The organism is Clostridium aquiflavi, from assembly GCF_031344075.1.
Lineage (GTDB): Bacteria > Bacillota > Clostridia > Clostridiales > Clostridiaceae > Clostridium > Clostridium aquiflavi.
The window spans coordinates 1-92,510 of record NZ_JAVJAN010000012.1 but is presented as its reverse complement, the minus strand read 5'-3'; the positions used below and the strand labels follow the sequence as shown (position 1 = coordinate 92,510).

Here is a 92,510-nt window from a genome sequence, read left to right as displayed (position 1 = left end):
CAGTAAATATGACAATACTCATTAAGGATTCTCAAAGTCCAATTACAATGCCACTTTACCTATTGCATATATCAACACGCATTTAAAACAAAGCCAAAAATAAAAATTATATAGATGATTTTAACATTTATTTGAATTATAAATATTGATAAAAAGAAGAAAATGTGAGATATTTAAAATAATATAATAAAGAAATTATTAGGTGATTTTATGCAAACAGAATATCAACTGTATAGAAGAAATGGTAAATTAGTATATATAAAGCAACCTGAATATGAAGAATTAGTTTTTACATCAAAATTATGGGATGATGAAGAAACAATGAAGGATATTGGGGGAGTATATAAATTTACGGAAAGTAAGTGGGAGAGTTTTTATAAAAAAATGGTATCTCCAACGGATGGAAGAAATTTTTATTGCCTTATATATACAGTTGAAGATGAACCTATTGGAGAAGTAAGTTTTCATGGATATGACCCTACAACAAAAATAGCTCGATCTAATATAAAAATTCATCATAAATATAGAAATATGGGATTTGGTGAAGAAGCTATGAGATTGATGCTTGAGTATTACTTCTTTGATTTTGCTGGAGAAATGATATTAGATAAAGTAGGAAATGAATATGCACGATCATTTGCAAATAAATTAGGTTTTCAAGAAAGTGGAACTTATCAAAAGGAAACAACATTTAAACTTGCTAAAAGTAATTTTTTTTATTTTAAAGATTTGAATGTAAAAAATGTTTCATTTATTGTATATGAAAATATAAATATAGCAAATTATACTTTAATTTGGGATATATTTAATGAAGTAAATATATTATCAAATAAGAAAATGTTTAATTTTGAAGTAATATCATTAACTGATAGGACTAATTACAGTAATAATTTAAAGTTGGAGTTAAATTCATCAAATTTTAGCATTTCAGATTCAAATATTATAATTTTACCAGATTCAATAAGTATAGAAAATATAATTCAAAATGAAAATATTATAAAAAGTATAGCAGAAGTATATAATCAATGTAATTATATATGCGCTATAGGGAATTCAATAGTAATATTAGAACAAATAAAATCTTTAACGGGTATGTCTATTCCTCATATTGAAAATTTAAATAAGTTAATAAAATCTGAAAATTTAAATAAGATGAAGATAGTTAATAAAAATTTTGTGGATAATGGAAAAGTAATGATTTCATCTAATCTAATGGGGACTATAGAAATGATTTTAGCCATAATATTTAAAGTTGTAGGAAAAGATTTAGTAAAGCAAATAGAGGATAAATTGGGAATCAAGTATATATATTAAAGTAGAAGTTTGATTAAATTTTACTAATATTGTACAATTATAAAAAAGCTTATTATAAAGGATTGATGTAAATGAGCTCTAAAAAAACTAAGATGATTAGTGTAATTGTTTTGGCGATTCTTAGTATAACTGTAATATTTGTAATGCATAAATTTATAGGAAGTGGATCTAAAGATATTAAATCTGCTAAAAGTTTTATAGAGAGATTACATGCAATAAATGCAATTGATGATGATGAGGATTTAAAAAATATAAAATATAAACGAGTAAAAACACTAGGCAATAAGAATAAGTTAATCTATAAAACTATAACAGCTAATTCCTTTGGAATAGATTTAGATAAAAATTATAATGTTATAGGTTTTGCTAATAAAGATATTAAAAAGGATAAATATGAAATATCATATTATGAAGCTAAAGAAAAGTCAAAAAAATATCTAGAGAATATATGCACTGAAGAGTTAACTTTTAGGGGAATAAAAAATGAAAAAGATACAGACAAGCTTCCTTATTATTCTTTTGTATATTTGAAATGTAAAAATGGTTATCCAATATATTCTGATGAAATAATAATATGCATAAATAAGTCTAATGGTTTGTTAGAAAATTACACTAATTCGTCAATTCAAAAAGAATGTAAAGATTTTGTAATAAATATATCGCAAGAAGAAGCAGAAAAAGAAGCATTAAATTTATTTGATAAATTAAATGACAATGGGGAAGTTGTTTATCCAACTGAACTAGCTTATGCTGAAAGAAAAGCAAAATGTGAAAAAAATTTAAGTTCTGAACTTTGTTATGTTGTTACAGTAAAAGGCAAAGATAAAAATGATGCAGAATTTACGAACAAATTTTTTATAACTACAGAATCTAAAGAAGTGATTAATGATATAAAATATGGAACAGAAAATTCAGTAGTGACTGATTAAATAAGAAGTATTCATTTGAAACAAGAGCAAATAAAAAATGTAATGATTAATTAATCATTACATTTTTTTATGTCTATATTCTAATTAAAGCTATTCCCATTCATCAACATTTGTTAATTCAGGTATAGATGAAGCCTTAAATACAGGTTCTTTTATTCCTGCTTTCTTTTGAGCTTTATAATCAGCTAATGCTTTAAATGCAAATTTACTAAGTAAAGTAATAGCAATCAAGTTTATTATAGCCATAAAACCCATAAATGTATCTGCTAAGTTCCAAACTATATTTAAATTAGCTATAGAACCAAAGAATACCATAGAAGCAACTGCTATTCTATAAATAATTAAATATATCTTTTTTTTGTTTAAAAATTCAATATTAGATTCTCCATAGTAGTAGTTACCAACTATAGAGCTAAATGCAAATAATAATATACAGATAGCTACAAATATACTTCCAAAGCCTCCTATTTGATAAGTTAAAGCATTTTGTGTTAATTGAATACCTGTTAACCCACCAGATAAATCTATATCTGAAAGTAATATTATAAAAGCAGTGCAACTACAAATAATTATTGTATCTGTGAAAACTCCAAGAGTTTGAATTAAACCTTGTTTAACTGGATGAGTTACATCAGCAGTTGCAGCGGCATTTGGAGCACTACCCATACCAGCTTCATTAGAGAATAAACCTCTCTTTATTCCAATAAGCATAGTTCCACCTAAAGTTCCTCCGATAGCTTGATTTAAACCAAAAGCATTTTCAATAATTAATGCAAACACTCTAGGGATATGATTGAAATTCTTAAATACTACAAATAATGATACAAATATATAAGCAACTGCCATTATAGGAACAATTATTTCAGATACTTTAGCAACTCTATGAACTCCACCAAAAATAACTACTAAAGTTAAAACAGTCAAGATAATTCCTACAGTAATTTGATTCACTCCAAAAGCTTCATTCATAGCTAGAGAAATAGTATTAGATTGAACAGAGTTGAATACTAGTCCAAAAGAGACTGTTATTAATATTGAGAATAAAACGCCCATCCATTTTTTATTTAGACCTTTTTCAATATAATAAGCAGGACCACCTCTAAAGTGACCATTTTTATCTTTAATTTTGTATATTTGAGCTAAAGTAGATTCAACAAAGCTTGAACCAGCTCCTATTAAAGCTATAACCCACATCCAAAATATTGCACCAGGTCCACCTATAGATATAGCGATGGCAATACCAGCTAGATTACCGGTTCCGACTCTTGATGCTGTACTTATACAAAAGGCTTGGAATGATGATACACTTCCTTTTTTTCGTTCCGATGTAACACCATCACCTAATAACCTAAACATTTCTTTTATAAATCTAAATTGAACAAATTTAGTTTTATAAGAAAAGTAAAGACCTAAAATTATTAATAAAGCTATAAGTATATATGTATACAAAAAATCATTGAATTTTACAAGTAAATTATTTAAAATATCCAAATTTATGCCTCCTACATTAGAAAAAAATATGTCGATAAATATAATTTTATATTGTAAAAGTAAAAAATGCAAGAACAAAGAGCAAAAAATGCAAAATTAATATATTGATATTATGGAAAATATTAATTTTAGTAGGGTTTGTAAACGCTGAGATTACATAAAAAATAGAAAATGCAGGGATTGGTTATCGTTTATTCATTTTGCAATAAAAACATTTAAATTTCTATTTATTTTAATAAGAAAAAGCGATACATTAAGAATTTAATGTATCGCTTTTTGAAGTTAATTTGGTTTTAATACAGAATTATTTTGAGCAGTCTCAGGAGGTACAGTAGGATTTTCCTGAGCAGATTCATTATTATTTGGTATTTCTACTTCATTTTCCTCATTTATATTTGGAGGAGAAAGTTCAGGGGTAGGTTGTTGTTCGATATAATTATCTTGTGAATATGGAAGTACGTATATATAATCCCTAGTTAATGGGTTAGGATATTTTTTGCTTACAAAAACTCTTTCTTGAGTTAACAATGTAGGGGTATTAGCACCTGCTAATTTATTATTAAGTCTATTTATACGTCCACTAATATGAGTATTACATGTTTCATGTGGTTCGGTTCCTTCGATAAATAATTCTTCTGTAATTCTATTTCCTCTAGGATCACTGCTACATAAATTTGATGGTAGCTTACCTGAATCTTTACATACAGCAACATGAACAATTCCTTTAGGTTCTTCTAAATCTTTAACTTCAAGTCCTTTATGTGCTTTAGCCATTATTTTTCCCCATAAATTAGCACATACTGTTCCAGATCCTCCGAAGACAGTTTTAGGGTTATCATAGCCAACCCAAACTGATCCAGATAGATAAGGAGAAAGGCCTGCAAACCATAAGTCTTTAGCATCTGTAGTAGTACCAGTCTTACCAGCAACAGGCATATCACCCCATTTAGCGGGAGCGCCACCATAAAAGTTAACAGGTCCTTTCAGTAAGTCATACATTATATATGCTGTTTGTGGTGAAAATACTTGTTTTTCTTTAGGTTTTCCGTCTAATATGGTATTACCTTTGGCATCAATTACCTTTGTATAAAGCAAAGGTTCCACGTACATACCATTATTACCAAAGCTTCCGAATGCAGCAGCTAATTTATAAGTATTACCACCATCTCTATCATTAGGATTATTGTTATATTGACCCAATGCAACAGTAGCTATAGAAGTTTTAGATGCGCTGTTAAATACAAGACCTAAATTTTCTCCATAAGATATTCCTGTTTTTAAACCAATAGTGTCTGCTGTTATAACAGAAGCAGTGTTTTTAGAATACATTATTCCTTCACGCGGAGATATAAGACCTAAGTATTCATCAGGTGAATTTCTAAGGATATTAGGTGGAGCATATGCAGGATATTTTTTTGTTAATTCTGGTGATAATGGAGCATCATCTATTGATGTTGCAGCAGTTATTATCTTTTGATCTATACCAGGCCCGTATACAGTAAGTGGCTTAGTAGTAGAACCTATTGATCTTAAATCATTATATGCTCTATTATTTGATTGAGGAAGTTGTTTACCTCTTCCGCCAACCATAGCAAGAACTTTACCATGTTTATAGTCTGTTATTGTTGCTGAAGCTTGTAATAATGGAACTTTATTTTCATCATAAGCTTCTGAATTTCCAACATTTAAATTACGATAATTGTCTAAAGTTTTTTGTGTAAAATCCTGTAACTTCCTATCCATAGTAGTATAGATTTTCAGACCACCATTAACCATTAACTTAGATACTTCTTCATCTGTATATTTATATTTTTCTTTTAAGTCTCTCTTAACTTGAGACACAGCAGGATAAACAAACCATTCATAATTTAAGCGAAAATCTTTTTTACTTGATTTAAATACTAGTTTGCCATCATTAATGTCTTGAACACCTTGATTATATTCACTTTGTGAAATATAACCTAATTCATTCATTTTAGCTAAAACAGTTAGAGTTCTATTAATATATCTGGATGGATCTTTTTGGCTATTTTCATTATAAGCACTGTAATAACTAGGGGCTTGGGTTATACCTGCTAAGTAAGCACATTCAATTAAACTTAAATCTGATGTACTTTTACTAAAGTATAATAATGAAGCAGCCTCAACACCATATACTTGACCGCCAAGAGGTATTGTATTTAAATATGCAGTAATTATTTGATCTTTACTTAACTGATCCTCAAGATCTAGAGATAAGTAAATTTCTTTTACTTTTCTTTTTACAGATACTTCATTAGTAAGAACTGTGTTTTTGATAAGTTGTTGAGTTATGGTAGAAGCACCATGTAGTCCTTTTTGCCCAGTTAAAATTTTCTTTACATCTGTTAAAGCAGCACCTAATATTCTTTGAACATCTATTCCTCTATGTTTAAAAAAACGTTCATCTTCAATTGATATAAAGGCATTTTTAAGATTATCTGGGATTTTGTCAGAAGTTATTACATATCGTTCTTCATCTGTATGTAAATTATCCATAAATTCTTCGCTGCTATCATATAAACTTGAAGGCTGATTCAATGATAAAACATCTTCAACATTTAATGGAGGGGTAGTTTTTATAATTGCAAGTAAGTATCCTGCACCTATGACAGATAACATTAATATCAAAGTCAAAAAACCAATACCTGTTCTTTTTAAGATAGTAGAGGCGGTTAATTTATTTTTTTTCTTTTTCTTTTTTTTTCTTTTATTATTACTGTTTTTATTAGTACTTTTTTTTGTTTTATTTGGAGTTTTTTCAGTCGACATTCTATCCTCCTAAAATTACGTTAATGATTAAATAATATTCTTTATTATTATAGCATACTTATAATAAGAGTAAACTAATAACTCATTATAAAGGTAGTGAAATGAAATATTATACAAAGCGTAAAAAACGAAAATATATTCCAATTATAGTAATTAGTATAGCCCTTGTTATTATCTTTAATTCAATGGCAGTATTTTTGGATAATAAAGTTATGCCAGCATTGGATAGAGTAGCAGAAATGACTGTAAGATCAAGAATTCTTAACATAATTAATAGTAACAGTATTAAGCTTTTTGCAGATGAATTTAATTATAATGAAATGATAAAAATAGAAAAAGATAATGAAGGAAATATAACTCTTATTCAAGCAGATACTGTAAAATTAAATTATTTAGCATCTAAGTTATCTATACAATGTAATGAAGAATTGCAGAATCTTGAAGATATAAAAATAAAAATACCATTAGGATGGTTTACTGAAAATAGTATTTATTATAATGTAGGACCACAAATAACTATTAGAGTTGAAGATATAGGGAATATAAATGCAAATTATGAATCAGAATTTGAAAGTGCGGGAATTAATCAAACTAGGCATAGAATATATCTTAATGTTGAATCAAAAGTTAGAGTGATTTTACCATTTAAAACTAATGAAGTTGAAATAGCAACTAAAGTACCAGTATCAGATACAATTATAGTAGGAAAAATACCACAAACAGCAATTGATTTTAAACCTGGCAATTAAAAAAGAAGCCTCTACTTTTAAATAAGGCTTCTTTTTTAGATTATAATATTTTAATATATAAAATGGATTATAAATTATTCCCAGTTAAATACATAAGGAATATTTCTATAATGATCTCCATAATTTAATCCATAACCAACTACAAAAAGATCTTCAATTGTAAAGCAGCAGTAGTTAGGTTCAATTTCAACTTTTCTTCTTGATGGTTTATCAAGTAAAACACAAGTTTTAACTGATGCAGCACCTAAACTTTTTACGTGATTGACAACAAAATCCATTGTTATACCAGTATCGATAATATCATCGACAATAAGAACGTCATATCCTTCAATATTATCAGGAATATCATTAATTACTTTAACTTTTCCTGAAGATACTTCATCATGACCGTAGCTTGAAGTAGTCATAAAGCCTATTTTAGCTTTTGTATCTATTGATCTAACTAAATCAGCTGCATATATAAAGCTACCTCTTAATAAAGATAAAACATAAAGGTTTTTATCTTTATAATCTTCAGTGATAACTTTACCTAGTTCTTCTATTCTAGCATCAATTTTTTCTTTAGAAAAAAGTATGTTACGCTTTTTATTATCCATGCAATTCTGCTGTTAAAATCTAAAATCATAATAAAGATTTAACAACAGGTCACCTCCTCTAATATATCTCATTTAAGTTTCTTTAAAGTATTTTAATAGTATAAAATATTAGTAATATTGTCAAGGAGGATGTCTCATTATTTTATTCTTTAGTAAAATATGAAACATAAAATTTAAGGTGGCCCAATACCATCTTAGTTTAACTTTTACTGAAATTGTATGTTTTCAATAGAAGTATGATACAATACACTTATGAATTTATTGAAAATCAAAGGGAGTCAGATAATACAAGAGCACTTACAAGGAAATATTAATAGTATAAAATTATATGAAAGTTCTTAAGATAAGACTAAATTATTATTTATAAAATTAATTTGATGATAACTAGTATATGTGATAAGTTAGAATGATAATGTGGACACTAATTAAGAAGTAAAAAAATATATTAACTAGTTTTTATCATGTTTATTAAAAATTGGGTTGATAAATTAAAGAAGTATAGTAATTTTTAGAACTTTTGTAAGAATTAAATTTGAGGTGATTTACAATGATAGAGGGAAATATTGATGGAATTAGAAATTCTATTTTAAATGAATTAGAAAGAATATATTCAATTAGAACTTCTAAAGATGAAGTATGTAATGTAGAAATTTTAGATATAATTGCTAAGGTATCAGCAAATATTGAAAGAGAAGTAAGCGTAGCAATAAATAGAAAGGGTAATGTTACGTCAGTTGCTATTGGAGATTCAACATCAGTTGAAGTGCCTTTAATAGATATAAGTGAAAAGAGACTATCGGGGGTTAGAGTTATACATACTCATCCTAATGGATATTGTAATCTTTCAGCTTTAGATGTAACTGCACTTTTAAAATTAAAACTAGATGCTATTGTATCAGTTGCTATAACAGAAGAAGGAAAAATAAAAGATTTTTCATTAGGGCTTCTTAGACTTTATAACAATAAGCTAGAATATGATGAAAATATGAATTTATCTTTAGAAGAAATTACATCTGTAAATATATTAGATAAGATTAAGTTTATAGAAAATCTAATAAAAGTTAATGATGTAATAGAAGAAACAGGTGAAAAGGCAATACTTGTAGGTTCTGATACAAAAGAAAGTTTAGAAGAACTAGAGGAACTTACTAAAGCTTGCAATATTCCAGTTTTACAAACGGTATTTCAAAGCAGAAATAAAATTGATCCTTCATTCTTTATAGGAAGAGGAAAGGTATTAGAAATAGCTTCTATTAGACAAATAGAAAGAGCTAATGTAATAATATTTGATGATGAATTAACAGGATCACAAGTTAGAAATTTAGAAGCAGCTTTAGGAGCAAAAGTTATAGATAGAACTACATTAATTCTTGAAATATTTGCAACAAGGGCTAAGAGCAAAGAAGCTAAGATTCAAGTTGAACTTGCACAACTTAAATATAGATTAAGTAGATTACAAGGCTTAGGTACAATACTTTCAAGAACTGGAGGAGGTATTGGAACTAGAGGGCCTGGGGAAAAGAAATTAGAAACAGATAGAAGACACATAATGGAAACTATCTATGATTTAAGAAAAGAACTAAAAAGAATAAAGAAGACGAGAGAAGTACAAAGAGAAAAAAGAAATAAAGAAAGTATTCCTAAGGTATCACTTGCAGGTTATACTAATGCAGGAAAATCAACTTTAAGAAATGTTCTTTGTGATTTATCAGCAAGAAAAGATACTGTAGGAAAAGAAAAAGTATTTGAAGCAGATATGCTGTTCGCAACACTAGATACTACAACAAGAGCTTTAACATTAAAAAATAAGGGGTTAATTACATTAACAGATACAGTTGGGTTTGTTAGAAAATTACCACATGATTTAGTTGAAGCATTTAAGTCAACATTAGAAGAAGTAATATTTTCTGATATCTTATGTCATGTAGTTGATGTATCATCAGAAACTGCAATAGAACAGTATAAAGCAGTAAATGAAGTATTAACAGAATTAGAGGCAATTGATAAAGAAACAATATTAGTTTTAAACAAGATAGATAAAGCAACTGAAGAACAAATAAGTGATTTTATTAAATTTATAGAAAATGATGAAATTAACAAGGAACAAGTAATTATAAGAATATCAGCTAAACAAGGAATAAATTTAGAAGAGTTTTTAGCATTAATAGAAGAAAAACTTCCATATAATTATAAAAAAGCAGAGTTCTTAATCCCATATGATAAAAGTAATATACAATCATTTTTACACAGAAATGGCAGAGTTTTAGAAGAAGAATATAGAGAAGATGGAACATTTATGATTGTTGAAGTTGATGATGAAGTATACAACAAAACTAAAGAATATGTATTAAATGTACTAAGCTAATAAATAATTTATAAAATTTAAGAAATAATTTATTAAAAAATTCTTAGATAAAATAGAATGGAATCTAAAAATAGATATAAAAAATAATAGGTCTATTTTAAAGTGTTTTATACAAAGATTCCATTTTAAAACTAAGAATTTTTTATTTTTTAAGAAACTATAAAATACAACAATTCTTTAAATGATTATTTAATTAAGTTATAATAGTTAGATGGGGAAAGGGAGCGATATAATGTTAAAATCAATATTAGAATATCAAAAATCATTTCAAAAGTTAATAAATGATTTAAAAGTTAATAGAAAAGTTTTAGCTATATTTGCTTTTGGAAGTATAATAAGTGGAGATCTCTGGGATGAATCTGATATAGATTTATTTGTTTTATATAAAGATAATTTCGATGAAATTAGGGATGTATATTCGGAAATATTAGGAATAGATGTTCATATGAAATTATTAAGCAAAGAGAGCTTTTTAAATTTATATAAAAGTGATGGAAAAAAAGGCTTTGCAAGAAATATATTATTATCTTCTAAAATTGTATTTTCAAGAGATGAAGAAATTACATTAACTTTTGATGAGGCAAAATATAGTTTAGATAAACATATTGAAAAATGGAATTTAGTTTATTTAGGTAAGCTTATAAAGGATCTTAGAGTGACTAAAAAATATTTACATAATGGTAGCGTATTTACTTCATATGAAATTTTGATAAGAGCTCTAGATAGCTTTTCAAAATTATATTTAAATTTAAATGGGTATACAGTAAGCAAAGATGCTGTTAGAATGGCAACAAATTTAAATGATAATTTTAATAATATTATAAATGATTTATTTTATAAGCCAATGTCAAAAGAAAATATAGAAAATACATTAATGTACATTGAAAGATTTTTAGAGCTGAACATAGTTGCATCAACTAAAGCTCTAATAGAATTTCTAAATGAAAAAAGAACTTTTTTAAGTTCATATGAAATAAAAAATGATGTGAGATTTAAAGAGTTTGATATAAAAATAGAAGATATATTAAAAGAGCTTTTAAAAAGAAATTTAGTGAAAAAAGATATAAGAAAATTAGATATAGAAGATAATAAAAAGTTAATCAATGAAAATGTATATTCATGCAAAGATTATAATTTTTAGGTTATAGAGGGTTTAAATAATGGGTGAATATATTAAATTATATAAAGAAATAGAGTTTGAAGAAGAGATACCTAAGTATATACAAATATCTAATTTTACAAAAGGTTTAATAGAGAAGAAAATAATAAAGGATAAAGCAAAATTGCCTACAATAAGAGAGCTGTCTAAAGTTTTAGGCGTTAATTCAGTTACCATTGTTAATGCATATAAAAGATTAAAAGCTGAAGGATATGCGTATCAAAAAGTCGGTAGTGGAACATATGCAAAAGTAAAAGAATTACCTAATATATTTAGAAGAGAATATTCAAATACATTAAAAAAATTAAGAATAGATGAATTACCTAATATAGTTGATTTTACAGGTGAAACCAATACAGAAGTGTTATTTCCAATAGAAGATTTGAAGGAAATTATAGATAAGGTTTTAGATAGAGATGGTGCAAATGCACTTATATCTAATAATTCATATGGTTATAAGAATCTAATATCAACAATAAATAATGTTTTTTGGAATGATCAATTAAATGAAGAAGATATACTTGTTGTATCTGGTGCTCAACAAGGTATAGATATAGTTTCAAAAGGAATTTTAAATATAAATGATAATGTAGTAGTAGAAAAACCTACTTATGGAGGTGCATTATCTGTATTTAAGTGGAAAAAAGCTAATATTTTTGAAGTACCAATAAAAGAAGATGGAATAGATTTAGATAAGTTTGAAAAAATACTTCAAAAAAATAATATAAGATGTTTTTATACTATGAGCTATTTTCAAAATCCAACAGGAGTTAGTTACAGTCTAGAAAAGAAAAAAAGAATTTTAGAATTAGCAGAAATATATGATTTTTATATAATAGAAGATGACTATTTATCAGAACTTATATATGAAAAATCAATAGAATACATTCCTTTTAAATGGCTAGACAGAAATGAAAGAGTTATCTATATAAAAAGTTTTTCTAAAATATTTTTACCAGGAATAAGACTTGGGTATTTAGTTGCACCTGAAATTTTTAGAGAAAGTCTTCAAAATTCGAAATTTAATACAGACATAACTACTTCAAGTTTGATGCAAAGAGCTTTAGATTTATATATATACGAAAGTAAGTGGAAAGAAAACATTAAAGCTTTGAATATTGAATACAGTAAAAGATATAAGATAATGCAAAAAATATTAGACAATGATTTTAAAGATTTGGTAAGTTATATTGATCCTAAAGGAGGATTGAATTTTTATCTAACATTAAAGGATAGTAAAATAAATTCTAAAGAATTATTTTTAAGATTAAGAAAAAAAGGAGTATATATAACTCCAGGAATAATGTTTTTTACATCTCATAATGATGGGAAAAATACATTTAGAATAGGATTTTATCAAACTGATGAAAGTAAAATTATAAAGGGACTCAATATCTTAAGAGAGGAGTTAATTGAATGCCATATATAACTATAAGAAATTTTGGTGAAGACAGATTTGAAGAAAAGAAATCTGAATTTATAGGATATGCAAAACGTGTGGAAAGCGAAGAAGAAGCTAAAGCCTTTGTTAGTGAAATAAAAAATATGCATAAACAAGCAAGACATAACTGCTGGGCATATGTTATAGGTGAAAATATGAATATTCAAAGATATTCTGATGATGGTGAACCTCAGGGGACAGCAGGAATACCTATATTAGAAGTTATGAAAAAGAGCGGTATAACTGATTGTGCTGTAGTAGTAACAAGATATTTTGGTGGAGTTTTGCTTGGAACAGGGGGACTTACTAGGGCTTATACTAAAGGTGCAAGTATATCAATAAAATGTGCAGGAATTGTTGAAAAAGTTGTTGGGTTAAAATTAAGTTTAGAAATGGATTATGATTTATTTGGAAAAGTTCAATATATATGTGCACAAAATTTATGGCATATAGAAGATACTGAATATACAGATAAAGTTATTGTTCATATATTAGCTGAAAAAGATATTATAGAAAATATGGAAAAAGAAATGATTGAATGTAGCAGTGGGAAAATAATAATATCTAAGAGCGATGAAGAAATATATTTTAAAGAAGAAAATAGATTATATAAGTGTATTTAGTTTACATATTATAGCAATTACTTGAATAGCAATCGTTGTTATGATATAATTTTTGGTGATTTTTATATTAAAGTATATATTAAAATAATGGTGAATTAATTATATTATTGTAATTGAAAATCTATATTAATATTATTTTTTATTTAGATTTAGTAATGCAATTTATATATTTAAATTAAAGTAAGGAGGAAAACAATATGTCAGGACACTCAAAGTGGCATAATATTCAAGCTAAGAAGGGCAAAACAGATGCAAAAAGAGGTAAGATTTTTACTAAAATAGGTAAAGAATTAATGGTAGCTGTTAAAAATGGTGGACCTAGTCCAGAAATAAACAATAGATTAAGAGATGTTATTGCAAAAGCAAAAGCTGCTAATATGCCTAATGATACTATAACAAGATCAATTAAAAAAGCATCAGGTGAGTTAGGAGAAGTTAATTTTGAAAATATAGTTTATGAAGGTTATGGCCCTAGTGGAGTAGCTGTAATTGTTGAAACACTTACTGATAATAAAAATAGATCAGCTGGTAATGTAAGAAGCGCTTTCACAAAAGGTGGCGGAAACATGGGTACATTAGGATGTGTAGGATTCATGTTCCAAGAAAAAGGCGAACTTGTAATTGAAAGAGCTGATAAAGACGAAGACGAAATGATGATGCTTGCATTAGATGCTGGAGCAGAAGATTTCAACGCTGATGAAGAAGAAGTATTTGTAGTTACAACAACTCCAGAAGATTTTGGAACAGTAAGAGAAGCATTAGAAGCAGCTGGAATTGAGTTCTTAGAAGCTGATGTTAAAATGATTCCAGATACATACACAGCAATTAATGAAGATGATGCTAAGAAGTTCCAAAAGATGTTAGACTTACTTGATGATGATGATGATGTTCAAGAAGTTTACCACAATGCTGAGTTCCCAGAAGGATGGGAAGAATAAAAAGCTAAGTAACATTACATTGAAATAAGAACACCTTTAATATCAATGAGAATTCACATTGATATTAAAGGTGCTTTTTTGCATAAAATTAAGGCTATGTTTTAAATTAAAAAGTAACTTGCTAATGGGGATGGCAAGTTACTCTGAAAATTGAAAGTTATGATTATAAAAGGGGTATTTAATTAGTAATTTCTTTATATTGATTATTATATAGATCAATTGTTACAACATAATGTCAATTTTGTGTAAAAAATAATACTTTTAATTTTAATCTAAAAGCTTAATAGTTCTGATATATATTATAGTGAATTGGTCGATTATTCTAATATTTATATAGGATAGGATAATTTTGAATCTTATGCTTATAATATTAATGACAATCTAGATTCTTAAATTATTATGAAATAAATAGGGTTGCAAAGATTATATGCGATCATATATAAACAAATAATAAATATGATTTCTGAGAAATAAGAAAATAATAGATACTTGTTGAAATAATGTTGATATTTTAGAATAAAATATCAACTATTTACTAAATCTTCTACTAAATTTTTAGCTACTACCATGTTACTACAATCAATTTTATCAGGTCTTGTAAGTAATGACGCACTTTTAAGATATATGCATCCATCTATTATTTTACTAGAATCAACTTCTTGAGTTGGATCTTCTTCATAAATTTCTTCTAAGTTTTCATATTTTGTTAATACTACAATTCGTCTACAAGCATCATCATATTGATCAAATATATTGAAAAAGCTATTGTATGTATCAAAAGATTTTACTGATGTAACTACTTTTAAATATAAATTATATTCTTTAGCAGCATCTAATGCATTAATATAATCTTTATTCATATAAATTTACCCCCTTTTTATTATTTATATTTTTATAAACACATAATATATTATATCATATAGTGTTGATATAATATTATAAACACTATATGAATTATAAATAAAAAATAATTATATGCTGCACCATTATTCTTGCATTGCATTTGGAAAGGGTGCATGACTAAAAAAAATCGACGGCTCTAAAGTCACCTTGACGATTTTGTTCTTGACAAGATTTGCAGGATGAAGAAGTTTACATGATTAATTAACAATTAAAATAATAAATTATTTTTGAAAATCTTGAACTTATTACAAGTTATTAAAAAAAAAGTGGGAAAAAATTTAAAAAACAGTAGTAATTAAAATTAAAATATAGTAAAATGTACAAGATAAAAGATTAAGAATAGCTAAACTAAAAGTTAAGTATTTGTAAGAATTTCTAAAAAACATGCAGATTATAGAATAATTTTGTAGCATTTTTACATATGCTTACTGAAAAAATAAGTATATATTAATTAAACAATAAAGTGTTATTTTTATAGAGAAAGGTTGTGATGTTAGGGTTGGAAAACAAGCTGAAATTATACGGCTTTAACAACCTCACAAAAACACTTAGCTTTAACATCTATGATGTATGCTATGCAAAAAGTGAGCGAGAGCAAAAGGACTATATTGCTTATATTGATGAGCAATACAATTCAGAAAGACTTACAAATATTTTGTGTGATGTAACTGATATGATAGGTGCTCATGTACTTAATATTTCAAAACAAGATTATGATCCTCAAGGAGCAAGTGTAACAATATTAATATCAGAAGAAACACTTGCAGTAAAGGAAATAGATAAATCATGTAATCTTGGACAAATTGATATTTTAAAGACTAGAGATACTGTTGTAGGTCATTTAGATAAAAGTCATGTAACAGTACATACTTATCCAGAATATCACCCAGATAATTCAATTGCTACTTTTCGTGTAGATATTGATGTATCTACTTGTGGAGAAGTTTCTCCATTAAATGCATTAAATTATCTTATTGGAAGCTTTGATTCAGATATTATAACAATTGATTATCGTGTTAGAGGTTTTACTCGAGATGTTGATGGAAAAAAGCTATTTATAGATCATAAGATAACATCAATACAAGATTATATTGATGAAAGCACTTTAAATAAATATGATGCGATGGATATAAATGTATATCAATCAAACATATTTCATACAAAAATGTTAATTAAAGAAATTGAACTTCAAAATTATCTTTTTAATAGGGATGTTTATGAAATCAAGCCAAAACAAAGGCTTGAAATTGAAAACAATTTGCGTAAAGAGATGATAGAGATTTTCAGTGGAACTAATATATATTAATGAGGGGGATTGGAAAATGAAAGATAAGGAATCTCACTCAAAGTCTCCTATTTATGAAGCTTTGATGAAGTATAAAAAAGCAAGAGTTGTACCTTTTGATGTACCAGGACATAAGCAAGGACGAGGAAATCCTATGTTAAAAGAATTTTTAGGCGAACAGTGTCTTTCTGTTGATGTAAATTCAATGAAACCATTGGATAATCTTTGTCATCCAGTATCAGTTATAAAAGAGGCAGAGAAACTTGCAGCTGATGCTTTTGGCGCCAAACATGCTTTTTTTATGGTGAATGGAACTACATCAGCAGTACAAGCAATGGTTATGAGTGTTTGTAAGAGAGGCGAAAAGGTTATAATGCCTCGTAATGTTCATAGAAGTGCTATAAATTCTTTGGTAATTAGTGGTGCTATACCTGTTTATATAAATCCAGGTGTTAATAAAAAATTAGGCATACCTCTTGGGATGTCTGTTGAAGATGTAAAAAGAGCAATTAAAGAAAATCCAGATGCAAAGGCTGTACTTGTAAATAATCCAACTTACTATGGTATTTGTTCTAATTTAAGAGAGATTACTAAATTAGCTCATGAACATGGAATGTATGTTTTAGTAGATGAAGCACATGGAACTCATTTTTATTTTGGAGAAGATATGCCTGTATCAGCAATAGATGCTGGGGCAGATATGGCTGCTGTTAGTATGCATAAGACGGGTGGTTCATTAACACAAAGTTCATTTTTACTTTTAAATTGTGATTTACGTATTGGATATGTAAGACAAATAATTAATTTAACTCAAACAACAAGTGGTTCGTATCTTTTAATGTCATCTTTAGATTTAGCAAGAAGAGATCTTGTGCTTAATGGAAAAGAAATTTTTAATAAGGTAAAAAATATTGCTCAGTATGCTAGAGATGAAATAAACAAAATAGATGGATATTATGCTTTTTCAGAAGAACTTATAGATAATGATACTGTTTTTGATTTTGATAGAACTAAGTTATCTATATTTACTAGGGATATAGGACTTGCTGGTATAGAAGTATACGATATTTTAAGAGATGAATATGGAATACAAATAGAGTTTGGAGATATTGCCAATATACTTGCCATTATATCTGTTGGAGATGGAGCTTTAACCATAGAAAGATTAATCTCAGCCTTATCAGAAATCAAGAGGTTACATTCGAAAGATAAAGCAGGTATGTTTGACCATGAATATATAAATCCAGAAGTTATACTTACGCCTCAAGAAGCATTTTATTCTTCAAAAAATTCTATACCTATGAATGAAAGTGTTGGTAAAGTATGCGCTGAATTTGTGATGTGTTATCCACCAGGAATTCCTATTCTTGCGCCAGGTGAAAAAATAACTAAAGAAATTTTAGACTATATAAATTATGCAAAAGAAAAGGGATGTTTTTTAACCGGAACAGAAGATTCAAAAATTGAAAAGATTAATGTAGTGGAGGCAGAATAAATGGAATTATGGTATACAGAAAAGCATACAGAAGATGTAAAATTTTCAATTAGAGTTGATAGAGAATTATATAGTGAACAAAGTGATTTTCAAAGAATTGATATTTTAGAATCAAGGGAATTTGGAAGAATTTTTACATTAGATGGCTTAATGATGGTAACTGAAAAGGATGAATTCATATATCATGATATGATAGTTCATGTTCCTATGGCAACTAATCCTAATATAAAAAATGTTTTGGTTATCGGTGCAGGTGATGGAGGAACTATAAGAGAGCTTACAAGATATAAAACCATAGAAAAAATAGATATGGTTGAAATAGATGAAAGAGTTGTTGAGGTATGTAAAAAGTATTTACCTAAAACAGCATGCAAGCTTGATGAAGAGAGAGTTAATATTGTATACGAAGATGGTTTAAGATTTGTTCGTAATAAAGAAAATGAATATGATTTGATAATAGTAGATTCAACTGATCCATTTGGACCAGGAGAAGGACTATTTACTAAAGAATTTTATGGGAATTGTTATAAAGCATTAGGTAAAGATGGAATATTAGTTAATCAACATGAAAGTCCATATTATGAATATTATGCAAAATCAATGAAAGATGCCCATGAAAAAATACAAGGATTATTTAAAGTAAACAAAGTTTATCAAGCGCATATCCCAACTTACCCATCAGGACATTGGTTATTTGGATTTGCTTCTAAAAAATATGATCCAATTGAAGATCTTGATGCAGAGTTATGGAATAAATTAGGAATAAAAACAAAATATTATAATACAGATCTTCATGTGGGATGTTTTGCGTTACCTACTTATGTAAAGGAACTACTTAATGAATATAATGAAGATAAGGAATAGAAAAAAATAAAAAGAGAAAACTATATTTACATGAATGAATTGGAGGAATTAAAAATGGGAAGAGCTTTAATTATTGGCGCTGGAGGAGTTGCTAGTGTAGCAATTCATAAGTGTTGTCAAAATTCAGATGTTTTTGAAGAAATATGTATTGCAAGTAGAACATTATCAAAATGTGATGCATTAAAAACTAAATTAGAGGGTGGAAAGACTAAGATACAAACAGCAAAGGTTGATGCTGATAATGTAGATGAACTTATCTCTCTTATAGAAAAGTTTAAACCAGATGTTGTAATAAATCTTGCACTTCCATATCAAGATTTAACTATTATGGATGCATGTTTAGCAACAAAAACTCATTATGTAGATACAGCTAATTATGAGCCACTTGATACAGCTAAATTTGAATATAAATGGCAATGGGCGTATAAAAAGAAATTTGAAGAAGCAGGAATAATAGCTTTACTTGGTAGTGGCTTTGATCCAGGAGTTACAGGCGTATTCAGTGCTTATGCTCAAAAACACTATTTTGATGAAATAAACTATATTGATATTTTAGATGCTAATGCAGGAGATCATGGGTATCCTTTTGCAACTAATTTTAATCCGGAAATTAATATTAGAGAAATTACAGCTAATGGAAGCTATTGGGAAAATGGTAATTGGGTAGAAACAGAACCTCTTGAATTAAAAGAAGTTTATAATTTTCCAGAAATAGGACCAAAGGATATGTATTTATTACACCATGAAGAATTAGAATCTTTAGCTATTAATATTAAAGGAATAAAGAAAATTAGATTTTGGATGACTTTCTCAGAAAAATATATAACTCATTTAAAAGTACTTGAAAATGTTGGTATGACATCTATTGAACCAATTGAATTTGAAGGACAAAAAATAGTTCCATTACAATTTTTAAAAGCTGTTTTACCAGATCCAGCATCATTAGGTCCAAGAACTAAAGGAAAAACTAATATAGGATGTATATTCCAAGGCGTTAAGGATGGAGTAGAAAAAACTTACTATATATATAATGTATGTGATCATGAAGAATGTTATAAGGAAGTTGGATCGCAAGCTATTTCTTATACAACAGGAGTTCCAGCTATGATTGGCGCAAGTATGATATTAAGAGGGTTATGGAATAAACCAGGTGTTCACAATATAGAAGAATTTAATCCAGATCCATTTATGGAGGAATTAAATAAATGGGGATTACCATGGCAAGAAGATTTTAATCCAACTTTAATTAAGTAAGTTATGTTTTAGTAGAGTTTTGATATATTTAAACTTTAGTAATCTTAATTAAGAACAATATAGTTTGTATAGATATACATTTTAAGAATGATGAAGAGATAAATTTTCTTCATCATTCTTAATATAAAAAACAAAATAATATTTGGTTAATTTAATATTATTAAATTCAACTACTTAATCCATCAAAATTTTACTAAAACATAGCGTAAATTTAAAATTAGGAGGGATATATTTTATGAATGATATAGATTTAAATAAATTGCCATCACCATGTTATTTGATTGATGAAAGACTTTTAAAAAAGAATTTAGAAAAACTAGATTATGTTCAAAAGGAGACAGGTGCTAATATTATTCTTGCAACAAAAGCCTTTTCTATGTATTCTACATTCCCTTTAATAGGTAAATACTTAAAAGGGGTTACTTCAAGTTCGCTTTTTGAAGCTAGACTTGGATATGAGGAGATGGGAAGACAAGTACATATATTTTCTCCAGCATACAGAGAAGATGAATTTGATGAAATAATGAAGTATTGTGATCATATAGTATTTAATTCTTTCAATCAATGGAGACTTTATAAGGATAAAGTAAAAAAATATAAGGATAAGAGAATAGAATGTGGAATTCGTATAAATCCAGAGTATTCAGAGATAGAAACAGATATATATAATCCTTGTTTTGAAAATTCCAGAATGGGAGTTACTTTAGAAAATTTTGAACCAGAAGAACTTGAAGGAATAGATGGATTACATTTTCATACTATGTGTGAACAAAATTCAGATACTTTAGCTCGTACCATTAAAGTTGTTGATGAAAAATTCGGTAAGTACATTAAAAATATGAAATGGTTGAATTTTGGTGGTGGACACCATATAACAAGAGAAGATTATGATATTGAGACTCTAATAGAAACAATTTTATATATGAAAAATAAATATGAAATTGATATTTATTTAGAACCTGGTGAAGCAGTAGCTTTAAACAGTGGATTTCTAGTATGTACTATTTTAGATGTAATAAAAAACGGAATGAATATTGCAATAGTAGATACATCAGCAGCTTGCCATATGCCAGATGTACTTGAAATGCCATATAGACCTCATATTATAAATTCAGGTATGCCAAATCAGTATGAACATACATATAGGTTAGGTGCTCCAACTTGTCTTGCAGGAGATATAATAGGAGATTATTCTTTTAAAAAGCCCTTGAAAGTAGGGGATAAGCTAGTGTTTTGTGATATGGCTATTTATTCAATGGTTAAAAATAATACTTTTAATGGAATAAACTTACCTTCAATAGTTAAATATAGTGAAGAAAAAGGAATAGAAGTTATAAAAAAATTTGGATATGAAGATTTTAAATCACGATTATAAAAAAATTAAATTACATTTTATGCTAGAAAGGATTTAGAGAATTATGAATAAGAATGTAGAGACTTTTATAGGATGTGACAATAATTACGATGAATCAAAAATAGTTATTTTTGGAGCACCATTTGATTCAACAACATCATTTAGACCAGGAACAAGATTTGCTAGTAAAGCAATGAGAAGTGAGTCTTTTGGAATTGAAACTTATAGTACATATCAAGATAAGGATTTAGAAGATATATGTGTTTTTGATGGAGGAGATTTAGAACTTAGTTTTGGAAATCCAGAAAATGCATTAAATGATATTGAAAAATTTACATCTAAAATAGTTAATGACAATAAAATACCATGCATGATTGGTGGGGAACATTTAGTAACCTTAGGTGCATTTAAAGCTATAAACAAAAAATATCCTGATGTCCATGTTATACATTTTGATGCTCATGCAGACTTAAGAAATGATTATCTAGGACAAAAATTATCTCATGCAACAGTTATGCATAGAGTGTGGGATATAGTTGGAGATAATAAAATATTTCAATTTGGAATAAGATCAGGAGAAAAACAAGAAATTTATTGGGGAAGAGATCATGTTTTTACGAATAAATTTAATTTTAATCAACTTGCAGAGATTGTTGATAAATTAAAAGGAAAGCCAGTCTATTTTACATTAGATTTAGATGTATTAGATCCATCAGTATTTCCGGGAACAGGAACTCCAGAAGCTGGTGGGGTTACTTTTATGGATTTGTTAAAAGCAATATTAAAGATAAGTAAGTTAAATATTGTAGGAATGGATATAAATGAACTTTGTCCTATATATGATAAAAGTGGAAGTTCAACAGCATTAGCTTGCAAAGTATTAAGAGAATTGTTACTTAGTATATATTAACAAATTTTTAATTTATAGTAACTTAAAATGAAAAAGTGTAGAATAATGAATTTTATTTCGTTAATCTGCACTTTTTTGCTTATGTTTTATATAAAACTTAATGCTTAATTATTATTAAGCTCGTCCTAATTTATTAGCTGTTAAAATAGCAGCATATACATCATAAGGGGTAACTTCAAATGGCATATTGTGAATAGTTTCACCTTCAGCACAGCAAGCTTCGGCAACTCTCATTATATCATCTTTATCAATATTTTTAATTCCCATCTCAGATAAATTAGTTGGAAGACCAAGTGATTTACAGAAGTTTATAACTTCTCTAATTTCTTCAATAGGAGCATTTTCTAATACTAATTGTGTTATTGTACCAAAGGCAACTTTTTCACCATGGTATAAATCATGACATTCTTTTAAAATTGTAAACCCATTATGGATTGCATGTGCGGCAGATAAACCACCACTTTCGAAGCCTAAACCACTTAATAATGTGTTTGCCTCTACAATATTTTCAACTGATTTAGTAACAACATTGTTACTAACAGCAAGCTTAGCTTTATATCCTTCTGATAATAATGTTTTGTAACATGAATAAGCAAGAGTTTCAGCAGCAAGAGTTATATGTCCTCCACATAAATTTAAACTATTGGCTCTTTTGCAAGCTCTCACCTCAAAATAAGTTGCTAGTGCATCTCCCATGCCAGAAATTAACAATCTTGAAGGAGCATTAACTATAATTTTTGTATCTACTAATACAACGTCAGGATTTTTCTTTAATAGTAAGTATTTATCAAAAATACCATTATCTTTATAAATAACAGACAATGCACTACAAGGAGCATCTGTAGAAGCAATAGTTGGAGCTATTACTACAGGAACATCTTCATAATATGCTACAGCTTTAGCAGTGTCTAAAATTTTACCTCCACCTATTCCTATAACAACATTACAATTATTTTCTTTAAATGATTTTTGTAATCTCATTATTTCAGTTTCTGAGCATTCTCCATTAAATATTTCAAATGTTAAATTTTCATCGCTATTAGAAAAACTATTCTTTATAGTATTAGATACCCTCTTCATTCCAGAGGTACTAATGATTACAAAAAAGTTATCTCCTAAATTATTAGTGTGTGTTGCTATATTTTCAAGTTCGCCATTTCCTTGAACATATTTACCTGGTGAAATGATAATATTTGCCATGATTATCCCTCCTAAAATATATAAAATAATATAACTCTAGTATAGCATATATAATTCAGAATATGGTTTATGTTACAAATTTTAATAATTTAAAAAGTATTGTTTATATACTTTCAACTTATTTCTTTTTAGTTTAGTGCGTTTTTTGTGATTATTTATAGAAAGTTATATAATAAATTTAGTATAATATCATTATTAAAACGATTGAAAAGGTGAATAAAATTAATGAGAAAATTTAAAAGAGTATATATAGAAATAACTAATATTTGCAATTTAGAATGCAATTTTTGCCCCAAGACAAGTAGAAAATTAAAATTTATGAATGAAGAATCTTTTGAACATGTTCTAAAATCTATAAAACCATATAGTGATTATGTTTATTTTCATTTAATGGGTGAGCCATTTTTAAATTCTAATCTTGAAAAATTTTTAGATTTAAGCAATAAGTATGAAGTGAAAGCTAATATTACTACAAATGGAACATTAATAAATGATGTGAAGGATATATTGATTAAATCACCAGCACTCAGACAAGTAAATATTTCACTTCATAGCTTTGAAGCTAATAATAAGAAAATAAAATTTGAAGAATACATAGAAAATATAGTAAGTTTTTGTGAAGAAGCTACAGAAAAAAGTAATATAATTTGTTCATTAAGATTGTGGAATTTAGATACAAGATATAAAGCAAGTAATGATATGAATATAGACATATATAGTATTCTTGAAGAAAGATTTAATTTAGATTATAACTTAAAAGATATATTAAGGGAAAAAAATAGTGCTAAACTTTCTAAAAATGTATATTTAAGTATGGGGGAAAAATTTAAATGGCCATCAATCAATAGTGAAGAGTTAGGAGAAAGAGCTTTTTGCTATGGATTAAGAGATCAAATAGGAATATTAGTAGATGGAACAGTTGTACCATGCTGTCTAGATAGCGAAGGTAATATACCACTTGGCAATATATTCAAAAGTGATTTAGAAGAAATTTTAAATTCTAAACGAGCTAGAGATATGTATGATGGTTTTTCAAGAAGAGTTGCAGTAGAAGAGTTGTGTAAAAAGTGTGGATTTATAAATAGAGTAAGATAATATACAAGGAATTTGTGCTTTTAATATGTTGTTTATATGTGCATAAGCAAAGTGCACCAAACAATTACTAAAATAGTAATAATGTGAATAAATATGATAAATTTGGTCAATGCTTCTAGTAAGGAGTGATGAATATGAAATACAACAAGAAAAAGTTATCTGTTATATGTATTTTAATGTTAGCAATTATATTTTCTTTAACTTATTATTTAGTAGATAAATCTGTTAATAATAAAAATTTACTTCAAACTTCACAAGAAAAAGTTAATACAGATGTTGAGATAAATAAACTAGAAGATAGTGTTAAGGTAGCGCTATTTGCTGGTGATAAAAAAGAGAGTGATATGACTGTTGCTCAAATAAAACAACAGTTAAACATAGATGGTGATCTAACTAAAGAGGAATTAATAAAAATATTAAAAAATAGTGGGTATGCGTTAGATCTTACATCCAATAGTCAAATTATGTTTAAGAGAGATACTTCAAATGCATTAGAACCTAATAAATATTACATTGGTGAAAAAGATGGATATTTAGCTATATATCAGACAGATGAAAAAGGGAATGCATCTATAAAAAATAGTGAAGATGTTTTTTTAGATAATAAACCAATAGAAAATTTACGTGATGTAGATAAGTCTAAAATAAAGAATTTTGAACTTAAATACAATACAAAAGATGAAGCCGAAGAAAGTGTATCTGAATTAATATCATAATGTTTATGTTTTAAAGAGTTATGCCGTTGTTGAATTTATATTAGCAATAGTATAACTTTTTTGATTGTATTTTTAATTGAAAGATTTCTTATAAAATGGTAAAGTATAAGTTAGGTTTCAAAGTCGTCTTGACGATTTTTTTATTTAAAACTATAGGGGGATTGTTTTGGATGTATGAATATATAAAAGGTGAATATATGGGAATAAATAAAGATTATATCGTTGTTGAAAATAATGGAATAGGATATAAGATATTTACTTCAGGTGCAACTATGTCTTCAATGCCATGCTGTGGTGAAAAAATAAAATTATATATTGAACAAATTGTAAGAGAAGACTTTATAGGATTATATGGTTTTGAATCTTTAGAAGAATTAGATATGTTTAAACTATTACTTAGTATAAATGGTGTTGGAGCTAAGGCTGCTTTATCATTATTATCTATAAGTCGTTTAAATAATTTAAAATATGCAATAATTACTGGTGATGAAAAACATCTTTGCAGAGGTGTTGGGATAGGAAAAAAGACTGCAGCTAGAATTATACTAGAATTAAAAGATAAGTTGAAACCAGATGAGTTATTGAATTGTATAGATGAATTTGATGATGTAACTGTAGATAATTCACTTGCTATTTCAGAAGCATTGAGTGCGTTAATTTCTTTAGGATATACAGAAAAAGAAGCGGAAAAAGCTCTTAAAGAAGTGGATAAATCTGAAAGTGTTGAAAATATAATAAAAAGTGCATTAGTTAAGTTAATGGGTTAAAATAAAGTATTTAGTATGTAAATGGGGGTGTATTTATGGAAAGAATAGTAACTCCAGCTGAAATGTTTGAAGATGGAAATTCTGAACTTAGCTTAAGACCTCAAAAAATAAATGAATATATAGGTCAAGATAAAGTAAAAGAAAGATTAAATATATTTATAAAGGCCGCTAGAAATAGAAAAGAAGCCCTTGACCATGTGCTTTTATATGGTCCACCTGGACTTGGAAAGACTACTTTAGCTAATATTATTGCCAAGGAAATGACTGGAGATTTAAAAATAACATCAGGTCCAGCAATAGAGAGGGCAGGAGATTTAGCAGCTATATTAACGACATTAAAAGATTATGATGTTTTATTTATTGATGAAATACATAGATTAAATAGAAGTGTTGAAGAAATTTTATATCCTGCTATGGAAGATTATGCATTAGACATTGTTATTGGTAAGGGTGCGGCTGCTAAATCTATAAGACTTGATTTACCAAAATTTACATTGATAGGTGCAACTACTAGAATCGGAATGCTAACATCTCCATTAAGAGATAGATTTGGTGTACTTTGTGCAATGGAATATTATGATGAAATTCAATTAAAGGAAATTGTAATAAGAAGTGCGGCTGTATTTGGATGTAAAATTACTGAAGAGGGAGCTTTAGAAATTGCAAGTAGATCTAGAGGAACTCCTAGAATAGCTAATAGATTATTAAAAAGAGTTAGAGATTACTCAGAAGTAAAATCTAATAAAGTAATTTCTTTAAAAGAAGCAAGAGATGCATTAGAATTACTAGAAGTAGATAATCAAGGGTTTGATAAGGTTGATAATAAAATATTAGAAGCAATTATAGATAACTTTAATGGTGGACCAGTTGGAATAGAAACTTTATCTTATTTTATAGGTGAAGAATTAGGTACGATTGAGGATGTTTATGAACCTTATTTACTTCAAAAAGGGTTTATAGTAAGAACTCCAAGAGGAAGAATTGCAAGTGATAAAGCTTATAAACATTTAGGAAGAGTTAATAATAAAAATAACAATTCAAATAAAGGACAAACAAGTTTTTTTAAATAGTTAGGAGACGCGATAACAATGAACGTAAAAGACTTCGATTTTTATTTACCAGAGGAATTGATAGCTCAACATCCTTTAGAAAAAAGAGATACTTCAAGACTTATGGTTTTGGATAAAGAAACAGGGGAAATATCTCATAAGAATTTTTATGACATTATAGATTATTTAAATGAAGGTGATACTTTAGTATTAAATAATACAAGAGTAATGCCAGCTAGATTAATTGGTGAAAAAGAAGGAACTGGTGGAAAAATAGAATTTTTACTATTAAAAAGAGTAGAAAAAGATAGATGGGAATGCTTAGCTAAGCCAGGAAAATCAGCAAGGGTAGGAAAAAGATTTACTTTTGGTGAAGGAAAATTAAAAGCTGAAGTAGTAGAAGTTAAAGAAGATGGAAATAGAATAGTAGAATTCTATTATGATGGTATATTTGAAGAAGTATTAGATTCTTTAGGAGAAATGCCATTACCACCTTATATTCACGAAAGATTAGAAGATAGAGAAAGATATCAAACAGTATATTCTAAAGAAAATGGATCAGCAGCAGCACCAACGGCAGGTCTTCATTTTACTGAAGAATTATTAGGGAAAATAAGAGATAAAGGTATTAATATTGCTTATGTAACTTTACATGTTGGTCTTGGAACATTTAGACCAGTTAAAGTAGAAACTATAGAAGATCATGAAATGCATTCAGAATATTATCATCTTTCAAAAGAAGATGCTGAAATAATAAATGCAACTAAAAAAAGAGGCAATAGGGTTATTTCAGTAGGTACAACATCTACTAGAACTTTAGAAACAATAGCAGATGAAAATGGTAATGTAAAAGAAACAAGTGGGTGGACTAATATCTTTATATATCCAGGATATAAATTTAAAGTAGTTGATAGGTTAATAACTAATTTCCACTTACCAGAATCTACATTAATAATGCTTGTTTCAACTTTAGCAGGAAAAGAACATGTAATGAATGCATATGAAGAAGCTGTAAAAGAAAGATATAGATTTTTCTCTTTTGGAGATGCTATGTTTATAAAATAATAATAATTTTTGAGTACATTGATGAGGTGACATAGTCAAGTGTCTCAATTATAAATAAAGAGCTAAAAAATAAATAGCTCTAATTAATTTTCCTAATACTATTAAGGAAGATTTCTAAAAATTATAATTAAGAGGTGACGCTTGTGAGTAAAAGATATACTTTATTAAAAAAGGATGGAAAAGCTAGAAGAGGAGAATTTGTAACTCCTCATGGGACTATACAAACCCCAGTATTTATGAATGTAGGTACATTAGCAGCTATAAAAGGTGCAGTATCAAGTATGGATTTAAAAGAAATTGGATGTCAAGTTGAATTATCTAATACATACCATCTACATTTAAGACCTACAGATAAGGTTGTTAATAAGTTGGGCGGATTACACAAATTTATGAATTGGGATAGACCAATACTTACTGATTCAGGTGGATTCCAAGTTTTTTCACTTTCAGCTATGAGAAAAATAAAAGAAGAAGGTGTTTACTTTAATTCTCATATAGATGGAAGAAAAATCTTCATGGGACCAGAAGAATCAATGCAAATTCAAAGTAATTTAGCATCTACTATTGCAATGGCTTTTGATGAATGTATACCAAATCCTTCAACAAGAGAATATGTTGAAAGATCAGTAGCAAGAACTACAAGATGGCTTGAAAGATGTAAAAATGAAATGGATAGATTAAATTCACTTCCAAATACAATAAATAATGAACAAATGTTATTTGGAATAAATCAAGGTGGAACATATGAAGACATAAGAATAGCACATGCTAAAGAAATTGTTAAAATGGATTTAGATGGGTATGCAATTGGAGGGCTTGCTGTTGGAGAGAGCCATGAAGATATGTATAGAATTATAGATGCTGTTGCACCATATCTTCCAGAAGATAAACCTATATATTTGATGGGAGTTGGAACACCAAGCAATATATTAGAGGCTATTGATAGAGGCGTTGATTTCTTTGATTGCGTACTTCCAGCAAGAAATGGTAGACATGGCAATGTGTATACTAACGAAGGTAAGCTTAATTTAATGAATGCAAAGCATGAATTAGATGCAAAGCCTATAGAAGAAGGATGTCAATGTCCAGCATGCAAGCATTATACAAGAGCATATATAAGACATCTATTTAAAGCAAAAGAAATGTTAGCTATGAGATTATGTGTATTACATAACTTATATTTCTATAACAACTTAATGCAAGAAGTAAGAGATGCCATTGATGGCGGATATTTCAAGGAATTTAAAAATAAGAAAATACAAGCATGGGAAGAAAGAAAATGATAGTTTAATTGACAATATATCTAAAAAAATGTAAACTATCTATCATGGAATAAATCACAAAAAATCAATAATACTATGTTTTATTGATAAATTTATGGAGGTAAAAGATGAATAATATAGGTGCAATACTTATGAATGTACTACCATTTTTGGTTGTTTTCGTTGTATTTTATTTCTTACTTATTTTACCAGAAAAGAAGAAGAAAAAACAATATGGTAATATGATAAGTGAATTGAAAGTTAAAGATGAAATTATGACAAGAGGTGGAATCATCGGCAAAATAGTAAATATTGATGATGAAAATATAGTTATTGAAACAAGTGCAGCAAAAACTAGAATAAAGCTTTCAAAAAGTGGAATATCATATAAGTTAAATAAATAAAATCAATCATAATGCCTCTTGATGCTTCATAAAATGAAGTATTAGGAGGTGTTGTTTTAAAATGCAAAATAACAATAATAATTATTTGAGATCTGTTTGCAAAGGCTCCATTGGAGCAGTAATATTAAGTTTTGTTGGTGCAGTTGTCTTATCTTTACTTATGAAGATAGTGGAATTTACACCAAGTATATTTAGTATGCTGTATGTAATAATATCCTTAATAAGTTTAGCTATTGGTTCTATAATTGGGGCTAAAGCTAATAAGTCTAAAGGATGGTTAGTAGGACTTGGAATAGGCATAATATACTATATGGCTTTATTTATAATTTCAAGTTACATAAGCGGAGCAATAACATTTAAAATTTTTGATTTAGCTAAATTTGCAATTTCTATGGGGATTGGATTCTTAGCAGGCATGCTAGGTATAAATTTATAAATATAAAAATCTTTATTAAGAATTTTTAATGTGATATAATCATTTTGGTTGGAAATATATTGAACAATCAATTTTAGAGAAAAGTATAAGTTTTGGTTTAATATGAGGATAAATGTATCTTCAATTTACTAGCCAAGACTTATATTTAAAATAGTAGTTTTACATAATAAAAAACTAAGTGAAGTTTAATTTATAAAACTATAATAGCTGTTTATTTAGCAGAGGGGGATTAAAATGAAGAAAAAAGGAAAAAGTTCAGCATTATTCGTGGTAATGGTTCTTGTAACACTTTTTTTAGCTTTTTCAGGATTTAAAGGATTTGTAGTAGGCGGATGGGAAATTAAATCTTTTAATGATGTTATAAAAAAAGGTCTCGACTTACAAGGTGGAGTTTCTGTGTTAATGGAAATTCAAGAAGATAAAGTTACAAAGGAACAATTAGACAGTACAAAAGAGCACATCTCTTTAAGAGTTAATAAGATGGGTGTAGCTGAAACTATTGTAACGACAGAAGGAGAAAGAAGAATAAGGGTTGATATTCCAGGTGCCTTTGATTCTCAAGAAATTGTAGAGAGTTTAAGTAAATCAGGAAACTTGGTTTTTAAAAGTCCAGAAGGTGAAGAAATTCTTACTGGTAAAGATGTTAAAAAAGCATCAGCAATTCTTAATCAACAAGATGGAAATCCAGTTGTATCATTAGAACTAAATGACGATGGTCAAAAAGCATTTGCTGAAGCAACAGGAAAATATGTAGGACAAAAAATTTCAGTTTATATGGATGATGAGCTTTTAACTAGTCCTACAGTACAAACTCAAATTACAGATGGTAGTGCAATAATAACAGGAAGCACTAGTTTAGAAGATGCTAAGAAATTAGCTGGAATAATAAATTCAGGAGCATTACCTGTTACTGTTAAAGCTGCTTCAGTACAAAATGTTGGAGCACAACTTGGAGCTACAGCGCTTCCAAATGCTTTAAAGGCAGGAGCAATAGGAATAGGGTTAGTATTCTTATTTATGATTTTATATTACAGAGTTCCAGGAATATTAGCTAGTATAGCGTTAACATTATATATCACTATTACATTATTAATATTCTCTGAAATTGGAGTAACTTTAACACTTCCAGGAATAGCAGCATTACTTCTTACAATAGGTATGGCAGTTGATGCAAATGTGCTTATTTTTGAAAGAATAAAAGAAGAATTGAAAAAAGGTATATCAATAAAGACATCAGTAAAAAAAGGATTTGAAAATGCTCTTTCTTCAATAGTAGATTCAAATGTAACAACAATTTTAGCAGGATTAATTTTATATTTCATTGGATCAGGAACTGTTAAAGGTTTTGCAGTTACTTTAATGATAGGTATAGTTGTAAGTTTATTCACATCATTATTTGTAACAAAATTACTTGTCAATTTATCAGTTGATATAGGATTGCTAAAAAAATTACCTCATTTTGGAGTTAAGAGGGAGGAAGAACATGTTTAAAATAATAGAAAAATCAAAGATATGGCTTTCAATTTCTCTAATTATAATTTTAATTGGATGTGGATTTTTGTTTACTAAAGGCTTAAACTTTGGAATAGATTTTAAGGGTGGTACTCAATTAACAATTCAATTAAAAGATGGTATAGATAAACAAGATGTAGATAATACAATAAAAACTTATGCAGCAGATGCTGTCACAAATACAATAAATGATAATCAATATGAAGTAAAATCAGGAGATTTAAATAGTGAAAAAGTATCATCTATAATGACTGAATTAAAAGAAAAGTATGATTTATCTGATGATGCACTACTTAATCAACAAGAAATAGGTGCTTCAATAGGTAAGGAATTAACAAAAAATTCATTGATAGCATTATTTGTTGCATGTATAGTTATGCTTATATATATAGCAATAAGATTTGAATTTAAGTTTGGTGTTGCAGCTTTAATAGCAACAATACATGATGTATTAATAACAGTAAGTGTATATGCTATTTTTGGAATACCAGTAAATACTTCTTTTATTGCAGCAATTCTTACTATAATAGGTTATTCTATGAATGATACAATAGTAATATTTGATAGAATAAGAGAAAATTCTAAGATTATGAGAAGAGCAAATTCAATAGAAATAGCTAATACAAGCTTAACAGAAACTATGACAAGATCTATAAATACAACCCTTACAACGTTATTTACAATAATTGCTGTGAATATATTTGTACCAACAGTTAGAGAATTTACTGTTCCACTTATTATAGGAATAGTTGCAGGTGCTTATTCTTCAATATTTGTAGCTTCTCCAGTATGGGTTTATCTTAAAAATAAACTTGGAAATGGCAAAATTAAAGCAAATAATAAGAAACTACAAAGAGTTTAAACATTTATATAAAATTAAATATGACTTTTAATTTAAGGCACATGAAAGAAAATAATAGACCAAAAATGGATCGTATATTTTGTGTCAGACAAGGAGGCAAGTTCAGTTAATAGTGTGAGCTGATCTATTAGCTGAATTTGCTAACGAGATATGACATAAAATAGACAATAATATCGGTATATTATTTTTGGGATGTGCCTAAACCTCCGTAGACAAAAATATGGAGGTTTATTAATTTTTTTATAAAATATTTGTAAAAATTCGTTTTATACATTATAATATAAATGTTTTCTAATTTTATGGAGGAGTAAGCAATGCGTAAGTTCTGGGAAAGTATTTATTGTCCAAATTATATTACTGGATATAACCCATTTATACTTAAAGGTATGAACAAAGCATTAGAGAGAGTAGTCTCTGCTGTGAATAATAGAAAGAAAATAATTGTTTATGGTACTTCGAATGTTGATGGTATTTGTGCCACTGCTTCTCTAATACTTGTATTAAAGTATTTAAACGCAGATGTTGAATATCTGATATATGATGAAGAAAATGGTGGAGATAAACTTAATTCTAAAGACATAAAGAATAATGTGGATTTTTTGGGTGCTGAACTGTTAATAACTTTAGGCTTAGGGTTAAAATCGCAAGAAGAAATAAATTTATGTAAAAAATTAGGTATAAATTTAATTGTTCTTGAAAATAAAGAGAGTAAGTTTATAGATGAATACATATACATTAATCCAAATCAAAAAGGCTGTCAATATAGGTATAAGGATTTATCTATAAGTGCTTTAACGTTTAAGTTAATGCAATCAATAGCTATATATTATAATATGAAAAGTATTAATAAATATTTGGATTTAATTCTTATGGGAGTAAAATTTACAGATACTCCAATAAAAGGGGAAAATGAGGTATTTATTAAAGAGGGAAACAAGTTTCTATTTAATACAAATAATAATGGGTTGAGATCGGTAATAGAGTTTAATAGCATAATGGAGTTTGATTGTCATGCAATGGATAGCATGATAGAATTTATTACGCCTACAATAGGACCTGTTGGAATTATGGACAATGCAAGAATAGTACTAGAATTGTTAACTACTGATGACAAAGATAGGGCAGATCAGATTGTTAAATATCTGTATAGTTCAAAGAAAAATGAGCTTTTAAAATAAAAGTTATTGAATCTAAAATAACATTTTTGGAGGAGTAAACATGGATTTAAAAGAAAAAATAAGAATAATTGACGGATTTCCTAAAGAAGGAATAAGCTTTAAAGATATAACTACATTAATAGGAGACGGTGAGGGACTAAAAGCTTCAATTGATATGTTTGTAGAATATTTAAAAGATAAAGATATTGATTTAATTGTTGGACCAGAAGCAAGAGGATTTATATTTGGTGTTCCAGTTGCATATGCATTAGGTGCAGGATTTGTTCCGGTTAGAAAGCCAGGTAAATTACCAGGAGAAACTATCTCTGTTAAGTATGATTTGGAATATGGTAGTGATTCACTTCAAATTCATAAGGATTCTATTAAAAAAGGTCAAAGAGTTGCTATTGTAGATGATTTATTAGCAACTGGCGGAACTGTAGAAGGTGTTGCTAAATTAGTTGAACAAGCTGGTGGAGAAGTAATTTCACTTGCATTTTTAATAGAATTAATAGATCTTAAAGGAAGAGATAAATTAGGTGAGTATGATGTAATATCATTAACTCAATATGACATTTAAATTTATTGAAAATACTGATAAAATAATATATAATTAGAAGAAAAGGCTGGTTACATAACCAGCCTTTGAATTTACAGAAATTTAGCAAAAGGAGAGAGCTATCCTTATGATTGATAAATTATTGAAAAAGATTCATACCAATTGTCATAATGTTGATGTAGAAATGATAAAAAAAGCATATTTCTTTGCAGAAGATGCACATAAGGAGCAAAAAAGGGAATCGGGAGAGCCATATATAATTCATCCAATAGATGTAGCAGAAATTCTTGCAGAACTTGGAATGGATACAAGTACAATTGCAGCTGGCTTACTTCATGATGTTATTGAGGATACAACATGTTCTTATGAGAGTATGAAAACTATTTTTAATGAAGAAATAGCAAATTTAGTTAATGGAGTAACTAAGCTTGGAAAAATACAATATAAAACAAAAGAAGAGCAGCAAGCTGATAATGTTAGAAAAATGTTACTTGCTATGGCTAAGGATATACGTGTAATAATTATAAAATTAGCAGATAGACTTCATAATATGAGAACACTTAAATTCATGCCAAAAGGAAAACAAAAATTAAAAGCAAAGGAAACATTAGATATTTATGCTCCTTTAGCTCATAGACTTGGTATGTCTAAAATAAAATGGGAACTTGAAGATCTCTCTTTTAGATATTTACATGAAGATGAATATTATCAATTAGTAGAGCAAATAGCAGAAAAAAGGGTAGAAAGAGAAACATACATAAACGAAGTGGTTTGCTATTTAAAAGAGAAATTAGATGAATCTGGAATAGACTCGGATATTGAAGGTAGACCAAAACATTTTTATAGCATCTATAAAAAAATGATAAATAAAAATAAGAGTATAGAACAAATTTTTGATCTAACAGCTATTAGAATATTGGTGAATTCAGTTAAAGATTGTTATGGAGTTTTGGGAATAGTTCATACAATATATAAGCCAATACCAGGTAGATTTAAAGATTATATAGCTATGCCAAAGCCTAATATGTATCAATCACTACATACAACAGTAATTGGAAATCAAGGGAAGACCTTTGAAATTCAAATAAGAACTTTTGAAATGCATAAAACAGCAGAATACGGAATTGCAGCCCATTGGAAATATAAAGAGGGCGACAAAAATGAAGAAGATAAAGTAAAAGATTTTGAGAAAAAGTTAGTATGGCTTAGAGATATGTTAGAATGGCAAAAAGAAACATCGGATGCAGAAGAATTTATAGAGGGTTTTAAAATAGATTTATTTTCTGATGAAGTTTTTGTTTTTACTCCAAAAGGTGTTGTAATAAATCTATGTGCAAAAGCAACTCCAATAGATTTTGCTTATAGAATACATACTGATATTGGACATAAATGTGTAGGAGCTAAGGTAAATGGAAGAATAGTTCCACTTGATTATACATTAAAAACTGGTGAAATAGTTGAGATACTTACATCATCTAATTCAAAAGGACCTAATATGGATTGGTTAAACATTGCTAAAAGTAATCAATCAAAAAGTAAAATAAAACAGTGGTTTAAAAAAGCTAAAAAAGAAGAAAATATATTAAAAGGTAAAGAACTTCTTGAAAAAGAACTAAAAAAACAAGGGGTTAATTTTATAGATATAGCTAAAGGTGAAAGCTATGATAGATTAATTAAAAGATATAACATTCATTTTATTGAGGATTTACATGTATTAATAGGCGTTGGAGGAATTTCTCCATCTTCTTTTGTTTCAAGACTGAAGGAAGAAAATGAACCACATAAAGATAAAGATAATCAAGATGTATTGAGTAAAACAATAGAAGAGCATATATTAAAAACTGAGAGAAAAAGATCAGTTGATAATTATGGTATTACGGTAAAAGGTGAAAGTAATCTTATGGTTAGATTTGCTAAGTGCTGTAATCCGGTTCCGGGAGATGAGATACTTGGATATATAACTAAAGGTAGAGGTGTCTCAGTTCATAGAACTGATTGTAGTAATTTAAAAAATCTAATTCAAACAGATGCAGATAAAGTTGTAGATGTAGCTTGGGGAATAGCTAAAGGTACTGCATATTTTGCGGAAATTCAAGTTAAGTCAGATGATAAAATGGGTATTTTAACTGATATAATGAGTGTTATAACTGATTTAAAATTAAATTTAAGTGCATTAAATGCAAATCCAGCAAAAGATGGGGTGGCATTTATAAATATAAAGATAAAAATTACTTCTATTGATGAATTGAAAAATCTTATGAAAAAAATAAAAGGTATAAAAGGTATACTAGATGTATATAGAATGAATAGTTAAGGAAGGGTAATATGAGAGCAGTAGTACAGAGGGTAACATCATCAAATGTTAAAGTTGATGGCAATATAGTAGGTTCAATAGGAAAAGGACTCAATGTATTGATAGGAATATCTAAAAGTGATACATTAGAGGATTTGAAATACATAAGAGATAAGGTTATTAATTTAAGAATTTTTGAAGATGAGAAAGAAAAAATGAATTTATCTTTATTAGATGTAAAAGGCGAGTTATTAATTATTTCTCAATTTACATTGTATGGAGATTGTAGAAAAGGCAGAAGACCTAACTTTATGGAAGCTAAAGGTGGAGAAGAGGCCAAAGAGCTTTATGAAGAATTTCTTAGTCTTTTAAAAGAATCAAATCTAAAAGTTGAAACGGGAGAATTTGGAGCAGATATGAAAGTTGAAATCAATAATGATGGCCCTGTAACAATAATTTTAGATAGTAGTAAAAACTTTTAAAATAAATTTTTATTTTAGGTGGTGTGTATATTGATTATAAAAACAATTCCAGCAGGAATGTATGAAGCAAATTGTTACTTAGTAATAGATGAGAACACAAAAGAATGTGGGATAATTGATCCAGGCGGAGATGCTGAAAGACTAAAAAGTATAATTGATTCTTTAAAGGTAGATGTAAAGTATATTTTATTAACACATGGACATATGGATCATGTAGGTGGAGTAGTTGAATTAAGTGAAGCTTTTAAAGTTCCATTTTATATAAATAAAATAGATGAAGAGTATATGGAAAAAGATAACTTTGTTTTTGGCACATTACCAAAGGCATCTGGGTACTTGCAAGAAGGTGATACAATAAAATTAGGTGATAAAGAATTTAAAGTTATTGAAACACCAGGCCATACAAAAGGTGGACTTTGTTTTTTCATTGAGGATAAATTATTTACTGGAGATACACTTTTCCAAGGCTCAATTGGAAGAACTGATTTTGCAGGTGGCAATTTTGAGGAAATTATAAAGAGTATAAAAGAAAAACTATTAATACTTGGAGATGATATAGAAGTCTATCCAGGACATGGACCAGTGTCTACAATAGGATATGAAAAAAGGAAAAATAGTTTTTTAATATACTAGGGAGAAGATATGGAAATTAAAATTAATTTAAATAACTTAAAGTATAGATATGATGTATACCAATTATTCAATATATATTTTCCTTTAAGTGAGATTAAGTTTTTAGATGACGAATACAATTATTCTTTTTATATTGATGATAAAATCATGAGATTTTCCCATGAGGAATATGTGAAAGAAGAATCTTTAGGAGATAATATAAAACAATCTCTTAGAAGGTTCGTTTTTTCTTGCTTAAAGGAAATAACAAAAGATGAATATCCATGGGGAATTTTAATAGGAATTAGACCATCTAAAATAGCATTAAAGCTAATACAAGAAGGCAAAAATGAAGAAGAAATCATGGATATATTTAAAAATGATTATTTAGCATATGAAGATAAAGCGAAAATATGTTTAGAAGTTGCTAAATCAGAAGAGAAGTTTGTAAATAAGAAACAAGATAAAATTTCTATTTATATAGGCATGGCTTTTTGTCCAACTAAATGTTTATATTGTTCATTTACATCTAATTCTATAGTTGGAAATAAAAAAATGGTTGAACCTTATTTAGAGGCTTTAATTAAAGAAATTAAAGGTATTAGTTCATATGTAAAAGAAAAGAATTTAGAAATAGAAACGGTTTATTTTGGTGGCGGAACACCAACTTCAGTAGATGATGAACAATTCAAATCTGTTATGACTGAAATATATAATGGATTTGTTAAAGAAAAAAACATTAAAGAATTTACTGTTGAATGTGGAAGGCCAGATACTATAACTTTAGATAAGTTGCAAACAATGAAAGAGTATGATGTTACTAGAATAAGTATAAATCCACAAACTATGAATGATGAGACATTAAAATTAATAGGTAGAAATCATACTGTAGATGATATAAAAGAAAAGTTTAAGATGGCAAGAGAACTTGGATTTGATGATATTAACATGGATATAATAATAGGATTACCAGGTGAAGGTCATGAAGAATTAATAAAAACTAGGGATGAATTAATAAAATTAAATCCTGATAGTATTACCGTTCATGGGCTTTGTTTAAAAAGAGGTTCTAGAATGTATGAAAACTTTATCTTGAAAAAGGGACTTGACATTCCGAAACAAGAAGAGATAATAAAAATGTATGAAGAAAGTAGGAATTTAGCAAAACATCTAGATATTTCACCATATTATATGTACAGACAAAAAAATATGATTGGAAATATGGAGAATGTAGGATATGCTAAAAAGGGCAAAGAATGTGTCTACAATATAGAAATGATTGAAGAAAAGCAAACAGTAATTGCTTTAGGGGCAGATGCTGTTAGTAAAATAATATTTCTAGATGAAGATAGAATTGAAAGATTTGCTAATCTAAAAGACATTAGAGAATATGTTAATAGAGTAGATGAAATGATTGATAAGAAGATAAAATTATTAAATACACTATATTAGATGAATTAATAATTTTATGTTTAAATAAGGAGGATGAATTATGGCAATGGAAATGCAAGCACCGAAAGGTACTAAAGACATGTTACCACAGGATGCTTATAAGTGGCATTATGTAGAAAATACATTTAGAGATATAGTAAAGGCTTATGGAATAAGAGAAATTAGGACACCTATGTTTGAGCATACAGAACTATTTTTAAGAGGGGTTGGAGATACTACTGATATAGTTCAAAAGGAAATGTATACTTTTAATGATAAAGGAAATAGAAGTGTAACTTTAAAGCCAGAAGGAACTGCACCAGCAGTTAGAGCTTTTATTGAAAATAGATTATTTAACGAAGCTCAACCTACAAAATTATTTTATATAACACCAACTTTCAGATATGAAAATGTTCAAAAGGGAAGACTTAGACAATTTCATCAATGTGGAATTGAAATATTTGGATCTAAAGAACCTACAATGGATGTTGAAGCAATAAAGGTCGCTATGGATACTTTAAGTAAATTAGGCTTAAAGAGCTTAAGTTTACATATTAATAATTTAGGATGTCCAACTTGTAGAGCTAAATATAATGAAGCATTAAAAAAATTCTTAGAAGAAAATTATGAAAATCTTTGCGACACATGTAAAAGTAGATTTGAAAAAAATCCTATGAGAATTTTAGATTGTAAGGAAAGAAAATGTCATGAAATTACAAAGAATGCTCCACAAATTTTAGATTATGTATGTGAAGAGTGTGAAACACATTTTAATAAAGTAAAAGAGCATTTAGATATTTTAGGAATTTCTTATGTAGTAGATCAAGGCATAGTAAGAGGTCTAGATTATTATACAAAGACAATTTTTGAAATAATAAATGATGATTTCACAGTATGTGGTGGTGGAAGATATGATAAACTTGTAGAAGAACTTGGTGGCCCTGAAATGCCAGCAGTAGGTTTTGCTATAGGTGAAGAAAGAATAATAATGACTCTTGAAAATGAAGGCATTGAGATCCCTAATGAAAATATGGTAGATTTATATATTGGAGCAAGAGGAGATGCAGAAAAAAAATATGCATTCAAGTTAGCTCATGATTTAAGAAGTTTAGGCGTTAAATGTGAAATTAATCATATGGGAAGAAGTATAAAAGCAGAAATGAAATATGCTAATAAAATTGGATCTAAATTCACTACTATATTAGGTGAAGATGAATTACAAAATAATCAAATTAATTTAAAGAGAATGGAAGATGGAGAAATATTTAATCTTTCATTAGATAATATAGAAGAAATACAAAAAATAGTTAAATAATTGCTATGTTTTGAAACTCTGATTATATTATAAGTGTCAATTAAGCATAAAATTACTTGATATTTATAATATATTCAGTTGCTTAGAATGTAGCCTAAATATAATATTTAATTAGATTCATAACAAATATATGCACAAAAATAAATATGTGCAAAAAGATTATATACAATATATAAATTATATTTAATGTATTGTATATTGGAAAAGTGTTAGGAGGAAATGAAAATGGGTGAAGCTTTAAATGGCTTAAAGCGTACGATGATGTGCGGCGAACCTAGAGAAGAACATGTAGGTCAAAAGATTACATTAATGGGATGGGTTCAAAGAAATAGAAAACTTGGAGGTCTTGATTTTATTGATTTAAGAGATAAAACAGGTATCATGCAAGTTGTTTTTGGTGAAGAAATAAATGTTGAAGCTTTTGAAAAGGCAAAAGGCGTTAGACCAGAATACTGTATTGCAGTAACTGGAGAAGTTGTAAAAAGAGAAAGTGTTAATGAAAACATGCCTACTGGTTTTGTTGAATTGAAATGTGAATCATTAAAGATTCTTTCTGAATCAGAAACACCACCAATATATATAAAAGAAAACTTAGATGCAGCTGAAAATATTAGATTAAAATATAGATATTTAGATTTAAGAAGACCAGATATGCATAGAATCTTTGAAATTAGAAGTAAAACTACGAAGTCTATTCGTGATTACTTAGAAAAAAATGATTTCTTAGATGTAGAAACTCCAATGCTTACAAAGAGTACTCCAGAAGGAGCTAGAGATTACTTAGTACCTTCAAGAAACTATCCAGGTATGTTTTATGCTCTTCCACAATCACCACAAATATTTAAACAATTATTAATGGTGTCTGGATTCGATAAATATTATCAAATAGTTAAATGTTTTAGAGATGAAGATTTAAGAGCTAATAGGCAACCAGAATTTACTCAAGTAGATATGGAATTAAGCTTTGTAGAACAAGATGATATAATGGCATTAAATGAAGGCTTAATAGCTCACGTATTTAAAGAAGTAGCTGGAGTAGATGTTAAACTTCCAATTAAGAGAATGACATTTAAAGATGCTATGGAAAAATACGGCTCAGATAAACCAGATTTAAGATTTGGTATGGAAATAACTAATATAACAGAAGACGTTAAAGATATGGATTTTGTTGTATTTAAATCTGCCATAGAAGCTGGTGGAAGTGTTAGAGCATTATGCCTAAAGGGTGGAGCTACACTAGGTAGAAAACCACTTGATAAGCTTGGAGAATTTGTTAAGACTTATAAAGCTAAGGGCCTTGCTTGGATCCAACTTAAAGAAGATGGTGTTAAATCTTCAATAGCTAAATTCCTAACTGACGATGTTACAAATTCAATTATAGAAACTATGGGAGCAGAAACTGGAGATGCTATTTTAATAGTAGCAGATAAAGAATCTGTAGTATTCCAAAGCTTAGGAGCTTTAAGATTAGAGCTTGCTAAACAATTTGAGTTAATAAAAGATAAAAATGAATTTAACTTCACATGGATTACTGAATTCCCACTATTTGAATATAGTGAAGAAGAGGAAAGATATACAGCTTGCCATCATCCATTTACAGCACCAATGGAAGAAGATTTAGAATTCCTTGAATCAGATCCTGGTAAAGTAAGATCTAAGGCATATGACTTAGTATTAAATGGTGAAGAATTAGGTGGAGGTTCTATAAGAATTCATGATATGGAACTTCAACAAAGAATGTTTAAAGCATTAGGATTTACTGAAGAACAAGCATGGGAAAGATTTGGATTCTTATTACAAGCATTTAAATTTGGTCCACCACCACATGGCGGTTTAGCATTTGGTCTTGATAGAATGATAATGTTCTTAGCTGGAACAGAAAACATCAAAGATGTTATTGCATTCCCTAAAAATCAAAATGCATATTGTTACTTAAGTGAAGCTCCAAATATAGCTGATGAAAAACAATTAACTGAGCTTGGAATTGGAATACTTCCAAAACAAGAAAAACAAGAACAAGAATAATAAAATTTAAAATAATAAAAAACAAAAGTCTATCATAATAAAAATAATTATTATGATAGGCTTTTTTATTGCAAATATAATTCAAAAACTTTGTTTATTAAGCTAGTATTAAGGAAAAAATAATAATATATAGAGATTAATAAAGCGAGGGATATAGAATATGTCATTTAATTCAATACACTTTTTAGTGTTTTTTCCTATAGTAACTATGTTATATTTTCTTATTCCATTTAAGATAAGATGGATATGGTTATTATTTTCTAGTTATTATTTTTACATGTGTTGGAATCCTAAATATGCAATTTTAATAGGATTATCAACTATAGTTACATATTTAAGTGGAATATTAATTGAAAGAACAAATAATACAGTAAAAGATGTAAAAAAAGCTAAAGATATAAAAAAGTTGTGGATTATATTAAGTTTTGTTATTAACCTAGGAATACTATTTTTATTTAAATATTATAATTTTTTTACAAACATTATAGTTAGATTAGGAACAACTATTGATTTTATAATTAAATTTCCGAATTTTGATGTACTCTTACCTGTTGGAATATCTTTTTATACTTTTCAAGCTTTAAGTTATACAGTAGATGTATATAGAGGGGATATTAAAGCAGAAAAAAATCTAGGTAAATATGCGTTGTTTGTATCGTTTTTTCCACAGTTAGTGGCAGGTCCTATAGAGAAATCTAAAAAATTACTTCCACAGTTTAACGAAGTGTATGAATTTGATTACTACAGAGTAAAAAATGGTCTTATAAAAATGCTATGGGGATTTTTTAAGAAAATATTTATTGCAGATAGATTGGCTATTTTAGTTAATACGGTTTATAATGCACCAAATGAGTATTTCGGATTTCAATTTATAATTGCAACTTTATTTTTTACTTTTGAAATATACTGTGATTTTTCATCTTATTCTGATATAGCAATAGGATCAGCGCAAGTAATGGGATTTGAACTTTCAGAAAATTTTAAGCAACCATATTTAGCAAAATCTATAAAAGACTTTTGGAAAAGGTGGCATATAACTTTAAGTTCATGGTTTAGAGATTATTTATATATACCATTAGGTGGGAATAGAAAAGGTAAATTTAGAACATATTTAAATATTATGAGTGTGTTTTTAGCAAGCGGATTATGGCATGGAGCATCACTGAATTTTGTAATATGGGGTACACTACATGGTATTTATCAAGTTATAGGTGACATAATTAAGCCTATAAAAAATAAAATAATACATAAATATAATATAAGAACAGATATATTCAGCTTTAAATTATCACAAATATTAATAACCTTTATACTGGTTAATTTTGCATGGATATTTTTTAGAGCTAATTCTTTTAGTGATATAAAGATAATATTAAATAACTTATTTGTATATAATCCTTGGGTATTAAGTGATCAAAGTTTATATAATTTAGGATTAAGTTCATATGAGTTTATTATGGCTATTATAGGAATAGTTATAGTAATATTTATGGATAATTTACAAGAAAAAGAGAATTTAATAGAAATTTTTTCTACGCAAAATTTTGTTTTTAGAGGGGCTATGTACATTTCTGTAATTATAATAATTTGCATATTCGGGGTTTATGGTTCAGGTTATAGTGCACAGCAATTTATATATTTTCAATTTTAGGAGGTTAATATGATTAAAAAGTTTTTAATAAAAGGATTTACACTGATTTTTATAATTGCTTTTATATTAAATATATTATCTCCAATATTTAAATATCCAGGGCATTTAGAAAAATTAACTGAAGGATTGTATAATAAAGAGAAACAGTATGAGGTATTATTACTTGGATCTAGTCATATGAATGGATCTATAGATCCTAAAGTTTTATATAATGAATGTGGTATAACTAGTTTTAATTATGCCACTGGAGGGCAACCCATAGACGTTACTTATTATTTATTAAAAGAAGCATTAAAGACACAAAAAAATGTTGATATAGTAATACTAGACTTATATTATTTAGGATTAGAAAATGAATATGGAGAAGAATCATATATTAGAAATGTTTTAGATAATATGAAATTTTCTTATAACAAGTTAGAAGCGATTTTTAATTGTACACCATCTAAAGACTATATATCATATATATTTCCTATTTTTAAGTATCACAATAGATGGGGAGAATTAACAGAGTACGATTATACAAAGTATAATATATCAGGCAACTCTGATATAAATGGGTTTGAGGCAGGAAGTGAAAAGTATGGATACGGTATAGAAGGTATACAAGAAAATGATATAATAGGAGAAATACCAGCTAAATCTAAAGAATATTTATATAAATTCATTGAACTATCAAAAGAAAAAGAATTTGAGCTTATATTTACAAATGCTCCTTATGATTATTCAAGCAATGATTTTGAAGGCTGGTACAAAGATGATGCTGCTATGTTTAATAAAGTATCTATTATAAGTAAAGAAAATAATATACCATTTATAAATTATTCTTTGTCAAAAAAAATGAGTGAAATTAATTTTGATTTTAAAGAAGATATGAATAACATAGGTCATACCAATATATGGGGAGCTGATAAAGTGAGTTTAGATTTAGCAAAATTTTTAAAAGAAAATTATAAATTATAAGAGTATAGATAATAAATAGAGATATTAGAAAGATTTTTAAATTGCTAATATCCCTATTAAAGTATATTGATTAATTTATCAATGCTTTTGAGAGTTATTCAACCAAGAACTCCAAGTTGTATCAAAGTTTCCATTAGTATCTTTACAATAATTGAAGAATTTATTTAAAAAATTAACTCGGTCATTTGATGAAAATTCAGATATTTCTTTTTCATTAAAACTAGCTAAAGCCAATTGTCTTTTTACAATTTCATCAGAAGTAGCATTTTTATAATTTTTCATCATATCGTACATAATCATAAAAGTAGTTGTTCTACCAAATCCTGCTTTGCAATGAAAATGTATCCAATTATCTTTTGAACATTCCTTTACAATATTTATAAAACAGTCGATTATCTCATTTGTAGGTAGCTTTGTATCTGTTACTGGAACTCTTGAATAATTCAAAGAATGAGTTTTTGTAATTTGTTTTTCAGATAAAACTTCTTTTGGAATTACGCTTATTTCTGGATGATTATAAAAGTTAAATGGAGTATTTAATTTTATACTTTTTAAATCTTTCTTTTCTTTAAATGTAACTGCTGCTTTGCTAAGACCTAAGTTAGAATCATTCTTCTCATTTGCAAAACTAATGGGGTATTCATTTAGAAATCCGTGAGATTCTTGTCTTAAATCAATAATTAATATAGGAAGTTTACTTTCTATAGATTTTGTTAAAATATCTAAATTATCTTTAGAAAATTGTTGACTTCCGGATGTATTTAAAGTTTCTAATCCCTTTAAATTTAAAGAAGATTTGTTTTGTATATTTGTTAGATTAGAAGTAGTTCTAAAATTATTGGGAATTTTATCTTTTTTTAAACTATCAACTATAAGATTTACATCACTTTTATTATTTGGTTCATTAAATGCTAAAGCTATATTAAAGTTTAAAAAGAATGAAGAAAAAATAGTAATTAATAATAGCAGTGGAATATATAATTTAAGTTTTGCTTTTTTGTACATTAAAAATCACCTCATTGTGTTAATTAAATTTATTACATATGCTTAATATGTCTAATAAAAACAATTTATATTCAAAAGATTAGTAATTGTAGTTAAACATACAAATGTGAATTTAAGATTAAAATACAATTTTATGGTATAATACTTGAATAAATTATTAAAATGTAAGGGGAGAAGGGATATGTTTGGGACTATAGTAGATTCCATATCTATAATATGTGGATGTTTAATAGGATTACTTCTAAAAGGAAAATTAACTGAAAAAATTAGTTCTACAATAATGAGTGGGTTGGCTTTATGTGCACTTTATATCGGAATATCAGGAGCTTTAAAAGGTGAAGATACTTTACAAATAATTCTTTGTATTGCTATAGGTTCACTTATAGGAGAAATTATTGACATTGACAAAAGATTGAATTATTTGGGAGAAATTATGGCAAATAGATTAAATTATAAAAATGTAGATGAAAAAGAAATTAAAAATGAAGTTTCTATTGCAGAAGGATTTGTTGCAGCAAGTTTATTATTTTGTGTTGGCGCTATGGCTATAGTAGGATCTTTGGAAAGTGGTTTGAGAGGTGATCATACAATTTTATTTGCTAAATCAGTATTAGATGGAGTATCATCAATTATTTTTAGTTCATCATTAGGTATAGGTGTAATGTTATCTTCAGTAGTAGTTTTTATTTATCAGGGAATAATAACTGTATTAGCAAATAGTCTTTCTGCAATATTAAATGATGTGATTATATCCAATATGTCCTCTGTTGGGAGTATTTTAATTATTGGATTAGCATTAAATATACTTGGGGTAAGCAAAATTAAAGTTGCAAACATGATCCCAGCTATATTTATACCAATAATATTTGGAATTTTTTGAGATTACATATTATTATTATTATTATTATTAAGTAATAATAATTTTCATTAGGTAACTTAATTGTAAATATTTAGAGTTACTTAGATACTTAGCTTTGTTTTAAGTGAATATTGATATATAATATCAATGATATTTTAAACATAGCAAAATACTAAGGAGGATTAGATTTAATGAATGAAAATACTAATAAGAAAATAACGACTATAGATGTAAGTGAAATAGATGAATTATTAGGAAAGATAGAATTGATAGACATAAGAGAGCCTTTTGAATATAGAGTAGGAAGTCTTAAGACGTCTAAAAACATACCAATGCATGATTTATTGGATAATGCAGATAATTACTTAGATAAAAACAAGGAATATTATTTGATATGTAGATCGGGAGCAAGAACAGCTAGCGTGTGTATTGATCTAAGAGAAAAAGGATTTGATGTTATAAATGTTTATGGTGGAATGATATCTTATGATGGAGATCAATTAAATGATTAGCTATTAAATAATAAGTTATCTCAATTTTTAATATTGAGGTAACTTATTTTGTTTATTACTTGAAAAATATTTACAATAGGATTATAATCTAATTAAGCAAATACTTAATTAGATTATATAAGAGGTCTTTATGAATAGTTTTATAAATTTATTTAAAGCAATAGCTGATGAAACAAGAGTAAATATATTAATATTACTATCTAAAAAAAATATGTGCGCAAAAGGGATTGCAAAGCACTTAAGAATAAGTGAAGCAGCTGTCTCTCAACATATAAAGATATTGAAAGAATCGCAACTTATAATAGGATATAAAATAGGATATTATATTATTTATGATTTAAATGAAGAGAGAATAAATGATGCTATTAAGTTTTTAAATTTAATAACTAATAGCGATAATATATCATTAAGCTTAAATTCTAAAGATAAGAATTATAAAGTAGGATCTCTTATGTGTTTATCAAATTGCAAAAACAAAAAATGTTCTAAAAAAGAATTAATTAAGGAGGAATTGACAATGAAAGTATGTTTTCCAGTAAAATCAAATGAAGGTGTAAATAGTATTCCATATAATCACTTTGGAACAGCACCATTATTTATAATATGTGATACTGAAACTAATGAAGTTAAATCATTAAACAATGGTGATTTAGGTCATGAACATGGGAAATGCCAACCAATAAAAGCATTATCAGGTGAAATTGTAGATGCAGTAATAGTAGGTGGAATAGGAAGTGGTGCTATTACAAAACTTAATTCTATGGGAATTAAAGTTTTTAAAGCAATAGAAGGAAATGTTAACAAAAACTTAGAAGCATATAAAAAAGGTGAATTAACAGAATTCCCATCTAATCATACATGTAGCCATGATGGATGTGGTCATTAATAATATGAAAAACTGATTTGTTTCAGTACAATATTGACATGTGCACAAGAAAAGCTGGGCAGAGTCTAAACGACAAGGGTTTATTTGTTTATTTACAGATTAACTCATAACAAAAGGAGTATTGATAAATAGGATTATCAATACTCTTTTTGTCTGTTATAATTTATTAACTTCATATAAAGTGCTAAATTATATTTATGCAAATTAAGTAAGTTGAATATTAAACCGTATGCTTTTCCTAATAATATAAAAATAAAAATCATATGGTAAAAGTTACACAGAAACATTATAATATAATGAAAGAGAATAGTATTATTAGCAATTATATGCAATAAGGGGGAATAAAAATGAAAAAAGTTAGAATAGCACTACTAGGATTGGGGAATGTTGGTCGTGGTGTTTGTATGATTTTAAATTCTAATAAAGAAGAAATAATGAAACGTTCAGGTTATGAAGTTGAAATTGCTAAGATTCTTGTAAGAGATAAAAGCAAAGCAAGAGGAGTAGAAGTTTCAGAAGAACTTATAACTACAAGTTTTGATGAAATATTAAATGATAATTCTATCAAAATAGTTATTGAAATTATGGGAGGAATAGATCCAGCTAAGGAATATATGATAAAGTGCATGAATGCAGGTAAACATATTGTAACAGCAAATAAAATGTTAATTGCAACACATGGAGATGAACTTTTTGAAAAAGCTGATAGCAATAATGTTATGTTTAAATATGAAGCAAGTGTTGCAGGTGGAATTCCAATAATAAATGGAATAGATGAAAGTTTGACTGCAAATAAAATAAAAGAATTATATGGAATTATAAATGGTACTACAAATTATATTTTAACTAAAATGGAATGTGATGGATTAGAATTTGACGAAGCTTTAAAAGAAGCACAAGAAAAAGGTTATGCAGAAGCAGATCCTACATCTGATATAGATGGTTATGATGCTCAATATAAATTAGCAATACTTTCATCATTGGCATTTGGAACAAAGGTTGACGTAGATAATGTTTATAGGGAAGGAATAACTAATATAAATCCTATAGATATGGAATATGCAAAAGAATTTAAAATGGTTATTAAATTGCTTGCAATTGTAAAAGAAGTTAAGGGAAAACTTGAATTAAGAGTTCATCCAACTATGATACCTAAAAAACATCCACTAGCTAATGTATATGATTCATTTAATGCTGTGTTTGTAAAGGGAAATGCAGTTGGTGATTTAATGTTTTATGGTAGAGGAGCAGGAGATTTACCAACAGGTAGTGCTGTAGTTAGTGATGTTATTTCTATGCTTAGAAGTAATGTTGATTTAGAAAATTATAATTCAGTAGTAAAAAATAATTTATGGGATAGAGAAATATCAGATATAAAAGATGTTGAAAGTAAGTTTTATATTAGAGCAACTGTATTAGATGAATCAGGAGTCTTAGGTGAAATAACTGCTATTTTAGGAAAACATAATGTTAGTTTAAGATCAGTTATTCAAAAAGGTGAGGAAAATGAAGAGGGTCAAGTAACAATAGTTTTAGTTACACATAAGACAACTCAAGCTCAAATATATAGCTCTTGCAATGAAATATCTAATTTAAGTTCTGTAAATAAAATAGACAATATAATAAGAATAGAAGATTTTAAAGAGTAGATTAAAAAATAGATTTATGATATGCTCTCTTTATAGTAGACAGTTAAAATAATAAAACTGTTTTCTTTATAAAGGGAGTAGTTTATTATATGACTGGTTTTTTATTTTAAAATAAAGGTCATGTTTTAAGAACATATAAATAAAAGAATGATAAAAATAATACTTATTATAAATTTTAAAGCTGAATTCCTGTAAAAAATATTTTATTAATTAACAATTTATTAATAAAGGAGAGTAAATAAGCATAAGAATAGATATATAACGAGTCATATCAAGAAAGTTAAAAAAATAACAATGTTGACAAGATTATACAAGTGTGTAATAATAAAAACATCAAAAGAAAACGTTTGTATAGAGGGTGCACAATGAATAATATTAAAGAATTATTAGAAGAAAATCCAATAATAGCAGCAGTAAAAGATATGAAACAATTAGACGTAGCATTAGAATCCTCAGCTGAAATAATTTTTGTACTATTTGGAGACGTAATGAACATTAAAGAAATTAGTGAATTAATAGTTTCCAAAGGTAAAGTAGGTGTGATTCACATTGATTTAGTAGAAGGCTTTACGAATAAAGAAGTTGTTATAAAATTCTTAAAACAAGAAACTAAATTTAAAGGAATTATTAGTACAAAACCTCAAGTAGTAAAGATAGCAAAAAATTATGGGTTAGTAGCAATACAAAGAGTATTTATATTTGATACGTTATCATTAAAAAATGCAGAAAATCATTTAGTAGTAGATTGCGATGCATTAGAAGTGTTACCAGGAGTTATTCCAAAAGTTATAGAAATTATATCAAAAAAATCAAATAAACCGGTTGTTGCAGGCGGTCTGATTGAAACTAAAGAGGATGTTATGTTAGCGCTAAGTTCAGGTGCAACATGTGTCTCAACAACTAAAAATAAAATATGGAATATGTAGGCTTTAGATTTAGTTAGTATAGTCTTATAAAGCAAAAAAGTTTTATTTGGCTTTATTTATAAAATTTATTTATTTATGATGAGAGGATTGGTGAATTAAATGGGTAAATATGTTGTAGCGTTAGATCAAGGAACTACAAGTTCAAGAGCTATTATTTTCGACAAGGAACAAAATATTGTAGGTGTAAGCCAAAAAGAGTTTACACAAATATATCCACATGAAGGTTGGGTAGAACATAATCCGCTAGAAATATGGTCAAGCCAATATGGAGTACTTCAAGAAGTATTAGCAAAAACTAACATTACGGCTGATGAAATAGCAGCTATAGGTATAACAAATCAAAGAGAAACTACAATTGTATGGGATAAAAATACTGGGGAACCAGTTTACAATGCTATAGTATGGCAATGTAGAAGAACTGCTGGTATAGTAGATGAATTAAAGAAAGACGAAGAATTTGCTGAATATGTAAAAGCAAATACAGGATTATTATTAGATGCTTACTTCTCAGGAACTAAAATTAAATGGATTTTAGATAATGTTGAAGGCGCAAGAGAAAAAGCTGAAAAAGGCGATTTATTATTTGGTACAGTTGATACATGGTTAGTTTGGAAGTTAACAAATGGTAAGGTTCATGTAACCGACTACACTAATGCTTCTAGAACTATGCTATACAATATAAAAGAATTAAGATGGGATGAAAAAATCATCAATAAACTAGGAATACCAACTTCTATGTTACCAGAAGTTAAGAATTCTTCAGAAGTTTATGGTCATACTAATCTTGGCGGCGTTGGTGGCGTTAGAGTTCCAATATCTGGTATGGCTGGAGATCAACAATGTGCATTATTTGGACAAACTTGTTTCGAAAAAGGTAGTGCTAAAAACACTTACGGAACTGGTTGTTTCTTACTTATGAATACAGGCGAAGATATGGTTCTTAGCAAAAATGGTCTTGTAACTACAATTGCTGTTGGTATAAATGATAAAGTTGAATATGCGTTAGAAGGATCAGTATTCGTTGGTGGAGCTGTAATTCAATGGATAAGAGATGAACTTCAATTCATCCATGATGCAGCAGATTCAGAATATTTTGCTAAAAAAGTAGAAGATAATGGTGGAGTTTATGTAGTACCAGCATTCGTTGGACTAGGAGCACCATATTGGGATATGTATGCTAGAGGAGCTATCTTTGGATTAACTAGAGGAGCTAATAGAAATCATATAATTAGAGCAGCATTAGAATCAATAGCTTATCAAACTAATGATTTATTAACTGCTATGGCAGAAGATGCTGGATGTAAATTAGCATCACTTAGAGTTGATGGAGGAGCTAGTAGAAATGATTTATTAATGCAATTCCAAGCTGATATTTCAAATACTCAAGTTCTTAGACCAATCATCACTGAAACTACAGCTTTAGGAGCTGCTTACTTAGCAGGTCTTGCAGTTGGATTCTGGGAATCTAAAGAAGAAATTGCAACTAAATGGGCTGTTAGTAAGAGCTATGGACCAACTTTTGAAAGTGCTAAGAGAGAAAAGCTAAACAAAGGATGGAAAAATGCAGTTTCAAGAGTTAAAGGTTGGGCAGAATAGTAGACAAACCTAAACATTTATGTTATAATATAAATATAAAGTAAATAAAAAGTGCTTAGAGAATTAGAGTCAAGCACAAAGACAGATTACTTGTTATTTGTAATTTGTGTTTGTGATTGGCTCTTTTGTTATATAAAAGGAGGATAAAATATGTATGATGTAGCAATAATTGGAGCTGGTGTCATTGGAGCTTCTATATTTAGAGAATTAACTAAATATAACTTAAAAGTAGCTGTTTTAGAGAAAGAAAAGGATGTATCAATGGGTACTTCAAAGGCTAACTCAGCAATAGTACATGCTGGATTCGATCCAAAGATAGGTACTTTAATGGCTAAGTACAATGTAAAAGGAAATGAAATGTATGAAGATCTTTGTAAAGAGTTAGATGTTCCGTTTAAAAGAAATGGTTCATTAGTTGTAGCTCATTCAGAAGAAGAAATGCAAACAGTAAGAGATCTTTGTGAAAATGGTACTAAAATAGGTGTTAGAAACCTAAGAGTTATAGATAAAGAAGAATTATTAAAAATGGAACCAAATCTTACAGATGAAGTTCATGGAGCTTTATATGCACCAACTGGTGGAATAGTTGGACCGTTTGAATTTACAATTGCATTATGTGAAAACGGTGTAACTAATGGTGGAGAAATTAAACTTAAAAAAGAAGTTTCTTCAATCAAAAAAGAAAATGGAATATTTATAATAGAAACTACTGATGGAGAAAAAGTAGAAGCTAAATATATAGTAAATGCTGCTGGCCTTTATGCAGATAAAGTACACAATATGATTTGTAAAGAAACATTTAATATTACTCCAAGAACTGGTGAATATTATGTAATGGATAAATCTCAAGGTAAAATAGTATCTCATACAATATTCCCTTGTCCTTCTAAAATGGGTAAAGGTATATTAGTTAGTCCAACAATACATGGTAACCTTATCATAGGACCAGATGCTATAGATATCGAAGATAAAGAAGATTTAGGAACAAATGGTGAAGGATTAGACGCTATAAGAGAATCTGCTATGCATACTACTACAAAGATTAATTTCAGAGAAAGCATAAGAAACTTTGCAGGTTTAAGAGCAACACCAAGTACAGGAGACTTCATAATTGAAGAAAATGATGAAGTTAAAGGATTCGTTGATGCTGCTGGTATGAAATCACCAGGATTAACTTCAGCTCCAGCTGTAGCTGAAGCAGTAGTTGAAATATTAGGTAATGCAGGTCTTAAATTAACTAAGAAAGATAACTTCATAGCTAAGAGACATCAAGTTCACTTTATGGAATTATCAGCTGAAGAAAAAGCTGAAATGATTAAGAAAAACCCACAATACGGTAGAATGATCTGTAGATGTGAAAGCATCACTGAAGGTGAAATCGTTGATTCTATAAAGAGATCATTTGGAACACTTTCTCTAGACGGTGTTAAGAGAAGATGTAGACCAGGAATGGGAAGATGCCAAGGCGGATTCTGTGGACCAAGAGTTCAAGAAATAATAGCAAGAGAATGTGGTGTTAAATTAGAAGAAGTAGTACAAGAAAAAGACGGTTCTTACATTTTAACAGGAAAAACTAAGTAGGAGGCTTTAATTATGAGTTATGAATTAATAGTAATTGGTGGAGGTCCAGCAGGACTTGCAGCAGCACACGAAGCATATACTAATGGAATCAAGAAGATATTAATATTAGAAAGAGACAAAGAACTTGGAGGAATCCTAAATCAATGCATACATAATGGATTTGGGCTTCACACTTTCAAAGAAGAATTAACAGGTCCTGAATATGCAAGCAGATTTATTGATATGTTACAAGATACAGATGTAGAAGTTAAATTAGATACAATGGTATTAAATATAGATGAAGACAAAACTGTACATGCAATGAATTCAGAAGAAGGCTACATGACTTTAAAAACAAATGCAGTAATTCTTGCAATGGGTTGTAGAGAAAGAACTAGAGGAGCTATAAATACTCCTGGAGACAGACCAGCAGGTGTATTCACAGCAGGTGCTGCTCAAAGATATATAAACATGGAAGGATATATGCCAGGTAAAGAAGTATTAATACTTGGATCTGGAGATATCGGATTAATAATGGCTAGAAGAATGACACTTGAAGGTGCTAAGGTTAAAGCTGTTGTTGAATTATGTCCATATTCTAATGGATTAAACAGAAACATTGTTCAATGTTTAAATGATTATGATATTCCTCTATACTTATCACACACTATAATTGATATAGTAGGAGATACAAGAGTAGAAAAAGTTGTAATTGCTGAAGTTGGTCCAGACAGAAAACCAATTAAAGGAACTGAAAAAGAATTTACTGTTGATACATTATTATTATCAGTAGGTCTTATCCCAGAAAATGAATTATCAACAAATGCTGGTATTCAAAAAGATAACAGAACTAATGGTTTAATAGTAACAGAAAACATGGAAACTTCAATGGATGGAGTATTTGCTTGTGGTAATGTAGTACACGTTCATGACTTAGTTGACTTTGTTACTCAAGAATCAAAACATGCTGGACAAGCAGCTGCTAAATACATTAAGAAAGAACTTAAAAAAGGTAGTTATGTAAATATAATTAATGGACAAAATGTTAATTATACAGTACCTCAAAAACTTGATGTAGAAGCAGTAGACGATAAATTAACTATATTCATGAGAGTTAATAACATTTATCATAATAAGGCTTTAGTTGTAAGATGTAATGGTGAAGAAATTGCTAAGTTTAAGAGAGCTCACTTAGCACCATCAGAAATGGAAAAGGTTATTTTAAGTAAGCCTTTATTAGAAAAAGTTAAAGATGATATTACAATATCATTAGAGGATGGTGAATAAGATGATAAAAGAATTAATTTGTATAAGCTGCCCAATGGGTTGTCATTTAAAAGTAGACGCAGAAAATAATACTGTAACAGGTAACACTTGTAAAAGAGGTGCAGAATACGGTATAAACGAAGTTACTCACCCAGTTAGAGTAATAACTTCAACTGTTAAAGTAAAGGGAGGACAACTTCCAGTTATACCAGTAAAAACTAATGGAGCAATTCCAAAGGGTCTTAACTTCAAATGCATGGAAGTTTTATCTGGAGTAGAATTACAAGCACCAGTTAAAATTGGAGATGTTATAGTTAAAGATGTATTAGGAACAGGCGTTGATATTGTAGCTGCTAGAAATATGAAAGCAATCTAATATTAACACAAATAGTGCACCAAAATTTGGTGCACTATTTTATTTTTTATTTTCAGGTATATGTTTAAAAATGTTAATATATGATATACTAGGCATATCATATTTTAAAATTATGTTTTATAGTATAAAAAATGGACTCGTATAAATTACGAATCCATTTTTTTATATTAGTTTTATTGTTATATCTCTTAAAGTGATTTTTTACAAAAGGATCATTATCCTGATAACTATCAATCTATTTATACTATAATATTAAATATTGTTTTAAAATTGCGTTGGATATTAATTAAAAGCATTATAAATAGCAGTTATGGCTTTTTCAAAACTATCATTTTCTATACCAACTAATATGTTGATTTCACTAGATCCTTGGTCAATCATTCTTATATTTACATTAGCTTCTGATAACGCAGTAAATACTTTTGATGCTACACCTTTTTGTTTAGCCATACCTTTACCAACAGTAGCTATTAAGGCCAGGTTAGGATGAACTTCTATTGTGTCAGGATTACAAGTTTTTTTAATTTCTTCAACAATTAAAGAAGTTTTATTTTTTAATTGAGAATCTGAAATTACTAAACAAACAGTATCTATACCAGAAGGCATGTTTTCAAATGAAACATTATGCTGTTCAAGTATTGATAGTAATTTTCTACAAAAACCTAATTCAGAATTCATAAGAGCTTTTGCAATTGAAATTACAGTAAAATTTTTTTTACCAGCTATACCAGTTATAGTTTGTAAATCTTCACTTAAAGAGTCCTCTACTATAAATGTTCCGTTATCTTCTGGTTTGTTAGTATTTTTTATATTAATTGGAATACCTGCTTTTCTTACAGGGAAAATAGCTTCTTCATGTAAAACAGAAGCACCCATATAAGAAAGCTCTCTAAGCTCAGTATAAGTTATTGTGCTTATAGGTTTTGGATTAGATATTATTCTAGGATCAGCCATTAGAAATCCAGAAACATCCGTCCAATTTTCATAAAGATCAGCATTTAAACTTGCAGTAACTAAAGCGCCAGTAACATCTGATCCACCTCTTGAAAAAGTTACTATATTTCCATTGCTATCAGAACCATAAAATCCTGGAATAACAGCTTTGTCAATTGATGAAAGTTTTTCTTTTAATAATCTTAATGTTTCATCATAATTTAAACACCCGTCAGTATTAAATTTAATTACATCTTTAGCATCAACAAATTCAAATCCTAAATAATTGCTAAGAATTAGAGCATTTAAATATTCCCCTCTGCTAGCTGCATAATCACTAGAAGCCCCCTCTTCTAAATCCTTTTTTATAATGTCTAAGTGAGATTTGATATTAAGATCTAATTCTAAATCTGTTACTATTCCAATATATCTGTTTTTAATATGATTAAAAACATCGTCTAAAGATATGCCAGCATTGATGTGTGCATGACAAAGGTATAGTAAATCAGTGATTTTAGAATCTTTAGAAGTTCTTTTTCCAGGTGCAGATGGTACAATATATTTTCTAGCTTTATTAGATGTGATTATGCTTTTCACTTTTCTAAATTGTACAGCATCAGCTAATGAACTTCCGCCAAATTTTGTTATAATAGTATTCATTTTTTATAGCCCCCCAAAAAATAAAGTATATATTTTGATAACTTACTTATATTACTTATATAAGAGTATCAAATTTATGTTTATTTATATAATTTTATACATAATAAATTGTAACAATTTATTATTCAATATTCAACAATTTTGTATATAAATATATCTAATTATTGAATAATAAAAAAGATTATATATAATATTATAAATAAGTTCTCACTTAATAGAATTGACATTTAAGTATAAAAATATTAATAAAATTAACTATTTAGTATATATTTTAGGAAAAAATAAAAAAATCTAAAAAAAAATCTTGAGTTATATAAGAATATCATATATAATTATATCAATAAAATTATTGAACAAAGGCGTTCAATGGATATATTGATATATCCATTGTTCGCCTTTTTTACTTAAAGGGGGAATTAGAAATGGCAAAATACAGTAAAGAAGATATCATGAACTTAGTAAAGGAAAATGGGGTTAGATTTATAAGATTACAGTTCACTGATATGTTTGGAGCATTAAAAAATGTAGCAATAACAGATAGGCAATTAGAAAAAGCACTAAATAATGAATGTATGTTTGATGGATCATCTATTGATGGATTTGTTAGAATTGAAGAATCTGATATGAACTTGAGACCAAATCTAGATAGTTTTGTAATATTTCCATGGAGACCTCAACAAGGTAAAGTTGCAAGATTAATATGTGATGTATATAAACCAGATGGCACACCATTTGAAGGAGATCCAAGATATATATTAAAGAAGGCTATTTCAGAAGCAGCTAAACTTGGATATGAGATGAATGTTGGTCCAGAATGTGAATTCTTTTTATTTGAAACTGATGAATATGGCAAACCAACAACCAAAACACAAGATAGTGCTGGATATTTTGATTTAGCACCTACGGATTTAGGAGAAAATGCTAGAAGAGATATGACTTTAGTGTTAGAAGATATGGGATTTGAAATAGAAGCTTCTCACCATGAAGTTGCAGAAGGACAAAATGAAATAGATTTTAAATATGCAGATGCATTAAGTACTGCAGATAATATAATGACATTTAAATTAGTAGTTAAGGCAATAGCACAAAAACATGGATTGTATGCGTCTTTTATGCCTAAACCTGTTTTTGGAATTAATGGTTCAGGAATGCATGTTAATATGTCATTATTTAAAGATGGTAACAATGTATTTGTTGATGAAAATGATCCAAATGGATTAAGTAAAATAGCATATAATTTTATAGCAGGTTTATTAAAAAACATAAAAGGTCTTACAGCAGTAACAAATCCATTAGTTAATTCATATAAGAGATTAGTACCAGGATATGAAGCACCTGTTTATTTAGCTTGGTCATGTAAAAATAGAACAGCATTAATTAGGGTTCCAGCAGCTAGGGGAGCAGGAACTAGAGTAGAATTAAGATGTCCAGATCCAAGTTCAAATCCATACTTAGTATTAGCATGTCTTTTACAAGCAGGATTAGATGGAATTAAAAATAATTTACAACCACCAGCAGGAATAGAGGCAAATATCTTTGCTATGAACGATGAGGAAAGAAAAGCTGAAGGAATAGATAATTTACCAAATAATTTATATGAGGCAGTTAATTTTATGAAAGAAAGTAATCTTGCAAAAGAAGCTTTAGGAGAACATATATATAAGACTTATGTTTCAGCTAAAGCTGCTGAATGGGATGATTATAGAACTAAAGTTCATGATTGGGAAATAGAAAATTATCTTAATAAATATTAGTAAAGTTTAAGGTGGGGTTGCGATGATGGAATCTCGAGGCAAAATAATTATAGCATTAAGTAATATGGAAACTAATAAGAAGCTAAAATGTTTATTGATGCAAGAAGAGTATGATGTTTTAGCCTTATGTACATCAGGAAATGAATTAATTAGAATAGTTATGCAATATTCACCAGATTTGGTTTTAGTAGGCTATAAGTTTAAGGATATGAGTTTACTAGATGTATATGAAGCAATATATGATTTTACAAGTTTTTTAGCATTAGTTAATGAACCCTATCGTTCTTTTATAGAAGAAGATACTGATATATATTGTATAGGAACCAAAATTTCCAATGTACTTTTAAAGAATTCTATTGATATTATATTTCAAGGAAAGAAAAGAATATTAAAATTGCAACAACAAGTGCAAAATTTAGAAAATACATTAGAAGATAGAAAGTTAATTGAGAAAGCTAAGGGAAATATCATGGAAGATAAAAATATGAGTGAAAATGAAGCTTTTAGATATATTCAAAAATTAAGTATGAATTTAGGAAAAAAAATGAGTGACGTTGCTTCTCTAATATTAGAGAATAATTTATAATTTTTTTTAATTAAGCTGTACAAAATCACTTATTGTAGTAAAATATACGAGTAATAATATCGAAAAAAGGTATTTTTACTCGTTATTTTGCTACTCATAAATATATTATTGTAAGGAGGAACGCAAATGGAAAAATTTATTCCTAAAAAGCAAGGGTTATATAATCCATGTTTTGAACATGATGCTTGTGGCATTGGTACAATTGTAAATATTGATGGCGAAAAATCCCATGATATTTTATCAGATTGTTTAACTATATTAGAAAAATTAAAACATAGAGGTGGAACTGGTGCTGATGAAAATACAGGTGATGGTGCAGGTGTTCTATTAAATATACCCCATAAATTTTTTACTGAAGAGCTAAAATCAAAAGGCATTGTTTTAGGTAATGAAGGTGATTATGCTGTTGGTATGATTTTTTTACCTCAAGAAGAGAAAGCAAGAAAAGAAGCAGAAAGCCTTATTGAAGATATATGTAAAGAAGAAGGATTAGAAGTAATAGGATGGAGAGATGTTCCAAGTAATCCTTCAATTTTAGGTAAAGCATCCTTAGAAGCTATGCCCGTAATAAAACAAATTTTCGTAAAAAGAGTTGGAACTAAAAAAGGAATTGCATTTGAAAGAAAATTATATATTGTTAGAAGAAATATAGAAAAAAGAGCTACTTGGATAAGTAAATTCTTAAATGAAATTTTTTATATGGCTTCTTTTTCATCAAAGACAATAGTATATAAAGGAATGTTATTATCTACTCAATTAAGAGAATTTTATAAAGATTTAGAAGACGAGAGAGTAGAAACATCACTTGCATTAGTACATTCTAGATATAGTACTAATACATTTCCAAGTTGGGAAAGAGCACATCCTAATAGATTCATGATTCATAATGGTGAGATAAACACATTAAGAGGGAATGTAAACAAGGTTTACTCTAGAGAAACTAATGTAAAATCAAGAGCACTTGGAAAAGATTTAATTAGGGTGCTTCCTATTATAAATAAAGAAGGATCAGATTCAGCAATTTTAGATAATAATTTGGAATTTTTATATATGAATGGAATGGATTTAACTAGAGCTGTAATGATGGCAATTCCAGAACCATGGCAAAAAAGTAAAACTATGAGCAAAGAGAAAAAAGCCTTTTACGAATATAATGCTACATTGATGGAACCATGGGATGGTCCTGCTGCAATAGTATTTACTGATGGTGAAAAAGTAGGTGCAGTGTTAGATAGAAATGGTTTAAGACCATCAAGATATTATATAACTAAAGATAGAAGATTAATTTTATCTTCAGAAGTAGGTGCACTAGATATTCCATCAGAGATAATTGAGAAAAAAGATAGATTAAGACCAGGCAGAATGCTTATTGTTGATACAATTAAAAAAGAAGTTATTGATGATGAAGAACTAAAGCATACTTATGCTACAGAACATCCTTACGGGGAATGGCTTGAAGAGAAATTAGTTACTTTAGATAAAATTAATGATAGAAAGACTTTGAAAATAGAGTATGACAAGGATACAAGAAAAAGATTAGAAAAAACTTTTGGATATACTTATGAAGAAGTAAAAACAACTATTCTTCATATGGCTGAAAATGGTGCAGAACCACTTGCTGCAATGGGGATAGACGTTCCAATTGCTCCATTATCTAAAGAAGCACAACCTTTGTTTAATTATTTTAAACAATTATTTGCACAAGTAACTAATCCACCTATAGATGCAATAAGAGAAGAGATAGTTACAGCGTCTAATATTTATTTAGGACCAGAAGGAAATATTTTAGAAGATAAATCTTCAAATTGTGAACTACTTAAGCTTGAGTCTCCAATAATAAACAATGAAGAATTATCAAAAATAAAAGCACTTAATAAGGGAGAGATAAAAACAAAGGTTATAGATATAGTATTTGATAAGGGAAGTTCTTTAGAAGATGCCATAGATGAAATGTTTGATAAAGCACAAGAAGCCTATGAAAAAGGATATACTTTACTTGTATTATCTGATAGAAATGTATGCTCAACTAAAGTACCAATACCATCATTACTTGCAGTTTCAGCACTTCATCAATATTTAGTTAAAAAGGGTACTAGAACATCGGTAGGGTTAATACTTGAAAGTGGAGAACCAAGAGAAATTCATCATTTTGCAACATTAATTGGTTTTGGAGCATCAGCTGTAAATCCATATATGGCATATGAATCTTTAAGAGAACTTATTGAGGAAGGGTTACTTGAAATTGAGTATGATAAGGCTGTTTATAATTATAATAAAGCAGTAGTTAAAGGAATAATTAAGATACTTTCTAAAATGGGAATATCAACAATTCAATCTTATCAAGGTGCTCAAATTTTTGAAGCAGTTGGTATTGGCAAAAAAGTTATAGATAGATATTTTACTAATACAGTAAGTAGAATTGGCGGAATAGGATTAGAAGAAATTCAAAGAGAAGCTGAAATAAATCATGAAAAAGGTTTTAAAGATAAAACTTATGCAGCAGATTTTCAATTAGATTCACCTGGTTATGAAAAATTAAGATCAGGAGAAGAAAAAGAAGAACATTTATATAATCCTAATACCATACATAAGTTACAAAAAGCTACTAAAACTGGAGATTATGAATTATTTAAAGAATATGCATCCTTAATTAATGATGAAGAAGCAGAAATAACATTAAGAGGATTATTAGAGTTTAATTATAATTCATCAGAAATTCCATTAGATGAAGTAGAATCTGTTTCTGAAATAGTTAAAAGATTTAAAACAGGAGCTATGTCTTATGGATCAATTTCCAAAGAAGCTCATGAAGCATTAGCTATTGCAATGAATAGAGTTGGCGGAAAATCTAATACTGGTGAAGGTGGAGAAGATAGTGAAAGATGGATTGTAGATAAAAATGGAGATTCAAGAAGGTCTTCAATAAAACAAATTGCTTCTGGTAGATTTGGTGTTACATCTGAATATTTAGTAAATGCTGATGAACTTCAAATAAAACTTGCGCAAGGAGCAAAACCAGGTGAAGGTGGTCAATTACCAGCTACTAAAGTTTATCCATGGGTTGCTAAGACTAGACACTCAACTACTGGTGTAGGACTTATATCACCACCACCACACCATGATATATATTCAATAGAAGATTTAGCACAATTAATTTATGATTTAAAAAATGCCAATATGGATGCAAGAATATCTGTTAAACTAGTTTCAGAATGTGGAGTAGGAACAGTTGCAGCTGGAGTTGCTAAAGGTGGAGCTGATGTAATATTGATTTCAGGATATGATGGAGGAACAGGAGCATCACCTAAGAATTCAATAAAAAATGCAGGACTTCCATGGGAGCTTGGACTTGCAGAAGCACATCAAACATTATTACTTAATGAACTAAGAGACAGAGTAACAGTAGAGGTTGATGGAAAGCTTATGACAGGCAGAGATGTTGCAATTGCAGCGCTTCTTGGAGCAGAGGAATTTGGATTTGCAACAGCACCTTTAGTATCACTTGGATGTGTTATGATGAGAGTTTGTAATTTAGATACTTGCCCTGTAGGAATAGCAACACAAAATGAAGAACTTAGAAAAAGATTTAAAGGAAAGCCAGAATATGTAGTTAATTTTATGTACTTTATAGCACAGGAATTAAGAGAAATCATGGCAAAACTTGGATTTAGAAAAATTGATGAAATGATAGGTAGAGTAGATAGATTAAAACAAAAAGAAAATATACATGGCTGGAAAGCTAAAAATATTGACTTGAGTTCTATACTTTATACTCCAGATAAATTTAAAGGTAAAGTTATTAAATTTGATGAAGCAAACAAATCTGATCATAAATTAAATGAAGTAATAGATAAAACAATGTTTGTTAAAAAGTGTAAAGATGCTATAAATGGTAATGGAAATATAAGATTTGAAGTAGATATAACAAATACTGACAGAACTCTTGGAACAATACTTGGATCTGAAATAACAAAAGTAAATGGAAATAAGGGATTACCAGAAGATAGTATAGTTATCAAATGTAATGGTGGAGCAGGTCAAAGCTTTGGTTCATTTATTCCAAAGGGATTAACGTTTGAAGTTGAAGGTGACGCTAATGATTATTTTGGAAAAGGATTATCAGGCGGTAAGCTTATAGTATATCCACCCAAGAAAGCTACTTTTATAGCAGAAGAAAATATACTTATTGGAAATGTTGCCTTATATGGTGCAACATCAGGTAAGGTGTTTATAAATGGTATTGCAGGTGAAAGATTTTGTGTAAGAAATTCAGGCGCAACAGCTGTTGTTGAAGGCGTTGGAGCACATGGGTGTGAATACATGACTGGAGGAAAGGTTGTTGTATTAGGAAAGACAGGAATCAATTTTGCGGCAGGAATGAGTGGAGGAGTTGCTTATCTTTATAAAGAAGATGACAATTTCAAGATTAATATAAATGAAGAAATGATTCTTTTAGAAGAATTAAGTTTAGAAGATGAAGAAGATTTAAAAGATTTATTAGAAGAACATGTTGAAGTTACAGGATCTTCTAAGGGTAATAAAATATTATCTAACTTTGAAAATGACAAATCTAATTTCATAAAGGTAATACCTAAAGATTATAAAAAGGTATTGAAAGCAGTAGAAAAGTATAAGAATCTTGGATTTAAAGAAGAGGAAGCTTTAATAAAAACATTCCAAGAAATAAAAGGAAGATAGGGGGCTTAAATGTGGGTAAACCAACTGGTTTTTTAGAATATGACAGAGAAGTAGGTTTAAATAGAGAACCAAAGGAAAGGTTAAAGGATTATGATGAATTTCATAAAAGTCTTTCTTTAGAAAAGCAATCTATTCAAGGTGCTAGATGCATGGATTGCGGTGTACCATTTTGTCAATCAGGTACATTATTTTCAGGAATGGTTTCAGGTTGTCCTCTTCACAACTTAATTCCTGAATGGAATGACCTAGTATATAAGGGGAAATGGGATTTGGCATATGAAAGATTAAGCAAAACAAATCCTTTTCCTGAATTTACAGGTAGAGTTTGTCCAGCTCCTTGCGAAGCAGGTTGCACAGTAGGATTAAATGGTCCAGCAGTTACTATAAAAGAAAATGAGAGAGCTATTATTGACACTGCATTTAATAATGGCAAAGTTGTAGCTAATGCACCAATAAAAAGAACAGGGAAAAAAGTAGCTATAATAGGTTCAGGTCCAGCAGGACTTGCAGCAGCCAATACATTAAATAAGTGTGGTCACAAAGTTACAGTTTATGAAAGAAATGATAGACCAGGTGGATTATTAATGTACGGAATTCCTAATATGAAACTTGATAAAGAAGTAATTTTAAGAAGAATTAGAATTATGGCAGAAGAGGGTATAAAATTTATAACTAATGCAAATGTTGGAGAAAATTATAATGCTAATGATTTAATTGAAGAGTATGATGCAATTATTTTAGCTACAGGAGCATCTAATGCAAGAGATTTAAATGTTGACGGAAGAGATAAAGCTAAAGGCATTCATTTTGCAGTAGACTTTTTAAAAGCAAATACTAAAAGCTTTTTAGATTCTAATCATGAAGATAATAATTATATATGTGCAAAAGATAAGAATGTAATTGTAATAGGTGGAGGAGATACAGGAACTGACTGTGTTGGAACTTGCCTTAGACATGGATGTAAATCATTAGTTCAACTTGAAATAATGTCTAAACCATCAAATGAAAGAAATAAAAATAATCCTTGGCCAGAATGGCCTAAAATATTAAAAGTTGATTATGGCCAAGAAGAATTTATTGATTTATATGGAAAAGACCCAAGAGAATATTTAACTACAATTACAGGAATTAATGTAGATAATGAGGGTAATATTATAAGCGTTGATACTGTAAAAGTAGAATGGAAAAAAGATGATGAAGGAAGAATGTTTCCAATTACAGTTAGAGGGACAGAAAAAACTTATGAAGCTGATTTAATTTTACTTGCTATGGGATTTACAGGATCAGAAGATTATATAAAAGAAGAATTTAAAATAGAATTTGATTCAAGAAACAATATAAATGCAAATTCAATAGATTTTAAAACTAATATTCCTAAAGTATTTGCAACTGGAGATGCTAGAATAGGTCAATCATTAGTTGTTACAGCTATTAGTGAAGGCATAAATAGTGGATTAAAAGTAAATGAATTCTTAAGAAAATAATTTAATATAATAAAATTTCAAGTAGTATTAGTTTAATTTATTAAAACTAATACTACTTTTTTTCTTAATTTTCAACAAAAACTTACATAAATATTATCAAATAATAAAAGAATACTATAGAGGTGTTTTAATATTATTTGAATTTATAGTATTATAAAAATTATACTCTTCATATCAAATTTCATTATCTTAAGCTTAAAAGAAAAACTAACAGGAGGATGAAAGATGGAAAATGAACATAAACAACTCAGGTGGTATAATCTGGCCCTAATATCTTTTGTATCTGTTTGGGGATTTGGAAATGTTGTTAATAACTTTGCAAATCAAGGATTACAAGTTATAGTTTCTTGGATATTAATTATAGGATTATATTTTATACCATACGCTTTAATGGTTGGTGAATTAGGAACAATTTTTAAAGAGGAAAAAGGTGGTGTAAGTTCATGGATAAGATCAACTTATGGAGTTAAATTAGCGTATTTAGCAGGATGGACTTATTGGGTAGTGCATATTCCATATTTGGCTCAAAAGCCACAAGCTGTTTTAATAGCATTAGGATGGGTAATTAAAGGTGATGGAACTTTATTAAAAGATATGGTTCCTTTAGTAGCTCAAAGTATAACTCTATTGATATTTTTCCTTTTCTTATGGGTGGCATCAAAAGGAATTAAGTCATTAAATAGAATAGGAACAATAGCAGGAACTGCGATTTTTATAATGTCATTGTTATACATTTTGTTAGTTATTACAGCGCCTGCATTAAGAGGAGTTAAAATTGCGACAACAGATTTATCAGTTAAAGCATTAATGCCTAATTTTAATTTTTCATATTTTACAACATTATCAATGCTAGTATTTGCAGTAGGTGGAGCAGAAAAAATATCTCCATATGTTAATAATACTAAAAATTCTAAAAAGGAATTTCCTAGAGGAATGATAGTTTTAGCTATTATGGTAACAATATCAGCTATATTAGGTTCTATAGCTATGGCAATAATGTTTGATGCAAATAATATACCGAAAGATCTTATGATGAATGGACAATATTATGCATTTAAAAAACTAGGAGAGTATTATGGATTAGGCAATTCATTATTAATTTTATATGCATTAGCTAATATGATAGCTCAGATATCAGCTTTAGTTGTATCTATTGATGCACCTTTAAAAGTATTATTAGGAGATGCAGATGATAATTTTGTTCCAAAATCTTTAAGTAAGATAAATGATAAAGGTGTGCCTGTAAATGGCTACATAATGACCGCTGTATTAGTAGGAATATTGATAATTGTTCCAGCTTTGGGAATCGGCAATATGACTGATTTATTTAACTGGCTTTTAAGATTAAATGCGGTTGTAATGCCAATGAGATATTTATGGGTATTTTTAGCTTTTATTGGTATTAAGAAGGCTAGTGAAAAATATAATTCTAGCTATAAATTTGTTAAGAATGATAAATTTGCTTTAATAATAGGTGTATGGTGTTTTATATTTACAGCATTTGCATGTATAATGGGAATGTTTCCACATGGAGTAGAGGCTTATTCTCCAGAGTGGATTTTTACACTTGTACTTAATATAGTTACACCGTTCATATTATTAGGGCTAGGATTGATATTACCTAGTATGGCAAGAAGTAGGAAAAATAAATAAAAATATATAATAAGTTTATATAAAACCCTTAATAGAATATAAAATATCTTTTATTGCATTGCACATAAATTTAATATATTATATAATATAAATTAAATTAAAGCTTGCAAAGGAGTATATTATGAGAGGCAATTTTAGAAACATACTGTACTTTATTGGTAGTACATGTATAATAATTTTAATAATATCATTATTTTTTAGTATATTGCCATATATATTATTAGTTGGAGTAATAGCTTATCTTTTAATAAAGTTAATATCATTTATTAAAGGAAGAAAAGATAAATTAAATGAAGATGTAAGAAAAAATAAAAATGTATATGAAAATAATAAAGAATTTACATATGATTCAAATGATGATTTAGTTGGCGATATAATTGATGTTGAATATGAAGAGGTAGATAAGGATAAAAATAATTATTAGGATTATAGTAATTATTTTTATAAAATTTTTAATAGAAATTCTACATTAATATTTTTAAGTAGAGATAAAGAGTCTAATTTCTAGATTTTTTATCTCTTCTTATTTAATTTAAAAGTGGTATTTAAAAACTTATTATGATATAATATTAACCATAATAAAAGATGAGGTGGAGAGATAAAATGGACAATAAAAAATCATTTAGTTTTTTAAAATTATTATTAGGCGCATATATGTGTATAGGAATAGTACTTTTATTAACTAATAATTTAATTTTTGATTTAAGTTTAAATTCAGTATTGATTATAGGAATATTTGTATTATGTTCAGTAGTATATGGTGTGCTTCACAGAAATAAAAAAATTATTATGGCAGGTGGAACAGTAGCAGTCCTATATATTATATTAGCAGTGATATGTAGTCCTATAATTAGTTATAGTGCTCACAGAAATTTAATAGGAAGTATTCAAGATGTGGATTTTTCAAATGAGATACAATATATAGATTTAAATCAATTACCAACTATAGACAAAGAATTAGCGGAAAAATTAGCAGATAAAAAATTGGGTGAAATTGCAAGTCTTGGTAGCCAAGTATATGTTGGAACTTTAGATTTACAAAGTATTGATGGTGAATTATATTATGTAGCACCATTAGAACATTCTTCATTGTTTAAGTGGTTTACTAATAGAGAGGGTACAGCTGGATACATAAAGGTAAGTGCAACAAATCAAAATGATGTTCAATTAGTAACACAATTAGATGGAAAAGATTTAAGAATAAAATATTTAGATTCGTCTTATTTATTTAGCAATTTAAAAAGAGCTGCATTTTTTAGAGACATGAAAGCTGGACATACAGATTATACATTTGAATTAGATGATAGTGGAAAGCCTTATTGGGTTGTAACTAGATATGATAATGCTATTGGAATAGCAGAAACAAAAGCAATCGGAGCATTAATAATAGATGCACAAACAGGTGAATCGGAAAAGTATGGTATTGATAATTTACCTAATTGGGTAGATAGAATTCAACCATCAACATATATAAAAAGATATATAGATAAGTGGGGAGAATTAGTTCATGGAATTCTTAACTTTAGTGATAAAGATAAATTAAAATCAACTTCTGGTATGAATGTTATTTATAATAATGATACATGCTATTATTATACAGGCATAACTTCAGTAGGAAGTGATGAAAGTTTAGTAGGATTTACTTTAACAAATACAAGAAATGGTCAAACTAAATTATATAAGACAGCAGGAGCGACAGAATATGCAAGTATGAAATCTGCTGAGGGTAAAGTGCAACAATATGGATATACTGCTACATTCCCTTACTTAATAAATATTCAAAATGAACCTACATATTTTATGACACTAAAAGATTCAAGTGGACTCGTAAAACAATATGCTATGGTTAATGTGAAAAATTATAATACAGTTGGTGTTGGAGATACACTTCAATCAACTCTTAATAAATATTTAGAGGGATTAACTAACACTAATATTTCTTTAGAGGGTGGAAATAAAGAAGAAACTATTTTAGGTGAAGTTGAAAGAATTGGTGTTGTTGTTAAAGAAGGAACAAGTATATATGATGTTAAATTAAAAGGAATAAATAATATATTTTCAATTTCAACTGAAACATCTAGAGAAATTGCTTTAACAAATGTAGGTGATTCAGTTTCTATAAAATATATTAATGTTGGAAATAGTAGGTATTTAATAACTAATTATTTTGAAAATGTATCATTAAGTAATACTGAAACAAATAAAGAAGTAGAAAATACTCAAGAGTAATTTATATTTGTAAAAAATTAAGCTATATTGCTAAGATAAGCAATATAGCTTTCTTTATTACAACTAAGGTGTAAAATATTTCTTTTATGTAATTTAAAATATTAAATTAAAAAATCATGAGTAATAACTTAATTTTAAGAAAATTATCAGTTATTCTAATAAATTTAAAAAATAAATTTGAAGCATTAATTTAATTAATACTAGATTTTAATATTTTTGTAGCTTCATTTTCGCTTATATTTTTAATGACTCTTATTTCATCTATTAGGAATTTGCGTGCTGTGTTTAATATTTGTTTTTCTGTTGAGTTGAGAGCTTTCATCTTATTGATAAGAGTTAAATTATAAAATACATCTACGCTATCTTCCAATAAACCAGATTTTATTTTATTTAAATTTATCTCATATCTTTGTTTAGAAGGAAGATCTATTTCTTCCGGATTAGATGTGTCTTGAATATGATCTAGTATATCTTCTAGTGTATTAATATCATTAATCATACGTAATTTAGAATTAGGTATTCTATCAATAGGTATCATTATTTCTAAACTATTTTTTAACATTTGTATTATACAATATTTTTTTTTCTTACCACAGAAAAGTTTTTCTTCAATTCTTTGAACTATTCCTATTCCTTGCATGGGATAAACAACTTTATCACCAACGTTAAACAAAAAAACACCTCCTTTTATTTATGTGCTTATTTACATTATAACACATTTTATAAAATTTAATCCATTTTTGAAAATATATCGTTTGTATTGAATTACAAAGTAAATATAAAGATAATTACTTAATTTTATATTTTGTAATATATTAATATTTATTCTATATATATTAGTTAATAAAGATAAATCTGTCATTAAAAACAATTGATTAATAAATAAAAGATAGCCCCTTGATTATTTTTGAAAGCTAGTGTAAAATTAAGGTAAATAATTACAAAAATTTACATTTAAGTCATTGAGATTAAAGCCTGAAATATTATAAAGAAAAGGTGGCTATTGGAATGAGAGTTAAATATAAAAAAAACTTTAGATTAGGTGAAAATATAAAAGTAAAAATATCTACAAATGGAAATATAACTATTATAACTAAATATAAGGATAACAATATATCATTAAATAAAAATAGACTAATAGTTTATGGACAAAATGGAGATATAAAAAGACAGAAGCAATTATGGATATTTAAAAAGAAAAAATTAAACTTAAAATCTTTTATTAAGGGAATACAAGAACGAAAAAATAAGTTAAAAAATAAGAGAATAATAGTTAATGAAATAATTAATGAGGATGAGAATTTAATTAAAGGCATAAGAAAATATAAGACTTCAAGATTATTTTTTTGGTGTTTTCTAATTTTGACGTTTATTTTAAGAAGAAATTTAATAGTTCTAATTTCAGGTATTATAATATCAATTTATTGCAGTATACAAGCCTTTAATAATATAAAATATAAAAAGGCATACTTGATAGCAAATAATATAAGTAAAGATATATCATTTATGAATTTATATAATGAAGAAAAAGTAAATGAACTATTAGGAGAATTTAGTAAGCGCTATGGTAGTGAAGTTGAAGTATGTATTCAACTAAAAAATGCAGTTAATTGTTTTAAAGAATGTGGTATAAAATTAGCTAATGACTTGAGCAATTTAGAGATAGAGGATGTATCATATTACTTAAAGAATATTAATTTAAGAAAAGAGGAACTCAAAAAAAATAAATACAATAAAAATAACAATGATAATTTAAAAAATAAATTTAATACAAGTAGTAGCAACAATAGAACAATAAATTATGTATCATCATTTGATAATAATTTTAGCAATAAATTAGCGGTTTTGTATAGAAAAGAAGTAGAAAATAGTTTAGATATAAAATCAATTAATAGAGCAATAGAATTTTTTGAAGATGATGAAAATACAAATGAAAAGGGTAGAGAAAAAGCAGTAGTATCTAAGGATGATAATAAATTAACTGTATATTTCTATAAAAAATCTTCTGTATTTTAAAATACTTGTTCAAAATTACTAATAAAAATTATATCAGCATAGCTATTTTATTCCTTATTTTTTAAAACAAACAATTTAATATAGATAAATAATAATAGCTATGCTATTATTATATAGGAAAAAAATATATAAATTTATAAGAATATTTTATATTAAATATAAATTAAACATAATCGATATGGAGGAAATTATATTATGCAAGATATAATGATAATAGGGATAGCCGGAGGAACAGGGTCAGGAAAAACTACTTTATCATTGAATATTAAAGAAGAATTTGGTGATGATGTAGTTATACTTTCTCATGATTATTATTATAGATCAAATGATAATATATCATTAGAGGAACGTAAGAAATTAAATTACGATCATCCTAATTCTTTTGAAACTGATCTTCTGATAAAACATCTTAAGATGTTAAGAAATGGAGAAACTATTAATCATCCAGTATATTCATTTGTTGAACATACTAGAACAAGTGAAACAATTATGATCAAGCCTGCAAAAGTAATAATAGTTGAGGGAATATTAATTTTTGAAAACCAAGAATTATGTGACTTGATGGATATTAAAGTATTTGTAGATACAGACGCTGATGTCAGAATCATTAGAAGACTATTAAGAGATGTACAAGAAAGAGGAAGAGATCTTGATTCTGTTATTAATCAATATCTTACTACTGTAAAACCTATGCATGAAGAATTTGTGGACCCTAGTAAAAAAAGAGCTGATATTATAATTCCAGAAGGTGGATGTAATACAGTTGCGCTTAGTATGTTACTAGAAAGAATACGTAGCTTTATTTAAAAAATATTAATAGATAATTTGCAATACATAGAGTAAAGATCAGATGTTAAAGTTTTATTATTTAATATCTGATCTTTAATTATTTATAACAAAGCCTAATACTTTATATTTTATTTTATAAAAAGTATTATTAAAGATTGAATTATTCCAATAAAACCACCTAAAATAAAGCCTAGTATTTCAATGTGTTTAAGTTCTTTTTTAGCAACAGATATTATTATGCTTTCCAATTTATTCAAATCAAGAAGATTGATTTTTTCTTCAACAATTTTTTCAATATCTATTTTTTCTTTAGCTTTTGACATAATTGTATTATGTATATCGTTGATAATAGGATTTAATTCAGTATTAATAATTTCATCAATATAGCTTTTAATCATTACATTAAGTGGAGCAGGAATGAAATTGATTTTTTCTGATATTACATTTACTATTTTATTTTTTATATATTCATTAAAGTTTTCTTTATCTTCTTCTTTTATTATTTCATTAAATAAATCATCTACTGATAATAATTCATTTGCAATAACTTGCCCAATATTTTTAGCAATTTCTTTTTGTCTTTTTGGTATAAGGCCTATAATTTCTATATTAAATATAGGTATTTTTATAGGTTTTATTGGTCTAAATAATAACTTTATAGCTAAAATATTAGTAATCCAACCTATAAGTCCACCAATTAAAGTTAAAAATAATATTGTTATTAAAATGTGTATCATAGTTAAATAACTCCCCCTATTATTTAATAGTAAAAATACTTAAATAGTATATCATATTAATGTAAAAACTAAAAGTACATAAAAACATGTGTTTTAATTTTAAATATCAGTAATTATGTTTAGAAAGAATATACTCTTTAAAAGTATATTTTAAAGAGTATAGAACAATTTGAAAGTTTATATATTTTCAGAAAGGCAAATATGAAAAAAACGACTGATTTACAGTCGCTTTTTTCTTCTTTAGGAAATTATAAAAATATTAAAGTACTCTTTCGGCAATATTAGTAGAGTGATCACCAATCCTTTCAAGATTACTAATCAAATCTAAAAATATTGTACTAGAGTTAGCTGAACATTTTTTTTGATTTAATCTTTTTATATTGCTTTCTCTAAGTGTTTTTTCACAAGTATCTATTTTCAATTCAATTTCTTTTACATGCTTAGCGTTAGTATAATCACTGTTTTCATAACACTTTAAAGCTAAAGTTAAGGCATTAAGAGTCTGCTCATACATACTCATAAGTTCTTCAATAGCATCTTGTGGAATTCTAATATGATCATCAATTTTTTCAGTAGCCAATTCTACTATATTTTTTGCATGATCACCAATTCTTTCTATGTCATTAATTATATGAAAGCTTGTACTTAAAATTTTACTATCAGTATCTGGTAATTCATAATTTGATAATAGAACTAAATAATCTGTTATCTCTTTTTCTAAAGTATTTATTATTTTCTCATTACTATATACTTGTTTTATGTATTCTTCATTTTCAATCAAAAAAGCTTTCATGGCTAATTCTATATTTTTTTGTGCAATTTTACCCATTCTAATTGTTTCATTAACAACTTGTCCAGTTGCTACAATAGGAGTATCTAATAAATTTTTATCCAAATAAATTGATCCATCTGTTTCTAAAGAATCTTTACCAGGTAAGATTTTATTTGCTAATAAAACAAGATATTTTGACAAAGGCAGTAAAACTATTGTACTTGTAATATTAAAAATAGTATGAGCATTTGCAACTTGTCTAGAAACATCTGTAGGGTTAATATATTTTATAAATGAAATTAGTGGATTTATAAATGGAGTAAATATTAATACACCTATAATATTAAAAAAGAGATGTATTAAGCCAGCCTTTCTAGCAGTTTTGCTTCCACCAGCAGAGGCTAAAAGTGCTGTAACACAAGTTCCAATATTGCATCCAAATATAATAGGCAATGCAATATTCATATCAATAGCTCCAGTTGTAGCAAGGGCTATTAAGATACCAGTTGTGGCAGAAGAACTTTGAACTATTGCAGTCATTAAAAGTCCACATAAAACTCCTAAGAGTTTATTATTGCCAACGAGAACTAAAATTTGCGAAAAAATTGATGATTCAGCTAACGGTTTCATAGCATTAGACATAAAATTCATTCCAAGGAATAGTATACCAAATCCTAATATTATGGAAGATATATCTCTATGCTTTTTCTTACTTGTAACTAAGAGTGATATTGAACCGATACCTACAAATAAAGGTGCAATATTATCTAATTTACAAGAAATTAATTGTGCTGTTATAGTTGTTCCGACATTTGCGCCCATGATAATGCCAGTAGCTTGCATAAGATTTATAAGACCAGCATTTACGAAGCTAACAACCATTACTGTTGTAGCACTAGAACTTTGAATTATAGCAGTTACGAGAGCTCCAATAAAAACTCCCATGTATTTATTATTTGTTACTTTTTCTAAAATACCTTTTAATCTTTCACCTGCAACGTTTTCAAGCCCGTCTCCCATGAGCTTCATACCAAAGAGAAATAGCCCCAAGCCCCCAATTAATTCAATAAGCATATTTATACCATTCACACATATCTCTCCTTCGAAATAAAAAAGTAATTAAGTTTTTATATTTACATATTATAACTTTTAATAAAGGAAAAGTAAAACTAAAAATTGTAAAGTATTTTTCAATCTATAAACTTTAGGTTTTTAATTAAACCATCATGAGCAACATTGGAATTTTCAAAAACCTCTTTTGCATTATAGATATAACTTTCAGGATTAGATAATGCAGGACTAAAATGAGTTAAAATTAATTCTTTACATTCTCCATTTTGAGCTAAGGTTGCACTTTCTCTAAATGTCATATGTTTATTTTTTATAGCTTTTTCTATATCTTCATCGCTACCATAAGTACCTTCACAAATAAACAAGTCACTATATTTGATAAAATCAGGAATAGCATTAGTTGGTCTTGTATCAGTTACATATGATATTTTAATGCCTTTACGCTCATTATCAAGAACTAAATCAGGGGTATATATCCTATTATTATAATTTATAGTTTCTTGACTTTGTAGTTTGTTCCATAAAGTTTTAGGTACATTATTTTTAATAGCTTTATCTACAGAAAATCTAGGGAATCTTTTGATATAAAAATTATAACTTAGGCATTTAGCAGAATGTTCAACTTCTAATGAAGATAATATAAGATTACACTTATCATCATTTTCACATAAAGAAGTACCATTTGTATTTATTAAAAATTTTAACTCATTATTTTCTAATTCAATAATTTCTAGTTCGTAAGGAAGATATGGGTTTATAACATTTAAACCATTAACAATTTCTTTAATTCCTTTTGGTCCAACTATTGTAATTTTTTCACTTCTACCACAATTACCTATTGTAGAAAGTAATCCAGGTAATCCTATTGTATGATCGCCGTGAGAGTGAGTTATACAAATTAAATCTAAAGATTTAAACCCCCAACCTATTTTTCTCATGGCAACTTGTGTACCTTCACCACAATCAATTAAAATTTTTCTACCATTTATGTTTATCAAAGTAGAAGATAAAAATTTATCAACCATAGGCATTCCACCTATTGTCCCTAAAGTGCATAGATCAATCATAAAAAACCTCTCCTATCTTTATATAGTAAAAAATTGTCTATATATTATAATAACAAAAAAAATATAAATAATTCTAGTTTTATTTTGTACTATTATTAAAATTTTAATATAATATTCTAGAAAGAATATTAATTTGGAGGGATGACTTTGAATAAAGAATATGATTATATTTTTATGGACTTAGATGGAACAATAACTGACCCTATGATTGGAATAACAAAATCAATACAATATTCATTAAAACATTTTGGAATTAATGTTGAAGATATAAATACACTAACTAAATTTATAGGTCCACCATTAAAAGATACTTTTAATTTGTATTATGGATTTAATGAAGAAAAAACAGTAGAGGCTATAGAGAAGTTTAGAGAAAGATTTGCAAGTGTGGGTCTTTTTGAAAATGATGTATATGAAGGAATGGAGAAATTTCTAAAATCATTAAAAGACAGAGGAAAAACTCTTATGGTTGCAACATCAAAACCTAAGTTTTTTGCAGAAAAAATACTTGACCATTTTGGTTTATCAAAATACTTTACTTTTATTGGTGGTAGTAATATGGATGAAACTCGTTCTAAAAAGAGTGAAGTCATAGAATACGTTTTATCAGAAAATAATATCACTGATTTATCGAATGTTGTTATGATAGGGGATAGAGAACACGATATTATTGGAGCAAAAGAATTTAACATTGATAGTATTGGGGTACTATATGGATATGGAAATTATGATGAATTAAAAGAAGCAGGTGCAACTTATATAGTTAAAGATTTAGATGAATTACTAAAGATAATTGTATAGATCAATTTAAGTTATTAATTTATATCTTGAATTTTGTATTATATTTTGTATATAGTTCATAATTATAATTAAGTTAATGAGAATTTTGTTGAAAGCTATATGTAAAAAATCTATAATGATTACATAGTAGTATTATTTAAATAACTACTACAAAAGAGAGGGAAAAATGAAAATTAATTGGAATGAAAAATATAACACAATATCAATATATTCTTTTATAGTTGTAAGTGCAATTATTATATTTTACTTATCTATATCTGAATTTGGATCATTATTAGGAAAAATAAGTGGAATAATAGTTATATTACAACCATTTATAATAGGATTTTCAATGGCGTATATATTAAATTTTATATTAAAATTTTATGAAAGAAAAATAAGTGAATATAATAAATTAAAATCTCTTAGTTTTAAAGGAAAGAGAGGATTAAGTTTATTTATTACATATATAACAGCTATGTTATTGATTGCTCTTTTTATACACTTTGTATTGCCACAATTGATACAAAGTATAATAGGATTAGTGAATGATGTTCCTAAATTTATTAATGAATCAACAAAATTTATTAATGAATTAATGCTAGATTTAAATATTTCAGAAGAATATCTTCCTTTAATAAATAATAATTTTAATGAATTTATTAATTACATAATAAAGATTGCAACTAATTTATTACCTGTTTTAGGAAGCTTTGTTACTAAAATAGCATCTAGTATTTGGAATATTGTTCTAGGCGTAATAATATCAATATATTTACTAATTGATAAAGAAAAATTCTGTGCAATGAGTAAAAAAGTAACATATGCTGTTTTTTACAGAAAGGCTGCAGAAAAAATTATAGAAATAACTCACAGAAGTAATGATACATTTGGAAAGTTTTTAATGGGAAAAATATTAGATTCTTTTATTATAGGAGTATTAACTTTTATAATATTAACTATATTTAGTATGCCATATGCTATATTAATATCAGTAATAGTGGGTATAACTAATATTATTCCATTCTTTGGACCATTTATAGGAGCTGTTCCATCATTTATAATAATTTTATTTGTATCTCCAGTAAAAGCATTATGGTTCTTAGTAATAATATTAATAATTCAACAAATTGACGGAAATATTATTGGACCTAAAATATTGGGAGATTCAATAGGAATATCTGCTTTTTGGATATTATTCTCAATATTATTTGCAGGAAAATTCTTGGGATTAATAGGAATGATTATAGGTGTACCTTTATTTGCAGTAGTATATTCTATTATAAAAGAAATAGTAGAAGCAAATTTAAAGAAAAAAGGTTTAAAAATAAATACAAAAGATTATATGTGACTTTAAAAATATAAAACTTTAAGTCATATAGAGTTTAAAGATATGAAATATATTTTTAAACTCTATATGACTTTTTATTTTGTATAAAAGTAAAAAATTTACATGAACATATTGTATTGAACAGTGAATAATGATAATATAATTTTGTTCAATAAATGAACAAAAGGGGGAGTGTTATGGGAAAAATAAATACTGCGGTTATTTTAGTTGCAGGAATGGGAAAAAGATTATATGAAATAACAAATGATGAAATACCCAAAGGCTTTATATGCATAAATGAAAAAACATTAATTGAAAGATCAATATCTAAATTAAGGCAAGCAGGAATAAAGAAAATATATTTAGTTACAGGACATTTAGGAAATTTTTATGATAAGTTATGTGAAAAAGAGGTAGATTTATATGTCAAAAGAAATGATAAATATATAACTACTGGTAGTATGGCTTCATTGGCTACATTAAAAAATTTAATTGTTGATGATTTTTTATTATTAGAGGGTGATCTTATTTATGAAATTAAAGCATTAAAAGATGCAATTGAATATGCTTCTGATGATTGTGTAATTATTAGCAATTTAACTAATAGTGGCGATGAATGCTACATTGAGATTAAAAATAATAACTTATATAAAATTTCTAAAATTAAAGAAGAAATAAAAAATATATATGGAGAATTAGTTGGGATATCTAAAATATCATTAAATTTATATAGGGAAATGATAAAGCAATTTAATAAATCCAAAATGCAGAAATGTGACTATGAATATATATTATTTGATGTTGCAAAGATGAGAAAGATTGGGTATTTAAAAATTGAAAATTTAATATGGTCAGAAATTGATAATAAAGAACATTTAAAAAGAGTTAAGGAATATATAATTCCTAGATTGTATGTTAATGGTGAAGAATAGAAGGGATGAGTTTATGAAAACAGTTTATATAGCAATGAGTGGAGATATAATACATCATGGTCATTTAAATATAATTAATGAAGGAAGAAATTTAGGAAAAGTAATAATAGGACTTCATACTGATGATGTTATTGCAGGATATTGGAGAAAACCAATAATGAGTTATGAAGAAAGAAAAATGGTGATTGAAAATATAAAAGGTGTTTCAAAGGTAATTCCTCAAGACACATTAGATCAAGTAGCAAATATTAAGATATTAAAACCCGATTATATTTTGCATGGTGACGATTGGAAAAGTGGATTTCAAAATAAATTTAGAAAAAGAATTATAGATGTCATTAAGGAATGGGATGGAAAGTTAGTAGAAATAAAGTACACTGAGGGAATATCAATTACTAAATTAGAAGAAAAGTTAAGTGGAATAGGGACAACCCCTCAAATGAGAATGAAAAAACTCAAAGAGTTAATGTATTCAAAAAAGATAGTTAGAATACTTGAAGCACATAATGGACTTACTGGTTTAATAGTTGAGAAAACAAAAGTAGAAAAGGAAGGAAAGATAAAAGAATTTGATGGTATGTGGGTAAGTTCACTTTGTGATTCAACATCAAAGGGAAAACCTGATATAGAAGTTGTTGATTTGACATCAAGACTAAATACAATTAATGATATTTTAGAAGTAACTACAAAACCTATAATACTTGATGGAGATACTGGTGGAAAAGTAGAGCATTTTGTTTATACAGTTAAAACATTAGAAAGATTAGGGGTATCAGCCATTATAATAGAAGATAAAATTGGACTTAAAAAAAATTCTTTGTTTGGAACGGACGTAGAGCAAAAGCAAGATACTGTAGAAAATTTTTGCAGCAAAATTAGAGCAGGAAGAAATGCAAGAGTAACAAATGATTTTATGATTATAGCTAGAATTGAAAGTTTAATTACTAAAGCTGGACTTGGTGATGCTTTATTTAGAGCAAAAGCTTATATACAATCCGGTGCTGATGGAATAATGATTCATAGTAAAGAAAGTGATGGAAAAGAAATAATAGAATTTTGTAAACAGTATAGTGATTTTGAAAATAAGGTTCCACTTATAGTAGTTCCAACTTCATATAATTTTATTACAGAAGAAGAATTATCACATTTAGGAGTTAATGTTGTTATATATGCAAATCATTTAATAAGAAGTGCTTATCCAGCTATGATGAGTACAGCAAAAAGTATTTTAGAAAATGAACGTTCTAAAGAAGCTTCAGAAAATTGTATGGCAATAAAAGAAATACTAACTTTAATACCTGGAGGGAAATAAGGATGTTAGATGTGTCAGAATTTTATAAAGAGTTAATAGATAATGATATAAAATTTTTTACAGGGGTGCCAGATTCATTATTAAAATCTTTTTGTGCATATGTTAATGATAATACAATCAGTAAAAACAATATTATAGCAGCTAATGAAGGGAATGCAGTTGGATTAGTTTCAGGCTACCATTTAGCAACAGGAAAAATAGGACTTGTTTACATGCAAAATTCAGGACTTGGTAATACAATTAATCCAATTACATCTTTAAGTGATAAATTAGTTTATAGTATTCCTATGTTATTAGTAATAGGATGGAGAGGGGAACCTGGTAAGAAGGATGAACCACAACATAAAAAACAAGGATTAATAACTACTAAATTATTAGAAACTTTAAATATAAAATATAAAATTTTAAGTGATGATACAAGTAAAGATGAAATGAAGAGTTTTTTAAGAGATGTTAATGATTATATGAAAAAAGAAAAAGAACCTTATGCACTAGTGATAAAAAAAGGAACTTTTAATGAATATAAACTTAAAAATAATAAATTGTATGACTTTGAAATGACTAGGGAAGAAGCATTGGAAGTTATTCTATCACATATTAATGAAAAGTCCATAATAGTATCTACAACGGGAATGTTATCAAGAGAACTTTTTGAATTAAGAGAAAAAAGAAAGGAAAAACATGATAGAGATTTTTTAACAGTTGGTTCCATGGGACATGCTTCTCAAATAGCATTAGGAATAGCATTAAATAAGAAAAATTTAAATGTTTATTGCTTAGACGGAGATGGAGCTTTATTAATGCATCTAGGTGGAATAACAACAATAGGTCATGAAAATGTAGAAAATTTCAAACATATAGTAATGAACAATGGTGCACATGACTCTGTAGGAGGTCAAGAAACAGTAGCGCTAGATATAGATATATTAGCTTTAGCAAAGGGTGCAAGATATAGTGAAGCATATAGTTGTAGTAAAAAAGAAGATTTAATAATATGCTTAGAAAAATTAAAAAATAGTAAGGGTCCTACATTATTAGAAATTAAGGTAAAAAAGGGTGCGAGAAAAAATCTTGGTAGACCAACCCAAATACCAATTGAAAATAAAGAAGGTTTTATGAAGAATTTAGAGGTGAATTAGTAAGATGACAATTAAAAGAAATATATTGCTTAATCCAGGTCCAGCTACAACAACTGATACTGTTAAATTAGCGCAAGTTGTACCAGATATATGTCCACGGGAAAAAGAATTCGGAAGTGTTATGGAATATATATCAAATGAATTAACTAACATAGTTGGATCTAATTCTGAATATTCTACAATATTATTTGGAGGATCAGGTACAGCAGCAGTTGAATCTATAATAAGTTCTGTTATGAGTGATGAAGACATTATTTTAATAATTAACAATGGTGCTTATGGAAAAAGAATGTGTGAAATTGCACAAGTATATAATTTAAATTATATAGGATTTTGTAGTTCGCCTATAAATACTATAGACTTTATTAGGCTAGAAGAGGTAATTAAATATAGCAAAAAGAAAATAACTCATTTAGCAGTAGTGCATCATGAAACTACTACTGGATTATTAAATGATATAAAAGAAATAGGATCAATTTGTAAAAAATATAACATAGAAATGATAGTTGATGCAATGAGTTCATTTGCAGGAATACCTATTAATATGAAAGAAATGAATATAAAGTATTTAGCATCTAGTTCTAATAAATGTATACAGGGGATGGCCGGAATAAGTTTTGTAATTGCTAATCTAAAATCATTGGATAGTATTAAAAATAAAAAAATACGAAACTTATATCTAAATTTATATAAGCAATATGAGAACTTTAAAGATAATTTTCAAATGAGATTTACACCACCTGTACAAGTACTTTATGCATTGAAGCAAGCTATAATAGAAATAAAAGAAGAAAGCATCGAAAAGAGAAATTTACGATATAAAGAGTGTTGTAAAATACTTTGGGATTGCCTAGATAAACTAAATTTAAAACGTTTAATAGATGATGAAAATTCCTCTATGCTATTAACATCAATTATTGAACCTCGGATAGAGAAATACGATTTTAAAGAACTTCATGATTATTTATATGAAAGGGGTTTTACAATTTATCCAGGAAAAATAGCATCAAAAAATACATTTAGAGTAGCTAATATTGGTGAGGTATATCCAGAAGACATGAATAAGTTTGCTAAGATATTAGAGGAATATATGATGTAAAAAATATATATAATTTAAAAATATAGGATATATTTAATGTATTCTATATTTTTTTTTAACAGATAAGGTATAATATTGCATATAATATTATATTTTGGAGGAAAATGTGGAGATTTATATATATAAAACACTTAATGAATGGTATAAAGATAAACCAATAGAAGTTCTAGAAGGAGAAGTAACTAATTTATATAATGAACTTATAGCGGTTGATACAATAATAGAAAATAAAAATTATAGGCAACTATTTTCTACTAAAAATAATTTTGCAATACTTTATAAGTTGGACTATGGATTTTTAGCATGTGCTGTAGAAATAAATTTTTATTTTGATGTTGATTCGTGGAAAAGGTCAAGACCTGATATTAGTTTTAATGGACAAGTATGTGAAGATGAGTGCGGAGCAAATAATTTCGTATTTATAAATGAAGATGGACATAAGCATTATATATCTCTTGATGGGATATATTCAGTAACTTATGAAAGGTAAAAATATGAATTTAAAAGAAGTTGATTTAAGAAATATCTATAGAATTTGGAGAAGTAATTTAGGAGAATTCAGGTGTTTTTTTAGAAGTACGCCATTTGTTTCTCTACAAACTTATGAAGATTTTGTTTTGGACGATTATAAAAGTGAGACTAAAAAAGAAGTAGTAAGAAAAATACTAGATGAATATAACGAAGAATGCTTTATTATTATTGATTTACCTTTGGATGAAATTTTAGATTTATCTTTAGAATTAAATAATAATTATTTAATAAAGCCTATATTAAATATTAATTTGTTATTTCATCCATTTGGAATTGTAGGAAGTAGAAACAATATAAGTAAGCTTATAAATACTGGTATAAAATTAAACGAGGTAAAAAGTAAAAAATATATTATGCTTATTCCATATGATAGATATAATGAAGAGTTAGATGTGAAAAAAATATATGATAAGTTAAATAATCAATATGCAGTTGGTGAGGAAGATCTTCCAAACTCTAACATTTTAAAAAGATTAGGATATAATAGGATAGTAGTTTTTACAAAAGACAATATAAAAGAGGATTTAATGAATTACATAGACTATTTTAAGAATGAAATCAATGTAAAGATAGTAAGGATGGAAAAATAATGGACAGTTTTAAGAAAAATAAAAAACGAGCTTTATCAATAGCAATAGCTTCTACATTTATGGTTACAGCCCCTAATATACTATTAGGATGTAATAATGTAAATCAAAAGGATGAAGATGATGAAGAGGAAAATGGAACAACTACATCAACTCATAATTCACATGCTTGGCATTCTTTTCGTAGTGGAGAATCATCTAACAGTAAAAAAAGTAGTGTGACTAAGTCATCTACATCTAAATCTTCAGGATATTCTGGTGTAAAAGGTGGAAGTTCTTCAAGCTAAAAAATAGGATGGTAAAAAATATGAAAAATCAATTAAAGTATACTGAGGATATTTTATTTAATAATTATATGGTTAGTTCTTTAGGAGAGGAATATGTTCATTCACAAATACCATTTTTTATTGATAAGAATATATGTGAAGATATGATTTTTTACAGTGAGAAAATTAATCATATGGCATTAGATATATTAGAAAATATAAATGGAAAGCATAAAAAACTTTTAGAGTATTTTGATGATTTTCCTTTAAGGGATAAGATATTTAATTTAAAGTGTCCTATATCTCCCATGTATTGGAGTAGATATGACACATTTATAGATATTAATAACCATGTTTATTTTGCAGAATTTAATTATGATAAGCCTTGTGGACAAAAAGAGATTCATTTAGCGGAGAGATGTAATTTTAATGGAAACTTAAATGAAGGGTTTATTAAAAAGTTAGTTAATACATTACTTAAAATAAGTGATGTATATTGTGATGGAAATGAAAAAGTTAATATAGGATTTTTAATTGATCCTTGTCATTATGAAGAATTGCATCATAGTTATTATTTTAAGGAGATTTTAAAGAATACAAATATAAATATAGTACAAGTTGGAAATAATAATTTGAGTGTTAAAGACGGATATGTATATGGATACTCTAAAATAAAATTACAAATTATTTTAAGATTGTTTCCAACAGAATTTTTTTGTGAAATCAATAATATAGAAGATATATTAGATTCATTTAATGAAGGTAAAGTTTTGATAATAAATGATCCTAGAATAATTGCAATTCAGGCAAAAGGATTTTTTGCTTACTTATGGGATTTAATTAAAAATAATTCTAATCTTATTTGTGAAGATGACAAAAATATAATAAGAAAAAGTATACCATATACAGAAATACTGAAATCTAAAAATTTAATAAACACTATAGATAATAAAGATAGTTATGTAGTAAAGTCTTCTCTTGGAAGGTATAGTCAAGAAGTTTATATCGGCAAGTCTTATGAAGATAATGCATGGACAGAAGAAATAAATAATATTTTAAAAAAAGATAAGATTCATATAGTCCAAAAGTTAATTAATATAAGACAAGAATATACGTATGCTCCAGATTTTAAAAATACGAATATACCCATATTAGCATATGGAAATTTTGGTGTTTATATAATGGATAAAAAGGTTGAAGGATTTCTTGTTAGATGGAGTAAAGAATTCTTAACAGATGATAATTATACATGGATGTCACCTTTGGGAACAAACGATTATCCACTAAAAATAGAAAAAAATAGTTTTACTAGTGAAAAAAGTAGAGCTAAAATATATGAAGAACTAAATGAGAAACTTTTATTTAAGTATAATTTTACTGGAGCATATTCTAATATTAATGAGTATGTTTCTTTAGATATAATGATATTGAAAAATGAGTTATATGATGAAATAAAAATAACAAGTAGTAATTTTTGTGAAATATTAAAAAAAATATATCCATATATTCAAAAAAATATTAAACTTTTTGGACCGATTTTGGGTATACCTGAAGAGCTGTATAAAATGGTATCTCAATCTTATACATCTACTCTTTGTGCATTAGGTAGAATTGATTTTGCATTAGATAACTATGGGGATTTAAAGATATTAGAATTTAATTCAGAAACACCAGCAGGAATTGTAGAATCTATAGGCATAAATTCAATAATGCAAAGAAGATTTAATTTGAAATATATTAATCCAAATGAGAATTTAAGGAGTGATGTAAAAAATACATTAATTTATATTATAGAGGAAATAAAACAACTAAAAGAAGTTAAAAATATTGCAGTTGTAACTTCGTGGTATTATGAAGATATATATACAACAAATATAATATGTGAAATTTTAAAAGAATTAGATAACTATAATATTATATTTGGAAACATATATGATTTAGATGTTAAAAATCATAAGATATATCTTTATGGAGCAGAAATTCATGCTATATATAGATATTATCCATTAGATTGGTTTTATTATGATGAAGAAATGAAAAAATTAATAGAACCCTTAAGTGATGAAGTTTATTTAATTAATTCAGGTCATACTCTTATAGTTCAATCAAAAGCATTTTTTGCAGTTTTACATGAAATTATTAATAAAGGAATTATATCAAAAGAGGAAGAAGATTTTATAGTAAAATATATTCCATATACGTCTTTAGAAAAAGATAAACAGCTTTCATGTGATTATTTAATTAAACCATATTTGTCACGAGAAGGGGATGGAATAAACTTAGATTATGAGTGTACATATAATCAAAATGATGATGTGATATTTCAAGATAGAGTGAATATAAAACCAGTTAAGATAGATTTACATTCTGTTATTACTAAGGAAAATAAATACCAATTTCCTATTTTAGGAGCTTATATAACAAATGATAAGTTTTCAGGAATATATACAAGAATGGGAGATATTATAACAGACAAAAATGCTAGATACATTTCAACATATATAAAATAAATGATTAATTAACTATAAAGCTAGATTATATAAAATTTTGCTAAAGCAAAGCTGAATTTTAAGATAATCTAACTTTATTTTGTTTAAGTTAGTCTAATTTTAATGAAACATTAAATCTGCAAGGATTATAATATCCATCAGTGATTTTCCAATCTTTAAAATTATCTTTATTGTATAGTAAGTGTTGTTCTCTATGCGAAGTTATAGGCAAGTCCCCTATAAATATAGCTTTTTTAGCAATTCTTTTCATTTCATCAATTGCTTTTTGTGCATAGTCTTGATTTGGAAAGTAATGAAATGCACCAAAGCAAAAAACTTTATCAAATGTATTATTTTTAAAAATTAGGTTACTTGCTTCCCCATGCAATACAGAATTATTAAGTAATTCAATATGTTTTTTTACAAGGGAAGTTGAATAATCAACTCCAACATATGATTTACAATTAATATATTGTGCTAGGCCACCAGCACCACATGCAACTTCTAAAACAGTGTCAGTTTCTTTAATATCTAATTCTTTAATAATATTTTTTGCTATTTTTGCTACATTTGCAGTAGTACTTTCATAGCCATCTAATACTTCTAATTTTCTTGTAGTATCTCTTCCTTTTCTTTCCCAAACTTCTTTCCAATAACTCATATCTTCCATTTGATTTCATCCTCTCATTTATAAATAATTATTAAATTCTCATTACGTTCAATTTATGAACAATATAAGATTACCATTGTTCATTGTTCACTTCAACAAGTTCACTATAAATTTTTACAAAATATATAAAAATGAATGTAATTATTTGAAAAATAGTAAATTATAATAATTTTGTTACCATTGGGTTTAAAGAAATTTCTACTTTAAATCAAAGAATTACTTTATGAATATAAAAATATGTTAAAATAATGTTTGAACATACTAGTAATAAATAATGTTAATGCTATATTTAAAAGGAATTATATATTAGAGATTTAAAACTCAAGGTATAATTTAGATGTCTTATTATATTAAAATTAATTAGGAGAATATTATGAAAATAGATATATTTGAAATAAGTGAAATAACAGCAATTGTTATGGATTTAGTTGATAAATTAGAAGCTTATGAGCTATATGGATTTGAAGACACAAGTGAATTACATATTCCAAAGCCAATAAATGATAAATTAGAAAATTTAGGTTCTAATAATTATGATGATTTTTTATGCAAGTGTTCTGAAATTGCAGAAGAGATACTTTTTATAAAAACAGGAGAGTTAAATGAATTGAATCATTGTCATCAAGAAATAAGTTTTTTAGCAGAGGATAAACTTAAAGATTATATAAAAAGGAATTAGATTTTCTAACTTGATTTATTATATTTTTAATTAGTCCCAGTACTATATTCTACTATAGAAAAAGTACATATAATTGAATAAGCTTTTTAAAATTTAAGGCACAAGTAAGTATTTTATAATAAAAATTAACTTATGCCTTAATTTAATTGATATTTAATAAAAGTATTAACTTAAATTAAAAAATATTTATTGATAAATATTCTTAGGCTTTAAAACATTAGGATCATATCCTTTATCTTTTAATGCTTTTATTATTGAATCTTTATGTTCAGGACCAAAAGTTTCCATAGTTATTTCAAGCTCAACAGCACTATTTCTATTAATACTAACAAATTGATTATGATCAAGTCTTATTATATTTCCTTGAGCTTCAGCAATTACTTTAGATACATTTGTTAATTCACCAGGTTTATCAGGAAGCAAAACAGATAAAGTACATATACGTTCTCTTTCTATTAAACCATGTTGCACTAATGAGGCAAAAGTTATTACATCCATGTTTCCACCACTTATAATTGATACAATCTTTTTACCTTTTATATTTAAGTGTTTTAAGGCAGCAACAGTTAATAAACCAGAATTTTCTGCTAGCATTTTATGATTTTCTAACATGTCTAAGAATGCAACTATTAATTCCGGATCTTTAATAGTAATAATTTGATCAATATTTTCTTGTATATATGGGAAAATATCAGATCCGGGAGTTTTTACAGCAGTACCATCTGCGATAGTATCAACTTTTGGAAGGGTTACAACATGTCCAGCTTTTAGTGAAGTTTCCATGCAATTAGCCCCATAAGGTTCAACTCCTATAACCTTAATATTAGGATTAAGAAGTTTAGCTAATGTAGAAACACCAGTTGCGAGTCCGCCACCGCCAATTGGAACTAAAATTATATCAACAGTAGGTAATTCTTTAAATATTTCCATAGCGATAGAACCTTGACCAGTTGCAACATCTAAATCGTCAAAAGGATGAATAAATGTATAGCTTTTTTCTTTTGCAAGTTCTAAAGCATAATTACAAGCTTCATCATAAACATCACCATATAATATTACTTCAGCACCATATGCTTTTGTACGATTTACTTTTATAAGTGGGGTAGTAGTAGGCATAACAATTATAGATTTTACATTATATAATTGAGCAGCATATGCAACCCCCTGAGCGTGATTACCAGCAGATGCTGTTATTAAGCCTTTATTTCTTTCTTCATCGGTAAGAGTGCTAATTTTATAATAAGCACCTCTAATTTTATATGCCCCAGTTTTTTGTAAATTTTCAGGTTTCAAGTATACTTTATTTCCAGTACGATCAGAATAATAATCACTATAAACTAGTTTTGTTTGTAATATTACTTTTTGTACTGTCTCATATGCTTGTTCAAATTTCTCTAATGTCATCATATTTCATATAACCCCCTTTTTAATGTATTTTTAATAAAATATGGAATTTGATATTTTTATAATAACACTTGAAAAATTAATGTCAAGTAAGAAAAAAATGCATGCATTTTTAATATACTAATAATAAAAACGATATATATTTAAATTTGGATAATTTTAGATGTGTATAAATAAAACTATTATAATTTAAATAATTACTTATATAATAAGAAAATGCTTTGTGATATAATACTCTCATCAGTTAGTTTGTACTAAAAATATATATCATTTATTAGATTAAAATGGGCATAATAAAATGTATAATAATTTTTACATGAGGGTATAAAAATGGATTTAAATAAATTACTTCAAGTATCTACATTTGCAGGAAAAATAATGCTAGAAAGTGGAGCAGAAACTTATAGAGTTGAAGAAACTGTTTGTAAGATTTGCACTTCTTTTGGGGCAGAGCAAGCAGATAGCTTTGTTATACCGACAGGAATTATGGTATCTATTTCACATGAAAATGAAGTTGCCTCATTACTTAAAAGAGTTACATCTAGAGGGGTAGATTTAAATAAGATAGATAAAATCAATGATCTTGCAAGAAAAACACAAATTGAATCTTTAAGCATTGATGATTTTAATAAACAACTTATAGAAATATCCAAAGGAGATAGGTATTCTAATCTTTATACTTTTTTTTGGTCAGCTATTTCTGCAGGCTCATTTGCTGTGCTTTTTGGAGGAAATAGTAAAGATTTCATAGTAGCCACTTTAGTTGGATTAATAATAAAAATAGTAATTAATACTTGTCAAAAGTTAAATATTAATGAATTTTTTATAAATTCATTATGTGGTGCAATATGTGCATTTTTAGCGATAATATTTATTAAACTTAATATAGGATCTAATTTAGATAAAATAATTATTGGTGCTATAATGTTACTTGTACCAGGTTTAACTATCACTAATGCTATTAGAGATACAATTGCAGGAGATTTAGTATCTGGTATGACAAAAGCTCTTGAAGCATTTTTAGTAGCTGTTTCAATAGCTGTTGGTACAGGAGGTATTTTAAGTATCTTTATAAATGCATTGGGAGGAATGTAAATGATTAAAGAAACCTTAGTTTCATTTGTAGCTTCATTTGGCTTTGGGATTATGTTTAATATAAAAGGTAAGAAATTAGTTTTTGCCGCAATTGGTGGCGGTTTAAGTTGGTTTGTTTATTCTTTATTTTTAAAATTAAATGTAAGTAATGTTTTATCATTGTTTATCTCATCAGTTGTTTTTAGTATTTATTCTGAAATTTGTGCGAGAATATTAAAAACACCAGTTACAACAATAGTTATTTGTGCGTTAATCCCATTGGTTCCAGGTGCAGGAATGTATTATACAATGTACGAAACAATAACTGGCAATATTATGGGGTCACTAGAAGTGGGGATGAGTACTTTAGCTAGTGCAGGAATGTTAGCATTAGGTGTGATTTTTGTGTCAACTATAACTCGCCAAATCACTAATTTTAGAAGAATAAAAAAAATGCGTTTAGAAAATAAGCGTACTTGAGAATAAAATGCAGCAATAATTAATGATATTATTATATATAATACTATTAATTATTGCTGTTTTTTTTGTCTCTTTAATTTCTATATTACATTTAGCGCATTTTAGTTTATAAATTTTATTTGTAAAAAGTGTTTCATAAGCGTTTTAAACAAATTTTCAAGTAACTATCATCATGGCATTGATTATCAATTGATAAATATTTTCTAAAATTATTTGTTTAAATAGTTAACATTTACTTAAACTTTAGCGTACTATATATTAATTCGAATAAATAAGACATTTATTTTATTTTCAATTGAAAATAAGTGGAGGATATTTAAATGAAAGAATTAAATAGTAATGAACGTTTAAAGATTGGATACAGGGTAAGCATAGTGACTATAATAGGAAATGTTTTATTATCTATTATAAAGATAGGAATTGGAATTATTGCGTCTAGTAAGGCAATGATTGCTGATGGTGTTCATTCTTTGTCTGATGTATTTAGTACTATAGGCGTTATAATAGGTTTAAAATTGTCAAGTAAAAAAGCTGACAAAGAACATCCTTATGGTCATGAAAAATTTGAAAGCTTAACTTCTGTTTTTTTAGGAATTATGCTTTTGTTAGTTTCATTAGGAATTGGATTTTCAGGAATAAAAAATTTAGTATATGGTAATTATTTAATTCCGGGAAGTTTAGCTATATTTGCTGCAGTAATATCTATTATATCAAAAGAAGCAATGTACTGGTATACATTAAAATATGCAAAAAAGATAAATAGTACATCATTAAAAGCAGATGCTTGGCACCATAGAAGTGATTCATTTTCTTCAATTGGAGCTTTGATAGGAATAATTGGTGCTAGAATGGGATTTCCTATGTTAGACCCTGCAATAGCACTAGTAATAAGTATTATAATAATAAAAGTAAGTTATGATATTTTAAAACAAAGTATAAATCAGTTAATGGATACATCTGTTGGTGATGATGCAATAAAAAAAATGAATGCAGCAATACATTCAATTGATGGAGTTAAAAATATAGATAATTTAAAAACTAGACTTCATGCTAGTAAAATTTATGTAGATGTTGAAATTTCTGTAGAATCAGATATTTCAGTTGAGGAAGGACATAAGATTGCTATGAATGTTCATAACATAATTGAAGAAAATAAAGATGTAAAACACTGTATGGTTCATGTTAATCCATTTATAGAAAAGAAAGTTTTATAAAAATATTTAGGTTTTAATATTGTGTTGATATATGCATAAGTAAAGTGGACTGAGTAATTAAACTTAGGAATACTAAAAATGAGTATAGTCCCATTTTAGCTTGCTCCCAATATAAAATTGAGAC

General features: G+C 27.3%; 79 protein-coding genes. 66 read left to right on the top strand and 13 right to left on the bottom strand.

Annotation, left to right across the window (positions count from 1 at the left end; translation table 11 throughout):
* The first annotated feature begins 210 nt into the window (after nt 1–210).
* Both RGC78_RS06050 and RGC78_RS06045 read left to right on the top strand, forming a co-directional pair.
* Entirely contained in the window at nt 211–1,314 is a 1,104-nt protein-coding gene (locus tag RGC78_RS06050) for a GNAT family N-acetyltransferase (protein ID WP_309556235.1), read from the top strand.
* Nucleotides 1,315–1,385: 71 nt separating this feature from the next.
* Nucleotides 1,386–2,243, top strand: coding sequence for a hypothetical protein (locus RGC78_RS06045; RefSeq protein ID WP_252212520.1), 858 nt, complete (start codon nt 1,386–1,388; stop codon nt 2,241–2,243).
* Between the two features lie 90 nt (nt 2,244–2,333).
* On the opposite strand, the gene RGC78_RS06040 is transcribed toward RGC78_RS06045, so the two are convergent.
* A complete protein-coding gene (locus RGC78_RS06040) occupies nt 2,334–3,734 on the bottom strand; it encodes an alanine/glycine:cation symporter family protein (RefSeq protein WP_252212519.1) in 1,401 nt (466 codons plus the stop codon).
* Nucleotides 3,735–4,016: 282 nt separating this feature from the next.
* Nucleotides 4,017–6,524, bottom strand: coding sequence for a transglycosylase domain-containing protein (locus RGC78_RS06035; RefSeq protein WP_252212518.1), 2,508 nt, complete (start codon nt 6,522–6,524; stop codon nt 4,017–4,019).
* A 101-nt stretch (nt 6,525–6,625) separates the two neighbouring features.
* Between RGC78_RS06035 and yunB the strand changes: the two genes are divergently transcribed.
* Nucleotides 6,626–7,273, top strand: a complete 648-nt coding sequence (gene yunB / locus RGC78_RS06030; protein WP_252212517.1) for a sporulation protein YunB — start codon at nt 6,626–6,628, stop codon at nt 7,271–7,273.
* Nucleotides 7,274–7,347: 74 nt separating this feature from the next.
* Here the strand turns inward: yunB and hpt are convergent, their stop codons facing one another.
* A complete protein-coding gene (gene hpt / locus RGC78_RS06025) occupies nt 7,348–7,869 on the bottom strand; it encodes a hypoxanthine phosphoribosyltransferase (RefSeq protein ID WP_252212516.1) in 522 nt (173 codons plus the stop codon).
* A gap of 547 nt (nt 7,870–8,416) precedes the next feature.
* Between hpt and hflX the strand changes: the two genes are divergently transcribed.
* The 5 genes from hflX to RGC78_RS06000 all read left to right on the top strand — a co-directional run bounded on the left by hflX (nt 8,417) and on the right by RGC78_RS06000 (nt 14,395).
* Entirely contained in the window at nt 8,417–10,234 is a 1,818-nt protein-coding gene (hflX, locus tag RGC78_RS06020) for a GTPase HflX (RefSeq protein WP_252212515.1), read from the top strand.
* Between the two features lie 232 nt (nt 10,235–10,466).
* Nucleotides 10,467–11,375, top strand: a complete 909-nt coding sequence (locus tag RGC78_RS06015; protein WP_252225572.1) for a nucleotidyltransferase domain-containing protein — start codon at nt 10,467–10,469, stop codon at nt 11,373–11,375.
* 19 nt (nt 11,376–11,394) lie between these two features.
* Entirely contained in the window at nt 11,395–12,822 is a 1,428-nt protein-coding gene (locus RGC78_RS06010; RefSeq protein ID WP_252225571.1) for an aminotransferase-like domain-containing protein, read from the top strand.
* Nucleotides 12,810–13,457 carry a YigZ family protein gene (locus RGC78_RS06005; protein ID WP_252212512.1) on the top strand — a complete coding sequence of 216 codons (648 nt, stop codon included), beginning with the start codon at nt 12,810–12,812 and terminating at the stop codon, nt 13,455–13,457. The genes RGC78_RS06010 and RGC78_RS06005 overlap by 13 nt, the downstream gene beginning before the upstream one ends.
* Nucleotides 13,458–13,654: 197 nt before the next feature.
* Nucleotides 13,655–14,395 carry a YebC/PmpR family DNA-binding transcriptional regulator gene (locus tag RGC78_RS06000; RefSeq protein ID WP_252212511.1) on the top strand — a complete coding sequence of 247 codons (741 nt, stop codon included), beginning with the start codon at nt 13,655–13,657 and terminating at the stop codon, nt 14,393–14,395.
* 524 nt (nt 14,396–14,919) lie between these two features.
* Here the strand turns inward: RGC78_RS06000 and RGC78_RS05995 are convergent.
* On the bottom strand, nt 14,920–15,255 hold the full coding sequence (locus tag RGC78_RS05995; protein ID WP_252212510.1) for a hypothetical protein: 336 nt from the start codon (nt 15,253–15,255) through the stop codon (nt 14,920–14,922).
* Between the two features lie 530 nt (nt 15,256–15,785).
* Here RGC78_RS05995 and speD point away from each other — a divergent pair.
* The 6 genes from speD to speB all read left to right on the top strand — a co-directional run bounded on the left by speD (nt 15,786) and on the right by speB (nt 22,460).
* The gene (speD, locus tag RGC78_RS05990) at nt 15,786–16,604 is read left to right on the top strand and encodes an adenosylmethionine decarboxylase (protein ID WP_252212509.1); all 819 of its coding nucleotides are present in this window, start codon (nt 15,786–15,788) and stop codon (nt 16,602–16,604) included.
* A 16-nt stretch (nt 16,605–16,620) separates the two neighbouring features.
* The gene (locus RGC78_RS05985) at nt 16,621–18,078 is read left to right on the top strand and encodes an aminotransferase class I/II-fold pyridoxal phosphate-dependent enzyme (RefSeq protein WP_252225569.1); all 1,458 of its coding nucleotides are present in this window, start codon (nt 16,621–16,623) and stop codon (nt 18,076–18,078) included.
* Nucleotides 18,079–18,942 (top strand): polyamine aminopropyltransferase, encoded by an 864-nt coding sequence (gene speE, locus RGC78_RS05980; RefSeq protein ID WP_252225568.1) that lies wholly within the window; start codon nt 18,079–18,081, stop codon nt 18,940–18,942.
* Between the two features lie 54 nt (nt 18,943–18,996).
* Nucleotides 18,997–20,196 (top strand): saccharopine dehydrogenase family protein, encoded by a 1,200-nt coding sequence (locus tag RGC78_RS05975; RefSeq protein ID WP_252212506.1) that lies wholly within the window; start codon nt 18,997–18,999, stop codon nt 20,194–20,196.
* 235 nt (nt 20,197–20,431) lie between these two features.
* Nucleotides 20,432–21,571: a carboxynorspermidine decarboxylase gene (nspC, locus tag RGC78_RS05970; protein ID WP_252212505.1), complete on the top strand. Its 1,140-nt coding sequence runs from the start codon at nt 20,432–20,434 to the stop codon at nt 21,569–21,571.
* Between the two features lie 43 nt (nt 21,572–21,614).
* Nucleotides 21,615–22,460, top strand: a complete 846-nt coding sequence (gene speB, locus RGC78_RS05965; RefSeq protein WP_252212504.1) for an agmatinase — start codon at nt 21,615–21,617, stop codon at nt 22,458–22,460.
* Nucleotides 22,461–22,574: 114 nt separating this feature from the next.
* Here the strand turns inward: speB and RGC78_RS05960 are convergent, their stop codons facing one another.
* Entirely contained in the window at nt 22,575–23,660 is a 1,086-nt protein-coding gene (locus RGC78_RS05960; RefSeq protein WP_252212503.1) for a glycerol dehydrogenase, read from the bottom strand.
* Between the two features lie 225 nt (nt 23,661–23,885).
* Here RGC78_RS05960 and RGC78_RS05955 point away from each other — a divergent pair, with 225 nt between their 5' ends.
* From RGC78_RS05955 to RGC78_RS05860, 20 genes are all read left to right on the top strand, one after another.
* Entirely contained in the window at nt 23,886–24,755 is an 870-nt protein-coding gene (locus tag RGC78_RS05955; RefSeq protein ID WP_309556230.1) for a radical SAM/SPASM domain-containing protein, read from the top strand.
* A gap of 134 nt (nt 24,756–24,889) precedes the next feature.
* Nucleotides 24,890–25,471 carry a hypothetical protein gene (locus RGC78_RS05950; RefSeq protein ID WP_012424791.1) on the top strand — a complete coding sequence of 194 codons (582 nt, stop codon included), beginning with the start codon at nt 24,890–24,892 and terminating at the stop codon, nt 25,469–25,471.
* Nucleotides 25,472–25,641: 170 nt separating this feature from the next.
* Nucleotides 25,642–26,238, top strand: coding sequence for a Holliday junction branch migration protein RuvA (gene ruvA / locus RGC78_RS05945; protein WP_252212500.1), 597 nt, complete (start codon nt 25,642–25,644; stop codon nt 26,236–26,238).
* 35 nt (nt 26,239–26,273) lie between these two features.
* Nucleotides 26,274–27,308: a Holliday junction branch migration DNA helicase RuvB gene (ruvB, locus tag RGC78_RS05940; RefSeq protein WP_252212499.1), complete on the top strand. Its 1,035-nt coding sequence runs from the start codon at nt 26,274–26,276 to the stop codon at nt 27,306–27,308.
* 18 nt (nt 27,309–27,326) lie between these two features.
* Nucleotides 27,327–28,352 carry a tRNA preQ1(34) S-adenosylmethionine ribosyltransferase-isomerase QueA gene (gene queA / locus RGC78_RS05935; RefSeq protein ID WP_252212498.1) on the top strand — a complete coding sequence of 342 codons (1,026 nt, stop codon included), beginning with the start codon at nt 27,327–27,329 and terminating at the stop codon, nt 28,350–28,352.
* A gap of 143 nt (nt 28,353–28,495) precedes the next feature.
* Nucleotides 28,496–29,635 (top strand): tRNA guanosine(34) transglycosylase Tgt, encoded by a 1,140-nt coding sequence (gene tgt, locus RGC78_RS05930; RefSeq protein WP_252212497.1) that lies wholly within the window; start codon nt 28,496–28,498, stop codon nt 29,633–29,635.
* 107 nt (nt 29,636–29,742) lie between these two features.
* Complete coding sequence (yajC, locus tag RGC78_RS05925; protein ID WP_252212496.1) at nt 29,743–30,018, top strand: preprotein translocase subunit YajC; 276 nt, start codon at nt 29,743–29,745, stop codon at nt 30,016–30,018.
* Between the two features lie 61 nt (nt 30,019–30,079).
* Nucleotides 30,080–30,454, top strand: coding sequence for a TIGR04086 family membrane protein (locus RGC78_RS05920; protein ID WP_252212495.1), 375 nt, complete (start codon nt 30,080–30,082; stop codon nt 30,452–30,454).
* A gap of 234 nt (nt 30,455–30,688) precedes the next feature.
* Nucleotides 30,689–31,945, top strand: coding sequence for a protein translocase subunit SecD (gene secD / locus RGC78_RS05915; protein WP_252212494.1), 1,257 nt, complete (start codon nt 30,689–30,691; stop codon nt 31,943–31,945).
* Nucleotides 31,938–32,828 (top strand): protein translocase subunit SecF, encoded by an 891-nt coding sequence (secF, locus tag RGC78_RS05910; RefSeq protein ID WP_252212493.1) that lies wholly within the window; start codon nt 31,938–31,940, stop codon nt 32,826–32,828. The genes secD and secF overlap by 8 nt, the downstream gene beginning before the upstream one ends.
* A 314-nt stretch (nt 32,829–33,142) precedes the next feature.
* Nucleotides 33,143–34,006, top strand: coding sequence for a DHH family phosphoesterase (locus tag RGC78_RS05905; protein WP_252212492.1), 864 nt, complete (start codon nt 33,143–33,145; stop codon nt 34,004–34,006).
* A 40-nt stretch (nt 34,007–34,046) separates the two neighbouring features.
* Complete coding sequence (locus RGC78_RS05900) at nt 34,047–34,565, top strand: adenine phosphoribosyltransferase (RefSeq protein ID WP_252212491.1); 519 nt, start codon at nt 34,047–34,049, stop codon at nt 34,563–34,565.
* A 106-nt stretch (nt 34,566–34,671) separates the two neighbouring features.
* The gene (locus RGC78_RS05895) at nt 34,672–36,858 is read left to right on the top strand and encodes a RelA/SpoT family protein (RefSeq protein ID WP_252212490.1); all 2,187 of its coding nucleotides are present in this window, start codon (nt 34,672–34,674) and stop codon (nt 36,856–36,858) included.
* Nucleotides 36,859–36,869: 11 nt separating this feature from the next.
* Entirely contained in the window at nt 36,870–37,319 is a 450-nt protein-coding gene (gene dtd, locus RGC78_RS05890) for a D-aminoacyl-tRNA deacylase (RefSeq protein WP_252212489.1), read from the top strand.
* 30 nt (nt 37,320–37,349) lie between these two features.
* Nucleotides 37,350–37,952, top strand: a complete 603-nt coding sequence (locus RGC78_RS05885) for an MBL fold metallo-hydrolase (protein WP_252212488.1) — start codon at nt 37,350–37,352, stop codon at nt 37,950–37,952.
* A gap of 9 nt (nt 37,953–37,961) precedes the next feature.
* Nucleotides 37,962–39,383, top strand: coding sequence for a coproporphyrinogen III oxidase (locus RGC78_RS05880; RefSeq protein WP_252225565.1), 1,422 nt, complete (start codon nt 37,962–37,964; stop codon nt 39,381–39,383).
* Between the two features lie 40 nt (nt 39,384–39,423).
* Nucleotides 39,424–40,677 (top strand): histidine--tRNA ligase, encoded by a 1,254-nt coding sequence (gene hisS, locus RGC78_RS05875; RefSeq protein WP_309556227.1) that lies wholly within the window; start codon nt 39,424–39,426, stop codon nt 40,675–40,677.
* 225 nt (nt 40,678–40,902) lie between these two features.
* Nucleotides 40,903–42,702: an aspartate--tRNA ligase gene (gene aspS / locus RGC78_RS05870; protein WP_309556226.1), complete on the top strand. Its 1,800-nt coding sequence runs from the start codon at nt 40,903–40,905 to the stop codon at nt 42,700–42,702.
* A 160-nt stretch (nt 42,703–42,862) separates the two neighbouring features.
* Nucleotides 42,863–44,353: an MBOAT family O-acyltransferase gene (locus RGC78_RS05865; protein WP_309556225.1), complete on the top strand. Its 1,491-nt coding sequence runs from the start codon at nt 42,863–42,865 to the stop codon at nt 44,351–44,353.
* Between the two features lie 9 nt (nt 44,354–44,362).
* A complete protein-coding gene (locus tag RGC78_RS05860; protein ID WP_309556224.1) occupies nt 44,363–45,316 on the top strand; it encodes a hypothetical protein in 954 nt (317 codons plus the stop codon).
* A gap of 78 nt (nt 45,317–45,394) precedes the next feature.
* Here the strand turns inward: RGC78_RS05860 and RGC78_RS05855 are convergent, their stop codons facing one another.
* Nucleotides 45,395–46,321 carry a phosphatase domain-containing putative toxin gene (locus RGC78_RS05855; RefSeq protein WP_309556222.1) on the bottom strand — a complete coding sequence of 309 codons (927 nt, stop codon included), beginning with the start codon at nt 46,319–46,321 and terminating at the stop codon, nt 45,395–45,397.
* A 181-nt stretch (nt 46,322–46,502) separates the two neighbouring features.
* On the opposite strand from RGC78_RS05855, the gene RGC78_RS05850 reads away from it, so the two are divergent.
* From RGC78_RS05850 to RGC78_RS05810, 9 genes are all read left to right on the top strand, one after another.
* The gene (locus RGC78_RS05850; RefSeq protein ID WP_309556221.1) at nt 46,503–47,201 is read left to right on the top strand and encodes a DUF554 domain-containing protein; all 699 of its coding nucleotides are present in this window, start codon (nt 46,503–46,505) and stop codon (nt 47,199–47,201) included.
* A gap of 170 nt (nt 47,202–47,371) precedes the next feature.
* On the top strand, nt 47,372–47,692 hold the full coding sequence (locus tag RGC78_RS05845) for a rhodanese-like domain-containing protein (protein ID WP_252212480.1): 321 nt from the start codon (nt 47,372–47,374) through the stop codon (nt 47,690–47,692).
* A 130-nt stretch (nt 47,693–47,822) separates the two neighbouring features.
* Complete coding sequence (locus RGC78_RS05840; RefSeq protein WP_309556219.1) at nt 47,823–48,578, top strand: metalloregulator ArsR/SmtB family transcription factor; 756 nt, start codon at nt 47,823–47,825, stop codon at nt 48,576–48,578.
* Nucleotides 48,579–48,925: 347 nt separating this feature from the next.
* Complete coding sequence (locus tag RGC78_RS05835) at nt 48,926–50,227, top strand: homoserine dehydrogenase (protein WP_252225562.1); 1,302 nt, start codon at nt 48,926–48,928, stop codon at nt 50,225–50,227.
* A gap of 365 nt (nt 50,228–50,592) precedes the next feature.
* Nucleotides 50,593–51,153, top strand: coding sequence for a glycerol-3-phosphate responsive antiterminator (locus tag RGC78_RS05830; RefSeq protein ID WP_252212478.1), 561 nt, complete (start codon nt 50,593–50,595; stop codon nt 51,151–51,153).
* Between the two features lie 99 nt (nt 51,154–51,252).
* Complete coding sequence (gene glpK / locus RGC78_RS05825) at nt 51,253–52,749, top strand: glycerol kinase GlpK (protein WP_252212477.1); 1,497 nt, start codon at nt 51,253–51,255, stop codon at nt 52,747–52,749.
* A gap of 150 nt (nt 52,750–52,899) precedes the next feature.
* Nucleotides 52,900–54,330, top strand: coding sequence for an NAD(P)/FAD-dependent oxidoreductase (locus RGC78_RS05820; RefSeq protein ID WP_252212476.1), 1,431 nt, complete (start codon nt 52,900–52,902; stop codon nt 54,328–54,330).
* Nucleotides 54,331–54,342: 12 nt separating this feature from the next.
* Nucleotides 54,343–55,596: an NAD(P)/FAD-dependent oxidoreductase gene (locus RGC78_RS05815; protein ID WP_309556216.1), complete on the top strand. Its 1,254-nt coding sequence runs from the start codon at nt 54,343–54,345 to the stop codon at nt 55,594–55,596.
* 1 nt (nt 55,597) lies between these two features.
* Entirely contained in the window at nt 55,598–55,951 is a 354-nt protein-coding gene (locus RGC78_RS05810; protein ID WP_205449259.1) for a DUF1667 domain-containing protein, read from the top strand.
* A gap of 282 nt (nt 55,952–56,233) precedes the next feature.
* On the opposite strand, the gene RGC78_RS05805 is transcribed toward RGC78_RS05810, so the two are convergent.
* A complete protein-coding gene (locus tag RGC78_RS05805; protein WP_309556214.1) occupies nt 56,234–57,544 on the bottom strand; it encodes an aspartate kinase in 1,311 nt (436 codons plus the stop codon).
* Nucleotides 57,545–57,966: 422 nt separating this feature from the next.
* Between RGC78_RS05805 and glnA the strand changes: the two genes are divergently transcribed.
* The 7 genes from glnA to RGC78_RS05770 all read left to right on the top strand — a co-directional run bounded on the left by glnA (nt 57,967) and on the right by RGC78_RS05770 (nt 69,948).
* Nucleotides 57,967–59,298: a type I glutamate--ammonia ligase gene (glnA, locus tag RGC78_RS05800; protein ID WP_252212474.1), complete on the top strand. Its 1,332-nt coding sequence runs from the start codon at nt 57,967–57,969 to the stop codon at nt 59,296–59,298.
* Between the two features lie 25 nt (nt 59,299–59,323).
* On the top strand, nt 59,324–59,884 hold the full coding sequence (locus tag RGC78_RS05795) for an ANTAR domain-containing response regulator (protein WP_252212734.1): 561 nt from the start codon (nt 59,324–59,326) through the stop codon (nt 59,882–59,884).
* A gap of 126 nt (nt 59,885–60,010) precedes the next feature.
* Complete coding sequence (gltB, locus tag RGC78_RS05790) at nt 60,011–64,582, top strand: glutamate synthase large subunit (RefSeq protein ID WP_252225561.1); 4,572 nt, start codon at nt 60,011–60,013, stop codon at nt 64,580–64,582.
* Nucleotides 64,583–64,593: 11 nt separating this feature from the next.
* Complete coding sequence (locus RGC78_RS05785) at nt 64,594–66,066, top strand: glutamate synthase subunit beta (protein ID WP_252212472.1); 1,473 nt, start codon at nt 64,594–64,596, stop codon at nt 66,064–66,066.
* Nucleotides 66,067–66,291: 225 nt separating this feature from the next.
* Complete coding sequence (locus RGC78_RS05780) at nt 66,292–67,719, top strand: amino acid permease (protein WP_252212471.1); 1,428 nt, start codon at nt 66,292–66,294, stop codon at nt 67,717–67,719.
* Nucleotides 67,720–67,840: 121 nt separating this feature from the next.
* The gene (locus RGC78_RS05775) at nt 67,841–68,143 is read left to right on the top strand and encodes a hypothetical protein (RefSeq protein WP_252212470.1); all 303 of its coding nucleotides are present in this window, start codon (nt 67,841–67,843) and stop codon (nt 68,141–68,143) included.
* Nucleotides 68,144–68,322: 179 nt separating this feature from the next.
* Nucleotides 68,323–69,948 (top strand): cell shape-determining protein, encoded by a 1,626-nt coding sequence (locus tag RGC78_RS05770; protein WP_252212469.1) that lies wholly within the window; start codon nt 68,323–68,325, stop codon nt 69,946–69,948.
* 190 nt (nt 69,949–70,138) lie between these two features.
* Here the strand turns inward: RGC78_RS05770 and RGC78_RS05765 are convergent, their stop codons facing one another.
* Nucleotides 70,139–70,621: a CarD family transcriptional regulator gene (locus RGC78_RS05765; protein ID WP_252212468.1), complete on the bottom strand. Its 483-nt coding sequence runs from the start codon at nt 70,619–70,621 to the stop codon at nt 70,139–70,141.
* 335 nt (nt 70,622–70,956) lie between these two features.
* Here RGC78_RS05765 and RGC78_RS05760 point away from each other — a divergent pair, with 335 nt between their 5' ends.
* Together RGC78_RS05760 and udk are read left to right on the top strand one after the other, a co-directional pair.
* On the top strand, nt 70,957–71,964 hold the full coding sequence (locus RGC78_RS05760; protein WP_252212467.1) for a hypothetical protein: 1,008 nt from the start codon (nt 70,957–70,959) through the stop codon (nt 71,962–71,964).
* A 195-nt stretch (nt 71,965–72,159) separates the two neighbouring features.
* Complete coding sequence (gene udk, locus RGC78_RS05755) at nt 72,160–72,771, top strand: uridine kinase (protein WP_252230073.1); 612 nt, start codon at nt 72,160–72,162, stop codon at nt 72,769–72,771.
* Nucleotides 72,772–72,881: 110 nt separating this feature from the next.
* Here udk and RGC78_RS05750 read toward each other — a convergent pair whose 3' ends face one another.
* The 3 genes from RGC78_RS05750 to RGC78_RS05740 form a co-directional block, all read right to left on the bottom strand.
* Complete coding sequence (locus RGC78_RS05750; protein ID WP_309556210.1) at nt 72,882–73,490, bottom strand: DUF445 domain-containing protein; 609 nt, start codon at nt 73,488–73,490, stop codon at nt 72,882–72,884.
* 259 nt (nt 73,491–73,749) lie between these two features.
* Nucleotides 73,750–75,351 carry a Na/Pi cotransporter family protein gene (locus tag RGC78_RS05745; protein WP_252212464.1) on the bottom strand — a complete coding sequence of 534 codons (1,602 nt, stop codon included), beginning with the start codon at nt 75,349–75,351 and terminating at the stop codon, nt 73,750–73,752.
* 101 nt (nt 75,352–75,452) lie between these two features.
* A complete protein-coding gene (locus tag RGC78_RS05740; RefSeq protein ID WP_252212463.1) occupies nt 75,453–76,400 on the bottom strand; it encodes a ribonuclease Z in 948 nt (315 codons plus the stop codon).
* 147 nt (nt 76,401–76,547) lie between these two features.
* On the opposite strand from RGC78_RS05740, the gene RGC78_RS05735 reads away from it, so the two are divergent.
* The 10 genes from RGC78_RS05735 (at nt 76,548) to RGC78_RS05690 (ending at nt 86,886) form a co-directional block, all read left to right on the top strand.
* Nucleotides 76,548–77,201, top strand: coding sequence for an HAD family hydrolase (locus RGC78_RS05735; protein WP_252212462.1), 654 nt, complete (start codon nt 76,548–76,550; stop codon nt 77,199–77,201).
* A 166-nt stretch (nt 77,202–77,367) separates the two neighbouring features.
* Nucleotides 77,368–78,531: an AI-2E family transporter gene (locus RGC78_RS05730; protein ID WP_252212461.1), complete on the top strand. Its 1,164-nt coding sequence runs from the start codon at nt 77,368–77,370 to the stop codon at nt 78,529–78,531.
* Nucleotides 78,532–78,707: 176 nt separating this feature from the next.
* A complete protein-coding gene (locus RGC78_RS05725) occupies nt 78,708–79,442 on the top strand; it encodes a phosphocholine cytidylyltransferase family protein (protein ID WP_252212460.1) in 735 nt (244 codons plus the stop codon).
* Nucleotides 79,443–79,455: 13 nt separating this feature from the next.
* Nucleotides 79,456–80,754, top strand: a complete 1,299-nt coding sequence (gene aepX, locus RGC78_RS05720) for a phosphoenolpyruvate mutase (RefSeq protein WP_252212459.1) — start codon at nt 79,456–79,458, stop codon at nt 80,752–80,754.
* Nucleotides 80,755–80,756: 2 nt separating this feature from the next.
* Nucleotides 80,757–81,893, top strand: coding sequence for a phosphonopyruvate decarboxylase (gene aepY / locus RGC78_RS05715; RefSeq protein ID WP_252212458.1), 1,137 nt, complete (start codon nt 80,757–80,759; stop codon nt 81,891–81,893).
* A 4-nt stretch (nt 81,894–81,897) separates the two neighbouring features.
* The gene (locus tag RGC78_RS05710; protein ID WP_252212457.1) at nt 81,898–82,992 is read left to right on the top strand and encodes a 2-aminoethylphosphonate aminotransferase; all 1,095 of its coding nucleotides are present in this window, start codon (nt 81,898–81,900) and stop codon (nt 82,990–82,992) included.
* Between the two features lie 106 nt (nt 82,993–83,098).
* Nucleotides 83,099–83,482 carry a hypothetical protein gene (locus tag RGC78_RS05705; RefSeq protein ID WP_252212456.1) on the top strand — a complete coding sequence of 128 codons (384 nt, stop codon included), beginning with the start codon at nt 83,099–83,101 and terminating at the stop codon, nt 83,480–83,482.
* A gap of 4 nt (nt 83,483–83,486) precedes the next feature.
* Nucleotides 83,487–84,113, top strand: a complete 627-nt coding sequence (locus RGC78_RS05700; protein WP_309556208.1) for a normocyte-binding protein — start codon at nt 83,487–83,489, stop codon at nt 84,111–84,113.
* The gene (locus tag RGC78_RS05695) at nt 84,113–84,397 is read left to right on the top strand and encodes a hypothetical protein (protein WP_252212454.1); all 285 of its coding nucleotides are present in this window, start codon (nt 84,113–84,115) and stop codon (nt 84,395–84,397) included. The genes RGC78_RS05700 and RGC78_RS05695 overlap by 1 nt, the downstream gene beginning before the upstream one ends.
* Before the next feature lie 20 nt (nt 84,398–84,417).
* Nucleotides 84,418–86,886: a glutathionylspermidine synthase family protein gene (locus tag RGC78_RS05690; RefSeq protein WP_309556207.1), complete on the top strand. Its 2,469-nt coding sequence runs from the start codon at nt 84,418–84,420 to the stop codon at nt 86,884–86,886.
* 88 nt (nt 86,887–86,974) lie between these two features.
* Here RGC78_RS05690 and RGC78_RS05685 read toward each other — a convergent pair whose 3' ends face one another.
* A complete protein-coding gene (locus RGC78_RS05685; protein ID WP_252212452.1) occupies nt 86,975–87,535 on the bottom strand; it encodes a class I SAM-dependent methyltransferase in 561 nt (186 codons plus the stop codon).
* Nucleotides 87,536–87,908: 373 nt separating this feature from the next.
* On the opposite strand from RGC78_RS05685, the gene RGC78_RS05680 reads away from it, so the two are divergent.
* Nucleotides 87,909–88,214, top strand: coding sequence for a hypothetical protein (locus tag RGC78_RS05680; RefSeq protein WP_309556206.1), 306 nt, complete (start codon nt 87,909–87,911; stop codon nt 88,212–88,214).
* Between the two features lie 186 nt (nt 88,215–88,400).
* Here the strand turns inward: RGC78_RS05680 and ilvA are convergent, their stop codons facing one another.
* Nucleotides 88,401–89,621: a threonine ammonia-lyase gene (ilvA, locus tag RGC78_RS05675; RefSeq protein WP_252212450.1), complete on the bottom strand. Its 1,221-nt coding sequence runs from the start codon at nt 89,619–89,621 to the stop codon at nt 88,401–88,403.
* A gap of 327 nt (nt 89,622–89,948) precedes the next feature.
* On the opposite strand from ilvA, the gene RGC78_RS05670 reads away from it, so the two are divergent.
* From RGC78_RS05670 to RGC78_RS05660, 3 genes are all read left to right on the top strand, one after another.
* Entirely contained in the window at nt 89,949–90,713 is a 765-nt protein-coding gene (locus RGC78_RS05670; RefSeq protein WP_252212449.1) for a threonine/serine exporter family protein, read from the top strand.
* Complete coding sequence (locus RGC78_RS05665; protein ID WP_252212448.1) at nt 90,714–91,172, top strand: threonine/serine exporter family protein; 459 nt, start codon at nt 90,714–90,716, stop codon at nt 91,170–91,172.
* Nucleotides 91,173–91,492: 320 nt separating this feature from the next.
* A complete protein-coding gene (locus RGC78_RS05660) occupies nt 91,493–92,386 on the top strand; it encodes a cation diffusion facilitator family transporter (protein ID WP_252212447.1) in 894 nt (297 codons plus the stop codon).
* The last annotated feature ends 124 nt before the right edge of the window (nt 92,387–92,510 follow it).

What these genes read in the sequence shown, in the direction of transcription:
- RGC78_RS06050 (WP_309556235.1), top strand. Translation starts at nt 211, where the DNA reads ATGCAAACAGAATATCAACTGTATAGAAGAAATGGTAAATTAGTATAT.
- RGC78_RS06045 (WP_252212520.1), top strand. Translation starts at nt 1,386, where the DNA reads ATGAGCTCTAAAAAAACTAAGATGATTAGTGTAATTGTTTTGGCGATT.
- RGC78_RS06035 (WP_252212518.1), bottom strand. Translation starts at nt 6,524, where the DNA reads ATGTCGACTGAAAAAACTCCAAATAAAACAAAAAAAAGTACTAATAAA.
- yunB (WP_252212517.1), top strand. Translation starts at nt 6,626, where the DNA reads ATGAAATATTATACAAAGCGTAAAAAACGAAAATATATTCCAATTATA.
- hpt (WP_252212516.1), bottom strand. Translation starts at nt 7,869, where the DNA reads ATGGATAATAAAAAGCGTAACATACTTTTTTCTAAAGAAAAAATTGAT.
- hflX (WP_252212515.1), top strand. Translation starts at nt 8,417, where the DNA reads ATGATAGAGGGAAATATTGATGGAATTAGAAATTCTATTTTAAATGAA.
- RGC78_RS06015 (WP_252225572.1), top strand. Translation starts at nt 10,467, where the DNA reads ATGTTAAAATCAATATTAGAATATCAAAAATCATTTCAAAAGTTAATA.
- RGC78_RS06010 (WP_252225571.1), top strand. Translation starts at nt 11,395, where the DNA reads ATGGGTGAATATATTAAATTATATAAAGAAATAGAGTTTGAAGAAGAG.
- RGC78_RS06005 (WP_252212512.1), top strand. Translation starts at nt 12,810, where the DNA reads ATGCCATATATAACTATAAGAAATTTTGGTGAAGACAGATTTGAAGAA.
- RGC78_RS06000 (WP_252212511.1), top strand. Translation starts at nt 13,655, where the DNA reads ATGTCAGGACACTCAAAGTGGCATAATATTCAAGCTAAGAAGGGCAAA.
- RGC78_RS05995 (WP_252212510.1), bottom strand. Translation starts at nt 15,255, where the DNA reads ATGAATAAAGATTATATTAATGCATTAGATGCTGCTAAAGAATATAAT.
- RGC78_RS05985 (WP_252225569.1), top strand. Translation starts at nt 16,621, where the DNA reads ATGAAAGATAAGGAATCTCACTCAAAGTCTCCTATTTATGAAGCTTTG.
- speE (WP_252225568.1), top strand. Translation starts at nt 18,079, where the DNA reads ATGGAATTATGGTATACAGAAAAGCATACAGAAGATGTAAAATTTTCA.
- RGC78_RS05975 (WP_252212506.1), top strand. Translation starts at nt 18,997, where the DNA reads ATGGGAAGAGCTTTAATTATTGGCGCTGGAGGAGTTGCTAGTGTAGCA.
- nspC (WP_252212505.1), top strand. Translation starts at nt 20,432, where the DNA reads ATGAATGATATAGATTTAAATAAATTGCCATCACCATGTTATTTGATT.
- speB (WP_252212504.1), top strand. Translation starts at nt 21,615, where the DNA reads ATGAATAAGAATGTAGAGACTTTTATAGGATGTGACAATAATTACGAT.
- RGC78_RS05960 (WP_252212503.1), bottom strand. Translation starts at nt 23,660, where the DNA reads ATGGCAAATATTATCATTTCACCAGGTAAATATGTTCAAGGAAATGGC.
- RGC78_RS05955 (WP_309556230.1), top strand. Translation starts at nt 23,886, where the DNA reads ATGAGAAAATTTAAAAGAGTATATATAGAAATAACTAATATTTGCAAT.
- RGC78_RS05950 (WP_012424791.1), top strand. Translation starts at nt 24,890, where the DNA reads ATGAAATACAACAAGAAAAAGTTATCTGTTATATGTATTTTAATGTTA.
- ruvA (WP_252212500.1), top strand. Translation starts at nt 25,642, where the DNA reads ATGTATGAATATATAAAAGGTGAATATATGGGAATAAATAAAGATTAT.
- ruvB (WP_252212499.1), top strand. Translation starts at nt 26,274, where the DNA reads ATGGAAAGAATAGTAACTCCAGCTGAAATGTTTGAAGATGGAAATTCT.
- queA (WP_252212498.1), top strand. Translation starts at nt 27,327, where the DNA reads ATGAACGTAAAAGACTTCGATTTTTATTTACCAGAGGAATTGATAGCT.
- yajC (WP_252212496.1), top strand. Translation starts at nt 29,743, where the DNA reads ATGAATAATATAGGTGCAATACTTATGAATGTACTACCATTTTTGGTT.
- RGC78_RS05920 (WP_252212495.1), top strand. Translation starts at nt 30,080, where the DNA reads ATGCAAAATAACAATAATAATTATTTGAGATCTGTTTGCAAAGGCTCC.
- secD (WP_252212494.1), top strand. Translation starts at nt 30,689, where the DNA reads ATGAAGAAAAAAGGAAAAAGTTCAGCATTATTCGTGGTAATGGTTCTT.
- secF (WP_252212493.1), top strand. Translation starts at nt 31,938, where the DNA reads ATGTTTAAAATAATAGAAAAATCAAAGATATGGCTTTCAATTTCTCTA.
- RGC78_RS05905 (WP_252212492.1), top strand. Translation starts at nt 33,143, where the DNA reads ATGCGTAAGTTCTGGGAAAGTATTTATTGTCCAAATTATATTACTGGA.
- RGC78_RS05900 (WP_252212491.1), top strand. Translation starts at nt 34,047, where the DNA reads ATGGATTTAAAAGAAAAAATAAGAATAATTGACGGATTTCCTAAAGAA.
- RGC78_RS05895 (WP_252212490.1), top strand. Translation starts at nt 34,672, where the DNA reads ATGATTGATAAATTATTGAAAAAGATTCATACCAATTGTCATAATGTT.
- dtd (WP_252212489.1), top strand. Translation starts at nt 36,870, where the DNA reads ATGAGAGCAGTAGTACAGAGGGTAACATCATCAAATGTTAAAGTTGAT.
- RGC78_RS05880 (WP_252225565.1), top strand. Translation starts at nt 37,962, where the DNA reads ATGGAAATTAAAATTAATTTAAATAACTTAAAGTATAGATATGATGTA.
- hisS (WP_309556227.1), top strand. Translation starts at nt 39,424, where the DNA reads ATGGCAATGGAAATGCAAGCACCGAAAGGTACTAAAGACATGTTACCA.
- aspS (WP_309556226.1), top strand. Translation starts at nt 40,903, where the DNA reads ATGGGTGAAGCTTTAAATGGCTTAAAGCGTACGATGATGTGCGGCGAA.
- RGC78_RS05865 (WP_309556225.1), top strand. Translation starts at nt 42,863, where the DNA reads ATGTCATTTAATTCAATACACTTTTTAGTGTTTTTTCCTATAGTAACT.
- RGC78_RS05860 (WP_309556224.1), top strand. Translation starts at nt 44,363, where the DNA reads ATGATTAAAAAGTTTTTAATAAAAGGATTTACACTGATTTTTATAATT.
- RGC78_RS05855 (WP_309556222.1), bottom strand. Translation starts at nt 46,321, where the DNA reads ATGTACAAAAAAGCAAAACTTAAATTATATATTCCACTGCTATTATTA.
- RGC78_RS05850 (WP_309556221.1), top strand. Translation starts at nt 46,503, where the DNA reads ATGTTTGGGACTATAGTAGATTCCATATCTATAATATGTGGATGTTTA.
- RGC78_RS05845 (WP_252212480.1), top strand. Translation starts at nt 47,372, where the DNA reads ATGAATGAAAATACTAATAAGAAAATAACGACTATAGATGTAAGTGAA.
- RGC78_RS05840 (WP_309556219.1), top strand. Translation starts at nt 47,823, where the DNA reads ATGAATAGTTTTATAAATTTATTTAAAGCAATAGCTGATGAAACAAGA.
- RGC78_RS05835 (WP_252225562.1), top strand. Translation starts at nt 48,926, where the DNA reads ATGAAAAAAGTTAGAATAGCACTACTAGGATTGGGGAATGTTGGTCGT.
- RGC78_RS05830 (WP_252212478.1), top strand. Translation starts at nt 50,593, where the DNA reads ATGAATAATATTAAAGAATTATTAGAAGAAAATCCAATAATAGCAGCA.
- glpK (WP_252212477.1), top strand. Translation starts at nt 51,253, where the DNA reads ATGGGTAAATATGTTGTAGCGTTAGATCAAGGAACTACAAGTTCAAGA.
- RGC78_RS05820 (WP_252212476.1), top strand. Translation starts at nt 52,900, where the DNA reads ATGTATGATGTAGCAATAATTGGAGCTGGTGTCATTGGAGCTTCTATA.
- RGC78_RS05815 (WP_309556216.1), top strand. Translation starts at nt 54,343, where the DNA reads ATGAGTTATGAATTAATAGTAATTGGTGGAGGTCCAGCAGGACTTGCA.
- RGC78_RS05810 (WP_205449259.1), top strand. Translation starts at nt 55,598, where the DNA reads ATGATAAAAGAATTAATTTGTATAAGCTGCCCAATGGGTTGTCATTTA.
- RGC78_RS05805 (WP_309556214.1), bottom strand. Translation starts at nt 57,544, where the DNA reads ATGAATACTATTATAACAAAATTTGGCGGAAGTTCATTAGCTGATGCT.
- glnA (WP_252212474.1), top strand. Translation starts at nt 57,967, where the DNA reads ATGGCAAAATACAGTAAAGAAGATATCATGAACTTAGTAAAGGAAAAT.
- RGC78_RS05795 (WP_252212734.1), top strand. Translation starts at nt 59,324, where the DNA reads ATGGAATCTCGAGGCAAAATAATTATAGCATTAAGTAATATGGAAACT.
- gltB (WP_252225561.1), top strand. Translation starts at nt 60,011, where the DNA reads ATGGAAAAATTTATTCCTAAAAAGCAAGGGTTATATAATCCATGTTTT.
- RGC78_RS05780 (WP_252212471.1), top strand. Translation starts at nt 66,292, where the DNA reads ATGGAAAATGAACATAAACAACTCAGGTGGTATAATCTGGCCCTAATA.
- RGC78_RS05775 (WP_252212470.1), top strand. Translation starts at nt 67,841, where the DNA reads ATGAGAGGCAATTTTAGAAACATACTGTACTTTATTGGTAGTACATGT.
- RGC78_RS05770 (WP_252212469.1), top strand. Translation starts at nt 68,323, where the DNA reads ATGGACAATAAAAAATCATTTAGTTTTTTAAAATTATTATTAGGCGCA.
- RGC78_RS05760 (WP_252212467.1), top strand. Translation starts at nt 70,957, where the DNA reads ATGAGAGTTAAATATAAAAAAAACTTTAGATTAGGTGAAAATATAAAA.
- udk (WP_252230073.1), top strand. Translation starts at nt 72,160, where the DNA reads ATGCAAGATATAATGATAATAGGGATAGCCGGAGGAACAGGGTCAGGA.
- RGC78_RS05750 (WP_309556210.1), bottom strand. Translation starts at nt 73,490, where the DNA reads ATGATACACATTTTAATAACAATATTATTTTTAACTTTAATTGGTGGA.
- RGC78_RS05740 (WP_252212463.1), bottom strand. Translation starts at nt 76,400, where the DNA reads ATGATTGATCTATGCACTTTAGGGACAATAGGTGGAATGCCTATGGTT.
- RGC78_RS05730 (WP_252212461.1), top strand. Translation starts at nt 77,368, where the DNA reads ATGAAAATTAATTGGAATGAAAAATATAACACAATATCAATATATTCT.
- RGC78_RS05725 (WP_252212460.1), top strand. Translation starts at nt 78,708, where the DNA reads ATGGGAAAAATAAATACTGCGGTTATTTTAGTTGCAGGAATGGGAAAA.
- aepX (WP_252212459.1), top strand. Translation starts at nt 79,456, where the DNA reads ATGAAAACAGTTTATATAGCAATGAGTGGAGATATAATACATCATGGT.
- aepY (WP_252212458.1), top strand. Translation starts at nt 80,757, where the DNA reads ATGTTAGATGTGTCAGAATTTTATAAAGAGTTAATAGATAATGATATA.
- RGC78_RS05710 (WP_252212457.1), top strand. Translation starts at nt 81,898, where the DNA reads ATGACAATTAAAAGAAATATATTGCTTAATCCAGGTCCAGCTACAACA.
- RGC78_RS05700 (WP_309556208.1), top strand. Translation starts at nt 83,487, where the DNA reads ATGAATTTAAAAGAAGTTGATTTAAGAAATATCTATAGAATTTGGAGA.
- RGC78_RS05695 (WP_252212454.1), top strand. Translation starts at nt 84,113, where the DNA reads ATGGACAGTTTTAAGAAAAATAAAAAACGAGCTTTATCAATAGCAATA.
- RGC78_RS05690 (WP_309556207.1), top strand. Translation starts at nt 84,418, where the DNA reads ATGAAAAATCAATTAAAGTATACTGAGGATATTTTATTTAATAATTAT.
- RGC78_RS05685 (WP_252212452.1), bottom strand. Translation starts at nt 87,535, where the DNA reads ATGGAAGATATGAGTTATTGGAAAGAAGTTTGGGAAAGAAAAGGAAGA.
- RGC78_RS05680 (WP_309556206.1), top strand. Translation starts at nt 87,909, where the DNA reads ATGAAAATAGATATATTTGAAATAAGTGAAATAACAGCAATTGTTATG.
- ilvA (WP_252212450.1), bottom strand. Translation starts at nt 89,621, where the DNA reads ATGATGACATTAGAGAAATTTGAACAAGCATATGAGACAGTACAAAAA.
- RGC78_RS05670 (WP_252212449.1), top strand. Translation starts at nt 89,949, where the DNA reads ATGGATTTAAATAAATTACTTCAAGTATCTACATTTGCAGGAAAAATA.
- RGC78_RS05665 (WP_252212448.1), top strand. Translation starts at nt 90,714, where the DNA reads ATGATTAAAGAAACCTTAGTTTCATTTGTAGCTTCATTTGGCTTTGGG.
- RGC78_RS05660 (WP_252212447.1), top strand. Translation starts at nt 91,493, where the DNA reads ATGAAAGAATTAAATAGTAATGAACGTTTAAAGATTGGATACAGGGTA.